109 protein-coding genes and 2 pseudogenes (1 of these 111 running past the window's edge) are annotated in these 115343 nt (G+C 67.2%); 62 read left to right on the top strand and 49 right to left on the bottom strand.

Features of this window, described 5'->3' with window-relative positions:
• The 11 genes from GKO32_RS12250 to GKO32_RS12200 all read right to left on the bottom strand — a co-directional run.
• Positions 1-270 carry the 5' portion of an epoxide hydrolase family protein gene (locus tag GKO32_RS12250; RefSeq protein WP_154756962.1) on the bottom strand. Its footprint begins 906 nt before the window's first position, so the window shows 270 of its 1176 coding nt (coding positions 1-270); it begins with the start codon at positions 268-270; its stop codon lies beyond the left edge, outside the window.
• 273 nt (positions 271-543) lie between these two features.
• Positions 544-1389 carry an SDR family oxidoreductase gene (locus GKO32_RS12245; protein ID WP_154756961.1) on the bottom strand — a complete coding sequence of 282 codons (846 nt, stop codon included), beginning with the start codon at positions 1387-1389 and terminating at the stop codon, positions 544-546.
• Positions 1390-1434: 45 nt separating this feature from the next.
• Positions 1435-2577 (bottom strand): thiolase C-terminal domain-containing protein, encoded by a 1143-nt coding sequence (locus tag GKO32_RS12240; protein ID WP_154756960.1) that lies wholly within the window; start codon positions 2575-2577, stop codon positions 1435-1437.
• Positions 2574-2981: a Zn-ribbon domain-containing OB-fold protein gene (locus GKO32_RS12235; RefSeq protein WP_154756959.1), complete on the bottom strand. Its 408-nt coding sequence runs from the start codon at positions 2979-2981 to the stop codon at positions 2574-2576. The genes GKO32_RS12240 and GKO32_RS12235 overlap by 4 nt, the downstream gene beginning before the upstream one ends.
• Positions 2974-4143: an epoxide hydrolase family protein gene (locus GKO32_RS12230; protein ID WP_154756958.1), complete on the bottom strand. Its 1170-nt coding sequence runs from the start codon at positions 4141-4143 to the stop codon at positions 2974-2976. Before GKO32_RS12230 ends, GKO32_RS12235 begins: the two co-directional genes overlap by 8 nt.
• Positions 4144-4160: 17 nt before the next feature.
• The gene (locus tag GKO32_RS12225) at positions 4161-4703 is read right to left on the bottom strand and encodes a carboxymuconolactone decarboxylase family protein (protein ID WP_154756957.1); all 543 of its coding nucleotides are present in this window, start codon (positions 4701-4703) and stop codon (positions 4161-4163) included.
• A gap of 14 nt (positions 4704-4717) precedes the next feature.
• The gene (locus GKO32_RS12220; RefSeq protein ID WP_154756956.1) at positions 4718-6274 is read right to left on the bottom strand and encodes an AMP-binding protein; all 1557 of its coding nucleotides are present in this window, start codon (positions 6272-6274) and stop codon (positions 4718-4720) included.
• A gap of 40 nt (positions 6275-6314) precedes the next feature.
• Positions 6315-7550, bottom strand: a complete 1236-nt coding sequence (locus GKO32_RS12215; protein ID WP_166459509.1) for an MFS transporter — start codon at positions 7548-7550, stop codon at positions 6315-6317.
• A gap of 332 nt (positions 7551-7882) precedes the next feature.
• A complete protein-coding gene (locus GKO32_RS12210) occupies positions 7883-8944 on the bottom strand; it encodes a helix-turn-helix domain-containing protein (RefSeq protein ID WP_154756954.1) in 1062 nt (353 codons plus the stop codon).
• Positions 8945-9157: 213 nt separating this feature from the next.
• Entirely contained in the window at positions 9158-10519 is a 1362-nt protein-coding gene (locus GKO32_RS12205; protein WP_312867818.1) for an MFS transporter, read from the bottom strand.
• 29 nt (positions 10520-10548) lie between these two features.
• Positions 10549-10860, bottom strand: a complete 312-nt coding sequence (locus GKO32_RS12200) for a putative quinol monooxygenase (protein ID WP_312867817.1) — start codon at positions 10858-10860, stop codon at positions 10549-10551.
• A gap of 167 nt (positions 10861-11027) precedes the next feature.
• On the opposite strand from GKO32_RS12200, the gene GKO32_RS12195 reads away from it, so the two are divergent.
• The 6 genes from GKO32_RS12195 to GKO32_RS12170 all read left to right on the top strand — a co-directional run bounded on the left by GKO32_RS12195 (position 11028) and on the right by GKO32_RS12170 (position 16346).
• Positions 11028-11858 (top strand): Rv0792c family HTH-type transcriptional regulator, encoded by an 831-nt coding sequence (locus GKO32_RS12195; protein WP_154756953.1) that lies wholly within the window; start codon positions 11028-11030, stop codon positions 11856-11858.
• Positions 11855-12868 (top strand): TIGR03619 family F420-dependent LLM class oxidoreductase, encoded by a 1014-nt coding sequence (locus tag GKO32_RS12190; protein WP_154756952.1) that lies wholly within the window; start codon positions 11855-11857, stop codon positions 12866-12868. The genes GKO32_RS12195 and GKO32_RS12190 overlap by 4 nt, the downstream gene beginning before the upstream one ends.
• 49 nt (positions 12869-12917) lie before the next feature.
• Positions 12918-13658 carry a transglutaminase-like domain-containing protein gene (locus GKO32_RS12185; RefSeq protein ID WP_154756951.1) on the top strand — a complete coding sequence of 247 codons (741 nt, stop codon included), beginning with the start codon at positions 12918-12920 and terminating at the stop codon, positions 13656-13658.
• Between the two features lie 31 nt (positions 13659-13689).
• Complete coding sequence (locus tag GKO32_RS12180) at positions 13690-15099, top strand: NAD-dependent succinate-semialdehyde dehydrogenase (RefSeq protein ID WP_154756950.1); 1410 nt, start codon at positions 13690-13692, stop codon at positions 15097-15099.
• Between the two features lie 32 nt (positions 15100-15131).
• A complete protein-coding gene (gene npdG, locus GKO32_RS12175) occupies positions 15132-15845 on the top strand; it encodes an NADPH-dependent F420 reductase (protein WP_154756949.1) in 714 nt (237 codons plus the stop codon).
• A gap of 321 nt (positions 15846-16166) precedes the next feature.
• A complete protein-coding gene (locus GKO32_RS12170; protein WP_154756948.1) occupies positions 16167-16346 on the top strand; it encodes a hypothetical protein in 180 nt (59 codons plus the stop codon).
• 107 nt (positions 16347-16453) lie between these two features.
• Here GKO32_RS12170 and GKO32_RS12165 read toward each other — a convergent pair whose 3' ends face one another.
• Entirely contained in the window at positions 16454-16678 is a 225-nt protein-coding gene (locus tag GKO32_RS12165; RefSeq protein WP_154756947.1) for an MDR/zinc-dependent alcohol dehydrogenase-like family protein, read from the bottom strand.
• A gap of 241 nt (positions 16679-16919) precedes the next feature.
• On the opposite strand from GKO32_RS12165, the gene GKO32_RS12160 reads away from it, so the two are divergent.
• From GKO32_RS12160 to GKO32_RS40760, 4 genes are all read left to right on the top strand, one after another.
• Complete coding sequence (locus GKO32_RS12160; protein ID WP_154756946.1) at positions 16920-17366, top strand: MarR family winged helix-turn-helix transcriptional regulator; 447 nt, start codon at positions 16920-16922, stop codon at positions 17364-17366.
• Between the two features lie 33 nt (positions 17367-17399).
• On the top strand, positions 17400-18383 hold the full coding sequence (locus tag GKO32_RS12155) for a zinc-binding dehydrogenase (RefSeq protein WP_154756945.1): 984 nt from the start codon (positions 17400-17402) through the stop codon (positions 18381-18383).
• Between the two features lie 39 nt (positions 18384-18422).
• Entirely contained in the window at positions 18423-19163 is a 741-nt protein-coding gene (locus GKO32_RS12150; protein ID WP_154756944.1) for an alpha/beta fold hydrolase, read from the top strand.
• A gap of 372 nt (positions 19164-19535) precedes the next feature.
• Positions 19536-20102 carry a 3,4-dihydroxy-2-butanone-4-phosphate synthase gene (locus tag GKO32_RS40760; protein WP_246243520.1) on the top strand — a complete coding sequence of 189 codons (567 nt, stop codon included), beginning with the start codon at positions 19536-19538 and terminating at the stop codon, positions 20100-20102.
• Here GKO32_RS40760 and GKO32_RS12140 read toward each other — a convergent pair.
• A complete protein-coding gene (locus GKO32_RS12140) occupies positions 20069-20431 on the bottom strand; it encodes a MerR family transcriptional regulator (RefSeq protein ID WP_312867821.1) in 363 nt (120 codons plus the stop codon). The genes GKO32_RS40760 and GKO32_RS12140 overlap by 34 nt on opposite strands.
• A 14-nt stretch (positions 20432-20445) precedes the next feature.
• On the opposite strand from GKO32_RS12140, the gene GKO32_RS38375 reads away from it, so the two are divergent.
• Positions 20446-20871: a serine hydrolase domain-containing protein gene (locus GKO32_RS38375; RefSeq protein WP_208024384.1), complete on the top strand. Its 426-nt coding sequence runs from the start codon at positions 20446-20448 to the stop codon at positions 20869-20871.
• Complete coding sequence (locus GKO32_RS38370; protein WP_208024381.1) at positions 20814-21302, top strand: serine hydrolase; 489 nt, start codon at positions 20814-20816, stop codon at positions 21300-21302. Before GKO32_RS38375 ends, GKO32_RS38370 begins: the two co-directional genes overlap by 58 nt.
• Before the next feature lie 95 nt (positions 21303-21397).
• Here GKO32_RS38370 and GKO32_RS38940 read toward each other — a convergent pair whose 3' ends face one another.
• Complete coding sequence (locus GKO32_RS38940) at positions 21398-21784, bottom strand: TetR-like C-terminal domain-containing protein (RefSeq protein ID WP_312867820.1); 387 nt, start codon at positions 21782-21784, stop codon at positions 21398-21400.
• A gap of 149 nt (positions 21785-21933) precedes the next feature.
• Between GKO32_RS38940 and GKO32_RS12125 the strand changes: the two genes are divergently transcribed.
• Both GKO32_RS12125 and GKO32_RS12120 read left to right on the top strand, forming a co-directional pair.
• Complete coding sequence (locus tag GKO32_RS12125) at positions 21934-22956, top strand: fumarylacetoacetate hydrolase family protein (protein ID WP_312867816.1); 1023 nt, start codon at positions 21934-21936, stop codon at positions 22954-22956.
• A 113-nt stretch (positions 22957-23069) separates the two neighbouring features.
• Positions 23070-26075 carry an AfsR/SARP family transcriptional regulator gene (locus GKO32_RS12120; protein WP_154756940.1) on the top strand — a complete coding sequence of 1002 codons (3006 nt, stop codon included), beginning with the start codon at positions 23070-23072 and terminating at the stop codon, positions 26073-26075.
• Between the two features lie 49 nt (positions 26076-26124).
• Here GKO32_RS12120 and GKO32_RS12115 read toward each other — a convergent pair whose 3' ends face one another.
• Together GKO32_RS12115 and GKO32_RS12110 are read right to left on the bottom strand one after the other, a co-directional pair.
• Positions 26125-26811: a VOC family protein gene (locus GKO32_RS12115; protein ID WP_154756939.1), complete on the bottom strand. Its 687-nt coding sequence runs from the start codon at positions 26809-26811 to the stop codon at positions 26125-26127.
• On the bottom strand, positions 26792-27019 hold the full coding sequence (locus GKO32_RS12110; RefSeq protein WP_154756938.1) for a hypothetical protein: 228 nt from the start codon (positions 27017-27019) through the stop codon (positions 26792-26794). Before GKO32_RS12110 ends, GKO32_RS12115 begins: the two co-directional genes overlap by 20 nt.
• Here GKO32_RS12110 and GKO32_RS12105 point away from each other — a divergent pair.
• The 4 genes from GKO32_RS12105 (at position 27018) to GKO32_RS12090 (ending at position 31476) form a co-directional block, all read left to right on the top strand.
• Positions 27018-28406, top strand: coding sequence for an amidohydrolase family protein (locus GKO32_RS12105; RefSeq protein WP_154756937.1), 1389 nt, complete (start codon positions 27018-27020; stop codon positions 28404-28406). The two genes, GKO32_RS12110 and GKO32_RS12105, sit on opposite strands and share 2 nt — an antisense overlap.
• Positions 28407-28488: 82 nt before the next feature.
• Positions 28489-29757 (top strand): FAD-dependent oxidoreductase, encoded by a 1269-nt coding sequence (locus GKO32_RS12100; RefSeq protein WP_154756936.1) that lies wholly within the window; start codon positions 28489-28491, stop codon positions 29755-29757.
• Positions 29754-30950, top strand: a complete 1197-nt coding sequence (locus GKO32_RS12095; RefSeq protein ID WP_154756935.1) for a serine hydrolase domain-containing protein — start codon at positions 29754-29756, stop codon at positions 30948-30950. The genes GKO32_RS12100 and GKO32_RS12095 overlap by 4 nt, the downstream gene beginning before the upstream one ends.
• Positions 30951-30981: 31 nt before the next feature.
• Entirely contained in the window at positions 30982-31476 is a 495-nt protein-coding gene (locus GKO32_RS12090; RefSeq protein ID WP_154756934.1) for a nuclear transport factor 2 family protein, read from the top strand.
• 13 nt (positions 31477-31489) lie between these two features.
• On the opposite strand, the gene GKO32_RS12085 is transcribed toward GKO32_RS12090, so the two are convergent.
• The 3 genes from GKO32_RS12085 to GKO32_RS12080 form a co-directional block, all read right to left on the bottom strand.
• Positions 31490-31858 (bottom strand): hypothetical protein, encoded by a 369-nt coding sequence (locus GKO32_RS12085; RefSeq protein WP_312867815.1) that lies wholly within the window; start codon positions 31856-31858, stop codon positions 31490-31492.
• Between the two features lie 35 nt (positions 31859-31893).
• Positions 31894-32019 (bottom strand): hypothetical protein, encoded by a 126-nt coding sequence (locus tag GKO32_RS39740; RefSeq protein WP_281353826.1) that lies wholly within the window; start codon positions 32017-32019, stop codon positions 31894-31896.
• A 109-nt stretch (positions 32020-32128) separates the two neighbouring features.
• Positions 32129-36454 carry a cation-translocating P-type ATPase gene (locus GKO32_RS12080; protein WP_154756933.1) on the bottom strand — a complete coding sequence of 1442 codons (4326 nt, stop codon included), beginning with the start codon at positions 36452-36454 and terminating at the stop codon, positions 32129-32131.
• 160 nt (positions 36455-36614) lie between these two features.
• Here GKO32_RS12080 and GKO32_RS12075 point away from each other — a divergent pair, with 160 nt between their 5' ends.
• Entirely contained in the window at positions 36615-37145 is a 531-nt protein-coding gene (locus tag GKO32_RS12075) for a hypothetical protein (RefSeq protein WP_154756932.1), read from the top strand.
• A gap of 599 nt (positions 37146-37744) precedes the next feature.
• Here GKO32_RS12075 and GKO32_RS12070 read toward each other — a convergent pair.
• The 6 genes from GKO32_RS12070 to GKO32_RS12045 all read right to left on the bottom strand — a co-directional run bounded on the left by GKO32_RS12070 (position 37745) and on the right by GKO32_RS12045 (position 44157).
• Positions 37745-37984: a hypothetical protein gene (locus tag GKO32_RS12070; RefSeq protein WP_154756931.1), complete on the bottom strand. Its 240-nt coding sequence runs from the start codon at positions 37982-37984 to the stop codon at positions 37745-37747.
• Positions 37985-38054: 70 nt separating this feature from the next.
• Positions 38055-38816, bottom strand: coding sequence for an enoyl-CoA hydratase-related protein (locus GKO32_RS12065; protein WP_312867814.1), 762 nt, complete (start codon positions 38814-38816; stop codon positions 38055-38057).
• A gap of 33 nt (positions 38817-38849) precedes the next feature.
• Positions 38850-40454, bottom strand: a complete 1605-nt coding sequence (locus GKO32_RS12060) for a long-chain-fatty-acid--CoA ligase (protein ID WP_154756930.1) — start codon at positions 40452-40454, stop codon at positions 38850-38852.
• 68 nt (positions 40455-40522) lie between these two features.
• Positions 40523-41707 carry a thiolase family protein gene (locus GKO32_RS12055; protein ID WP_154756929.1) on the bottom strand — a complete coding sequence of 395 codons (1185 nt, stop codon included), beginning with the start codon at positions 41705-41707 and terminating at the stop codon, positions 40523-40525.
• Between the two features lie 304 nt (positions 41708-42011).
• Positions 42012-42770 (bottom strand): enoyl-CoA hydratase, encoded by a 759-nt coding sequence (locus GKO32_RS12050; protein WP_154756928.1) that lies wholly within the window; start codon positions 42768-42770, stop codon positions 42012-42014.
• A 34-nt stretch (positions 42771-42804) separates the two neighbouring features.
• Positions 42805-44157: an MFS transporter gene (locus GKO32_RS12045; protein WP_154756927.1), complete on the bottom strand. Its 1353-nt coding sequence runs from the start codon at positions 44155-44157 to the stop codon at positions 42805-42807.
• 202 nt (positions 44158-44359) lie between these two features.
• Between GKO32_RS12045 and GKO32_RS12040 the strand changes: the two genes are divergently transcribed.
• On the top strand, positions 44360-45013 hold the full coding sequence (locus GKO32_RS12040) for a TetR/AcrR family transcriptional regulator (protein WP_154756926.1): 654 nt from the start codon (positions 44360-44362) through the stop codon (positions 45011-45013).
• Between the two features lie 70 nt (positions 45014-45083).
• Here the strand turns inward: GKO32_RS12040 and GKO32_RS12035 are convergent, their stop codons facing one another.
• The 4 genes from GKO32_RS12035 to GKO32_RS12020 are packed head-to-tail and all read right to left on the bottom strand — an operon-like array spanning position 45084 to position 49256.
• Positions 45084-45851: an enoyl-CoA hydratase/isomerase family protein gene (locus GKO32_RS12035; protein WP_154756925.1), complete on the bottom strand. Its 768-nt coding sequence runs from the start codon at positions 45849-45851 to the stop codon at positions 45084-45086.
• Positions 45836-46906, bottom strand: coding sequence for an acyl-CoA dehydrogenase family protein (locus GKO32_RS12030; protein WP_154756924.1), 1071 nt, complete (start codon positions 46904-46906; stop codon positions 45836-45838). Before GKO32_RS12030 ends, GKO32_RS12035 begins: the two co-directional genes overlap by 16 nt.
• Positions 46903-48027, bottom strand: coding sequence for an acyl-CoA dehydrogenase family protein (locus tag GKO32_RS12025; protein WP_154756923.1), 1125 nt, complete (start codon positions 48025-48027; stop codon positions 46903-46905). Before GKO32_RS12025 ends, GKO32_RS12030 begins: the two co-directional genes overlap by 4 nt.
• Positions 48024-49256, bottom strand: a complete 1233-nt coding sequence (locus GKO32_RS12020) for a CaiB/BaiF CoA transferase family protein (RefSeq protein ID WP_166459507.1) — start codon at positions 49254-49256, stop codon at positions 48024-48026. The genes GKO32_RS12025 and GKO32_RS12020 overlap by 4 nt, the downstream gene beginning before the upstream one ends.
• Before the next feature lie 64 nt (positions 49257-49320).
• Between GKO32_RS12020 and GKO32_RS12015 the strand changes: the two genes are divergently transcribed.
• The 19 genes and pseudogenes from GKO32_RS12015 to GKO32_RS40755 form a co-directional block, all read left to right on the top strand.
• A complete protein-coding gene (locus GKO32_RS12015; RefSeq protein ID WP_154756921.1) occupies positions 49321-50271 on the top strand; it encodes an amidohydrolase family protein in 951 nt (316 codons plus the stop codon).
• A 19-nt stretch (positions 50272-50290) separates the two neighbouring features.
• The gene (locus tag GKO32_RS12010; RefSeq protein WP_154756920.1) at positions 50291-51094 is read left to right on the top strand and encodes an SDR family NAD(P)-dependent oxidoreductase; all 804 of its coding nucleotides are present in this window, start codon (positions 50291-50293) and stop codon (positions 51092-51094) included.
• Between the two features lie 97 nt (positions 51095-51191).
• Positions 51192-53579, top strand: a complete 2388-nt coding sequence (locus tag GKO32_RS12005) for a xanthine dehydrogenase family protein molybdopterin-binding subunit (protein ID WP_154756919.1) — start codon at positions 51192-51194, stop codon at positions 53577-53579.
• A complete protein-coding gene (locus GKO32_RS12000) occupies positions 53576-54388 on the top strand; it encodes an FAD binding domain-containing protein (RefSeq protein ID WP_154756918.1) in 813 nt (270 codons plus the stop codon). The genes GKO32_RS12005 and GKO32_RS12000 overlap by 4 nt, the downstream gene beginning before the upstream one ends.
• A 1-nt stretch (position 54389) precedes the next feature.
• Complete coding sequence (locus tag GKO32_RS11995) at positions 54390-54905, top strand: (2Fe-2S)-binding protein (RefSeq protein WP_154756917.1); 516 nt, start codon at positions 54390-54392, stop codon at positions 54903-54905.
• Positions 54902-55459, top strand: a complete 558-nt coding sequence (locus GKO32_RS11990) for a cupin domain-containing protein (protein WP_154756916.1) — start codon at positions 54902-54904, stop codon at positions 55457-55459. The genes GKO32_RS11995 and GKO32_RS11990 overlap by 4 nt, the downstream gene beginning before the upstream one ends.
• The gene (locus tag GKO32_RS11985; protein WP_166459506.1) at positions 55456-56265 is read left to right on the top strand and encodes an SDR family NAD(P)-dependent oxidoreductase; all 810 of its coding nucleotides are present in this window, start codon (positions 55456-55458) and stop codon (positions 56263-56265) included. Before GKO32_RS11990 ends, GKO32_RS11985 begins: the two co-directional genes overlap by 4 nt.
• Before the next feature lie 130 nt (positions 56266-56395).
• Positions 56396-57469: a sugar ABC transporter substrate-binding protein gene (locus tag GKO32_RS11980; RefSeq protein ID WP_154756914.1), complete on the top strand. Its 1074-nt coding sequence runs from the start codon at positions 56396-56398 to the stop codon at positions 57467-57469.
• A 14-nt stretch (positions 57470-57483) separates the two neighbouring features.
• Positions 57484-58017: pseudogene (locus GKO32_RS38935) on the top strand (ATP-binding cassette domain-containing protein); the annotation flags it as partial.
• A gap of 395 nt (positions 58018-58412) precedes the next feature.
• Positions 58413-59033 (top strand): ATP-binding cassette domain-containing protein, encoded by a 621-nt coding sequence (locus GKO32_RS11970; RefSeq protein WP_246243514.1) that lies wholly within the window; start codon positions 58413-58415, stop codon positions 59031-59033.
• Entirely contained in the window at positions 59017-60069 is a 1053-nt protein-coding gene (locus tag GKO32_RS11965) for an ABC transporter permease (RefSeq protein WP_154756911.1), read from the top strand. Before GKO32_RS11970 ends, GKO32_RS11965 begins: the two co-directional genes overlap by 17 nt.
• Positions 60066-61022, top strand: a complete 957-nt coding sequence (locus GKO32_RS11960) for a cyclase family protein (RefSeq protein WP_154756910.1) — start codon at positions 60066-60068, stop codon at positions 61020-61022. Before GKO32_RS11965 ends, GKO32_RS11960 begins: the two co-directional genes overlap by 4 nt.
• 21 nt (positions 61023-61043) lie before the next feature.
• Positions 61044-61877, top strand: a complete 834-nt coding sequence (locus tag GKO32_RS11955; protein ID WP_154756909.1) for a mycofactocin-coupled SDR family oxidoreductase — start codon at positions 61044-61046, stop codon at positions 61875-61877.
• A 69-nt stretch (positions 61878-61946) separates the two neighbouring features.
• Positions 61947-62780, top strand: coding sequence for a mycofactocin-coupled SDR family oxidoreductase (locus tag GKO32_RS11950; protein WP_154756908.1), 834 nt, complete (start codon positions 61947-61949; stop codon positions 62778-62780).
• Between the two features lie 19 nt (positions 62781-62799).
• On the top strand, positions 62800-64323 hold the full coding sequence (locus GKO32_RS11945) for a CoA-acylating methylmalonate-semialdehyde dehydrogenase (protein WP_154756907.1): 1524 nt from the start codon (positions 62800-62802) through the stop codon (positions 64321-64323).
• 32 nt (positions 64324-64355) lie between these two features.
• The gene (locus GKO32_RS11940) at positions 64356-65447 is read left to right on the top strand and encodes a YncE family protein (RefSeq protein ID WP_154756906.1); all 1092 of its coding nucleotides are present in this window, start codon (positions 64356-64358) and stop codon (positions 65445-65447) included.
• Between the two features lie 517 nt (positions 65448-65964).
• Positions 65965-66573 carry a MarR family winged helix-turn-helix transcriptional regulator gene (locus GKO32_RS11935; RefSeq protein WP_312867813.1) on the top strand — a complete coding sequence of 203 codons (609 nt, stop codon included), beginning with the start codon at positions 65965-65967 and terminating at the stop codon, positions 66571-66573.
• A gap of 112 nt (positions 66574-66685) precedes the next feature.
• Complete coding sequence (locus tag GKO32_RS11930; protein ID WP_166459504.1) at positions 66686-67600, top strand: LLM class flavin-dependent oxidoreductase; 915 nt, start codon at positions 66686-66688, stop codon at positions 67598-67600.
• Between the two features lie 253 nt (positions 67601-67853).
• Positions 67854-68192, top strand: a pseudogene (locus GKO32_RS40755) (IS701 family transposase); the annotation flags it as partial.
• Between the two features lie 116 nt (positions 68193-68308).
• Here GKO32_RS40755 and GKO32_RS11920 read toward each other — a convergent pair.
• The 5 genes from GKO32_RS11920 to GKO32_RS39735 are packed head-to-tail and all read right to left on the bottom strand — an operon-like array spanning position 68309 to position 71876.
• Positions 68309-68605 (bottom strand): putative quinol monooxygenase, encoded by a 297-nt coding sequence (locus tag GKO32_RS11920; RefSeq protein WP_166459503.1) that lies wholly within the window; start codon positions 68603-68605, stop codon positions 68309-68311.
• Positions 68606-68651: 46 nt separating this feature from the next.
• A complete protein-coding gene (locus tag GKO32_RS11915) occupies positions 68652-69605 on the bottom strand; it encodes a fumarylacetoacetate hydrolase family protein (RefSeq protein ID WP_154756903.1) in 954 nt (317 codons plus the stop codon).
• Between the two features lie 11 nt (positions 69606-69616).
• Positions 69617-71185 carry an AMP-binding protein gene (locus tag GKO32_RS11910; RefSeq protein WP_154756902.1) on the bottom strand — a complete coding sequence of 523 codons (1569 nt, stop codon included), beginning with the start codon at positions 71183-71185 and terminating at the stop codon, positions 69617-69619.
• Positions 71182-71757, bottom strand: coding sequence for a cupin domain-containing protein (locus GKO32_RS11905; protein WP_154756901.1), 576 nt, complete (start codon positions 71755-71757; stop codon positions 71182-71184). The genes GKO32_RS11910 and GKO32_RS11905 overlap by 4 nt, the downstream gene beginning before the upstream one ends.
• Positions 71754-71876 (bottom strand): hypothetical protein, encoded by a 123-nt coding sequence (locus GKO32_RS39735; protein ID WP_281353824.1) that lies wholly within the window; start codon positions 71874-71876, stop codon positions 71754-71756. The genes GKO32_RS11905 and GKO32_RS39735 overlap by 4 nt, the downstream gene beginning before the upstream one ends.
• A gap of 23 nt (positions 71877-71899) precedes the next feature.
• Here GKO32_RS39735 and GKO32_RS11900 point away from each other — a divergent pair, with 23 nt between their 5' ends.
• On the top strand, positions 71900-72313 hold the full coding sequence (locus GKO32_RS11900) for a Zn-ribbon domain-containing OB-fold protein (protein ID WP_154756900.1): 414 nt from the start codon (positions 71900-71902) through the stop codon (positions 72311-72313).
• Entirely contained in the window at positions 72314-73471 is a 1158-nt protein-coding gene (locus GKO32_RS11895) for an acetyl-CoA acetyltransferase (protein WP_154756899.1), read from the top strand.
• A 15-nt stretch (positions 73472-73486) separates the two neighbouring features.
• Here the strand turns inward: GKO32_RS11895 and GKO32_RS11890 are convergent, their stop codons facing one another.
• The 6 genes from GKO32_RS11890 to GKO32_RS11865 are packed head-to-tail and all read right to left on the bottom strand — an operon-like array spanning position 73487 to position 80183.
• A complete protein-coding gene (locus GKO32_RS11890) occupies positions 73487-73990 on the bottom strand; it encodes a (2Fe-2S)-binding protein (RefSeq protein ID WP_154756898.1) in 504 nt (167 codons plus the stop codon).
• Positions 73987-74802, bottom strand: coding sequence for an FAD binding domain-containing protein (locus tag GKO32_RS11885; RefSeq protein ID WP_154756897.1), 816 nt, complete (start codon positions 74800-74802; stop codon positions 73987-73989). Before GKO32_RS11885 ends, GKO32_RS11890 begins: the two co-directional genes overlap by 4 nt.
• Positions 74799-77198: a xanthine dehydrogenase family protein molybdopterin-binding subunit gene (locus GKO32_RS11880; RefSeq protein WP_154756896.1), complete on the bottom strand. Its 2400-nt coding sequence runs from the start codon at positions 77196-77198 to the stop codon at positions 74799-74801. Before GKO32_RS11880 ends, GKO32_RS11885 begins: the two co-directional genes overlap by 4 nt.
• A gap of 53 nt (positions 77199-77251) precedes the next feature.
• Positions 77252-78013 carry an SDR family NAD(P)-dependent oxidoreductase gene (locus GKO32_RS11875; RefSeq protein ID WP_154756895.1) on the bottom strand — a complete coding sequence of 254 codons (762 nt, stop codon included), beginning with the start codon at positions 78011-78013 and terminating at the stop codon, positions 77252-77254.
• Positions 78010-79023: an acyl-CoA dehydrogenase family protein gene (locus tag GKO32_RS11870; protein WP_154756894.1), complete on the bottom strand. Its 1014-nt coding sequence runs from the start codon at positions 79021-79023 to the stop codon at positions 78010-78012. The genes GKO32_RS11875 and GKO32_RS11870 overlap by 4 nt, the downstream gene beginning before the upstream one ends.
• Positions 79020-80183 carry an acyl-CoA dehydrogenase family protein gene (locus tag GKO32_RS11865; RefSeq protein WP_154756893.1) on the bottom strand — a complete coding sequence of 388 codons (1164 nt, stop codon included), beginning with the start codon at positions 80181-80183 and terminating at the stop codon, positions 79020-79022. Before GKO32_RS11865 ends, GKO32_RS11870 begins: the two co-directional genes overlap by 4 nt.
• Positions 80184-80381: 198 nt before the next feature.
• Here GKO32_RS11865 and GKO32_RS11860 point away from each other — a divergent pair, with 198 nt between their 5' ends.
• Positions 80382-81047: a GntR family transcriptional regulator gene (locus GKO32_RS11860; RefSeq protein WP_154756892.1), complete on the top strand. Its 666-nt coding sequence runs from the start codon at positions 80382-80384 to the stop codon at positions 81045-81047.
• A gap of 404 nt (positions 81048-81451) precedes the next feature.
• Here GKO32_RS11860 and GKO32_RS11855 read toward each other — a convergent pair whose 3' ends face one another.
• Both GKO32_RS11855 and GKO32_RS11850 read right to left on the bottom strand, forming a co-directional pair.
• Positions 81452-82366 (bottom strand): alpha/beta fold hydrolase, encoded by a 915-nt coding sequence (locus GKO32_RS11855; protein ID WP_154756891.1) that lies wholly within the window; start codon positions 82364-82366, stop codon positions 81452-81454.
• A 16-nt stretch (positions 82367-82382) separates the two neighbouring features.
• A complete protein-coding gene (locus GKO32_RS11850) occupies positions 82383-82958 on the bottom strand; it encodes an IclR family transcriptional regulator domain-containing protein (RefSeq protein WP_154756890.1) in 576 nt (191 codons plus the stop codon).
• A 133-nt stretch (positions 82959-83091) separates the two neighbouring features.
• On the opposite strand from GKO32_RS11850, the gene GKO32_RS11845 reads away from it, so the two are divergent.
• On the top strand, positions 83092-84021 hold the full coding sequence (locus GKO32_RS11845; RefSeq protein WP_166459501.1) for a TauD/TfdA family dioxygenase: 930 nt from the start codon (positions 83092-83094) through the stop codon (positions 84019-84021).
• A 53-nt stretch (positions 84022-84074) separates the two neighbouring features.
• On the opposite strand, the gene GKO32_RS11840 is transcribed toward GKO32_RS11845, so the two are convergent.
• The gene (locus tag GKO32_RS11840; RefSeq protein ID WP_312867812.1) at positions 84075-85325 is read right to left on the bottom strand and encodes an FAD-dependent oxidoreductase; all 1251 of its coding nucleotides are present in this window, start codon (positions 85323-85325) and stop codon (positions 84075-84077) included.
• Positions 85326-85497: 172 nt separating this feature from the next.
• On the opposite strand from GKO32_RS11840, the gene GKO32_RS11835 reads away from it, so the two are divergent.
• Genes GKO32_RS11835 through GKO32_RS11825 form a run of 3 tightly spaced genes read left to right on the top strand, consistent with a single transcriptional unit; the run spans position 85498 to position 88402 of the window.
• The gene (locus GKO32_RS11835; protein WP_208024380.1) at positions 85498-86229 is read left to right on the top strand and encodes an alpha/beta fold hydrolase; all 732 of its coding nucleotides are present in this window, start codon (positions 85498-85500) and stop codon (positions 86227-86229) included.
• A gap of 32 nt (positions 86230-86261) precedes the next feature.
• The gene (locus tag GKO32_RS11830) at positions 86262-87602 is read left to right on the top strand and encodes an MFS transporter (RefSeq protein ID WP_154756887.1); all 1341 of its coding nucleotides are present in this window, start codon (positions 86262-86264) and stop codon (positions 87600-87602) included.
• Between the two features lie 38 nt (positions 87603-87640).
• Entirely contained in the window at positions 87641-88402 is a 762-nt protein-coding gene (locus tag GKO32_RS11825) for a cyclase family protein (protein ID WP_154756886.1), read from the top strand.
• An 11-nt stretch (positions 88403-88413) separates the two neighbouring features.
• Here GKO32_RS11825 and GKO32_RS11820 read toward each other — a convergent pair whose 3' ends face one another.
• Positions 88414-89649: a metal-dependent hydrolase family protein gene (locus GKO32_RS11820; protein WP_154756885.1), complete on the bottom strand. Its 1236-nt coding sequence runs from the start codon at positions 89647-89649 to the stop codon at positions 88414-88416.
• 111 nt (positions 89650-89760) lie between these two features.
• Between GKO32_RS11820 and GKO32_RS11815 the strand changes: the two genes are divergently transcribed.
• Positions 89761-91053 (top strand): NAD(P)/FAD-dependent oxidoreductase, encoded by a 1293-nt coding sequence (locus GKO32_RS11815; RefSeq protein WP_154756884.1) that lies wholly within the window; start codon positions 89761-89763, stop codon positions 91051-91053.
• 8 nt (positions 91054-91061) lie between these two features.
• Here the strand turns inward: GKO32_RS11815 and GKO32_RS11810 are convergent, their stop codons facing one another.
• From GKO32_RS11810 to GKO32_RS11790, 5 genes are read right to left on the bottom strand one after another with little or no spacing between them, the layout of a single operon-like run.
• Positions 91062-92270 (bottom strand): PucR family transcriptional regulator, encoded by a 1209-nt coding sequence (locus GKO32_RS11810; protein ID WP_154756883.1) that lies wholly within the window; start codon positions 92268-92270, stop codon positions 91062-91064.
• An 8-nt stretch (positions 92271-92278) separates the two neighbouring features.
• The gene (locus GKO32_RS11805; protein WP_154756882.1) at positions 92279-94276 is read right to left on the bottom strand and encodes a prolyl oligopeptidase family serine peptidase; all 1998 of its coding nucleotides are present in this window, start codon (positions 94274-94276) and stop codon (positions 92279-92281) included.
• Between the two features lie 3 nt (positions 94277-94279).
• Positions 94280-95395: an FAD-dependent monooxygenase gene (locus GKO32_RS11800; protein ID WP_154756881.1), complete on the bottom strand. Its 1116-nt coding sequence runs from the start codon at positions 95393-95395 to the stop codon at positions 94280-94282.
• Between the two features lie 46 nt (positions 95396-95441).
• Positions 95442-95957 (bottom strand): hypothetical protein, encoded by a 516-nt coding sequence (locus tag GKO32_RS11795; protein ID WP_154756880.1) that lies wholly within the window; start codon positions 95955-95957, stop codon positions 95442-95444.
• Positions 95958-95965: 8 nt separating this feature from the next.
• Complete coding sequence (locus tag GKO32_RS11790) at positions 95966-97162, bottom strand: alpha/beta fold hydrolase (RefSeq protein WP_312867811.1); 1197 nt, start codon at positions 97160-97162, stop codon at positions 95966-95968.
• An 84-nt stretch (positions 97163-97246) separates the two neighbouring features.
• Between GKO32_RS11790 and GKO32_RS11780 the strand changes: the two genes are divergently transcribed.
• From GKO32_RS11780 to GKO32_RS11710, 15 genes are all read left to right on the top strand, one after another.
• Positions 97247-97870 (top strand): TetR/AcrR family transcriptional regulator, encoded by a 624-nt coding sequence (locus GKO32_RS11780; protein WP_312867810.1) that lies wholly within the window; start codon positions 97247-97249, stop codon positions 97868-97870.
• Positions 97871-98074: 204 nt separating this feature from the next.
• Entirely contained in the window at positions 98075-99235 is a 1161-nt protein-coding gene (locus GKO32_RS11775; RefSeq protein ID WP_154756878.1) for a globin domain-containing protein, read from the top strand.
• A gap of 11 nt (positions 99236-99246) precedes the next feature.
• Positions 99247-99882 (top strand): DivIVA domain-containing protein, encoded by a 636-nt coding sequence (locus GKO32_RS11770; RefSeq protein ID WP_154756877.1) that lies wholly within the window; start codon positions 99247-99249, stop codon positions 99880-99882.
• On the top strand, positions 99879-100250 hold the full coding sequence (locus GKO32_RS11765; RefSeq protein ID WP_154756876.1) for a group I truncated hemoglobin: 372 nt from the start codon (positions 99879-99881) through the stop codon (positions 100248-100250). The genes GKO32_RS11770 and GKO32_RS11765 overlap by 4 nt, the downstream gene beginning before the upstream one ends.
• Before the next feature lie 432 nt (positions 100251-100682).
• The gene (locus GKO32_RS11760) at positions 100683-102371 is read left to right on the top strand and encodes a fatty acyl-AMP ligase (RefSeq protein WP_166459500.1); all 1689 of its coding nucleotides are present in this window, start codon (positions 100683-100685) and stop codon (positions 102369-102371) included.
• Positions 102368-104050 carry an acyl-CoA dehydrogenase family protein gene (locus tag GKO32_RS11755; RefSeq protein ID WP_154756874.1) on the top strand — a complete coding sequence of 561 codons (1683 nt, stop codon included), beginning with the start codon at positions 102368-102370 and terminating at the stop codon, positions 104048-104050. The genes GKO32_RS11760 and GKO32_RS11755 overlap by 4 nt, the downstream gene beginning before the upstream one ends.
• The gene (locus GKO32_RS39730; RefSeq protein WP_154756873.1) at positions 104044-105753 is read left to right on the top strand and encodes an acyl-CoA dehydrogenase family protein; all 1710 of its coding nucleotides are present in this window, start codon (positions 104044-104046) and stop codon (positions 105751-105753) included. The genes GKO32_RS11755 and GKO32_RS39730 overlap by 7 nt, the downstream gene beginning before the upstream one ends.
• 37 nt (positions 105754-105790) lie before the next feature.
• Positions 105791-106063 (top strand): acyl carrier protein, encoded by a 273-nt coding sequence (locus GKO32_RS11745; RefSeq protein WP_154756872.1) that lies wholly within the window; start codon positions 105791-105793, stop codon positions 106061-106063.
• A 1-nt stretch (position 106064) separates the two neighbouring features.
• Entirely contained in the window at positions 106065-107348 is a 1284-nt protein-coding gene (locus tag GKO32_RS11740) for a condensation domain-containing protein (protein WP_154756871.1), read from the top strand.
• Positions 107345-108523, top strand: a complete 1179-nt coding sequence (locus tag GKO32_RS11735; protein WP_154756870.1) for an MFS transporter — start codon at positions 107345-107347, stop codon at positions 108521-108523. The genes GKO32_RS11740 and GKO32_RS11735 overlap by 4 nt, the downstream gene beginning before the upstream one ends.
• Positions 108524-108649: 126 nt before the next feature.
• Positions 108650-109330: a GntR family transcriptional regulator gene (locus GKO32_RS11730; protein ID WP_154756869.1), complete on the top strand. Its 681-nt coding sequence runs from the start codon at positions 108650-108652 to the stop codon at positions 109328-109330.
• 385 nt (positions 109331-109715) lie between these two features.
• Positions 109716-111326: an ABC transporter substrate-binding protein gene (locus GKO32_RS11725; RefSeq protein ID WP_154756868.1), complete on the top strand. Its 1611-nt coding sequence runs from the start codon at positions 109716-109718 to the stop codon at positions 111324-111326.
• A gap of 34 nt (positions 111327-111360) precedes the next feature.
• Positions 111361-112317, top strand: coding sequence for an ABC transporter permease (locus GKO32_RS11720; RefSeq protein WP_246243511.1), 957 nt, complete (start codon positions 111361-111363; stop codon positions 112315-112317).
• A gap of 4 nt (positions 112318-112321) precedes the next feature.
• On the top strand, positions 112322-113188 hold the full coding sequence (locus GKO32_RS11715) for an ABC transporter permease (protein ID WP_154756867.1): 867 nt from the start codon (positions 112322-112324) through the stop codon (positions 113186-113188).
• Positions 113185-115074, top strand: coding sequence for a dipeptide ABC transporter ATP-binding protein (locus tag GKO32_RS11710; RefSeq protein ID WP_154756866.1), 1890 nt, complete (start codon positions 113185-113187; stop codon positions 115072-115074). The genes GKO32_RS11715 and GKO32_RS11710 overlap by 4 nt, the downstream gene beginning before the upstream one ends.
• Positions 115075-115343: the final 269 nt, after the last annotated feature.

Here is a 115343-nt window from a genome sequence, read left to right as displayed (position 1 = left end):
CAGATCATCAATGGTCGTGCGGAACTGGCCGATACGGTTGAGGCGCTCTTCGAACGACCGCCAGTCGTACCCGGTGCGCCAGTAGTTCACGACGTCGACGAGGTCGGCGAGAGGAACGCCCTGTGCCCATCGGCGAGGGTCGGGCGCGGCGCGATAGACCGTCTCGGCCTCCGGTAGCCGCGCCGCGGCCAGTCGCGCGCGCAGATCGTCGAGGTCAGCGTCAGTTGCGTGGGCTTCGAATGCTTGCACGTCGCTGGTGAGACGGGGCATGAGACCTCCTGGCCATCGCGGAACCGGCTAAGACGGTTCTAGAGACTGTTTCGAACGTGGTTTGCGTAGCGGTGCGGGTAGCGGAACCTCAGGCGGCCCCTCGCTCCGGGATCGCCTCCTCATGTATGCCGATACACCACGTCGGCGCTGTCCTCGCGAGGAACCACCTGAGAATTCGGCAGCAGCGTGCCAGTTGACGGCCCACAGCAAGCGGCTCCGCCGCTTATGAACCACGACCTAGCAGGTCTTCATGCCAGGTAGGTCCGGGAGGAATCAGGTTTCCCGCGAAGGGCGAATCGCGGCCCTGACCCCGCCGTCGACCAGAAGGTCTGTGCCCGTAATGAAAGACGCGCGGCTGGACACCAGAAATTCGATGGCGTCCGCCGTTTCGACCATGGTGCCTTCCCGTCCCAGCGGGGTGCGCTCGAGCAACTTCAGTTTCGAGTCGCGGCCCTCTCCGGTGAATTCCAGCGCGCCCATCGGGGTGGCGATCATTCCCGGAGACATCGATACGATCCTCGCGCCGCGTTGGCCCCAGGCCCAGGCGCGTCGCTCGCACATCCGATTGAGGGCCAACTTGGCCAGCGAATAGGCCATTGCCGGTGTGTGCTCGGCCACGAGATTTTCCAGAGCCTCGAGGAAGCCGGGCGCGAGCGGATCGTCCAGCACGGCCATGGCCTCCGCGCCGGGGTCGCCTATCAGGTGGGCGGCGACGGAGGAGACGAACACCGCCGCGGTGGCCGGTTGCGCACGGGGGAGCAGTGCGCGTTCCACATACGCCGCGCCGATCAGGTTGAGCGTCAGAATTTCCCGCCACGACCCCATGCTCGGCGACATGGCCGCGACATGGGCGACCGCGCGGCACGGACCGGTTTCGGCGACGGTCTCGGCGAGGCGGTCGACGGAAGCGGAGTCGGTGATGTCGCACTGGTGGCTCCGCGCGTCGTATCCATCGTCACGCATGGCGGCGGCCCGCTCCGCGACCCGCTCGGCGTTGAGGTCCACGAGCAGGACCCGGTAGTGATTGCCGAGCCGCCGGGCGATCGACATGCCCATGCCGCCTGCCCCGATCACCACGGCAACGGGCAGGTCCGGCCGTTCGCTTGTTCCTGTTCTCATGGAGGTGTTCCCCGTTCGGTCGATGACAGAGATTCCGCGTTCGGTTCAGTCCGCGCCGAGCACCACGGCGCCCGCCGCGCTGAACATGCCGCCGACGCCCAGCACGAGGCTTGTCCTCGCGCCATGGACCTGTGCCGGCGCGGTTCCGCGCAATTGCCGGACTCCCTCTTGGAGGGCGAACATGCCGTACATGCCGGTATGCGCATAAAGCAGGCCACCGCCATTGGTGTTGAGCGGCAGTTTTCCGCCGGGGATCGTCGCCCCGCTCCTGATGAAATCCACGGCTTCGCCCGGCTTGACGAAGCCCATGTCCTCCAGGCCGTAGAGCGGCAGATGGGCGAAGGCGTCGTAGATCATCAGATGATCGACAGTCTCATGGGTGATCTGTGCTGTCCGCATCGCTTCCCTGGACGCCTCCCGGAAGGCGCGAAAAGTGGTGAGATCCTCCATGAAGATGGCGCCCGGCCCTTCACCGCTTTCGCCTGAGCCCAGCACTGTCACGGGACGGTGTTTCAGGTCCATGTCCGCCGCGCGCTCCCGGGTGGTGAGCACGAGCGCCGCGCCGCCGTCGTTGACGGGACAGCAGTGAAGGCGATGGAACGGCCAGGCGATGAGCGGCGAGGCCAGCACGTCCTCGACGGTCAGCAACTCCGGCCGGAACGCGCGTGGATTGCGGTTCGCCCAACGCGACTGCGCTACGGGCACCTCGGCCAGGTCCTCGGGCTTGAGCCCGTGCTTGTGAAGATAAGCCACGACCGGCAGCGTGAAGCGCGAATAGGTCCCGACCACCCCATAGGGCATTTCGAACTGCGTTCCCGGGCTCGTGGGGTCCATGACGTAGGGCGGCCCGAGGCGCGACCGGCCCGACTCGCCGTGGGCAACGACGACGACATTCGCCTGGCCCGTCCTGAGCGCCGCCGCGGCATGCCTGACCTGAAGCAGGTAGGAGCAGCCGCCCACGTTGGTGCCATCCAGCCAGCGCGGACGCACGCCCAGCATGAAGGCGACGTCGGTAGGCGGAAGCACCGCCGCGACGCCGTCCGCGTCGGCGGCGGAAAGGCCCGCGTCGGCGAGCGCCAGGACAGCGGACTCGCAGGCCAGCGACATGGCCGTCATATCGGGGACGGTCCCCAGGCGCGACGACTCCTGCGCGCCGACGATGACGACGTCCTGCCCACCGCCGCTCATATCCGGCTCCCCACCAGGCGGAACTGCGGGATGGCGACATCTCCCCGCTGCTCGAAGGTCAGCTCCAGTGGCGCGCCGATGGGGAGTCCGGCCGGTTCGGGCGAGGTGCCGGGCAGATTCGTGAGCATGTGCGGCCCCTCCTCGAGTGCCACGATCGCGACGATGTATGGCCCTTCCTCGAATCCGGGGGCGGGGCGATGGACGATGACATAGGACGCCAAACTGGCCCGGCCGCTCGCCCTTTCCCAGGAAACCGGGCCGCCGGTGAAGGGCGACGAGGCGCGCGGGGGAAAGAACACCCGGCCCGTCTGAACGCACTTGGGCAGCCATAGCTCGCCAAGTCGCGCTTTGTCCCAGAAAGTCTGTGTCTCGGGCGTCGGTTCGGGAATGAATCGTTCAGCCATGCTGGCCCCGCAAGGGGCGCACGAACGAGCGGATGTCTTCGGTGATCAGTTCCGGTTCTTCGGCGGCCGCGAAATGGCCTCCGCTGGGGAACAGGGTCCACTGGCGCAGATCGCTGTGTGCGGCGACCAGCGAGCGCGGCCGGTACATCAGATCCTTGGGGAGCGCGGCAACGGCGGTCGGCACGCTGATTTCGGGCTTGACGTCGTTGGCCAGGCTCATGGGCAGGTGGAACCGTGACGCTTGGCAGAACAGTTCCGACCCGGCAAAACTGTTGGTGAACCAGTACAGCGAAAAATGCGTGAGGAGCGTGTCCTTGTCGAACTTGGTCTCCACGTCTCCGTGGCAATCGCTCCACGCTCGGCGGCGCTGCAGTAGCCACGCTGCCTGCCCCACGGGACTGTCATGCAGCGCCCAGGCGAGAGTCTGCGGGTCGAAGGCATTGATCAACACATGGTTGAACGCCCCCGGGCCCCTTTCCTGGCCCGCGATGATGGCCCGCTCTTCCGGAGTGAGATCGGCGGGGTCGAAGGCATCATGGGATACCCCGGGCAGAATCGGGAAGCTCAGATGGACGCCGATCATCGATTCCGGATGCGCGTGTCCAAGCCGTGCGCTCACGAACGCGCCCGCGTCGCCGCCGTGCGTGACGAACCGCTCGTAGCCGAGTTCCCGCATCAGCTTTACCCACAGAGCGGCTGTTTCGACATAGCCGATGCCGTTCCTGGGCAACGGCCCGGAGAAGGTGAAGCCCGGCAGCGAGGGGACGATGACGTCAAAGGCGTCCCCGGGATCGCCGCCATGTGCGGCAGGATCGGCGAGCGCCATGATGACGTCCTTGAAGTCCCAGAACGTCCAGGGCCATCCGTGGTTGAGCACGATGGGAACGGGGTCGGGCCCTTTGCCGCGCACCTGGAGAAAATGAATCGGCACTCCGTCGATCTCGGTGCGGAACTGCGGGAACTCGTTGATCCGCGCCTCCTGCGCACGCCAGTCGAAGTCGTCCTGCCAATAGGCCATCAATTCACGCAGGTAGGTGCCGTTGACTCCGTAGGACCAGTCCTCGTTGTCAAGCTCGGGCGCCCAGCGTGTGTGGGCCAGGCGGGAGCGAAGCGCGTCGATCTCACTATCCGGAACATGAACCCTGAATGGGTCGATCTTCATTGTCCTTTTCCTTTTGATCACGCCGGCGAGTCGACTGCCGAGATCGGCAGAATTCCCTCGTCCATCGGTACGGCAAGCGCGTTGGTGAGCCTGCCCGCCATTCCGTAGAGGCCGGCGAGTACGGTGAGGTCGAGCACCTCGACCGGGGTGAAATGCGCCGAGACGCGAGCCCATATTTCGTCGTCCACGGAATTATTTTCGAAAGCCATGGCGTATTCCATCGCGCACCTCTCCCGCGCCGCGAAACCTTCGAGCCGGCCGTCGCGTACGTCGCGCGCCTCCGCGATGGAGACGTTGACCTTTCCGTAGACCGCCGCCGTCGTCGCGATCCGGAAGTGCTGCCCCCATTCGACATCCGACCGAAGTTCGGCGCTGATGCGCAGGATGGCCAGCTCACGCAAACGCGGCTCGAGGTGCGATTCGAAGTGCACTCCTGAAGCAAGCGCCTTGAACGCGACACAGAGCTTCGGGTTGTGGTACAGGGCGCGCCCCAGGTTCGTTTGAAGCGCTGGTTCCAGTACTTCGTCCGGAATCTTGTCGACAAGGGTCATTCTGTTCATGTATTGCTCCTGTTTCAAAGGGATCCATGCCTGGCCCGTAGGGCCTTCTTGTCCGGCTTGCCGACGGCGGTGTTGGGGATCGCGGAGATGAACTCCACCCCTTTGGGCGCCTGGAAGCGTCCTTTTCGTTCGGCCACCAGAGCGATGAGTTCTTCGGCCGTGGCGGTCTGCCCCGGCTTCAGCACCACCAGAGCCTTGACCGCCTCACCCCATTTCGGATGTGGCACGCCGATGACCGCGGACTGAGCGACCGCGGGGTGGAGCGCCAGCGTGTCCTCGATCTCGCGAGGATAAATGTTGAAGCCTCCGGAAACGATCATGTCCTTCTTGCGATCCACGATGCGCAGGAAACCGTCGGCGTCGCGGATCGCCACGTCGCCCGTGTGCAGCCAGCCACCACTGAACACTTCGGCGTTCAGTTCCGGATTGTCGCGGTAACCGTCCATGACGATCGGTCCCCGGACGCAGATCTCCCCGGGCTCGCCCTCCGGCACCGGGCGGTTTTCGGAATCGAGGAGTTCGACCAGCAGCCAAGGCACCGGACGGCCGCAACTGCTCAGCCGTTCGAGATTGTTGACATCATGCTCCGCCTTCCGAAGCACCGTGACGGTCATCGGGGCTTCGGCCTGGCCGTAGAACTGGAAGAACACGGGACCGATCCGCTCGATGGCTTCCTTAAGCCGGACCGGTGACATCGCGGAGGCGCCGTAGAAGATCGTCTCCAGGCTCGAAAGATCGAATTCCTCGAAGCGGGGATGGTCCAGCAGCGCATAGATCATGGTGGGCACCAGCATCATGCAGTTGATCTGGTAGTCCTGGATCGCCTGCAGGACCGCCAGCGGGTCGAATCCCGGGTGGATCAGGATCGTGCCGTACTTCAGTAGCGTCGGCAGGAACATCGTGCCGCCCGCGTGACTGAGCGGCGCGCAGGACAGGACGCGCGGCGTTCGGGGCCATTCCCACTCCGCCAGCATGATGCTCCAGAGCGCCGCGCTGGTTGCGCGGCGAGATGCCATGCTCTTGGGCTTGCCCGTCGTTCCGCCGGAGTACGAGATTCGCTCGATGCCGGCGGGATCCAGCATCGGTGCCTTCAGCGGCTGCGGTCGCATCGAGCCCGCCAGGCTTCGAAGATCTTCGGCCAGTTCCGTCCACCCGAGCGCGACCAACTTCAGGCCCGGTACCGCTGCGGCAAGCTCGGCCGCGCGCGCATCGTAGGCCCCGCCCTCGAAGATCAGCCATTCGACCTCGGCGTCACCCACGATGTTCAAGTGGTCGGACCGTGACCCCATGGGATGCAAGGGAATGTAGACCCCACCCACGATCTGAGTGGCATGAGCCGCGTGCAGCACCTCCGGCAGGTTGCTGGAGACCAGCGCGACCCGCGTGCCCTCGCCGACGCCGAGGCCGGTCAGCGCCTGGACATACTGGGAAGTCGAGTCCCGCGTCTGTCCGACGGTCAATGTCTCACCGTCCGAGAGATGCAGCAGCGGACGGGACGAATTCTGGTTGAGCGCATTGACCAAGAAGTCCACTGTATTGAGCGGTCGACGAACGGAATCCTGCGTGTACATGCTGAAGGGAAACTCCTGTCCCTGAGGTTATGGAAGACGCCTACTTGTTGGCGGGGAAGACCGAACCAACAGAATCTGTTTCGGCGACCGCATTCTCGGCGCCGTTTCGCTTGTGTCCGATACGGTAGGCGAAGTAGGACACGATCACGCCGACGATGCCGGCCGCGCCGCCGCCGTACATCGCCAGGTTGTATGAACCCGTCAGATCGAAGGTGACCCCCCAAATCGGAGCGGCCACGGCACTACCGAGCGACAACACCGACAGCGAGGTGCCATAGACGAGCGGAAATCGTGCTTGGCCCACCGATCGCACGGTGATCAGCGGCAGGACGACGGTGGGCACCGAGATCGAAAGTGCCGTGATCGGGATCAGTGCGAAGAGAATCCCACCACCGAGCCGGCCGAAGAGCGCAACCGAAGGCAGACCCAGGACGAACAGGATCACGAGAGCCGTGTACAGCGCGATGACGCCGAGCCGGTCGTAGGAGTAACCGAGAATCGGCTTGGCGATCAGGGCGCTGAGGTTGTACATGGAAAAGAGGAGCCCGGCAGTCGTCGGAGCGATGCCGAGATTCGCGAAGACCGCCGGTTGCACGGATCCGAAGACCGACTCGAGTGAGAAGAGGAAGAACGCGAGACAGAGCAGGATGGTGACACCCACGAAGCCGGTCCTCAGCGCCTTCTTGTGCCGAGCCGTCTCCGCCCCGTCCAGGGGTTTCGCCGCGTTCTCGATTTTGGGTTCACGCACCAGGAAAACCGCGGGGAGGACCGCGAAGACCACAACGAATCCGGCCAGAGCGACGAACGCGCCGGTGAAGCCACCCGCGGCGACGATCGGCGGAAAGACGAGCCCCCAGAGGAACCCCCCGGTACCCCCTCCCATCGCGACGATGCCGACGACGGTGCCGCGGCGACGGTGTGTGTGCCAAGCCGTCGTCAGGTGCGTCGCCATCAGGAACGTGCAACCGGTCCAGGCGATCCCGAGCACCGCCGACCAGAGGTAGAACACGGAGATGGTGGGGGAAAGCGCCATACCCGTGTAGCTGACGGCGACCCCGATACTGCCGACGATCGAGACGATCCTCGCTCCGTGGCGCTTCACGAGGTTCCCGGTAAATGCGTACACGACGGCGGACGCGATCATGAAGATCGAGAACCACACGAGATACTGGCCGGCTCCGACACCGAACCGTTTCGTGCCGGGGACGACCGTGAAGCCTGTTCCGATCGCCGTGGAAACCGTAACCATCATTCCGAACGCCGCGATCGTCGCCATCAGACGATGCGCCTTGAACTGGCGATCCGGTGGAGTAGCCGGAGAGCTCACCTCTGGGGGTTCCGTCATGGGATCGTGCCCTTCTCGGTTTACAGCATCGACATTGACGCCACACGCGTACGCACCGAGCAGGGATGTTCCGGTATCCGGCCGCAGCGAGCACGTCGCGCTGACAACACAATGTCAGTCGCCAGTGCGCCCGGCATTGGCCAACTGTCCGAGGTCTTGTCCGCCGCGTAGGACACTTGGCGGGGCGACGACGCGCGGCCTCCGGCCGGAAGTAGCCGACGAACGGCACGGGCAAGGTTTACCGATCGAGCGCGCGATCCACGTCAGCCTTCGATGCCGACGGAATGGAGCCGATGATTTTCCTTCCAGAGGCGATACAGGCACACCGTGATGAAGAATTGCGCGCGCCGATTCGGCTCGGCAAGCGAGTAGCCGAGTTCGGCCTCCGCCTTTCGCACCCAGTAGGCGACGGAGTTGTGATGCAGGTAGAGCTGGTTGGCGGCCTTGCGCAGCGAACCCGTGATCGCGTAGGCATACAAGATCGGGAGAATCTGTTCCCCGTGCTGCTCGGCCAACATATCGAGAGTCCCGATCTCCGGCACGATTTCGATGTCTTCGTGGCTGAGGCGGCAGAGGGCGCTGAGCCCGGCGAGCCGGGAACCGTCGATCAACACGCCTTCGATGGGTTGGTACGGGCCCAGGTCATGCAACGAGGGCCTGCTGAACAGGTACGCGTCGTGAGCGTTGACGTACGCATCGTGGGTGCGTGCTGCCGGCACGACCTTGCTGTAGGCGACCCGCACGTCAACCGGGACTCCCGGTACCGCGAGATCGTCCGCGTCGTTCGCCACCAGCAGGAGGATCGTTTTCCCCTGGCGATTGGTGCGGGCGACGACCCGTCGTCGCTTGGCGATCGTGTCCGCGAGATGCTCGACGCCCGCACCGGGGCCATCGCACAGGACAACCCGGATCGCGGTGTCGCGGGCGATACCAAGTTGCGAGAGCGCCAGTTCCTGCGCGATCTCACTCGACGAGCGATCGACGAGCACGCTGATCGGCGAGGTCGTCGTATTGGTCAGGGACGCGCCCCAGCGCTCGATGATCGATACGGTCGCCGCCAGCCGGTCGAGAAAGTACTGGACCGCGGGTTCGGGAACGCGATCTACCCAAACCCATCCGCCGGTGCCCGGCACCCGGTGCGAGGACGCGGTGGGAGGTTGGGTGGCCGGCATCAGGGAACCGCGCTCGTTGCGGGCGACGCCTCGGCCATCTTCGGTGATCCTTCCCACCGCGGCACGCGTGAAGAACGCCGACCGCTCGATCAGGCGGTCGAGACTTGTTCCCTCGAAAAGCTGCGTGTCGAAGAAGCCAGTGATGACGGGCATGCTCAACTCTTCGAACGGTGCTGGAGTCTGGAAGGTCACGGCCGCATCCCTTCACTCGCCATCCGGTCGCTCGTCCCTGAGAAGGGAGTACGGAGCAGCATACGCACTCAGATGACCGGTCAGGTGAGCCGAAAAGCGGTGTGCTGACCCGAGCGGGTTCGTGAAGCATCTGTCACGACACCGCTCGGATCAGCCTGGTCCCGGCGTCCGGCCTCAGCGGGGGAGCGGCCGGCCCTTGGTTTCCGGCCCAACGAACCAGATCATCGCCAGGGCGATGACATACGACGCCACGCCGACAGTGGTCGCCGCCGTCGAGATGCCGCCCAGCAGGCTGATGAGCACGCCTGTGAAGAGCGTGACCAGGGAGCCTGCGATCCGGGCGGAATTGAACACCGCCGAGATCGCGGTAGCGCGGCCCGTGGTCGGGAACAGTTCGGGCATGTAAATCGGCATCCAGGCGAACTGCCCCAGAATGAAGAACCCGGCGATCCCAGCCGCGATCAGCGCGATCTCCGGCGTGCTCACGGCGAAGAAGAAGACCGGAAGAATAACCGCGGACCCGACGTAGTACAGGAGCATGGTGGGTTTTCGGCCCCATCGGTCCGCCAGGTAGCCCAGCAGCAGGTAGCCGGGTACCGAGGCGGCGTTGAACACCAACCCCGCATTCGCGGACCACGTGTTCCCGCGATGTCCGGTGTGCGCGGCGAGCTGCCCGGTGTACTGCGGGATCCACGACGACACGCCGTAGAGACCGATCACCGACACAACGGTGATCACCAGTAACCGGACGGCACGGCGGCGAAGGTGGGGTTGACTGAACACGGAGACGAACGGGGAGCGCAAGAGCTCGCGGTCATGCTCGGCGACCTGCCCGCCACTGGCTGCCGTTGCTTTGGCATTGCGCCGGCGGTCACGAACCGTCGTCCACATCTCCGGATCACGAACCGCACGACGCACGTAAAGCACGACCAGCGCCGGAAGCGTGCCGACGAGGAAAAGGTACCGCCAGGCTTGGCCGCCGGCCGGCTGCAACAGGAACCAGGCAACGGCAGCGAGCACCGCGCCTACGCCGAAACCGGATTGCAGCACAGCCGCGGCGCGCCCACGGCTGCGATCGGGCCACAGCTCGCCGATGAGCGTCGTCGCGCTGCCCCACTCCGCGCCCAACCCCATGCCGGTGATGAAGCGCAGGGCCAGCAACCACCAGTAGTCGGGTGCCAAGGCGGTCATGCCTGTGAACAATGCGTACCAGAGGATCGAAATGATGAGGGTGCGCCGCCGGCCGAGGTAGTCCGCGGCGAACCCGGCGACGATCCCTCCCAAGGCCCACCCCGCGAGGGTCGCGGCCACCAGTGCGCCGACATATGCGGGAAGCCGTTCGAGCTGGGCGCTGGTACCGAGACTGGTGACGGCGGCCGACCCCGCCAGGACGAGCGCGTAGGTCTCGAACCCGTCGAACGTCCATCCGAGCCATGACGCCACGAGCGCCCGGCGGCTGGTCTTGTCGATACTGCGCATAGTTACGGGTTGATCAAGGGTGTTGAGCGGCGGCACGCCGCTTTCCAGGTCGGACACAATGCTCTCCTTTGAGCTTGGTGCCGAACTCAGTCGAGCACGTCGACCGGGGCAAGGACAGTGACATCGATCGGTTTGGCCAGCAGGTCCGGCAGCTGGGCCCGGTAGTTCTTGTAGTGCGCGGAGGCGCGGTGGGCCTCGAGCGCGGGAGTGTCCTCATAGCGCTCGATGAGCACGAACTCGGTGTCGTCTCCGTGGGCGGTGAACAGGTTGTAGAGGCGGCAACCCGGTTCGGAACGGGTCGGTGCGACCATCCCGCCGAGTAGCGCCTGTAGTTGCGCGGCGCGCTCGGGCGCCGGAGTGAAACGGGCGATCACGGTCACGGGAATCTCGTCGGACACGGTGTCTCCAGTCTGCGGGTAGTGGGGGCCTCTTGCATCCCCGTCGATAAGACGTTATAAAACGTCTTATGCATGCTGTCAAGGCTCAGCCAGCGGCGAACCCGGTGCCCGGTCTCGTGCGCCGGTCGCGGTGCGGCGCCGGGCCGCCAACCGGTTCAATACGACTTATGACATCCCATAAGGACTCCGAGTTCCGCCTGGACCTGTCGGCCGCTGACCTGCGGATCGAGCGGGGCCGTACGCCGGCGACCGTGCAACTGGCGGAGCAGATCAAGGCCCAGATCGTCAAGCAACAGCTGCCACCTGGCGCGCGGCTGCCCACCGAGAAGGAGCTGATCGCGGAGTCCGGATTGAGCCGGATCACCGTCCGGGCCGCGGTGGGCGTCCTCGAATCTCAGGGTTGGGTGGTGCGCAAGCAGGGGCTGGGCACCTTCGTGTCCGAGCCGCTGGACCAGGAGCTGTCCTCCGGAGTCCGCACGATCACCGAGGTCCTGCTCGACCGCGGCGTCACCCCGCATATCGACGTCGTGAGCTTCGGCATCGAACCCGCATCGGCACACGTCGCACAGGTCATGGGCGAGCAGGAAGTGCTCACCATCCGTCGGCGATACGGCGACGGAGAACAGCCTGTCGCGCTGGTGACCATTCACCTCCCGACGCGTGTACTCGACGCTGCGGAGCCCTTGCGGTCGGCCGAACCCGCGACCGAAACCACCTACACGATGTGGGAACAGCGCCTGGGCACCCGCATCGCCGAAGCCCGGCACGAGATCCACGCCGCCGGTGCCTCCGCGGAAGTCGCGGCGGCGCTGGAGATCGATGAGGGCGCACCGGTCCTCGTCCTCGATCGCGTCAGCTTCGACCACGAGAACCGCCCGCTGGAGGTCGTGGTCTTCCACTACCGACCGGAACGTTACGGCTTCACCGTGACCCTTCCTCGCGTCATCTCCCGCGGCCCGGTCGGGATGACAGAAAGAACAGAAAGGTTGCGTCCATGACCGACGCCGATCGCCCGCACATCGGGTTGATCCTCGCCCTGACCATCCGTGGCCTGTCCGTGGGCAACTACCCGGACATGGCCCGCGTCGCCCGGGTCGCGGAGTCCCACGGGTTCGACTCCGTGTGGCTGTGCGACCACTTCCTGACCCTCAGCCCGGATGACTACGTCCGGGATGCCGGGATCACCGGCGGGGCCGAAGCCGGCGCGTCGGCCGAGGGACCGTCGTCGATTCCCCTGCTCGAGTGCTGGACGGCCTTGTCGGCGCTGTCCCGGGACACCAGGACGCTGCGTCTGGGCACCAGCGTGCTGTGCAACTCGTACCGCTTCCCCGCCGTCCTCGCCAAGATGGCCGCCACCCTCGACGTGATCTCGGAGGGGCGGGTGGATCTCGGCCTGGGTGCGGGCTGGTTTCAGCAGGAGTTCGAAGCGTACGGAATTCCGTTCCCGTCGACCGGTGACCGGGTCTCGGCGCTCGCCGAGTCACTCCAGGTGCTGCGCAGCGTCTGGACCGAGCCGAACCCCGAATTCCACGGGAAGTTCTACGAGATCAACGGCGCGATCTGTGACCCGCCGCCTGTTCAGCAACCGCACCCTCCCTTGTGGGTCGGTGGCGAAGGCTTGCGGGTCGGCCGTATCGCCGTCCGGTATGCGAACGGAATCAACGTCCGGTGGTGGCCGGCCGGGAAATGCGGCGAACGCCGCGCGCTGCTCGACCGCGAATGCGAGGCGATCGGCCGCGACCCAGCCACTCTTCAGCTGTCACTGACGACGCTGCTCGCACCCACCGAGTCGCCCGCGGCGCAGCAACAGCTGCGCGCGCGGTTCAAGTCGATCCCCGAAAGCGGCCTCATCACCGGCTCTCCCGAAGCCTGTCTCGCGCGCATTCGCGAATACCAGGACCAAGGGATCAATCACTTCCTCTTCACGGTCCCGGACGTGGCGGAATCAGACCACCTCGACGTCGTCGGCGAGCAGATCCTGCCGCACCTCGACCGCCGGTCCGCCTGAGCCACCCGGTCCGCATAAGCCCCCCGCACCGCAGAAAGCGAGCCTCACCATGCCTTCCGACAGCACCTGCCAGAAGACCGAGACCGCCGGCGAGGAATACCTCCGCCCGACCGCGTACATCGACTCGGACCACCCGATCGTCGTCGCCACCGCCCGCGAACTCACGACAGGCACGACGACCGATGTCGAACGACTGGGCCGCATTTATCACTACGTCCGCGACCTTCCCTACGACATCCTCGCCTCGTTTCGCTATCTCGCGCAGGGCCGCACAGCCGCGAGCGCAGTGCTTGAGCACGGCGTCGCCTTCTGCATGGGGAAAGCAAGCACGTTCGTCGCCCTGTCCCGCGCGGCGGGAATCCCGGCGCGCGTCGCCTTCCAGGCACTGGACGCGCCGAAAATGGAATTCCTCTCGCCCGAGGTTCGCGTGCTGTGGGGCGGGCCGGTCGGGCGCCCGCTGCCGTGGCACTCGCTCGGCGAAGCCTTCATCGACGGTCGCTGGATCAAGCTCGACGCCACCATCGACGCACCCACCGCGGCCCGGCTCGGGAAGCCCTACACCGTCGCCTACGACGGTCACACCGACATCCCGACCGTCGAGGGACCGGTGTTGCGCGAAAACGGAAGCTACTCGGACTATCCCGCCGAGGTTGCGGACTGGTACCTGCGGGTCGCTCGCGAGGTCCTCGACGCACTCGGATCGCCGGGCGCGCACGCCCGTGTGGCCGCCGACGACATCCTCTGGCGCGGGCCGGATCCGGAACTGGTGATCCGGCAGGCCGTCGCCTGACTTTCCTATCGACCCGAGGAGCGACACCACGATGTCCGTTCGCCAGATCAACTCCGTCAACCCCGCCACCGAGCAAGTGCTGGCTCGATTCGACCCGCACAGTCCGGCACAGATCGAGACCGCGCTCGAGCGAGCCACAGCCGCGGCCGGCCAGTGGCGGTCGACGCCGGTCGACGTCCGAGCCAAGCATCTCGAGCGTGCCGCCGCGTTGCTGCGCGCCGACCGAAACCGGCTTGCCACACTGATCACCGAGGAGATGGGCAAGCCCATCGCCGAAGCGGAAGCCGAGGTCGAGAAATGCGCGTGGTGCTGCGACTACTACGCGTCCGAAGGCCCGGCGCTCCTGGCCGGCCAACCCGTCGCGACCGCTGCCACGCGAAGCCATATCGCCTATGACCCGCTTGGCTTGGTGCTCGCCGTGATGCCATGGAACTTCCCGCTCTGGCAGGTGTTCCGATTCGCCCCGCCGGCGCTGCTCGCAGGCAACGGCGCGGTCCTGAAGCACGCGTCGAACGTCCCGCGCTGCGCACTCGCGATCGCCGATATCTGGGACCGTGCCGGCTGCCCGCCGGGCCTGTTCACCACGCTGCTCGTCGGCCCCGGCGCCGTGCCCGACCTCCTCGCCGACGACCGCATCCACGCGCTGACCCTCACCGGTTCCACCGAGGTGGGAGCCGCGGTCGCCGCCATGGCGGCACAGCACCTCAAGCCGCAGGTGCTCGAACTCGGTGGCTCCGACCCGTTCATCGTCCTCGCCGATGCCGACGTACCAGCAGCCGCCGCGGCAGCGGTCACCGCGCGCATGCTCAACACCGGGCAGAGCTGCATCTCAGCCAAGCGCTTCATCGTCGAAGACGCCGTCGCCGATGAGTTCACCGAAGCGTTCGCAGCCGGTGTCGCTGCACTGACCGTCGGCGATCCCCTTGATCGCGGCACCCGAGTCGGCCCGCTCGCCAGGGCCGGTATTCGCGCCGATCTGATCGACCAGGTCGCCCGCAGCGTCGCAGCAGGTGCCCGCGTCGTGACCGGCGCCACCGTCCCGGACGGCCCTGGATTCTATTTCCAGCCGGCCGTCCTCGATCAGGTCACTCCGGCGATGGCAGTCGCGGCGGAAGAAACATTCGGCCCCGTTGCCGCTGTCCTGCGCGCGAAAGATCCGGCCGAGGCCGTCGATCTCGCCAATGCCACCGAGTTCGGTCTCGGTGCCGCACTGTGGACGACCGATCTCGACCGCGCCGACCACATCGTTCCCCACATCGACGCCGGAGCCGTCTTCATCAACGGGATCGTCGCCTCCGACCCCCGCCTGCCGTTCGGTGGCGTCAAGCGCAGTGGCTACGGGCGGGAGCTCGGCGCCTTCGGGCTCCGGCAGTTCACCAACGTCAAGAGCGTCTGGGTCGGACCCGCACGGAACGGGCAGGATCACCCGCTCAGCGAATGAACTCACCCAGACCCGAACGAAAGCGATCTCCCATGCACCCAACGCATCCTGCATCATCCCTCGACCATCCGGCTCCGCACATCGAGACCGTCACCATCGTCGGTGGCACCGGAGCGCTCGGCCTCGGGCTCGCGACCCGGTGGGCGCATGCCGGCGTCCACGTGAGAATCGGTTCTCGTCGCGCCGACGCGGCGAAGGCGACAGCGGCGAACCTTCCTGGGGCGTCAGGCGGTGAGAACGCCGAGATGATCAAAGACGCGCCCGTCGTCGTCGTTGCGGTGCCCTTCAGCGCCCACATCGAAACCATCCGTTCGATCGCCGACGTCATTCAGCCGGGCCAGCTGCTGATCGACACGACCGCGCCGATGGTGCCAGGACGACGTGGCCTCCGGCCGATCACCCCATGGGCAGGCTCAGCGGCGGAGCAGGCGCAGGACCTGTTGCCTGGTGGCGTTTCCGTCGTTTCCGCGCTGCAGACCGTCAGCGCCGCCACGTTGCGGGACACGGCACGGCACCTTGATGAGGACGTGTTGCTTTGCGGTGACAAGAAGGTCGACAAGGAGGCCGCGGCAGCGCTTATCGCCCGAATTCCCGGGCTCCGGGCGATCGACTGCGGCCCGCTGGACCTGAGTGGAGTCTGCGAACGGATGACCGCTTTGCTGATCGGAGTCAACCGGCGCTACAAGACCCACGCCGGTATTCGGCTCACCGGGCTGTCCACGCCCAAGCTCGAACAGCCCGCGTGACTCCGCGGCAGCGCGGTCTCGAGTTGAAGCCGGTGGCGCTGACGCGTTTGCTCAGCCCGGCCCGGTCGACCGCCGGGATGGCCTGGTAGAGGCAGGCGTCGAAACAAGTGACCCAGTTCAGGGACGGATTGGCCTGCAAGGTCGTGCTCGCCTGTGCGGCCGGGCCGCTGATGGGGGTCGAGGAAGTTCGGTAGGACGTACTTGTTCGTCTGTACCGTGCAGCTCGGGCATTCCTTGGCGATGTAGTCGCGCACCGCGGGGTCGTGCCCGTTCGTGATGGCGTACTCGTCTCGCGTCAGTGATTGAGCAAAGGAGCCGATCATGGAAGCCGCACTGTTCTACGGTAAGCGGGACCTGGGCACGATCATCGAGCAGGCCCGTGCCGGGTCGGCCGTGCTGTTGCCGGCGAGCGAATCGCCGCGGCGAGCTACGCGGTCACTTCCCCGAGTTCGGAGGGAGAAGCCGTGCGATGACGGCCAACCAAACCGCGACGCCGGTTGAACCCCCACGCGTTCATGTGGACGCGATGCTCACCAACCTGGACCACATGCGAGCGGAATTCTTTACTGCTGCTCATTACTGTTCCTCACCTTTCTTCTTGGGCCGGTTCAAGACTGCTCCGGTACGAGAAGCACTTTCCCCACGTTCTGCCTGCCGGTCAGGATCTGGTTCGCCCTGGCCGCGTCGGCGAACGGGACGACCTCCGACACGATCCGCCGGATCACCCGCGCATCCAGCAGCGGAACCAGCGGCGCGAGCCACGGTTCGAGCGTGTCCCGCTCGTCCCACAGCACCCGCAGGTCAAGGCCGATGACTGCGTTGGAATCGATCATCAGCCGGGACGCGTCCAGGCCCTCGATGGCCCGGAAATCGGAGGTTTCGTGCCGAGCCGGCGTCGACGTACCGCAGCGAGTTCCTGTAGACCAGCCACGCTCCGCGTTTTTCTTCGTACACGGCCAGAGGCCTCCGTTCGCGTCCTGACGGCGGCATGGCTCGAGCGGTCTTGATGAGGCCGGGTGGGACCTCGTTAACTCATGGAGAAACTCCATGAGTTAACGAAGGTAAGCTTCATCCATGGCGGAGAATGAAATTGCGGCGTCGCTGCTGTACCAGGTGACAGCCATCGCCGGTCAGGTCACCGGCAGGATGCAGGAGGGTCTTGAGCGGCTGGAACTCACTGGACCGACAGCGAACCTGCTGTGGGTCTTGAATCCTGGGGACGAGCCACAGTCGCTGCGTAAGCTCGCCACCCTCCTGCACTGTGACCCTTCCAACATCACCCTGCTCAGTGTGCAGCTGGAGGAACGCGGGCTCGCCGAGCGGCGCCCGCATCCCCGCGACGGGCGCGTGCGGACGCTGGTACTGACCGCCGAGGGCCGAAAGATCCGCCAGCGCCTGCTCGCCATCGTTGCGAAGCGTTCGCCCTTCGCCGATCTTGACGACAAGGAACAGCGGCTCTTGCATAGCTTGCTGGCCAAGGCACTGGCCGGTCCGCAGAGAGACAGCGGTCGGCCCGTCTGACTTTGCTTGAGAAACTCATGTATATTCTCAGGTATGAGGGATGACGCAAACCCAAGACATGTACGGCTGACCGCGACGGGCGGCCCCGAGATGCTCCAGGTGGAGCCCATGTCGGTGCCGGAGCCCGGCCCGGGTCAGGTCCTCATCAGGGTGGAGGCTGCCGGGGTGGCCTTCAACGACGTCTCCACCCGTGAGGGGCTCAACCCCGGCCCCCTTCCGGACGTGCTGGGGTTTGACGTCGTGGGCCACGTCGAGAAGGTGGGGGCCGGTGTCGACGATGTCGCCGTCGGCCAGCGGGTCGGCGCCCTGGCCGGTGTCGGCGGGTACGCCACCCACGTATTGGCGACCTCGCAGCGGGCCGCGCCGCTACCCGAGGGACCTTCCGCCGAGGAACTCGACGCGCTGGTGCTCAATTACCTCACGGCCTGGCAGATGTTTCATCGCAAAGTCAGAGCGGTCCCGGGGCAGGCGGTGCTGATACTCGGCGCCGCCGGTGGTGTCGGGTCGGCGTTGTGCCAGATCGCCCGCGCAGCCGGAGTCGAGGTCTACGGCACCTCCAGCCGAGCCCGGCGCGCCCGAGTCGAGGCCAACGGCGCCACCTGGGTAGCAGATACGGCCGCGGTGCCGGAGCCCGTCGCGGCCACCTTCGATCCGGTGGGCGGGCCGTCGCTGGCACGTTCGCGTCGCACCACGAAACGGTCGGGCGTGGTCGTTTCGTACGGCTTCAGCTTTGCCATCGGCGCTGGATACTCCAAGGTCGGCGCTATGGTGCGCACCGTCGGCGCCCTCGTACGAGCAAAGCTCACCCCCGGTGCCCGCGTGGTGGTGCACACGGTGGAACGAGCAGTTGACAAGGACCCGGCCGGATTTCGGGCCGACATGACCGCGCTGGTCGAACTATTGCGGGCTGGAACGCTCAAACCGGAGGTCACGACCCTGCCGCTCGACCAAGCCGCCGAGGCGCACCGCCGCCTCGAGAACCGCGAAGTCGAAGGCAAACTCGTCCTCATCCCATGACCACGCCGGGTCGCTACCTTACGTGTGCAGGAGACAGTTGTGACGGTAGTTTTCATCCACGGTGTGCCCGAGACACCCGTCGTGTGGGATGTCGTCCGGCAGCGCCTCGATGTTGACAGCGAAGTCGTGCATCTGCCCGGATTCGGCATCCCACGCCCCGCAGAACTGGACAGCAACGAGGCGTATGCTTCCTGGCTTGTCGACCGGTTGCGGGAAATGCCAGGCCCGCTGGACCTCGTCGCTCATGACTGGGGAGCTCACCTCACTATCCGTGCAGTGTCCGCCTACGGCATCAATTGCCGCTCGTGGGTCGCCGACGTGGGCGAAGCTTGGCACCCCGACTACGCATGGCACGGAGGCGCTCAGATGATCCAGTCGCCGCAGGGCCGTGACTTCTTGGCCGGTATGACCGCGCCCGCAGGATCATTCGCTGGTTACCTGCGGCCGCGGGGAATCAACGACGCCTCCATGGACCGCATCGACCATGCGGCCGACAAGGTGATGACGGACACGATGTACCTGCTGTACCGCGACGCCGTCCCCAACTTCTACACCTATAACTCGTGGGGTCCGCAGATGGAGGCGGCACGTTCCGTTCCGGGGCTGATCGTGTGCCCCGATGAGGACCCCTACGCCAGTGTCGATCTGAGCCGCCAGACGGCGGGGCGGCTCGACGCCGAGTTCGCCGTCCTACCCGGCAAATCGCATTACTGGATGCATCAAGACCCAGACGGCGCCGTACGGCTGCTCCGCGACTTCTGGCAACGTGCCAAAGGCTAAAAACACCGAGGAGTCGCGCTGCGCGGTCCTGCGCATCAACGGTTACGTGATCGCCCGCCAAACCTTGCTGATGCCGGCTGGGGAAGGTGTCGGTGCGTGCCCTCGACCTGGCCTCGCTGAGCTCGGTTGCCTCTCCTACCGACCAACTGCTGAACGAAGGCCGCACGCTGATCTATCTCATCAACAATGCCGGCGTCATGAACCCGCCGATTCGGCAGCTCGCACAGGACGACGCGCTGGGGGAACAATGTATAGCGGCTCTTCGAAGTCAAGCGGGGTTGAGATGCCCGCGGTGGTGATCCCGGTCGACGGCGGCCAGCACGCCAGGCCGCTGCAGTCGTACTGGGGTGTGCTCCAGGAGTCACAGCAGCGATGACGGTCCAACACGCGATCGACGCGATCGCGTCCAGGCGCCCGGTGGTGGCGGTCGGCCGGGAAGGCGAGGGAGCCCTGGTCTTCGCGGCCGCCCGCGCGACCCCGGAACTGGTGGCGTTCACCGTCCGGCACACGTCCGGATTCCTGTGCGTCGCGCTGCCTGGGCCGACGTGCGATCGCCTGCACCTGCCACCGATGCTCGGTGGCCGCGACAGATTCGGCCCTGCCTACCGGGTGACCGTGGACGCCTGCGGGACCGGTACCGGTATCTCGGCGCGGGACCGGGCCCTGACCATCGCGGCGTCGGCCTCACCCGGCGCGGGGGGTGGACGAGTTCGTGCGGCCGGGTCACGTGGTGCCGGTGCGCGCCCGGGAAGGGGGAGTGCTGCACCCGGCCGGGGATTCCTGAACTCGCGGTCGATCTGGCCCGCTCCGCTGAGCTTGGCGCCGCCGGCGCCTGGGCGACCTTCGTTTCGCGGGAGCGCCCGGTCCACACCGCCCGTGGAGCCGAGCCTGGCCGCGGGCCACGCTCAGTTCGCGCGCTTGCGCAGCTCCGCCAGGTAGGCGGTGACCGCGTTCCGGTTGCGGGTCAGAATGTCGATGCGTTCGGTCAGCCTGTCTCGCTCGCGTTGCAGCGTTGCGATCGTGTCGGCGGTGACGCCTTCGAAAACGATCGGATCACGCGGTGAGTTCAGGCAGGGCAGTATCGCGCGGATGACGTCTGTCGAAAGGCCCGCGTTCAGCAACTCTCGGATTTGCTGAACGGGGCCCAGGGCGGTCTCGTCGTAGTCGCGGTAGTTGTTCGGGCTCCGTACCGAGGTGATCAACTCCTTGGCTTCGTAGAAACGTACCTGACGGGTCGAAACACCCGCCCGTGCCGCGAGCTCACCGATACGTCCGGGATGCTGTGGCGGGTCAACTGGGTGCCGGGGCCGAGGTGGGCGTGTCGCTGGTCGTCGACGCGGACGGCGACCGGGTGGTCGACCTGCGGGGTGGGTACCGTGACGCGGCGCGCATCCGGCCATGGCGCCGGGACACGGTCACCCATGTCTGGTCGATCACGAAAACCGTGACGAGCCTGGCCGCGCTGCTCCTCGTCGATGCCGGCGAACTGGACGTCTATGCGCCGGTTGCCCGTTACTGGCCCGAGTTCGCCGTGAAGGGCAAGGGACAGGTCGAGGTACGGCACTTGCTGTCCCACAGCTCGGGTGTCTCGGGGCTGCGGCAACCCGCGCGGCTGGAGGACCTTTACGACGTGCGGACCCCGCCGCGAGGATGGCCGCCCAGGCGCCCTGGTGGCGTCCCGGCTCGGCGTCCGGCTATCACGTGTTGAACTACGGCCGCTTGATCGGCGAGCTCGTGCACCACTTGACCGGGATGTCACTGCGCGAGTTCGTGCGCGGGTCCATCGCCAAGCCGCTGGGTGTCGACTTCCAGATCGGCCTGCGGGACGGCGATGTCCACCGGGTGGCCGATGTCCTCACCCCGGCCCTCGATTTCGATCCGTCCACATTGGACGGGGACACCGTCGCATACAAGACGTTCACCGGTCCCTCGTTCAGCGCGGAGGCGGCCAACTCCCCGTCCTGGCGGGCCGCCGAGCCGGGGGCGGCCAACGGGGACGGGAACGCCGCCTCGCTGGGGGACATCCTGGCCCCGATCGCCCGCTCCGGCGCCTCCGGTAACGGGCGGCTTCTCAAACCCGCCACCATCGAGGTCATCTTCGACGAGCAGACCAACGCAAGGCCACCATCAGTTACGTGATGAACAACATGGGTGCCGACATCCTTGGCTCACCACGGGCCGCGGCCTACAGCAGCGCCATCTACCGCGCCTTGGGTATCCCATCCTGACCGTGCTCAGCCGGTGTGGGCGCAGAAGCCGTCCTCGGCCATGCCCACTCCGGACAGCGCAGCGCTCACGACCTCCCGCACGAACTTCTGGTCGAGTTCCCGGTGCCCGAACAGCACGCGGAACACGACGGGCGCGGCGAACAGGTCTATGAGCAAATCGATGTCGAGCCCGGGGCGGATATCACCCCGCGCCTCACCCTTCCGCAGTGATCCGACGCAGGCCTCCCGGCGGGGTTCCCAGACCACGGTAAGGAAGTTCTTCCGCAATTCCTCATCGTCCGCCAGGTCGGCTGTCAAGGCCGGGAGCACGTTGCGAAAGGCCGGGTCGGCCATCCCGATGCGGAGCGCCTCGAGATGGCCGACAAGATCACAGTAGGTGCACCCGGTGTCGATCTCCGCGACCCCGATACGTGCCTCCGGACCTGGCGAGTGTCGAGGCTTGAACAGACGGTTTCGCCCGCCTTTGCGCGGATGCGCGCACGCTGGTCCCTTGAGAGCACCACGGATGTACCGTGCGTGCGGTCGCGGGACAGGAGCCGGTCGTGAAGTTTGCGCGCGCAGTGGTGGACAGTTTCGGCAGCACCGAGCACCGCGTCCTCGTGTCGACGGGCGATGGGCCGTGGATGGACCTTCGTAGCTGGGTACGAGACGATCTCCTCCGCAACGGTGCGGAGAATGATCGCGCGGCTGAACTGGCCACCGCCTGGGTGCCCGGGAGCCTTTCGTCGGCGCTGCGGGGCGGCACCGGTTTTCTCGAACTCGCGTCCCGTGCTGTGGTGGATCTGAGCCGGGGTGCGGTCTGGGATGGTCCACTCGAACTCACCAACGCGCTCGACCCGGCGAGTTACCGCGACTTCATGGTCTTCGAGGAGCATTTCCGATTCGGCTACGAGTGGCAGGGCAAGCCCGTGCCCGAGATCATGTACGAATTGCCGGTCTGTTACGCAGGCGATCCCCGGTCCTTCATCGGACCGTTCGACGAGATTCCGTGGCCCTCCTATTCGCAGCGCCTGGACTACGAGGTGGAGTTGGGCATCGTGCTCGGCAAGACCACTCACGACGTCACGCCGGACGAGGCGCTGGACCACGTGCTGGGCTTGACGATCCTGAACGACGTCAGCGCTCGTGACATCCAGGGACGGGAGATGTCGGGGGGCCTGGGCCCGTCGAAAGGCAAGCACTTCGCGTGCGTGTCCGGACCCGTGGTCGTATCGCTCGACGAGCTGTCCGGTGAGCGTCTCGCCATGAGCGTGCGGGTCAACGGGGACACGTGGTGCGAGACGACGAGCGATCGCATGATCTGGTCGGTGGCCGAGATCGTGTCGTGGGCCTCGCAGGGTGAACGCCTTCCCGCCGGCACGCTGCTCGGCAGCGGAACCTGCAATGGCGGCTCCTCCATCGAGCTGGGACGTGAGTTGTCGCCCGGTGATGAGATCGTCCTGGCCATCGAGGGGCTGGGGGAGACCTGCAACCGGCTCGGTCGGCCACAGCCGAACGCCTCGCCCGCCCGACCGCGTATGCGGACCGCGGATGGGCGCTCGGCCGAGCACCACTTCCTCGCCTGACCGCCCCGGCAAAGGGCGAGATTTCGCTTTTATTTGCGTAGGCCATGGCTGACTGGTGCAATCGAGCCGGAGTGCGGACAGGTTCTCGATGACGACGTCGAGAGGCGACACCAGTGACCGATCAGGGCATGCGTCTTGTGGCGGCGCGGCTTCGGCCTCCCCACCTCGGTGACGACGTACGGCCTCGGCAGCGGGTCATCGACCTGATCCACGACCGGCTCTCGGCGCACACGGTCCTGATGGTCACCGCGACGGCGGGATCCGGTAAGACCACGGCCGTCGCCCAAGCTCTCCCGGGTCTTGACCGGCTGAGCTGCTGGCTGCGTCTCGATGTGTCCGAGCGCGCCGCCGGGCGATTGTTGATCTACCTCGAGGCGGTCCTGCGCGCCACCGACGGGTCGATCCCGCCGGTCGTGGAGGCTGCGTTCGGGGACGAGGTCGGGCACGTCGAGACGGCCGCGTTGCTCGCCGAGGCCGTCGGTCCCCGGAGGTTGGTCATCGTCCTCGACGAGGCTGAGAAGGTCGTCGCCTCGGCCGGAGCGCGAGCTGTCCTCAGCTCGTTCATCCGTCATCTCCCGGGCGGGGCCCGTGTCGTCGTCATCTCCCGCGTGGAGATGCAGCTCTTGTTGTCGCGCGAAGAGCTGGGCGGACTGGTCGGAACGGTCGTCGAGCAGGACTTGGCTTTCACCGTGGACGAGGCTCGCGAGGCTCTGGAAGCGATCTCACGGCCCGAGGTCGATCCACAGGTGGCGGTGGCCGCCACGGGAGGGTGGGCAGCGGGCATCCTGTTCGGCTCGTGGACGTCGGAGCAGCACGTGCACGGAACGGGCGGCGAGGTCGACCCGCTGCACAGTTACCTGTCCACCGAGATCATGTCCGGGCTGCCGGGTCGCCTGCGGTCGTTCCTGATTTCGACGTCGGTGCTGACCGAGGTGACGCCGGCCCGTGCGGCCGCGCTGGGGTTCAACGACGGAGGGACCCTGCTGGCGGAGCTTGCCGAGATGCACCTGCCGGTGGAACTGGATCATCAATCCCTGTCGATGCGAGCTCACCCGCGCTTTCGCGAGTACCTCCTCAGCCGGTTCCTCGAGCTCGGCCACGCCGACCAGCAGACCATCCGGCAGGCCCACGGCGACCTGCTGGCGGACGAGGGCCAGATCGAGGACGCCGTCGATGAGCTCATCGCCGCCGGCGACGTCGCGCGGGCCGAGGACCTGGCGAAGACGGTGATCCTCGACGTCACCCGCCGACTCGATCTCGATGTCGCTGACCGGTGGCTCGCCGCTTTCCGGCGGTGGCGCGTGGAGGAGTCACCGGAGCTGACCGCGGCGCAGATGCTCGTCGCGTTGGAGCGTGAGGAGTACGGTGCGGGCGCCGAGGCAGCCGACCGGATGCTCCGCCTCGCCGGGTCGTCGACCGGCGGACCCACGATCGACTCCCGCATGCTCGGGGTGATGGCTTGGTGTTACTTCCTGGTGGGACGTCTCGACGACGCCGGCCGGTTGCTCGACTCGGCACCGTCCGACGCCCGCATCGATGTCATCCGCTTCTGCATCGGCGTCGAGCTCATCAATGACCCGACCCACTACCGGGATCGTCCCGCGGACTCGGGCACGGAAATCGACGGGCTGCTCGCCCGGGTGGACCTGGCGCACGGTCGATTCGAGCAGCTCTTGCACCGCTCGCCATCCGCGATGACCGCGGTCCGGTTGAGCCGGCTCGGTGCATTGACCGGTCTGGGACGCCTGGAGGAGGCGCTGGCCGTCGCGGGAGAGTCGTCGCACGGGTGGACGGGCACCCGGCTCACCGCAGAGCTCCTCGCCGAGTGCGGTCGTCCTGAGGATGCCTGGGCGGCCCTCATCGACGGCCGTGACCGCCTCGCGCGCACGGACGCGCCGCTGTTCCGCATCTTCGCCCTGCTCACGGAGGCGATGCTCGCCCTCAGGTTCCAGAAGGACCCCGCCCAAGCCGCCGCGGCGCTGCGCGCCGTGGAACGTGAGCCGACAGCCCTCGACCGGGTGCGGGTGGTGGAGCAACTTGAGCTGTGGCGCGGGTTGATCGCGCTCCTCGAGGAACGTGAGCACGACGCGGTGGCCCACCTCCGGGAAGCCGTTGGACTCATGCGGCGGTGGGATCGCCGGCTGTTCCTCCCGACCGCGGCTGTCTACCTCTCGGAGGCGGAGTGGCGGGTCAACAACGAGTCCGGCGCCGATGACGCCGCCGACCTGGCGCTGTCGGTGTCGCGGCAGATCGGTTCGATGCACCTCATCGGCCGTGCCTTGGCGGAATTCCCCGCCGTGCTGTCGCGCCGGCTCGATGCCGAGGTGGATTCGGACGGGCCGTGGCGCGATCTGGGACGCACGCTTCTGGTGCAGGCAGAGATGCGGCCGGACGTGCCGGATGCGGCCCTCATCAGGGTTCGGGAGACGCCGCCGCTGGGGCTGGAGATCGGGGGCCGGTTCCACGAACTGAAGCTGCTGAAGACGGTCGAGCTGTTGTCCTATCTGGCGATGAGCGGTGGCAGCGCCCTGCGGGCAGAGCTGATCGGCGCACTGTTCGAGAGCAAGAGCGACAAGGCCGCACAGGCATACCTGCGGATGGCTGTCAGCGCCGTGCGCGAGGTGTTTCCCGGTGGGCAGTGCATCGAGGTCGACGCGGAGCGCGTGACGTGGACGTTCGGCGAGCTGACGAGCGACTTCGTGGAAGCCCAGAGCGCCTATCGCCGGTTGCGCGACGTCAACGGCCGGCAGCGGCTGGAGCTCGCGCAAAGACTGCTGGCGGAAGTGACGGGCGGCGAATTCCTCGCGTCCGCGCGATCGATGTGGGCCATCGGGCAGCGGGCGGTGTGGCAGGACCTCGTGGTCGACATCCGTTTCGCGGCGGCGGAAGCGGCGTTCGCGGCGAACCAGCTGGGAGTGGCTCATGTCCTGGTGAGGGAGGTCCTCGCGGCCGACCGGTACCGGGAGCGCGCGTGGCGCCTGGCGATGCGGATCGCTGCCGCGGTCGGCGACGGCGATCGGGTGATCTCCTTGTTCCGGCAGTGTGAGAAGGCACTGGCAGAGGTGCCGGCCGTGCCGAGCGGCTCGACCCGCAGGCTTCTCGACGACCTGCGCGTCTGATCGTGACGGCGACACCCGGAGCGTGGTGAGCTTCGGCGGGTGTCATCGCTCAGACCAGCCCGTCCGGCAACACGTCCTTCGGCGGAGGGAATTCGCCGTTCACGATCTCGACGCGATTGCCGTCCGGGTCACGGTAGAAGGCGACCCGCGCCTCTTGCCGTCCGCCCGGGTGGTACGCCGGTCCCTCGGGCTCGATGCCTTGCGCCGCAAGCTTTTTGATCGTCGCATCGAGGTCGTCGACGGCCAGCGCGAGGTGTCCCGTTCCCGGTGCGGTCGACCATCCGGGATCACCGGTCTCGTTGACCGAGAACTCGAGAACCGCGTCGCCATGGGGCGCGCCGAGGTACACGGTGCAGAGCCCCGGCATCCGCATGCAGCCAACGACGTCAAGGCCGACTGCGCAGTAGAAGTTCAGGCTGGCCCGCGGATCGGAAACCCGGATGTTGGCGTGGTGGATGCGGGTCACGAGCCGGCCTGCTTGACGTTCGAGATGTCGAAGCCGGCTTCCTTGGCCAGGGCTGGACGAGAAGCGATCGGGTGACGCGGCGTTGGATGCGGTTGCGCGCCATGAAGATCGTTTCGGCGATTTCCCAGGCTCGCTCGAGGAGCTTGTCCTGGGGACGACTTCGCTGACCAGCCCGAGATCGAGGCATTGCCGGGCATCCAGGGTCTCGCCGGTCAGCAGGAAGTACTTGCCGCGGTTGTGGCCCAGTAGCTCACGGAACAGCGTGTGCACGCCGTCGCCAGGGCAGGGGGCCGTTGATCGCGACGATGACCGGGATCTCCAGGTTCAGCAGCGAGAACGGCTCCGTCTTCTGGCCGAAGTGGAAGACGTCGTAGCCGTGACGGTGCTCGAACGGCTCGCGGAACCCGCACGGTGGAGCTCGAGGTCCCACCCGCGGTTTGTCGTGCATTTGCGGGCGCGGGATTAGCGTCGTTGCCATGACAAAAACCCTGCTGCGCGGCGGTACGGTCGTGCCGGTCGACCCGGCGCAGGCCGAGTCCGCGGTGTGCGACGTCCTGGTCGACAACGGCGTGATCGCGGCCATGGGGCCGGATATCGTCGTCGATCCTGCCGCCTGCGAGGTCCTCGACATGAACGGTCGCGTGCTGACTCCGGGATTCGTCGACACACACCGGCACCTGTGGCAGTCGTTGTTCCGGTATGCCGGTGCGGACTGGACCATCGAGAACTACGTCCGCGATATGTGGGGGAAGCTCGGTCCGTCATACACGGCCGAGGACATGTACGTCGCGCTGCGCATCGGTCTGGCCGAGGCGCTCGACGGAGGATGCACCCAGATTTTCGACTGGAACCACAATCACCTCACGCCCGAGCACAGTGACGCGGCTGTCGCCGCGCACCGCGACTCCGGCGCGCGGTCGATTCTCGGATACGGGCAGTCGATGACCGTGCTCAGCGAGTTCCTCGAGACGGGGCCCGGTGCCGGACGGACCCCTCCGTCGGACGACATCCGCCGGTTGCGGGAGCAGTACTACCCCTCCGACGATCAGCTCACTCGTCTCGCCATGGCCGCGCGAGGGGGTGAGGTCGCCACCGAAGAAGTCATCGCCGCCGAGGCCCGTCAAGCCCGGGAGCTGGGACTGCGAACGAGCATCCACGTCGGCAACGCCAACTGGGCGAAGGTCGGGCCCGTCGAGAAGCAACGATCCGCGGCCGGCCTGACGCCGGACACCACCTGGGTGCACTGCAACTCGCTGAGTGATCGTGAGCTGGCCTTGATAGCCGAGAGCGGGGGCACCGTCTCGGTCGCGCCCGAGCTCGAGCTCCACATGGCCATCGGTCCGATAGCGATCCGACGGCTCCTCGCGCTCGGGATCAGGCCGAGCCTGTCGGTGGACACCTGTTTCAACATCAGCGGCGAAATGTTCAGCGTCATGAGGGCGGCGTTGTCGAGTGTTCGCGGCGAGGTCAACGCGGCCGCCATCGCCTCGGGATCGAACCCGCTCAGCTTGCCGCTCAGCACGCGTGACGTGCTGCGGTTCGCGACCATGGAGGGCGCACGGGCGAACGGTCTGCTCGACCGCACCGGCACGCTGGAGGTGGGCAAGGAAGCGGACATCGTGGCACTCGATGCGAGGAGTGCGAATCTGGCGCCCGTCAGCTACCCGACCGGGAGCGTCGTCATGGGTGCCAACCCGGGCAACGTCGAGCTCGTCATGGTCCGGGGACGGATCGTGAAGAGGGACTTCGCGCTGGTCGACACCGACCTCGATGCGTTGGCCGACCGCGCCCGGCATTGCCACGACCGGCTGCTCACCCGCATCGGGTCTCGCTTCGCCGAAGGCCTCCTCGTTGCCCGCGACTGATGCGCGCATTTCGCCAGGCTTTTCGTGCGGCTCATAGCGTCTACGCCGTTGCGACAGAGCCGTCCGCACGAGGAGAGGCCACATGGTAAGAGCTGAAGGTAAGAGGGTCGCCATCATCGGCGCGGGCCCCGGAGGTCTCAGCGCGGCGCTGGGTTTGTCCCGGGTCGGGCACGACGTCACGGTGTTCGAGCGCTGGCCGGAGGTCAAGCCGGTCGGGGCGGGCATCGCGCTGTGGCCGCCGCCGCTGAAGGCCCTGGAGATCCTCGGCATCGACATCGGGTCACTCGGCTCGCCCGCGGTCCCCGTCTTCACCCGTCCCGACGGACGCGTCATCGGGGCGTACCCGACCAAGGTCGACAAGACGATCGACACCCCGTTGTGGTTGGGGGCCATGCGATCGGCTCTCTACGAGGAGCTCCACCAGGCGCTGCCGCCCGGGTTGATCCAGTCCGGTAAGCGATGCGTCGGCGTGTCACAGGACGACTCGGGCGCCACGGCCCATTTCGAGGACGGCACCGCATTCGAGGCGGACCTGATCATCGGCGCGGACGGACTGCACTCGGTGGTCCGGAAGTACCTCGAGGGCGACAGGCCAATCCGTGACAACCACCTGACGGTGTGGCTGGGGCACACCTTCGAGTCCTTCCGGGACCGCTCGATGGCGCGGATGTCGTTGGATCCGCGGGGTTACCAATGCGGGTATACGCCGATGGAGTATCACGGCCAGAAGGGCTGGCACTGGTGGGTCATGGAGCGCCGTGACTCGAGATCGTCCATGCCGGAACCGGAGGCCATCAAGGAGCGGGTCATGGCGATCGCCGATGGCGTCGCCTATCCGGTGCCCGAGATGATCAGGAGCACACCGTTGGAGCATTTCGTGCCCTGGGTCATCCGTGACCGGGATGCCCTGCCCTCGTGGGTGAAAGGCCGTATCGCCGTCATGGGAGACGCTGCCCACGCGACCAACCCGTACGCGGGATACGGCGCCGGAATGGCGATCGTGGACGGCTTCTATCTGGCTTGCACGCTCGCCGGCGTCGACTTGTCGAACCTCGCGGAATTGTCCCCGGTGCTCGCGAAGTACGAGGCGGACCGGAAACCGGAGACCGACGCCGTGGTCGCGTTCGCGTACATGATGGGACAGCTGATGCACACGACGAACCCGGTCAAGCGAGTTGTCCGGGACCTGCTGCTCGATCGCACACCCTTCCTTCGCAAGCAGCTCGCCAAGCAGTACGGGGACGCACTGACGGGTGCGTTCGCGATGGTCGCGGAGCTGGGCAAGCGGATGCCGGCCGCCCCGGGTACGAAGCCGGCATCAACCGAGTCGACGACAGGAAAGAATTCATGAGAGTAGTGGCCGAGGAACTGGACGTCGAAGAGCCGGGCGAACTGGGGTTCGACGTGGGCGCGCTGACCCGCTTGGGCGACGCGGTCCGCAGAGACGTCGCCTCCGGTCGCCACCACGGAGCGGTGCTGCTCGTGGCGCGCGGTGGCCGTATCGGCTACCTGGAAACGATCGGCCACACCGACCTCGCACGTGGTCGTGAGGCCGCAGTCGATGACATCTTCCTGCTGATGTCAACGGGAAAGGCATACACGGCGGCTCTCGTCCTCATGGCCATCGACCGCGGGCAGCTGGAATTCACGACGAGGATCGCGGATGTCATCCCCGAGTTCGCCGTGCGCGGCAAGCAGGACGTCACGGTGGCGCAGCTGCTGACCCATACCGGGGGGACCTGGGCTGGTTTCGTCCCACCGCCGCCGTACCAGTGGGGTCCTGATTGGGGGGATCTCGAGAAGATGACGGCGGCGGTGTGCGCCCAACAGCTCGCCAACCGGCCGGGCGAGCGAGTGGTCTACAACCCGTTCGCCAGCTACGGCATCCTCGGCGAAGTAGTGCGCCGGATCGATGCCGGTGGACGGCGATTCCTCGACATCGGTCGCGAGGACCTCTTCGAGCCGCTCGGCATGGCGGACAGCTCATTCGGACTCGCTCTCGACGACCCACGCCGCGTGCCGCTTCGCATGGCCGAGCTGACGCCGGGGGCCGCGGAGGTGAGTGTCATGGAGTCGCTCAACGACATCGTCGACGAGAACTTCGAGCTGCCCGCCGGCATGGCCTTCAGCACGATACGCGACGTGCTGACCTTCACGGAGGTGCTGCGACGTCGCGGCAGCCTGGGGCAGACCAGGCTGCTCTCCCCGGCGATCGTCGACTACGCGTACCGGAACCACACCGGAGACAAGCCGAACGACTTCTGGGACTTCAACAAGGAGGCTCGTCGCATCGCGGAGTTCCCGGCCAACTTCACCTACGGTGGTGGATATGTGCGCGGGGTCGGTGACTACCTGTCGCCTTTCGGTTTCACGGCCTCCGAACGCGCCTTCGGCTCCGTCGGCTCGGGATCGACGATGTGGATGATCGACCCGGAGCGCGAACTGACGTTCATCTTCCTCTCCGCGGGTCTGCTCGAGGGGCTCGCGCATTTCACCCGGCTGCGGCGCTTGTCCGATCTCGCCCTCGCCGCTGTCATCGACTGACCACGCCCGCGCCGACACCAGGAGGCCGTTCATGGGACTCAGCACAGCAGAAAAGATCGCGTACCTCTATGACCGCAGCCTCATTTCCGACACGATCCACCGGTACTTCATGGCGTTGGACGTGAAGGATTGGGCGGCCGTGCGCGACGTCCTCGACGATCAGTTCCTGATCGATGCGGCGACGGTCATGGAGAAGGTCGCCGAGCCCCAGCCTGTCGACGAGTTCATGGCGGGGCTGATCGCTCGCAACGGCGGTTTTCTGGGCACCACGCACCTCAATCCGGGCCACATCATCGAGGTCGACGGCGACCACGCGCACGTAAGGGCGCACATGTATTGCCCGCATTGGGTCGATGAGACCGATGACGGGATGTACCTCGCGTATGGCCGATACGAGATTGATCTCGTAAGGCGAGGAGACGGGTGGCGCATGACGAAGCTGCTCATCCACATCGACGGTGCGCGAGGCGACGCATCGAGCGTGTACGCCGCCGCAGCGGCGAACGTCGAGGCGGCCGGCAGTTGAGGTGTGCTCTGGGTTACCGCGCTCTGGCGGCGAAGAACTCCCGTGCCGGGGCCAGCAGGCCGGCGAGCGAGAGGACGATGAACACGACTTGATGGATGTGGTCTTTGCCGGGCGGCAAACTGAAGATCAGGTGTGCCGCCCAGAACAGCGGGTAGAACCACAAGGCGAACCAGGCCCACCGCTCCAGCCGGCGGAAGGGCAGCACTGCGATGAGGCCGCCGAACAGGCCCACCCCGATGGAGGCCAGCCCATCAGCGCGGTACAGCAACGCGTCGCCGGACGTCGGTACCAGCGCGGTGACCAGGCCGAAGCCCAGGATCCCGGCACTGACCACGACCAGGCAGCCCCCTCCGACCCGCACCGAGACGCTCTCCCGCCGCACCCGGCAAAACTACCCCGGGTACGGGCTTTTGGCGTTCATACGACCGCGGTGTGGGCAGGCTTGGTGACGTGAAGGAAGATCTCCCGGACGACGCGCACGATCACGGCTTCGAGTAGCAGCATGCCCGCTTTGGCGAGGATGGTGGCGAGCAGGTCAGGCATAACGACTCCTGGGACAGTTCGACGTGGTGACGAGCCAGGGTCACTCATCGTCGTGTTGCCCGGGTAGTGCGCAGGTAGTCAGCGGGTGAACCGCGGTTGACAGGCTGGTTCAGCGGTGCAGGAGCTCCGCGGTGCCGGCCGCGGCGGCGGCGCCGGCGGCGACGGCCCATTGGTGTGGAAGGAGGGGGCGGCAGCCGAAAAAGTGGCTCAGCCCAGGAATCTGCACTACTGCGACGAGGGCGGCGAGGGAGCCGGCGGTGGCGGCGACCACGAGTGGGGTGCGGCCGCGTATCGCCACGGTCTGGGTCAGCTGCCCGCCGACCAGTGCGACGAGTGCGGTGGTGCTGGCTTGAGCAGGTGTGCTGAGCGGGCGGGCCAGGAGCCATCCGGCCGTGGCGGCACCCGCGGTGATCGCAGCCCGCCGGTACACGTCGCGAAGCAGCACGCCGCCGAGCGAGGCTTCGGGTCCCTCGGCGACGAGTGCTTCAGTGGTGGTGCCGACCGGGGGGCGCACCGCGACGGCCATCGCGGGCAGGACGTCGGTGAGCAGGTTGATCAGCAGCAGCTGGCGGGCGTTGAGTGCATCTCTCGTGCTGGCCACGCCGGCGATGACGGTGAACAGGATCTCGCCGAGGTTGCCGCCCAGCAGGATGCCCACGGCGTCGCGGACGGACGACCACATCGCCCGGCCCTCCACGAGGGCGGTGGTGATGGTTTCGATCCGGTCGTCGACGACGACCAGGTCCGCGGCCTCACGCGCCGCGGGCGTGGCGCGCCGACCCAGCGCGATTCCTACGTGCGCGAGGCGGATAGCGGGCGCGTCGTTGGCTCCGTCGCCCGTCATCGCCACTACCCGGCCTGCCTTGCGGAGCTGCCGCACCAGGCGCGCCTTCTGTGCCGGGCTGACGCGGGCGAAGACCGCGACATCCGCCAGAACGCCGGGCAACTCCTCGTCGGGGAGTCGCTCCAATTCAGCGCCGGTGAGTACGCGGCGACCGTTGATCATGTCGAGTTCGGCGCCGATCGCCGCGGCCGTGCTCGGGTGGTCCCCGGTGACCATGACGACGTTCACCCCCGCGTCCCGCAGCTGGCTCACCGCGGCCGCCGCGGTCGGGCGGACGGGATCGGCGAGGGCGACGAAACCGCACAGTTCGAGGTCGTGGATCCGGTCGTCGTCGAGTTCGGCACGGTCGGACGCGGCACGCTCGCCGACGGCGAGAACCCGGTATCCGCCACGGGCGAGGCGCTCGATCTCGGCTTCCACCCGCTTGCGTGCATCGTCATCAAGAGGGCGCTCCTGCCAGGAGGTACACCGCGGAAGCAGCACCTCTGGCGCGCCCTTGACGCTCAGGAGCAGGCCGTCGCGATGCCGGGCGAGGGCCGCGTGGTAGCCGCGTGCGGGTTCGAACGCGATGTCCGCGACCCCAGTGAGCTCGCCCATGGCTTCCTGTGGGGTGACGCCGCCCGCCTGCCCGCCGTCGAGCACCGCGCGGTCCGTGGGGTGGGGCACCGTCGCGGCACCTTCATGCCAGGGGCTGGCCCGCATCGCCGCCGCGAGCACGCGGCGCAGGGGGTTGCCGAGGTCCTCGACGCGCTCGTCCCGGATGCCGTCGGAGACACGCCGCAGCGCGATGTGCCCCGCGGTCAGCGTCCCGGTCTTGTCGAAGCACAGGATGTCAACGCGGCCAAGCGCTTCGATGGTGCTCGCGCTGTGCACGAGCACGCCCTGGTGTGCCAGCCGCCGAGCCGACGCGAGTTCGGCGACGGTGGCCACGAACGGCAGGCCCTCCGGAACGGCGGCGACAGCCAGGCTCACGGCCGGCCCTGACGCCTGCCCGATGCTGCGGCCGCGCAGCAGATTCACCGCCATCAACGCGATACCCGCACCGATGGCGATCGGGAGCGTGCGGCCGGCCAGGACGCTGAGCCTGGTCTGCACCCCGGTTTCGGGTCGCTCGCCATTGGCCTGAGCGCTGCGGCCGGCTTCGGTATGGGCGCCGGTGGCGACGACGACGGCAACCGCACGTCCCGCGGCGACGACCGTGCCCTGGTAGATCATGGACGACCGGTCGGCGATCTCGGTGGCGGCCGTGGCGCGAATCGACTTCGTGACGAGCTGAGATTCGCCGGTAAGGCTGGATTCGTCGACCTCGAGACCGGGCGCGTCCAGTAGCCGGCAGTCGGCCGGGACGACGTCGCCGGCCTGCAGCTCGACCACGTCCCCGGTGGCCAGGTCTCCGGCCAGCACCTCACGCGCGCCTTCGCGCCGGCGGACCCGGGCCCGCGTGGTGCTGGCGGTCAGGAGATGCCGCAATTCCCGGCTGGCGCCGACCCGTTCGGCGCCGCCGATGAGGCCGTTGAGCGCGAGCACCCCCGCGATGAGCAGGGCGTCCCCCAGCGAACCGATGCTCGCGGAAATGCCCGCGCCGGCGGCCAGTGCGGGCGTCAATGGGTTCGCGAGTTCCTCGAGCGAGGCCCGGGCCAGTCCCTCCTCGGCGATGTCGGGCGTGTCCGGGGTACGGCCATGCCGCCGCGCGGCCTCCGGATCGGGCAGGCCCGCCCAGGTGGTCGACAGCGTGGTCAGCACCGCTCGCCGGGACATCGCATGCCACGGGGTGCGGTCCACCGGAACCGGCGCGGGGCGAGCGGCGAGGGTGACGGCGTGCCAGGCGCCGGTGGCGAGCGACATCACGGCTGTCAGGTGGACGGGAAAGGACGCACGTCCTGCGGCACCGGTGGCGGGCCCGAACCCGCCGAGCAGGGCCCCCGCCGCCGAACCCGCCACTGACAGGCGCGCGGAATCCCGGCTCGTCCGGCGTGCCATGGGAACGGCCGAGAGCAGCAGGCACGCCTGCCCCGCGTCCGGGCACACGACATCGGCACCCCAGGGGACCGAACCGGACCGCCCGCGCAGGCTGATGCCGAGGTCCGCCAACGCCAGGGCGGCGCGGTCGCGCGTGAGGACGGCGACGACCCGGCCCTCGGTTTGCAGATCTGCGACCCGGTCGACGAGGCTGCCCTCCGGCGCCGGCTTGGCGATCCGCAACTGCCCCGCCAGTTCCGGATCCGGCGCGCCGAGTGCGACGGTGCCGGCGTCGCGCGCAGCCTCGACAAGCGCCTCCGCCAAAGGATCAAGTTCCGGCAGCACCCGCATCAGACCCGCGGGCACGGCCGCATGGGACACCACGAGCACCATCGCGCGCCGCCCGGACATCTCCCGGGCACGGCGCCCCAGCTCGCCCGGTGACGAGAGGTCGACCGGCGCGACGGCCCACTCGTCGTGTTCGCGGCCCCGATACGGGTGGCGCCGGTCGACAAGGTCATGTGCGCGGCGGGACAACTCGGCGGCGTCCACCTGATCGTCGACGGGCTCGACCGCGTCGATCTCGTACCTGCCCGTCAGCAACAGCGCCGGATCGAGCACCGTGGCGTCGACGCGATCGAGCCTGCGCACGGCGTCTGGCTCGAAGATCAGCGAACCGGCTCGCGAAAAGTCCCGCGCCAGCCGGCTCGCGAACCCCTCGCGCCCCACCTTCGCCGCGCGCGGCACCCCAGCCGTCAAGACGGCATTGGCGCGCTCGGCACCCCGGGCGGTGACGCGCACACCTGCGTAAGCCGCGACAGCAAGCGCGGCCGAGGTCGTCGCGACCTTCTCGACGGGACCGTCAGGCAGCGGTACCGGCCGGCCGCGGTAGTCCATCGCGCCCGCCTCGTGTGCCCCGGCGTGGGTTGCCGTCGCGCGTTCCCACTGCCGCCAAGCCTGTTGCCTGCCGAGTGCCTCGCCGCTGAGCAGGAGCCGGTACCCCGCGTCCGTGAGGAGACCGAAGGGTCTGCGGGTGGCGATCTGGCCGGCCACCCCGGTGAACGCCAGAACGGCATCGGTCGCGGGTCGCCCGAGTGCGCTTTCCACGACCTTGCGCAGCCTGGGTGTCGAGTCCACCATCGTGCTGATCGTCGGCCACCTCGACCGCAGGCCTGGTACCGGTAGCAGGCTGCCGGCCGCCGTGTAACCAGCCCCGGCCAGGTTCAGCCCGAACGCGACGACGTCCAGCAGGCCAGGCCCGGGATTGCCCGGATGCGTCGCGCTCGCCGGCGCGCGACCGTGGCCGGCCAGCGGCGCGCGCCGTTCCGCCTCCGCGATCGTCGCGAGCACGGCCCGCCGATCCGTGACGTCCGCATCGTGGACCACCAGCGCCCGGCCGAGGTGACCGTTGATCTCGACCCGGCGCACGCCCGGAAGGTCCAGCAGCCGCCGGCGCAGCATTTCCGCCGCGTCCTCGGTACCGGGCTGGTGGATACCCGACACCTCGACGTGGAGCCGGTCGTCCTGCGCCCATACCCGGCGGGGGCCGGGCAGTCCGGCGAGGGAGGTCAGGCCGTCGAGGACGGGCGAGAGGATCTTGGTAGTCGCCCGGTGCAGGGCAGAGACGAGCATCCGCGGCTACTGCGGGGATGCCGGCCCGGCAGACTGCTCCGCCTCGCCCGTTCGGGGTTCCCGTGCGGCGGTTCCCGCCTGGCTCGCGGTGTGCGCCCCGGGCTGGGACACACCGGCGCCCGCAGTCTCGGTGCTCTCCGCTGAAGGCGGCGGCGTTGGAGTGCCTGTAGCTGTTTCGGGTGTTGGGGTGGTGGGCGGTGCGGCGGTTTCCGCCTGGCCTGCGGTGTGTGCCTCGGGCTGGGTCGGCGGTGCGGGCTGGGACGCGGGTGCCTCCGTGGTCTCGGTGCTCTGGGCTGGAGGCGGCGGTGTTGGGGTGGTCGTGGGTTCAGGCGTGGTGGGCGGTGCGGCGCTTCCGACCTGGTCCGCGGTTTTCGCCTCCGGCTGGGACGCGGGCGCGCCCGTAGTCTCGGTGCTCTCCACTAGAGGAGGCGATGTCGAAGCGCCCGCACCTGTTTCCGGCGCTGGGATGGGAGCGGCGGGCGGCGCGGCGCTCGTGGGTTCCTTCGCCGCCGCGCCATCGACGTCTGTCTTCGCGGGGGTTTTCGTGGCGGCCGCCGGTTCCTTACTGATGGCCTCCCGCCGGCGTTGCTCCCCGCCACGGCGGCCGACCACGGCGGTGCCGACCCCGATCGCCGCGGCGACCGGCCATTCGATCACCTCGACCGCGGCGAGAATGGCGAGACCGGCGTAGTACCACGCTTGCCGAGGGGGTGGCAGCAGGGACCGAGCCGTGTCCGCGGCGGCGGACAGCTCCGCGCGACCGACTTGCGGTGTCCGTAGGTGGGGTAGGTGAAATTCGGGCGCACGGAATTGTGCCGTCATGAACGGAAGGTTCACCGTGGCCGTGCGCGGGCCGTGCTCCGGTTTTGCGGAGACTTCCCGCGGTTGCCTTTCCGAGCTGGGCGCCTGCTCGACGGATTCCGTGTCGGTGGCGGTCCGGGCAGTCTCAGAAGACTCCGTGGGCATGGCGACCCCTCTCGAAGAGAATGTTGAGGGACAAGGGAAACGTTACGACACAACCAATATCAACTGAACCAAAGGCCGCCGGAAACCGTCACGCGGGTCGCGTTCACCCCATACGAGTGAGATCCTGGCCGGTGCTGCTTCTCCCCGGCACGATCGGTACCGCTGTAGGTGCGTTCACCGCCACGAATCTCGGGTACTTCGCATCGACCAGGAAGACAACCATCCGTTTACTACGCCGGATCGGCCGCTGGGTCGTCCCCGCCCTGTTCCTGGCGATCGGCATCACCATCTGTCCCGGTACCCGGTCTGATCGCAGCAACGCGATCACGCCTCTTCCAACGACTCCCCGAGGCCACTCACCACCTGGGACCAGTGCTGATCAGCCAGCAGGTGCCCAGCCGCCACGACCACGGCGAGCGGCCATTCCACCACGCCGAATGCGGCCAGCACACCCAAACCGGCGAAATACGCCAAACGGTTCGGTGGCGGCAAATGCATTTCTCCCAGGACGGGCAATTCGATCTGATGCCCGATGTCCGGTCGCTGCGACGGCACGACGACCACCTCCTCGTGACTGTGTAGACCGGAGTACCACTCCGCCGCACCGTCTATTCAGTGGCCGCGTCGCCGGTCGCTACCGGCCCGACCACTGAGGGGCCCGCTTCTCCACGAAAGCCCGCGGCCCCTCCGCGAAGTCTTCGGTGGTCCTGATCCAGCTCATGCTCTCCGCGGCGAGGGAGCGCGCGGCGTGCTCGTCGAGGGCCATTCCCTCGAGCAGAACCCGCCGGCTCTCCCGCACGGCCAGCGGTGCGTTGGCGCAGATCCGGTCCGAGAGCGACAACGCCTCGTCGAGTAGCCGGTCCTCCTCGGCGAGCACGTTGACCAGGCCGTGGGTGAATGCGCGCTCCGCGCTGACCGGGTCACCGGTGAGGGCCATCTCCATCGCCAGGTTCCGCGGTAGCGCTCGCGGGGTGTGGTAGAGCCCGCCCGCGGCGGCGACGAGGGACCGCTTGACCTCGGGGAGGCCGAAGCTCGCCCGCGGCACCGCGACGACGAGGTCGGCGGCCAGCACGATCTCGCAGCCTCCGGCCACGGCGGGGCCGTTCACCGCCGCGATCAGCGGTTTCGTCCGTACCCGGTCGGCGATCCCGGCGAATCCGCCTCGCTCGGTCCCGGCGGGCCCGCCGCCCTCGCCTGCCATCCGCTTCAGGTCGGCGCCGGCGCAGAATACGGGCCCGGTACCGGTGATGATGCCGACCCAGACGGAATCGTCGGCCTCGATCCGGTCCCAGTACTCCTCGATCCGGCTCGCCATCTCCGGGGTGATGGCGTTGCGGGCGGCCGGACGGTCGATGGTGATGACCGCCGTTCGGTTGTGGGGGACCGCGAACGTCACGTCTGACACGGTGTACTCGCCTCTCTTGAGGGGTCAGGTATCGGTTTTTTCGAAGGTCGTCCGGAGCGCCTTCTTGTCGATCTTCCCGACGGCGGTGGTGGGCAATGCGCCGAGGATCAGGACGCGGTCCGGCACCCAGAATTTCGCCACTCGGCCGCTGAGGTGGCGGAGCACTTCGTCGCTGTCGAGGGCCATGCCCGGGTGTGGGACCACGCAGGCCACCGGACGTTCGCCCCACTCCTCCGATGGGACGCCGAAAACGGCTGCCGAAGCGATGGCGGGATGCGCCAGCAGTGCGTGTTCGAGGTCGATGGAGGAGACCCATTCCCCGCCTGACTTGATCACATCCTTCGTCCGGTCGACGAGTCTCAGGCAGCCTTCGGAGTCGACCACCGCCATGTCGCCGGTGCGGAGCCAGCCGTCGACCGTGAAGGCCTCCGGCGAGCGCGCGTCGTCGTGGTAGGAGGCGATGACGGACGGCCCGTGGCACTGCAGCTCGCCGATCGTCGTCCCGTCGCGGGGAACGGGGGTGCGCGTGTCCGGATCCACCACGCGCATGTCGATTCCGGCGACCGGGAAGCCCTGGGACGCCCTGACCGCGGCCGCCCGTCCCGCAGCGTCCTTGGACCGCTCCCTGGCGAGGGCGGCGAAGGCCCCGGTCTCGGTCATGCCCCAGACCTGGAGCAGGGGCCGCCCTGTCACCTCGCGCGCCAGGTCCATCAGTCGCGCCGACGCCGCTGACCCGCCGGAACACAGCTCCCGGACTGCCTTGGTGTCCTTGCCCGCCAGCTCGGGGAGTACGCGGGTCCACACGGTGGGTACCGCCGCCGACACCGACACGGCTTCGGAGGCGATGAGCTCGGCGATCTTCGGGCCCGACAGGTCACGTCCGGGTAGGACGAGCGTCGCGCCCGCCGCGACCGCGGCTTGCGGGAGCCCCCAGCCGTTCGCGTGTGCCATCGGTACCAGTGGCAGGACGACGTCGCTCTCGGAGATGCCGACGTTGTCGGTCTGCAGGAGGGACATCGTGTGCAGGTAGAGCGCACGATGGGAATAGACGACCGCCTTCGGGAGGCCCGTCGTGCCACCCGAGTAGCAGATGGAGGCGGGCAGGCGCTCGTCGGCGACCGACAGGCCGACCGGGGACGCGGCCGAGAGCACCGCCTCGTAGTCGAGCGTCCTGTCGACGACAGGGCTGTCGTCGTCCGGATCGGAGACGACCACCACCTGCTTCACGCGGTTGTGGCCCTTCTCGATCACGGCGCCGAGACCATCGAGCAGCGACTTCTGGACGAAGATCACCTCGTCCTCGGCGTGCCCGATCGTGTAGCCGACATGGTCGGCGGGGAGCCGGGCGTTGATCGAGTGGAAGACCCGCCCGGTGCACACGGTCGCGAAATACACCTCGAGCTGGCTGGCGGTGTTCCAGCCGTAGTAACCGACACTGGACCCGGCCCCGACGCCGAGCTCGTCGAGAGCGCCCGCGAGACGCCCGACGCGCGTGGCCCAGTCACCATAGGTCGACCGGCGGGTGCCCGACGGCGTCGTCGTGACGATGTGCCGATCGGGGAAGTAGGCCGCGGACCGGTGGAGGAAATGGGGGACCGTGAGGGGAGTGTCCTGCATCGTGCTTCTCATCGGTCATCGCTCCTGTGTCGAATTGGCGCGCCGGCGCGGTCCGCGCTGTGCCGGCAGGACCGGCGGTGTCAGTGTGCCGCCTCGATCAGCACCGCGTCCGTTTGTCCGAATCCCCCGCAGATCGCGGCGACGGCGTAGCGGCCGCCGCGCTCGCGGAGGTGTCGCGCCGCGGTGAGGACGAGGCGGGCGCCGCTCGCGCCGGTCGGGTGACCGATCGCGACCGCGCCACCCGCGATGTTGGTCCGGGCCCGCAGCTTGGTCTCGAGCCCGTCGTCGCCGTCGGCCAGCGTCTTGACGCTGACGAGTGCGGTCGCGGCGTAGGCCTCGTTGATCTCGATGACCGAGACGTCGTCGAGGGAGACACCGTGCCGGTCCAGCAGCGCCCTGATCGCCAAGCCGGGGAGATACACCGAGGAGGTCGGACCCGCCGCCGTCTGGAAGTGGCCGCGGACCCGGGCGAGGGGGGCCACATTGTTCTTCTCGACCGCGGGCGTGCCGGCCAGGATCAGCGCGACGGCCCCGTCGTTGAGACCGGGAGCGTTGCCCGCGGTGACCGTCGGGCTGCCGTACACCGGCGTGAGGCGGGCGAGCTTCTCGAGCGTGCCGCCCCGCCGCGGCTGCTCGTCCGCGGCCACGACGCCGGTGGGTGTCTCCACCTCGACGATCTCGTCGTCGAAGTAGCCGGACTCCAGGGCCGCGAAGTACTTCTCGTGGCTTGCCAGCGCCCACTCGTCCTGGGCCTCGCGGCCGACGCCCCGGTTGACCGCCTCGATCCCCGCCGACTTCGCGATCGGCTCCCCGCCGGTCAACGGCGAGCGCAACATCAGGATGTCCTCGACCTGCAGGTCGCCGCGTTTGGAGGCGCGGCTGCCGTGGAGCAGGCGCGGGGTCCGGCTCATGCTCTCGACGCCCGCGGCGAGCACCGACCGCGCGCCCGTCGCGATCGCTCGTGCGCCCAGGCCGACGGTCGTCATGCCCGAACAGCAGGCCCGGTCGACGGTCAACGTCGGCAGTTCCTGCGGCAGCCCGGCCGCGACGGCGTACTGCCGGGCCGGGACCATGAGGCCGCCCTCCAGCATCGCCATGCCGACGTTCAGCTCGTCAAGCGCCTCGATCGGCCATTCCGACCTCGCCAGCGCGGCCTTGAGCACGTGCGCCGCCAGGTCCACGACGGGGACCTCCGAGAGCCCCCCGCCGAAGCGCCCGAACGGCGTCCGGACGCCGTCGACAAGCCACACCGCGTTGTCGTCCATACCCTGCTCCGTCCTGCCATGAAACTAGAAAGTGAGCTCACTTTATATGTTTGAAATGCGTGTGGTCAACAGCGGATCGTGCGGTTCGAGCGCGTCCGGCTGGTCGGTGCGGGGCCGGCGGGGTCGTCCATCCGGCGTTCTCCATCGGCTCAACTTGCGCGCCCGGAACGCGCAACTCGCGCAACGGGAAAGCTCAACTCGCGCGGCGGGAACGCTCAACTCGCGCAACGGGAACGCTCGACTCGCGCGTCGGGAAAGCTCGACTCGCGCGCCCGGAACGCGCAACTCGCGCGTCGGGAAAGCGTTAGCGGCTGCTGATGTGGGCCTGGAGGGCGGTGACGCGCGCAAGGAACTCCGGAGAACCGGTTGACGCGGCCTGGGCCCGCACCTCGATCTCCGTGGCCTCGGCATGCGAGATGGCCCCAGCGGTCAGGCTCATCGTCGCCTTGGTGGTCTGGACCAACGAGCGGGGTGCGGCGGCGGCCCGCCCGGCGAACTCCCGTGCGGCGGCGAGGACTGTGGCGTCGTCGTCGTAGCGGCGCCAGACCAGACCGACCCGTTCCGCCTCGTCGGCGTCGAGGACGTCGCCGAACAGGGTAAGAGCCTTGGCGCCCTGGGCTCCCAGGGCCCGGTCGGCCATCCAGGTATAGCCGCCGCCGGGGTGCAGGCCCAGCTGCAGGAACCGGGTGTCGAAGCGGGCTCGAGGACCGGCGAGCCGGAGATCACAGGCGAGGGCGAGGTTGAGTCCGGCGCCGACGGCGGCTCCGTTGACGGCCGCGACGGTCGGGAGCGGTGACCGGGCGACGGCGAGGAACCCGGAGTAGACGGACCGCAACCGGGCCGGGTCGGCCCCCTGGAGCTCGACGAGGTCGCCGCCCGCGCAGAAGGCGGGTGGCTCGCCGGTGATCACGACCGCACCGATCTTCTCGTCGGCGCCGATCGCGTCCATGGTCGCGGTCAGCTTCCCGGACAGCTCCAGGTCCATGGCATTGCGGACGGTGGGGTTGGCGATCGTCACTACGGCGATGCCGTCGTCGACGGTCAGGTGGACTTCGGCGGTCATGCGACTCCTCGAGGGAAGGGACTGGCGGAGAAAGTCAAGGGGCGACGACGTCGTCGGCGCGGCGGGGGTCGGGATCGGCGGCGTGGCCACCCAGGCGGCGGAACCGCGTCTCGGGCAGGAGGAAGAACAACGCGATGCTGCAGATCGCCGCCACGACGGCGATGTAGGTCGCGGGGAGACCGGCGAAGCCACCCGTCGCAGCGAGTGCGGCCGCGATCAGCGGGCCGGGACCGGCGATGAGCGCGGCGCCGAGGTTGTAGCCGATCGCGCTTCCGGTCATCCGGGTGCGGGCGGGGAAGAGCTCGATGAGCATCACCGTCGTGGTGCTGATGTGCATCGCCTGGAAAACTCCGAACAGCACGATGCCGAGGATCGCCGGGCCCGGCCGGCCGGTCGCCATGAGGAGGAAGGCCGGGATGGCGAAGAGGGCCAGTCCCGCCCCGCCTGCCAGGGATATCGGTCGCCTCCCGACGCGGTCGGAGAGCGCGCCGGCGACCACGCAGAGACCGGAGTAGACGAGGGCGCCGGCAGACACGACCCACAGCGCTGTACCGCGCTTCATTCCGGCCGTCGTCGTGAGGAATGTGACGACGTAGGTCGCGATGTAGTAGAAGCCGAGGACCGTGATCGCGGAGAGCGCGAAGGAGATGGCGACACCGCGCTTCTCCGCGCGCAGGACCGTGCGGATCGGCGCCTCCGCCACCTCGTCGCGCGCCCGGAGCTGGTGGAAGACCGCGGTCTCGTCCAGCTTGATCCGGATGTAGAGGCCCACCAGCGTCAGCGGGAATGCGGCGAGGAAGGGGATGCGCCAGCCCCACGTGGCGATCTGGTCCGCTGCCAGCAGGTTCTGGATCAGCAGGGCCGAGCCGGCTCCTGCGGCGACTCCGATCGCCCCGGTCATGGGGACCACGCTCGCGACGAGACCTCGCCGGCCCGCGGGGGCGTTTTCGACCAGGAACGCCGTGGATCCGGTCCACTCGCCGCCGGCCGAGAAGCCCTGGACACACCGCAGCAAGACGAGGACCGCCGGTGCGGCGATGCCGATCGCCGAGTAGGGCGGCAGCACCGCGATCAAGGCGGTCGCCGCGCCCATGAGCCCGACGGACAGCATCAGGGCGAAGCGACGGCCCCGTCGGTCTCCGATGGCCCCGATGACGAGTCCTCCGACGGGCCGCATCAGGAACGCGATCGCGTAGACGGCCAGTGCGGACAGCAGGGAGGCCGTGCTACTCGTGCTCGGGAAGAAGTTCGTGCCGATCGCGGCTGCGAAGAAGCCGTAGATCGCGAAGTCGAACCACTCCATGAAGTTCCCGATACCACCGGCGATCAGGCGTCTGCGATGTTCGGAACGAGTGACGGCGTGAACGTCGGGCGGAGTGCGTGACATGTGACTCACCACTTCTCTGGGATGGTCAAGGACGCTCGGCGGTCGGGCAGCGCCGGGCGGGGTAGCGCGCTTTCAGAAGCTTGAAACTAGAAAGTGAGCTCATGTTATATATCAGGCGGGCGGAGGGCGTCAATAACGCGACCAGGAGTTAAGATCGGCGCTTGAGGCACGAGGTCGGGTGCGACCTCGGGGAGGTGGGCGAGTGTCGACGACCGAAGCGACGACCCCGGTGCTGGCTGCCGTGCCGACCGCCCGGGGCAGGCGGACACGGGCGAAGATCGTTGAGGCGGGGCGGCGCGTGCTCGCCGAGCGGGGGTACTTCCAGTCCACGGTCGCCGACCTGACCGCCGAATCCGGTGTGGCGCTGGGGACCCTCTACCGCTACTTCCCGAACAAGGAGGCCGTCTACGGGGAGATCCTCGAGTCGGTCATGGAGGAGTTGCGCGAGTCCGTCTCCGGCAGCTGGACCAAGGGGGAGGAGCTGGCGTCCCTGCGGGAGTCGTCACGCCGCTACCTGGAGGCCTACTGCCGGAACAGGAAGCTGATCTCCGGGCTCATCGACATGGCCGCAGCGAAGCCTGAGTACGACCGCCGGTGGTGGGAGCTCCGAAACCGGACTTTCGAGCGCAAGGAGCGCTACCTGGACCGGGTGCTTGCCGATGGGGATCTCGACCCCACCTTCGCCGCCGTCGCGCTCGCATCGATGGTGGAGCAGTTCGCCTTCCACTCCTTCATCCAGTCGAGCCGGTACGGCCGTCCGCTCCCCGACATCGACGACGCGGCCGACACGCTGAGCAGGATCTGGTACCGGGCGATCTACGCCGAGAGGGCGGTAAGGGTGCCGGACGCGGGATGAGCAAGAGCGGGTCCGTCGCCTGGCGACGGACCCGCACCTTGTCCCGGTTCTTTCACGGTGGCCGCGCTGCTCAGCGTCCGGTGAAGCGGGGCATCTCGCGGGCCCGGCTCGCGGCGAGGCCGGTGCGGCTGTCTTCCGTGCGCCACAACCGGCTTTGCTCCTCGAGTTCGTGACTGAGCGCCGAGCGGACCTGTGCCGCGAGGTCCGATCGCAACGTCTGCCGGATCGCGTGGACGGCGAGTGGCGCCCGGGAGGCGATCTCGGTGGCCATGGTCAGCGCGCCCTCGCGCTCACTGCCCTCGTCGACGAGCCGGTCGGCCAGACCGATTCGGTGGGCTTCCGTTCCGTCGACGCGCCGGGCGGTGAGTAGCAGGTCCAACGCGCGCTGGTCGCCGATGATCCGGGGGAGGGTGATCGACAAACCGAAGCCGTGGTGGAAGCCCAGCGCGCTGAAATTCGCGACGAACCGCGTCCGGGGTGAGGCGACCCGATAGTCGGCCGCGCAGGCCAGACCGAGCCCGCCACCGACCGCCGCCCCCTGGACGGCCGCCACGATCGGCAACCGCAGGCCGAACAGGCGGGCGCCCTGCCCGTAGATCTCGGCGGCGGCCCGGTCGCGGTCCTGCTCGAGTGCGCTGGACCCGAAATCCGCGCCGGCGCAGAAATGTTTCCCCGCCGAGCTCAGCACGATGACGCGGGCCCGTCCACCCGCGGACAACTGCTCGCCGATATCCGCGACCCGGCCCAATGTCCTGGCGTCGAAGAAATTCGCCGGGCCACGATGGATCACGATGTCTGCTACGAAATCGTGGAGCTCGACGGTCACGTCCTCGGCCATGCCACCTCGATTTCCGGGTTGTGATCGGCGATCGTGCGGGCGAAGGACGTCTTCGTCACCGCGTTCCCGATAGCCGTGGACAGCTCGCGTTCGCTGCCGAACTCGTGTTGCCAGGAGTTCAACCTGCGAGTGTGCAGATGCAGCGGATACTCCCGGGTCATGCCGATCGCGCCGTGGGCTTGATGTGCGGCCCGGACCGCGACGCGGGCGCTTTCGTTCGCGACGAGCTTGGCGGCGAACGCCTCGAACCGGGCTGGGCGCCGCCCGGCCGCGGCGGCCGCGCGCCACGTGCTCATCGCGGTGACTTCCGCGGCTTGAGCAGTGGCCACGGTGTGCGCCTGCACCGCCTGAAACCTGCCGATCGGGCGCCCGAACTGCACGCGGTCCTCGACGTAGCGGCCGGTGAGCCGGTGCGTGGCCGCGAGCGAACCGGCCATCTGGCCTGCCCGCATGAGTGCCCCCTTGGCGAACAGATCAGCCGCGGTGATTCCGGTAATGGCGTCGACCACCGCGGGATCCTCGACGCGCAGCCGGTCGCGGGGCATACCGGCCAGGTCCTCACCGTCCTCGCGGTCGCACCGGGACGGATCGAAGGCGACGACGTGTGCGCGCCCGTCGTCGTCGTGCACCAACGCGATCACGAGCGTGGCGAACCGGGCCCACGGGATATCGTCCACGATGCCCTGCAACCGTCCGTCGGACAGCCGGAGCGTGTTTCCAGCCCCCGGCGGGGCGATCGTCAACGGTCCTGGCGGTACCGCGACGCCGGCCGAGGTGAGCAGATACGCGGCGAGGGCGGTCTCGGCGAGTGGGAGCGGGGCCGCGTACCGTGCCGCGGTCATGAGGACGGTCAGCAGGTCCGTGAGCGAACCGCCGGATCCCCCGTGCGACTCGTCGACCGCGATCAGCGTCAGCCCCAGTTCCTCGGTGGCGTGCCACAGTTCGCCCGGGAACTGTCCTTTTTGGTCGAACTCCGTGGCCGCGCCGGCGTGGTCGGAGAAGAACTCGTGTGCGGCCGCGGACAGCGCAGGGTCGGGGACGAGAGGTTCGGTCATGTGCGCGCCAAGCCTTTCGCGACGACGTTGCGCAGGATTTCGTTGGTACCGCCCCGGATCGTCCACGACGGTGAGACGAGCATCGCGCGGGCGAGCGTGGATTCCCACGGGTCCGGCGATGTCAGGTCCGCCTCGCGACCGAGATGACGGGCGGCGAACCGGACACAATCGGCCTCCCAGCGGGTGGCGAGCTCCTTGACCATCGCCGCTTCGGTGACCGGTGACCTGCCGTCGTCGACGAGCCGGGCGATCGACAACGACAGCCCGCGCAGTGCCCACATCCGCGCGGTGATGGTCCCCAGGTCGGCCTGTGCGGAGTGATCGTGCGGGGAAATCTCGTTCGCCCAGTGCTCGATGAAGGGGAACATCGACATCCAGCGGTCCACCCCGCCTCGTTCGAGCACCAGCTCACCGGTGTTCTGTGCCCAGCCGTCGCCGACCTCACCGAGCCGGTGCTCGTCGCCGAGCCCGGCGTCGTCGAACGACACTTCGCAGAAGTCGCTCGAGCCGTCGATGAAAACGATGGGGGAGATGGTCACACCGGGTGTGTCGCAAGGGATCACGAACTGGGTCAGCCCGCCGTAGCGATCCTCGGAAGTGCGGAACAGGCCGAGAATGTGCGTCGCCTCTGCGGCGCCTGTCGTCCAGATCTTGGTCCCGTTCAGCAGCCAGCGGTCACCGTCGCGCCGTGCGTGTGAGCGCAGTGAGGCGAGGTCCGAGCCGGCGTCGGGCTCGGACATGCCGATGGAAAACGACAATTCACCGCGCGCGATTCCGGGCAACAGTTCTCGCTTCTGAGCCTCGGATCCGTACCGTTCGATGATCGGCCCGCTCTGCCTGTCCGCGATCCAGTGATAGCCGACCGGGGCGCCGCGGGCCAGCAGTTGCTCGACGACGACGAGCCGGTCGACGGCGCTGCGGCCGTGCCCACCGTATTCCGGTGAGATCGCCATGCCCACCCAGCCTCGCCGGGCGAGGTCACGAGAGAATTCGGGATCGCAGCCGCCGATACCGAGGTTGAGCCGGTAGCTGCCGGAAGGCAGCCGGTCGTCGAGAAAGGTCCGGACCTCTGCCTGGAGGCGCTGTTCGTCCGGGCTCAAGTCGGTGGGTGACAGGTTCATCGGCGTACCTTCGATCGCTGGGGCAGGTTCTCCACTTCCGCGAGGGCATCGTGGGTGTCCTCACCGATCAAGGGCGCGTGTCTGCGGAGCGAGCCCGGTGTTCGTGAAAAGCGTGCCATCTGGGGCAGAACGCGGTACGGACCGGACACCGGATGGGTCGCGAGCGGGAGCGCATCCACGAGGTCCTGGAGTTTGGCGACGCGAGTGGCGGGGATACCGGCTCGCGTGCAGAAATCCAGCCACTCGTCGGTCGTACGCGTGGTGGCAACGGCGCGGATGTCCCGGTAAAGGGAGTCGGAATTGCGCAGCGCGGCTCGCTGATCGACGTAACGCGGATCGCTGTCGGCGTCCGGTATTCCAGCGGCCGAGAAGATCGCCGCGTAGTGCTTCGGCAGATACGGAAACAAATGTATCTGCCCGTCCTTCGTCACATGTGGACGCCGTTCGGCCGACATCACTCGCGGGTATCCGGCTGCCGGCATACCCGGGTAGGGCGTCGGCGGTTCGGGGATTGCCCCGCTACCGTGCTCGGCCAGCATGAACGCCGCCGTGGCCTCCTGCATCGCGACCTCGACATGCTGGCCTTCGCCCGTGCGCTGGCGATGCACCAGCGCGGCGGTGGCCGCCTGCGCGATCACGAGACCACAGATTTTGTCCGTGAAGACCGTCGGCAACAGGGCCGGCTGCCCCCACACCCGCTCCATCATGTCCGAGACGCCGCTGGCCGCCTGGATGATGTCGTCGTACGCCGGATCGTTCGCGCGTGCGGAGTCCAACGGGAAGCCTTGCGCCTGACAGTAGATCAGATCCGGCTTGATCGCGGACAGCGTCGCGTAGTCCAGCCGCAGCCGCTCGAGGGCCGCCGGCCGCATGGTCGCCACGACGATGTCGCACGTGGCGGCGAGCCGGTGGGCTGCGGCGACGCCGGCTGGAGTTTTCAAGTCGACGTCCACCGAACGCTTGTTCCGCAACAGATTCAACGCGATACCGGACAGCTCCGGGTGCGGCCCCGGGCCCATCACGCGGTTGGTGTCGCCCCCGTCGGCCTCGATCAGGATCACATCGGCACCCTGGTCCGCGAGAATCTGCGTGGCAAGGGGGCCCATGATGACCCGGGTCAGGTCGAGCACCCGGATACCGTGCAACGGCCCGGCACCCGGATCACCATGAGGAGCCGGGGTGTCATCGCTCCGCACATTCCCCTCCACGACTTCGTCGGCCACTGCCATCCGCGGTACTATACTTTTTTGTATGCATTCATGTCTACAGGAAACGGCAGTTGAAGGGGACGAAATGCCGGTCGGCGCATGGATCGATGTCCACGCACACTTCTTTCCACCGGAATCGGACGACGAACGCCAGGCCAGGGTCGACGCCCTCCGGCAGGCCGGCTGGTGCATCGACCGGATGGATTCCTGGGACGCCCGGCGAACCCTCGACGCCATGGACCGGACCGGGATCCAGATGCAGATGCTGAGCTACGTTCCCCCTGAACACCATTTGGTCAGGGCTGCCAACGACTACGGCGCCGAACTGGTCGGCGAGTATCCTGACCGATTCGGCCTGCTCGCCGCACTGCCCACCGACGACCCGGACGCGTGCCTGGCCGAGATTCGCCGGGTGCCGGCGGAACTGCGGGCGGACGGGTTCGCGGTGCAGAGCTTGTACCGTGGCGTGCACCTGGGCGACAGCCGGCTGGAGCCGGTCTGGGCCGAGCTGAATAGCCGTAAGGCTGTGGTCTTCGCGCATCCGAATGCCTATGGCAGTGAAATGGGGCGACCGACCGCGCTGTTCGAGGTCGCCTTCCAGACCGCTCGCATTTTCGTCGATATGCTGTACTCGGGGGTTTTCCGGCGTTATCCGGAGATCCGGTTCGTCGTCGCGCACGGCGGGGGTGGGCTGCCCGCGATCTCCGGCAGGCTTGCGCTGCTGGGCCATGAACGCTGGGTGCCGAACCCCGGCCGGATCACCCCGGCCGAAATGCGGCAGCATCTGCGACGCCTCTACGTGGACACCGCCGCGACCATGCCGACCGCGCTCGCCCCAGCGCTGCACATGACGACGCCCGACCACATCCTCTACGGCTCGGACAGTGGTGTGCCCTGCACGACGGACGCCACCGTGGAGGCCAATCTCATCGCACTGCTCGAGTGCGGCGAACTGACCACCGACCAAAAGCATCGCGTCGGCCGAAATGCCCTCGCGCTGTTCCCCGCCGCCGCGGAACGCATTGCCGCCGCGTGAAATTCGAAAGGTGATTTCAATGGCATTCGCCGGAACTATTCTGGTGACGGGTTCCACGGACGGGGTCGGCCGGCGCGTCGTGGAAAAGCTCGCCGCCGAAGGAAGCCGCCTCCTCGTCCATGGACGCGACGGCACGCGGGGCAAGGAGGTGGTCGAGGCCGTCGACCGGGCCGGTGGTTCGGCCGAATTCCTGCGGGCCGATTTCGCCTCGCTTGACGACGTGCGCGATTTGGCACACGCGATCAAGGCGGAGTACGGGCATCTCGACGTACTGATCAACAACGCGGGCATCGCGCGGGTCGACTCGGCACGCCGGGAAAGTCACGACGGTCACGAACTGCATTTCGCCGTCAACTATCTGGCGCCGGTGCTCCTGACGCATCTGCTCCGCCCGGTGCTCGGCGGGGAGAAGCCCTCACGGGTCGTCAACCTGACCTCGGCCGCGCAGGACCCGATCGACTTCGACGACGTGATGCTCGAACGTCATTACTCGGGATATCGCGCCTACGGGCAGAGCAAGCTCGCGGACATCATGTTCACCTTCGATCTCGCGAGGGAATGGGACGGTACGAACATCACCGTCAATTGTCTCCATCCAGGGGATCACCTGGACACGGTGCCGGTGCGGGCCGCCGGGATCAGGCCGAGTCACTCCGCCGACTACGGCGCCGACAACACCATCGCCCTCGCGACGGGCGCCGGTCGCAGCGGTGACTATTTCCATGGCCGGAGGAAGTCGCGCGCGAGTTCGCAGGCCTACGACGGGGCGTCGCGGCGCCGCCTCCGCGAGCTCACCATGGAGCTCATCGGTCTCGCTGCCTGACCCTTGTGGCGAGCTGCAGAATGCGTACACTATCGCATACATTCTGGTAGTCAGGCTGGATCTCGACGTTCGATGACGAGCGACCGAAGGGTATGACGTGGACCTTCAACAGTCCTCATCCACCGAAACCGATGTTTCGGCTGAGTGGGGCGACCGGCCGCGCCGGCAGCACGGCGACCGGGTACTGACCGGCCGCGCGGAATACGTGGACGACGTGGTGCTTCCCGGCATGCTGCACGCGGCGCTGGTGCGAAGCCCGCATCCGCACGCGCGCATTGTTTCCATCGATACCGCCGGAGCTGAAGCGATTCCCGGGGTTCAGGTCGTACTCACCGGCGAGCGCGCCGCGGAGCTGGCCAAGCCGGTGCCGCATTTCATGGACCCCGCGCTGATGGGGTGTAACAGCGCGGAGTTCCCGGTGCTGGCGTTGGACAAGGTCCGCTGGGTCGGGGAGCCGGTGGCCGCCGTCGCCGCGGATTCACTGGCGACGGCGGAGGCTGCCGCATCGGCGATCGTGGTGGATTACGCGCCACTGCCCGCGGTGTTCGATGTGGAGGCTGCCCTGCGGCCGGACGCGCCAAGGGTTTTCGAGCACTGGCCGGACAACGTGATCGGGCATTTGCCGAACGCGCAAGGGAATCCGGACACCGCGATCCGTGCGGCCAGGCATCGCGGGTCCACCAGGATCACGGTGGGGCGGCATCAGGCGGCGCCCATGGAGAACCGTGGCTACGTCGGATCGTGGATTACGCCGGACAGAATCGAGCTCTGGGCCTCCACGCAGAACCCCCACATCCTGCGGACGCGACTGTCCGATGTCCTCGGTGTGTCGGAGGAGCGGGTCCGGGTGGCGGGAATGCGCATGGGCGGTGCCTTCGGGCAGAAGTTCGTGGGTTACCCCGAGGAAGTCCTCGTGTGCGTCCTGAGCCGGCTTGCGCAGGCGCCGGTGAAATGGCTGGAGTCGCGATCGGAGGCGTTGCTGGCCGGTGCGCGCGAATTCACCCACGACGTGGAATTCGGCTTCGACGACAGCGGTGTCCTGCTGGGACTCAAGGTTCGTATGCTCGGCAACGTCGGATGCCTCGCGTCGTGGAGCGGCTGGGGGTTGACCGCCATGGGCGGCTTCACCTTCCCCGGCCCCTACCGATGCGCCGACTACGAGGTGGACGGTGTGGCGGTGGTGACGAACAAGGCTCCCTGGGCCGGAGCCCGGGGATACGGCAAGGAGCAGGCGGCCATCGTTCTCGAGCGGGTCATGGACCTGATCGGTGCCGAACTCGGACTGGATCCGGCGACCGTCCGGTTCCGCAATTTCCAGCCCCCCGACGGCATTCCGGGATGGGTCCACAACAAACACATCGACTCCGCCGACTACGCCGGCGTGCTCACGAAAGTGCTCGATCTCGCGGGCTACGCCGAGCTTCGGGACCGGCAACGTGAAGCGCGGCAGCAAGGCAGGCTGGCCGGCATCGGGGTGGGCTTCGAGCTGTGTCCCGAAGGGGGCGAGCTCATCGGCACGCTGACGCGGGGGCATGACAGCGCGACCGTGCGTGTGCACCCCAGTGGTGCGGTCACGGTACTCGCTGGTGTCACCAATCCCGGCACCGGCAACGAAACGACCATCGCGTATCTGGTCGCGCGGGAGTTCGGGATCGATATCCGGCGCGTCGAAGTGGTCCAGGGCGACACCGACCGATGTCCCTACGGCTTCGGATCATTCGGGAGCCGCGCCGCGACCTCGAGTGCGGCAGCTGCCGCCGCGGCGGCGCGGGAAATCCGCGGTCATCTCGCCGTTGCCGCGGCGGACCGGCTGGCGTGCCCTGCCGATGAGATCGAATTCGCCGGAGGATTCGTCCACAGCGCGACCAAGTCGATGTCATTCGCCGAAATCGCCGAGTTCATCTTCAAGAACGGCTCCACCGCGACGGGTATCAACCACGCCCAGCTCGAGGTGACGAAGCTCGAGGGACCGCACAATTTCCAGCATCAGCCGGATGCGCAGGGGCGGACCAACTTCTACCCCGCTTATCCCTGCACCGCGGTGATCGCCGTGGTCGGGGTCGACCGCGACACGGGTGTGGTGACCCTCGAGGAATGCTACGCGGTCGGCGACTGCGGAGTGATCCTGAACCGGAATTTCGTCGACAGCCAGCTCCTCGGCGCGTTGTCCCAGGGCGTCGGTGGTGTCCTCTGGGAGGACTTGCCCTACGACGGCGAAGGAAACCCGCTCGCGCGGACGCTCAAGTCATATCTGCTCCCGCGCTCGACCGACCTGCCCGCCTTCCGTGTCGACCATCAGGAAACGCCCTCCCCGTTCACCATGTTCGGCAGCAAGGGAGCGGGGGAGAGCGGGCTGGGCGTGGCCATGGCCGCGGTGACCAACGCGGTCAACGACGCCGTCGCTCCCTTCGGGGCCGAACTGCATTCCCTGCCGCTCAGCCCACCCAGGGTGCTGAGCGCGATCGAAGGGGTGTCGCTCGCATGATCCGGACACGGTTGCGGTACCACCGGCCACGTTCGCTGACCGAGACCAGTGAGATTTTGCTGGCACATCACGGAAATGTCGCCGTGCTGGGTGGTGGTACCCAGCTGCTCCCGCGGATGGGCCGGCACGTGACGGAGGTCGAGAATGTGGTGGACCTCAAGGATCTCGGACTGGCCGGTATCGGCACGGTCGGCGGAGCGATCGAGATCGGGGCACGGGTGACTTACGCCGACGTGCTGGATTCGGCATTACTCCGTGCGCAGCTGCCGCTGTTGCCGAGGATGGCCCAAGGCGTGACAGGCGGGCGCCAGCTCACCCAACAGGCAACGCTGGTCGGCGCCGCGTGCTTCGCCTTCCCGAGTGCCGACGCGCGGGGTGCACTGGCGGCGCTCGGCGCAGTGGTCGAAATTCACGGCCCGGACGGGCTTCGTTCGGTACCGCTGACCGCTTTCCTGGTGGATGCCTTCGCGGTCGATCTCCGGGCAGGAGAGTTCGTGCGGGCGATGCGGATGACGCCCCAGCGGACCGGCGGTTACTGCAAAGTCAAGCACAGCACCGGTTCGTGGCCCATCGTCACCGCCAGTGCCGTCCGGGACGACGCGCGCGGTGTGCGCGTCACATTGGGTGCCGTCCAGGCCGTTCCCGTTATTGTTCAGCTGGATGATCCGCACGATCCGGCCGAATTGAAAATGCGCGTGGATGCCGCCATCACCGCGCCCTGGTCCGACGTACTCGCCCCCGGCGAGTACCGCGCGGCGATCGCGGCCGCCGTGGCGCGCCGCGCCGTCAACGAGCTTTTGGGAGTGTGACATGACCGCATCGACGGGCTGTGACGAGCCACCGGGCCGCACGATACGGCTCACGGTCAACGGCCGCCCGCGACGGGTCGTGATCGAAGACAGGCAGCTTCTCGCCGACGTGATTCGCGCCGAGCTGCACCTGACCGGCACTCGCATCGGGTGCTACAACGGTGACTGTGGCGCGTGCACCGTGCGTGTCGACAGCCGCATCACCAAATCGTGTCTGGTACTCGCCGCCAGCGTCGACGGGGCCGAAATCACCACCATCGAGGGCATCGCGCCCGAAGGTGAGCTCGGGGACGTGCAGCAGGCGTTCTGGGACTCTGATGCGTTCCAATGTGGATTCTGCGTCGCGGGCCAGCTGTTCGCGATCGACGATCTCCTCGATACCGCCGAAGAACCATCCGAAGCCGAGATTCGCCTTGCCCTGCAAGGGAACCTCTGTCGTTGCACGGGTTATGTGAACATCGTCGAGGCGGCCAGGCTCGCCGCCCGGCGTCGTCAAGAGAAGGGACGGAATTCATGAGGGGACTCAAGCCGGTCCGGCGGGTCGTGACCGGAGTCGACGCCGACGGCCGCTCGACCGTCGCGAGTGACGAGATCTGCCCTTTCACCTTCGCCTTTCCCGGTGTGCCCGACTACGGCGCCACCGATATCTGGCGCACGGGGGTTCCCGCGGACAACGCCGACCCCGCTGAGCCTTGTTACACGCCGTTCGAAGTGGAGCCGCCCAAGGGGGGCGCGGTCTTCCGGCTCTCGCAGTTCCCGCCCGACTCGCTGTTCATCGACGATTTCGACCGGGACGCCGCTTTCGGCTCCATGCCAGGCACGGCGCACGTCACCGAAGGCGCGTCGATCGGGAACGGGACGTTCCACCGGACGACGAGCGTCGACTTCGCCGTCGTCGTCTCCGGTGAGATCTACGCCCTGCTCGAGACCGGAGAGGTGAAGCTGACCGCCGGTGACACGCTGGTCCAGCGTGGCACCGTGCACGGGTGGAGCAACCGCGGTTCGGAGGACTGCCTGATCGCGTTCGTCCTCGTCGACGAGTTGCGACCGCCCACCGAGGGCAAGAAGTGACACCTGTCGGCGTGCCGGTCCTGCCGGTCGGCTACGCGGACAAGGTCGTGCTCGTCACGGGTGCCTCGCGCGGTATCGGCCGCGTATTGGTGAAGGGTTTCGCCGCCGCCGGCGCCAGAACCATGTTCGTGGCCCGTCGCGAAGCGGAGCTCAAGGATCTGGAGCACGAAATCGCCGGCGCCGGGCACGAAGGCCGCGCTTTCGCCGCGGATCTGGCGAAACCCGCTGAGGTCGACGCGATGCTCGACGCCATGATGCGGGAATTCGGCGGTGTCGACGTCCTCGTCAACAATGTCGGTATCCCCGGGCCGACGGCTCCCATCGAGGAGACCCCGCTGGAGGGCTGGAACGAGACGATCGCGGTCAATCTCACCAGCGCCTTCCTGGCGATCCGGGGTGTTGTCCCGGCCATGAGGCGCCGCGGCGGCGGGGCGATCGTGAACATCGGTTCCGTCAACGGAAAGACGCCGTTCGCGCAACGGTCCTCATATGCGGCCACGAAAATGGGCATGATCGGGATGACCAGGACACTGGCGCTGGAATTGGGGCCGAGCGGCATCCGGGTGAACTGCATCCTGCCGGCGAACGTCGCCGGTGAGCGGGTCGACGAGGTGTTCGCCGCACAGGCGAAAGCCCGCGGGATCACGGTCGACGAGGCGAAACAACAGGTTCTGGCCCTTTCGCCGCTGCACACGCAGGTCGCCCCCGAGAGCGTGTTGAACGTGGCCTTGTTCCTCGCGTCCGACCACGCGCGGCACATGACCGGCCAGGACGTGAACGTCACCGCCGGCATGATCATGTACTGAGGCGAAAGCCAGAGATACCGAACCGACACCTGGCGCCCTTGACGATCCGGTGCCCCTGCCATACTTTGATGCCTATCTTTTTGTATGCAATTAAGAATGCATACGGGTCCGAGCGAACAGAGAGACGAAGATGTCCACTCGAACTGCCAAGATCCGCCGATTCGCCGCCGGCGTTCTTGTTGCCGCGCTGTCGATGTCCGTCGCCGCTTGCGGCAAGTCCGGTGGGGCGGCGCAGCCGGCAGGTGACGGTCCGAAGGCGTTGACCGCCGCCGTGCCGTACCCGGGACCGGAAGCGAACCTGCCGACGCGGTACCCGGACCCCGTGCGGACCGGTGCTCCGGTCGACGTCGGGATCGCCTGTGCCGCATGCCAGGTGCCCGGCGTCGCGCTCGCGGCAGACCAGGCGCGCAAGACGATCGAAGACCTCGGGGGCAAGGTCACTCTCCTCGACGCGGGAGGGGATCCGCAGAAGCAGCTGAACCAGTTCAAGCAACTCGTCGCCCAGCACGTCCAGGCGATCATCGTCCAGCCGCTGGTCGAAACCGCGATGGCGCCCGCCTTCCTCGACGCGAAGGCCGCGGGCATCGCCGTGATCACCATCGGCTCCCCGGGAGACACGACAAGGCCGCTGCTTCCCGGCGTCGTCAGTGACGTGACGTTCGGGCTGGACCGCGCGGCCTTCGAAAAAGCCCAACACCTGGCCATGAACCTGCCGAAGGGCGCCGAGATTGGTGTGCTCGGATACGGTGTGCCGAGTGACTCGGTCAAGTACGGCGTCGACCGCACCGCGTACTGGGCCGAACAGTTCGGGCTCAAGATCGCACAGCGCGCGGACGTGTCCGAGCTGACCGTCAACGCGGGCCAGGTCGCCGGAACCGGGATGCTGCAACGCAATCCGGACATCCAGGCCGTCGTTTCCTTCACCGACGCGGTGACCTCGGGCGTACTGGTAGCCGCGCGTCAGCTGAACAGGCGGCAGGTCTTCGTGTGCGCCAACGACTACGACAAGAACGGCTATCAGGCCGTCTCCACGAAGAACGGCAGTTGCAGCGTCCGGTGGGACTGGGAGGACCTCGGCAGGTTCGCGGCCCAGGCCGCGTACTTTGCCGGAACCGCCCAGGGAACGTTGCCGCGGATCGTCACCACTGGTGGCGGGACGCTGGTGACCAAGGACAACTACGAGAGCGTGCCCGTCGTCGGCTGAGTCTCGTCTGTCGCATGTGGAGGCTCGGAACCATGAACAACATGAATACCCGACACCCGGTACTGGAACTGCGGGGCATACGTAAGAGTTACGGCAGCTTGGTGGCATTGAAGGACGCCGGTCTCACGGTCGCGGCGCCGGGAGAGGTCCATGCGCTGGGCGGGGAAAACGGCTCGGGCAAATCGACCCTGCTCGGTGTCCTTTCGGGACAGGCGGTTCCCGAAGAGGGCGAGATCTTCCTCGACGGGCGCCGGGTCGTCTTCCGCAGCCCCGCGGACGCGATCGCGCATGGTATCTGCATGGTCTCCCAGGAGACCTCGATCGCCATGGATCTCACCGCGGGGGAGAACGTCATGCTGGGCAGACTCGACCGGCGCTGGTGGGGCGTCGACCGCGGCGCGTCCATGGCCATGGCACGCCGGTGTCTGAACCGGCTCGGCGCCCGCATCGATCCTCGGACACCCGCGCGGGAACTGCGTGCGGATCAGCTTCAGATCGTCGAGATCGCACGGGCGCTGTCGATGAGGGCGAGGATCCTGATCCTCGACGAGCCCACCAGTTCACTGGCCGCCGACGAGGCCGAGGCCTTGCTGAGGACGATCGGTGAACTGCGAGGCGAAGGCGTTGTCGTCATCTTCGTTTCGCATCGGATGCCCGAGGTGTTCGCGATCGCCGACCGGATCACCATTCTCAGAGACGGCGAGGTCGCCTACTCCGGGCCTGCCGCGACGCAGTCACCGGAAACGTTGGTCACCGCCATGCTCGGTGCGGTGAAAGCCTCCCGCGATCAGGAATTGTCGAGCAGGCGGGAACCGGTCCTCGGCGCCACGGCGCTCGAAGTGTCGGAGCTGTCCGCGCCGAACGCATTCCAGGACGTCAGCCTTTCCGTCCGGTACGGCGAGATCGTCGGTCTTGCGGGCTGGAAGGTGCCGGCCGAAGCGAATTGCTCGAAAGTCTTTTCGGTGAGCGCCCGGTCTCGGCAGGGACTGTTTCGGTCCGCGGGGAATCGTTCGAACCGAAAAATGCCCGTGCGGCGATCGATGCGGGCGTGGCTTATCTCCCACCCGATCGCAAAGGGCGCGGATTGGTGTTGTCCATGAGCATTCGTGGCAATGCGAGCATGGTCGGGACGCTGGCCAGAAAGCGCTGGATGAGACCGGCCGTCGGCCGTGAACAGGACCTGATCGGCAAACTCGTCACGCAGACGCGGCTTCGCATGAAATCCCCGCGTGCGCCTGTCGGCACTCTCAGCGGTGGCAACCAGCAGAAAGTCAGTCTGGGAAAGTGGCTGGCCGACGACAAGCACATCCTGCTTCTCGACGAACCGACTCGCGGCGTGGACGTCGGAGCGAAAATGGAAATCCATGCCCTCCTCCGGGAGGTGGCTGATGCCGGCGCGGCCGTATTGGTCAGCTCGTCGGAGAACGAAGAGCTGCTCGGCGTGTGCGACCGGATCCTGGTGATGGCCCGGCGGCGCGTGGTGGCCGAAGTGAGTGCGGGTGAGGCCACGCTCGGCCTCGTCACGCGTTTGTCGAGGGAGGGTGCGCATGAGCCAGTCGACTGAGACCGAATCCACCACTGTCGGCGCGGTTTCGAACCAGCGCGGCTACGCGGACATTCGTGGCAGGATCTGGAATTCCTCGCGCCGGGCAAGACCGGTCCTGGTGGTGGACATCGTGCTGATCGCCGTTTTCGCCATCACACAACCGATGTTTCTCGATGGCGACAACCTGATCAACCTGCTGGTCGGTACGTCGGTGCTCGCCGTTATCTCCATCGGCCAGACGTTCGTCCTGCTCAGCGGCGCGGCGGATCTGTCGGTCGCGGCGATCGCCACGTTGTCCGGTTACCTGCTGGGCAAGGCACTGGATGCCGGTCTGCCGGGCTGGTCGGCCGTCGTGCTGATGCTGGTGTTCGGGACGGCGCTGGGCGGCCTGGTGAACGGATTTCTCGTCGGCAGGCTGCGATTGTCCTTCCTGGTCGTCACGCTCGCTTCGATGACGGCATTCACCGGCGTGGTCAATCTCTGGTCCGACACCAAGTCGGTCTTCGTGACCAGCGGCCTGGTCGACGCCGTCGCACGTGACGATGTCCTCGGGATACCGGCACCGATCTGGGTCACGGCAGTGGTCGTGCTCGTCGCGGCGTACATCCAGAACTTCACGATGTACGGCCGGGACGTCTATGCCGTGGGGGGAAACGAAGCCGCCGCGCGGCTGTCCGGTATTCGTGTCGAACGAGTCGTGATCGGAGTCTTCGCGGGGGCGGGCCTGTGCTCGGCGATCGGTGGTCTGCTGCTGGTCGGGCAGATCGGCGTCGCTTCTCCCACCGTCGACCCGGCCCTCCCGTTGATGGCGATTGCGGCGGTTTTCCTCGGTGGCGCAAGCCTCGCCGGCGGGGCGGGCGGCGTCGGCGGCACCGTGCTGGGCGTGGTGTTCATCGGAGTGCTGCAGAACGGTCTCAGCCTTGCCGGGATCCCGAGTTTCTGGCAGCAGGTGCTGACCGGCGCGATCTTGGTGCTCGCCGTTTTCGGCGACCGGCTCTCGGGCGGGCGGATGCTGATGCGGCGCTCGCGTCAGTCTCGAAAGGAATCTTCATGAGTACCGCACTCCCGAAATACGCCGAGCTGCCGGTCCGCGACGGGACACGTTCGTCGTGGGGACTGTGGGGGCCGGACGACCGCTTCGGCGCGCTCAACCTCATCACGGAGGATCGGACGAGGGCGGGTGCCGCGGAAGTCCACAAAGGATTCGTCTTTCCGCTGAACCTTGAGCTCGAGCTTCCTGACCCGCCGCTGAGCGGCCGTCCGGCTCTCGACTATCGCGTCGTACCCGTCGCGGAGGGGCTGGGGAACGACGACGAGTACAACCTGTTCAACCCTCAGGCGAGTTCGCAAGTGGACGGTTTCGCCCATGTGAAACACCCGAAGCTGGGCTTCTACAACGGCTTGGACCGCGAGCAGCACGGCATCCATCACTGGGCACGGCGGGGGATCGCCACGCGCGGCGTACTCGCTGACGTGGCCGCGTGGCGGGAGCGGCAGGGACGTCCGCTGGCGCACGGGACCACGGACCCCATCACCCCGCACGATCTGGTCGCCACCCTCGACGCACAGGGAAGCACCGTCGAGCCGGGCGACATCCTGTTGATTCGCACCGGATTCCTCACCTGGTACCGCGGGCTCGGGCCGGCCGGACGCGAGGCGTTCACCACCGAGCTCCGCATGCCGGGACTGGCCCAGGGCGAGGAGATGGCACAGGTGCTGTGGGATCTGCATCCGAGTCTCATCGCCGGGGACAACATGGGCCTTGAGGTCTGGCCGCCGAAGGCCGATCCGGGGGTGCTGATGGAGGATCCCGATGCGGCGGAGGAGCGTTTCCTGCATACCGCACTCATTCCCCTGCTCGGGATCCCGATCGGTGAGCTCTGGGACCTCGACCGGCTCGCCGCCGACTGCGCGGACGACGAACGGTACAGCTGCCAGGTGGTGAGTGCCCTGATGAACAAGGAGGGCGGGATCGCCTCGATGGCCAACGCCGTGGCCGTCAAATAGATCTCGGACGGGAGTTGTCGCGTGAAACGATTCGAAGGAAAGACCGTGGTGATCTCGGGCGCGGCCCGGGGCCAGGGGCGTTCGCATGCACTGGGATTCGCGGCGGAGGGCGCCAACGTCGTCGGTTTCGACATCTGTGGCCCCGTCGAGAGCACGCCCATCGCGCTCGCCTCGCCGGATGATCTGGCCGAGACCGCCGGTAAGGTCGAGGCGCTGGGGAGCGAGGCTCTGTTCGTGCAGGCGGACGTCCGCGACGCGGCTCAAGTCGCGGACGTGTTCAGGCGGGCACGGGACCGCTTCGGGCACATCGACGTCGTGCTCGCCAACGCCGGCATCATCGGACATTTCGCGCCGTCGTGGGAAATCGACGACGACACCTACCGCGATGTCGTCGACATCGATCTGATCGGTGCCTGGCGGGTCCTCAAATACGGCGTGGCAGCCATGATCGAGGACGGCGTCCGTGGCGTGGTGACCGTCACCGGGTCGGGCGCTTCCCTCAAGGGGCTCGCGAACCTCTCGCCGTACGTGGCGGCGAAGCACGGCCTTGTCGGAATGGTCAGGACGGCCGCGCGGGAGCTGGGAGCACACGGGATTCGCGTCAACCTGATCGCACCGGGCAACGTGAACACCGACATGATCATCAATCCCTTTGTGTACGGAGTCTACTTTCCTGGCGTCGACTCTCCGTCCAAAGAGGACTTCGAGGCGCTCGCGACCAGTCAGAACCCCATGGGGCAGCCCTACCTCGAGCCGGACGATATCACGCGCACCGTTCTGTACCTGTCGTCGGACGACGCCCGCTTCGTGACGGGAACCGTGGTTCCCGTCGACGGTGGTCAGGGAATTCCGTGACTTGAAAATGTCTACATGAATGTATACATTTGTGGAAGACGGGGATCGATACTCGACGAGGAGGCGGCAATGGGGCGGATGACGGGAAAGGTCGCGCTGATCACGGGGGCCGCACGCGGGCAAGGAAGGGCGCACGCGGTCCGGCTGGCTCAGGAGGGCGCGGCCATCGTGGCGCTCGACGCCTGCACGACCTACGACCACATCGACTATCCACTGCCGACTCCCGACGACCTCGACGAGACCGCGCGGCTCGTCAAGGCCGAAGGCGGCCGGATCGAGACGATGGTGGCGGATGTCCGCGACTCCGGCCAGCTCGACGCGGCCGTCCAGCTGGCGCTCGGCAATTTCGGGTCGTTGACGACGGTCTGCGCGAACGCGGGAATCGGCGGGGAACGCGGGACTGTCTGGCATACGCACGAGGACGTGTGGCGCACCGTTCTCGACGTGAACCTCCTCGGTGTGTGGAAGACCGTGCGCGCCGCGATGCCGGCCCTCATCGACGGTGGCGGCGGGTCCATCGTCCTCACCAGTTCGCTCGGCGGTATCCGGGGACTTCGCCACACGTCGGCGTACGTGGCCGCCAAGCACGGGGTCGTCGGCTTGATGCGCACCTTGGCGAACGAGGCCGGCGAGTTCAACATCCGGGTCAACGCGGTGTTACCGGGGACGGTGAACACGCCGCTGGCCATGAACCAGGCGACCTTCCGCCTTTTCCGGCCCGACCTGGAAAACCCGACCGTGGACGACGTACGCGGGACCATGCGAGCGCTCGCGTTGCTGCCCACTCCGTGGGTCGAGTCGGAGGACATCACCAATGCCGTGCTCTGGCTCGCCAGCGACGAATCCCGGTTCGTCACGGGCATCGAACTTCCGGTCGACGGCGGCTGGCACGCCAAGTTCTAGTCGCGAAAGGACATACAAGATGACGACTACCACCATCACGCACTGGGCAGGTGGTGCGCCGTACAGCGGAACCAGTGATCGACGGTCCGACGTGACGAACCCGGCGACCGGGCAGGTCACCGGGCGCCTGACACTGGCTTCGGCGAGCGATGCCGAGTACGTCATCGCGAAGGCGAAAGCAGCGACGGCGCAATGGCGCGCGACTTCGCTGGCCCGCCGGACCCGCGTGGTCTTCGCGTTCCGCGAACTGCTCAACGCCCGCAGGGCGGAACTCGCCGCGCTGATCACCGCGGAACACGGAAAAGTGTTCTCCGACGCGGAGGGAGAGATCGCCAGAGGGCAGGAAGTCGTCGAATTCGCCTGTGGTATCGCCCATTTGCTCAAGGGCGGCCATTCCGAAGGTGTGTCGACAGGCGTCGACGTGCACTCCAAACGCGATCCACTCGGCGTCGTCGGCATCATTTCGCCGTTCAACTTTCCCGCAATGGTCCCGATGTGGTTTTTCCCGATCGCGATCGCGGCAGGGAACACGGTGGTACTCAAACCGAGCGAAAAGGACCCGTCGGCAGCCATCTGGATTGCCCGGCTGTGGAAGGAGGCCGGCCTGCCCGACGGTGTGTTCAATGTGCTTCAGGGCGACAAGGAAGCCGTTGACGCGCTGCTGCGGAGCCCGGACGTGGAGGCGATCAGCTTCGTCGGATCGACGCCGATCGCCCAGTACGTCTACGAAGAGGCGGCCAAACACGGCAAGCGGGTGCAGGCACTCGGCGGAGCCAAGAACCACATGGTGGTGTTGCCGGACGCCGATCTCGAGCTGGCCGCGGACGCCGCGGTCAGCGCCGGCTACGGGAGCGCCGGTGAGCGTTGCATGGCCATCAGCGTCGTCGTCGCGGTGGGCTCCGCCGGTGACGAGCTTGTGGCACGTATCGCGGACCGGACCCGAACGCTGGTGATCGGCGATGGCAGTTCGCCGGCGTCGTCGGAGCGAGAAGCCGACATGGGCCCGCTCGTGACGCGGGCGCACCGGGACCGTGTCGCGTCGTTCATCGAGTCCGGTGAACGTGCCGGTGCCAAGGTGGTCATCGACGGGCGCACCGCGGTCGCCCGCGGCGCCGAAGGTGGTTTCTGGCTCGGCCCGACTCTCTTCGACCACGTTTCGACAGGAATGGAGATCTATCGCGAGGAAATCTTCGGGCCGGTGCTGTCGGTCATCCGCGTCGACTCGTATGACGAAGCGATCGCGGTGATCAATTCCAATCCGTACGGCAACGGCACCGCCGTGTTCACCAACGACGGAGGGGCGGCCCGGCGCTTCGAGGCGGACGTCAAGGTCGGCATGATCGGCGTGAACGTTCCGGTCCCGGTTCCCGTCGCCTACTACTCCTTCGGTGGCTGGAAGAATTCGTTGTTCGGGGACACGCACGCGCACGGCACCGAGGGAGTGCACTTCTTCACGCGCGGCAAGGTCGTCACGACCCGGTGGAGCGACCCGGCCCGGCGACAGCAGGGCGGCCTCGAACTCGGATTTCCGCGTAACGACTGACCAGCGGCCGCGGCCGCACGGAGGAGTGCACCATGGCACCGACATTCGAACCTGGCACGTTGCTTCTCGTCAGCAGTTCGACCGCGAAGAACCTGGATTTCTTCGACCTCTCGACCGGCGCGAAGATCGCGACGATCGACGACCTGCTCGCCGAACCGCACGAAATCGCGTACGACCCGTCGCGGCGGCGTGCCTACGTGGCCCATACGTACCGGCACGGCGTCTACGACCAGGATGTCCCGAAGGCGCACGAGATCTCGGTGATCGACATCGACAGGCACCGCGTCGAGTCGGTCATCGATATCGCGCCCTTTTACGCGCCGCACGACGTCGAGTACGACTCCGAACTCGACCTGATCATCACAGGTGTCGAGAACGTCGATGGCCGCAACGGCGTGGTGCTCGTGAACGCCGAGACGCACGAGGTCGAAGCGAATATCCGGACCGAGGCCAGGAACTGCCACTGGCTCGCGCTGGTGCCCGGCCGCAAGGTTTTCCTGACCCACAAGGAGGCGCCGGTCATCACCGTGATCGATCTGGTGGGCCGGCGCGTCGAAGGCACGATCGACGTTCCTGGCGGTGCGGAGGAGATCGACGCCTCGCCCGACGGGGATTTCGTCTATGCGGTCACCCCGCGCATGCGCGTCGACGTCGACCTTGCCAGTGGGCATTTCTTCCGTCCGGAGCGCAGGGAAGGCGATCCGGTGCCGCGCGTCGTCAAAATCGACGTCGAGTCCGGCAAAATCGTCGACGAGATCGAGTTCGACAATGATCAGATCGGCATTCGCGCGGGTCACGGTCAGCGGGTCTACGTGACCGGCATGAACAACCGCGAGCGGCCGGCGGACCCGTCCATCGACTTGAAGACGCTGCCGCGCAACAACGGCAAGCTGCATATCGTCGACGGGGCCGCCATGACGCTCGTCGGGGTCGTCGACGTGGGCCCGCAACCGATGACCGTGCGCGCGACCCGTGACAACGCGACGGCGTGGGTCGCCAACCTGGGCAGCGGCCTGGTCAGCCAGATCGATGTCGGGGCCTGCGTGCATGCCGGCGATCTGGACAACAATGCCGGCGGCGCCTACGGCGGGACGCACGGCATGGCGCTGATCACGCCCGGCTAGTACTACAGCTGTAGATCGTTGCCTCAAGGTTCCCGTAGCGGAGACTGTCGCGGCGCGGACGAATGCCTCATCGAGCGAGGGATGTCCTCTGAACAGCACACCGGGTCTCGGCCCCAGGGTTCCCCCGCGAAGCGTGGAGGCTGCCGATGCGGCCCGCACTGGCCTACCCCGACCGGCACCAGATCACCGACCCTGACAAACCCGTTGCGGCCCGGTGGGTAGAAGGGCGTACGTGGCGACGCCTACGCAAACGTCATCCGAGCCCTGGAACCATCACCGCCGTCGATGACACCGAGGACCGAGCGGTCGCTGGCCCGGGTTGCGACCATGGGAACGCGTTCCGGGTTCTGGCCGATGCCGAGTCCCACACCGAACGTACGTGCGGCGCGACCGACGAACGCGCCCCGCGCGACCACGCGGAGCGGTCACGCGCGCGTGACCGGACGGATCTGGTAGACGCGCCGTGGCCTGGCCACGAGGCACTAAGCGACGTCAGCGCGTCTTATCCGGTGCCATCGTGCTGATCGATGCTCGGCAGGGCAGGGCGGTCGCGCTCACATCTGTGTGCCAAAGCGGCATCGGTCCGCCGTTCCGTAAGTGGTCGGCCGGTACGCTCGGCATCGTGGTCGGCTCGAACGAAATGCGTTGGCTCTCCCCTGACGAACGTGACGCCTGGATGTCTCTGTCCTGGTTGATGCTCAAGCTGCCAGGTGAGATTGATGCGCAGCTGCAGCGCGACAGTGGCATCACCTTCTTCGAGTACGTCGTCCTCGGTTCCCTGTCCATGTCGCCGGGTCGGCGGATGACGATGACAACCTTGGCGCAGTACGCCAACGGATCTCCGTCCAGGCTCTCCAACGTCGCCAAGCGTCTCGAGCAGCGTGGCTGGCTCATCCGTGAGCCCGCTGCGGAGAACGGCCGCATCACCGAGGCGATGCTCACCGATGCCGGGATGGCCGTGGTCGAGCAAGCTGCCCCCGCTCACGTCGAGACGGTGCGGCGGTACGTGTTCGACGCGCTCAGCGCCGACCAGGTGACGGGGCTGCGCGACATCGGCCGCCAGGTCGCAGCCCGCGTCGACCCGCAGCACTCCTGGCCGCCCGGCTCCCAACGCGCCTCGCTGTAGCTACCGAACGCTCCGGTACCACCTGGTTTCTGCCGAGATGACACTTCAACCTTGACTTCAACCTTGAAGTGTTCTTATGATCGATCTCCCTCCAGCAGAAAGAGAAGTCCTCGTGAAGCTAGGAATCATGCTGCCCGTCTCGGGTCCGCACGCGTCGCCGGCCAACATCACCGTCATGGCGCAGGCGGCCGAGCGTCTCGGCTACGACTCTCTCTGGACCTACGAACGCCTGCTGCGCCCGATGGCTCCGCTCTGGCCCGGCCCTGACGGCACCCTCCAACGCGCGCCCGAGATCTACCACACCACCTACGAACCCCTGCAGACCCTGAGCCACGTCGCGGCGCTCACCAGCCGTATCACCCTAGGCACCAGCATCATCAGCGCGCTGCTGCACACGCCGGTGGTGCTGGCCCGCCGCCTCGCCACGCTCGACCAGTTCAGCGGCGGCCGAGTGATCGCCGGGTTCGGGCAGGGCTCCATCCCTCAGGAGTTCGCGACCGCCAACGTTCCCTGGAAGCGCCGCGGAGCCGGTCTGGACGACATGGTCGCCGCGGTACGCGCCGTCTGGGGCCCCGACCCCGTCGAGTACGACGGCCGCTTCTACTCGATCGAGGCATCCGAGATCAACCCGAAGCCGGTGCGCGGCACCATACCCATCGTCATCGGCGCCTTCACCGACGCCGGGATCGACCGTGCGGCCCGGATCGCGGACGGCATCACGCCCGTGGCGTCCTCGCTGGACGCCGTGACAGCGCAGGCGGCCAGATTTCGGCAGGGCGCCGAGCGTCTCGATCGCGATCCAACCGTCCTCACGGTGACGGCCCAGTCGAACAACCCCATGACAGCCAGGCCGGCGAGCGGAGACCGGCCGTTCCTCGGCGGGGCACCCAAGCAGATCGCCGACGATATCGAGAAGCTGCAGGGGCGAGGCATCGAAGCGGTCTCGTTCGCGTTCCCTTCCGCTGAGGAGGTGGGTGTCCAGATCGAGATGCTCGACGAACTCCGCACACTCGTACCGACGCACTAGTACTCCCGCCGGATTCGTGATGTGGGCTGGTGAGGGGTGCCTGGTTGGGTGGACTTCCCGAGATCGGCTGGCGGCCGCAGGCGTCAACATAGACCCTGTCCGGTGGCGGGGGATGTTCGATGAGCTCACGGGGCGGATCGCGCGGCGATTCTCCAGGGTTGAGCCGCGCCGGCGGGCGGAGAAGTTGTTGCTGGGCTTGATATCTGAGTTGCCGCGGAAGAATTGCTGGACGATCGCGGAGTATGCCGGGGACCTCGGCTACGTGCTGGCCATCGGACGCGACCGCCGAGTGACCACCGGAGCCGGCACATTCCGCCCCGGCGAACTGGCCTCGCGGTTGCCCAAACACGTGTGGCAACGGCTTTCGGCCGGCACCGGTGCGAAAGGACATCGCTGCTACGACTGGGCCCTGATCGACATCGACCTCGGCACACCAAGGGGGGCATCGGTGGTTGTGGTGCGGGTGGCCGGAACCCGATGGCGCGTCGAGGAATCCTTCCAAACCAGCAAAGGCGTGACCGGCCTGGACCAGCACCAAGTCCGACGCTGGACCATCCTCGCCATGCTTGCTCACGCCTTCCTCACCATCGTCGCCGCCACCGAACGCGCCAGAGAACCCGCACCGGCCGGCTCGGTTTCCCTCACCCGCAACGGCTATGTGACTACGATCGGGTTCCCAGGTTGCGCAGCACGGGTTTCGCGAGGAAGTCACAGCCGGCCGAGCCGGTCGTCGCCGGCTGGGATCGGGGTCAGGAACAGGTGGGCGGGAGCTTCCCGCAGTTTGCCGGCGACCGCCTTGTTGGCCTGTTGTGAGGCCGCGGACCGCGTATGCGCTTCCCAGGCGTTTCGATCCACCCATTTTTCGATGATCACGAACACGTCGGCGCCGCCGTCGAGGAGGGCGAAACGTTCGACGCCCTCCTCGGTGTGCGCGGCGGCCACGAGGGTTCTGAGGGCGGCCATGACCTCAGCGCGGTGTTCGGGCAATGGCTTCAGAGTTGCCATGACTACCGGCATGATCCCGTCTCCTCGCGCGGCGGCATCGGCGGGCTCAGAAGTCCATCGTCCGCGGAGCCAGCGGTACCGGGGTTTTGCCGCGGCGAAGGCGATTGGTCATCTTGCCGAGTCGCTCGATTTCGACGGTCACCTCGTCGCCGTCGCGAAGCCAGGGGTACTTGTCGCGCCCGTGAGTGCCGCCCAGTTCGAGGATGCACCCACCGCCGACGGTGCCACCGCCGATGACGTCGCCGGGCCTGAGCCAGACGTTGCGCGAGGCGTAGGAAAGCATTTCGCCGAAGCTCCAGTTGATCGACGCCCAATTCCCCTGTGTGTACACCTTCCCGTTCACCGACGCCGTCATCGCGAGGTCGAATCCGTGCCCGGAACGGCGGTCCTCGAGCTCGTCCGGGGTCACGAGGAACGGGCCGAGGCCGATTCCGGCGTCCTTGCCCTTGGCGGGCATCGGAGCGCGGCCGAGTTCCTCCGCGAGCACGTCGCGGACGCTCCAGTCGTTGAGGATGCAGTACCCGGCGATGTGCCGCTCAGCCTCTTCAGGGGTGAGGTCGATGCCGGCTTTGCCGACCACGCAAGCGATTTCGAGCTCGTAATCCATGTTCGTGGCCTGCCCGGGGATGCTGACCTCGTCGCCGTCCCCGACCATGTTCGTGTTGTTCGTGTAGTAGAAGATCGGCAGCTGCAACAACTTCTCGTCGAACTGCTGGCCGAGGTTGATGATGCTCGTCCGGTAGTGCTGGAGAAAGGACGAGAAGTCCCTGATCGACGACGGCTGCGCGAGCAGCGGGCGGAGTCGTACCTCGTCCAGCGGGAGCACTTCGAGCGGAGAGTCGATCGCTTCCGCCGCGGCGTTACGCAGCTTCGCGCCGTCGTCACCCAGCAGTTCGGTCAGGCCGGACGCGGAACGGAGACCGTGCACCTTGTCGTCCTGCACGAGTCCGAACTTGTCGGTGTCCGTGGCGTCCGCTGTCCGGTAGTTCGTCCATCGCATTGTTCGTCTCCTCATTCCAGCGTCTTGGCTAGTTCGCTCTTCGCCACTTTGTCCAGAGCCGCCCGCGGGAACTCGTCCAGCAGCCGGATTTCACGGGGCACCTTGAACGCGGCGAGATCGCGCCGGCACGCCGCCAAAATCTCGTCCACGAGGTGCCCGTCGGCGTTGCCGACGCCCCCGGTCGGGATGACGAACATGACCGGCACCTCGTCGAGCATCGGATGCGATTTCGCCACGACAGCCGCCTCGCGCACGCCCGCGACCCCAAGCGCGACTCGCTCGATTTCCAGTGCGGCGACGTTCTCGCCGCCGACCCGGAGGAGGTCCTTGGCCCGGCCGCTGAAGCCCAGCACGCCGTTTTCGAGGACCTGCACGCGATCACCGGTGATGAAGTAGCCGGATTCGTCGAAACTCGCGCGCGTCGTGCTCTCGTCGTGGAGGTACTCCTTGAACAGCGACAGGCCCCGTACTCCGCCGATCAGGAGGCCGCCGGTTTCGCCGACCGGAGTCGGGTGCCCGTCTTCTCCGATGACGCGGATCGCGTATTCCGGGGCCGCGCGACCCACTCCCACCGGCCGAACGACGGTGTAGGGGTCGCCGACGATCCCGTGGGAGATCGTCTCGGTCATACCCCACCAGCCGATCGTCTTGATGCCGAACTTCGCCAGTGCGGGCGAGTCGGACAGGGGTGTGCCCCACAGTCGGAAAGAATGGTCCGGTGGCACGTCCTGGTCGAGCAACGCCCGTGTGGTGAAGGAGTTCATCGAGCCCCAGGTGCACCGGTGGCGCACCGCGACGTCCCAGAAGCGGCTGGCGGAGAACCGTGGCACCAGTACCGCGGTGGCCCCGGCCCACAAGGTGGCGAGCAGCGAGTAGGAGAGGGCGTTGGTGTGGAACAACGGCGAGTAGACCAGGTGGACGTCGTCCGGGCGCAGTGCCTCGTGTTGCGCGTTGATCCTGGCGCCCCACAAGGCATTCGCGTGCGACCAGACCACACCCTTCGGGCGGGCCGTCGTGCCGGACGTGAACTGGACGCTGCAGGTCTCGGCCGGATCCTGTGCTCGCCGCGCGGGAGGTACGTCCTCCGCGAAGAGCGCGTCGAACGAATCGGCGCCGTCCGGGCGGTCTGCCCGCGCGGGTTCGGCACCGGCATCATGTGCCGTGACGGCGATCCAGCGCAGGCCCGGACAGGCCGAGGCGACCGTTCCGGCGAGTGACGGCTGTGTGATCGCCGCGACCGCCCTCGAATGTCCCGCGAAATAGGACATCTCCTTCGCGGTCGCGCGAGCGTTGGTCGTGACCGCCACCGCGCCTGTCCTCGCGCACGCGAACCAGGCCAGCAGGAACTCGACGCAGTTCTCGAGGTGGATGAGCACGGTGTCGCCGGGCCGCACGCCCCGCCGTTCGAACCCGGCGGCCAGCGCGTCCACGCGGTCCGCGAACCGGCCGTATGTCCAGGTCTGCGCGGGCCCTTCGACTGGCTGCCAGATGACGAAGGCGTGGTTCCGCCGGTCCCGCGCGCGGGTCTCGAGCAACCACGGGACGTTGAGCCCCGCGAACGGGCTGATCGCAGCTGTCATGGCTGCTGCTCCTCACCGGCGTCCGACGGCCCGGCGTCCACGAGGACGAACGCGATCTGACAGTTCGAGTCGGTCCGGTTGCTCCAGCCGTGCAAGGTGCCGCGCTGGATCAGCGTGTCGCCCCGCCGCAGCAGCACCTCGCCGTCCTCGAGGACCGCATGCACCTCGCCGTCGAGTACGACCGCGAAGTCCACGCTCCTGGTCCGGTGCATGGTCGCGTTGCGGACTTCGTGGTCGCCGACCGCATGCTTGCCGTCCGGGAGGCCGCCGAACATGGCCGTCCGGTCGAAATCGGCCAGGAACAGGTGGTCCGGCGGGATCTGCACCACCCGGAAAACCACACCCCCGTCCGGTGGCGCCATCGTCGGGTTCTCGCACGACTCGCCGGAAGTCGTGTTGTCCGCGGGCACCCTCGTCCGCCACAGATCCGTCTGACCGTAGTCGGGCACGCCGGGGAAAGTCATTGTGTGTGGCGAGAATTCGTCGCTGAGCACGGTCGACCGGCCGGACTCGTCGTGGCCGGTCACGACCCGGCGCACCGGGACGAGTTTCCGCTCTCGTTCAGGCGTCATCGTCGGCGAGCCGCGCACGGACCGTCACTGACCACAGTGGACAGTCCTTCGCTCGTGACCCCGGTGACGATCGGCCTGATCGGAGCGACCTGGCGTTCGGGCGTCTGGTGCTCGGTCATCGCCTGAAGGTATATTCAAATGTATGCACAGTCAACACGCCGACGACGATCCGCTCGAGGCCAAAGAGCTGGTCGGCGACCTCCCGCCGGAGGCCACTGATGACGCATTGCTCGGTCGCGGCGTGTTCGCCCTCCCGGTGTGCCGGGCGTGCCGGAAGGCCTTCTTTCCGCCTCGGGTGCTCTGCCCGCACTGCGGCGCCACCGAGCTCTCCTGGCGGCGGGCCTCACCCGGCGGAACCGTCCATTCCCTCTCCGTCGTGCACCGGCGCGGCGAGGACCCTCGCGTTGTCGCGCTGATCGACCTCGACGACGGCCCTCGGATCATGAGCAACCTCGTCGGCGCTCCCGTCGACGCTTTCGCGATCGGCATGCGGGTGCGCGGCCAGGTCGCGACCCGCGACGAGACACCGCTTCCCCTGTTCACCCCGGAGGCATGAATGCCGGAAACCCCTGAGCCCGCCGCGATCGTCGGCGTCGCCGAATCCGACCTCGGTCAGGTCGGCCCCGGCCTGTCGGCGCTCGATCTGATCGGGCAGGCGACCGCCCGCGCGCTCGCCGACGCCGGGCTGACGAAGAACGACATCGACGGAGTGCTGTGCCATTCCGCGTTTTTCGATCTCCCGCCGTCCGCCGTCGCCGAATATCTCGGCATCCAGCCGTCGTACACGGATTCGACCGCGATCGGCGGCGCCTCGTTCGTCGGCTACCTCCAGCACGCCGCATCGGCGATCGAGGCGGGACTCTGCGAGGTCGCCCTGATCACCTACGGGAGCACCCAGCGATCGTCGTCTTCGGGGCTCGTCACGTCGGGTCCGGCTCTCGTGAAGTCCGATGAAACGCCGTTCGGTCCCCGCATGCCGGTGACCGCGTATGCGCTCGCGGCAGCGCGTCACATGCACGAATTCGGTACCACGCGCGAACAACTGGCCGAAGTCGCCGTCGCCGCCCGGCGCTGGGCGCAGCTCAATCCGGCGGCCTTCAAACGCGGTCCGCTCACCGTCGAAGACGTTCTCTCATCGCCGATGGTCTCGAGTCCGCTCACCGTACGCGACTGCTGCCTGGTCACCGACGGCGGCGGCGCGGTGCTGGTCACGTCGAAGGCGCGGGCGAAAACACTGCGCAGGCCGCCGGTGTATCTGCTCGGCTGCGCCGAGGCCCACACTCATCGGCACATCTCGCAGATGCCCGACCTGACGACCACCGGCGCCAGGGCGTCGGGAGAACGCGCCTTTGCCGCGGCCGGGCTGAAACCGTCCGATGTGGACGTTGCCGAACTGTATGACGCCTTCACCATCAACACGATCCTCTTTCTCGAAGACCTCGGCTTCTGCGCGAAAGGGGACGGGGGCGGATTCGTCACCGGAGGCGGGATCGCGCCGGGCGGCCGGCTGGCGGTCAATACCTCCGGTGGCGGCCTGTCCTACGGCCATCCCGGGATGTTCGGCATCTTCCTGATCATCGAAGCCGTGCGGCAACTGCGCGGCGAGTGCGGGGAACGTCAGGTGCCGGACGCGAATGTGGCGCTGGTGCACGGAAACGGTGGTGTGCTGTCCACACAGGTCACCACGCTCCTCGGCGGCGCATCGACACGGTGAAGCGGGGTGAAGCACCTACTCGCGCTTTCGCCGCCGGTCGGCGACCTCCAGCACCGCGCCGACCAGGTTGACGTACCCCGTGCACCGGCAGAGGTTGCCGATCAACGCCTCACGCACGTCCGCCTCGGCCGGCTCGGGAATACGCGCGAGCATGTCGTCCAGCGCGAACACATGACCGGCGACGCAGAATCCACATTGGAACGCGTCGCGCTCCCACAACACCTGTTGCAGTTCGCTGAGCCCTTCGGTGCCGGAAAAGCCCTCGAGTGTGGTGATCGCGTCACCGTCCACACTGGCCGCCAGCAGCAGACACGATTTCGCGATCGTCTCGCCGACCCGGACCGTGCAGGCTCCGCAATCCCCGTTGTAGCAACCCGCGTGCGTTCCCCTCAGCCGCAACCGGCGGCGCAGCACGTCGACCAGCAGTTCGCCGTCGGTGATCTCGACGTTCTCCTGCCTGCCGTTGACGGTCAGCGCGATCCGGCGCCGCTGCGCTGTGGGCTCGCTCGATGGACTCATGGCAGAACCTCCAGCAGTTCGTCGACGGCACGGCGCGCCACGACCGGCGCGACGCGTACCCGGTAGTCCGCGGGAGCCAGGACATCGGCCCATGGCGCGTCGATGGCGTCTCGCACCCGCTCGGCCAGCTGCCCCGGGTCGTCGGCGGTCACGACCAGCGGCACCGCTTGGACCGCACCCAGCGCGACTCGCAGCCGTCCGTCCGCCGCGCCGTCGAAGACCGCGGCGGCGGTCGCGATCGGCCAGGAACCGCTGGCGTGCTTGATCTTGCAGTAGCCGCCGCGTTTCGTCGTGGGAACCAGTACACCGGTCACCAGTTCCCCGGGTTCGAGGCCGATGCGATAGGCGTCGACGAAGAAGTCGGCGGCGGATACCTGTCGTGTTCCGGACGGGCCCGCGACCTGGAAGCGGGCGCGCAGAGCGGCGAACATGCCCGGCGCGTCGGTGGTGGGGAAGTTGAAGCAGGCCGATCCGACCGGAGTCCCTTGCTGGGTGATCTGCCTGCCGCCGGTGATACCGCGGGCGACCCGCGCGACGAGCGGCACCCGTTCGGCGATCACGGGCGAGGCGAGCACGTCCGCATAGGTGACCATCGCGCCGATTTCGGCGCCGTCCGGCACCTCCCGGATCGTGCCGAGACCAAGGCCGCGCAGGTCCAGCAGATGGCCGACGTCGATCTCGCCACGCGTCAGGCAGGGGATGAGCGAGGTGCCGCCGCCGAGCACCCGGATGTCACCGGCGTGCTCGGCGAGGAGCGCGGTCGCTTCCGCCAGGGAATCCGGCCGGTGGTAACGCAGCGTCTCGCGGATCATGCGTCCTCCCGCACTGATTGCCGGGCCCGCGCCTCGTCGATCGCCCGCAGGACGCGCGGCGGATCGAGGGGAAGGTCCGTGACGGACGCACCGAGTGGCCGCAAGGCGTCGTTGACGGCGTTGACCAGCGCCGCCATTCCCGCGCCGACCCCGCTTTCACCCGCCCCCTTGGTGCCCATGAGCGTGAACGGGGAAGGGGTTTCCTGGTGCGCCACGACCATGGCGGGCAGATCGGGCGCACGGGGCAGCAGATAGTGCTTGAACGTCCGTGCCAGCGGTTCGCCGGTGCCCGCGTCGTAGGGGCTGTGCTCCCACAACGCACCGCCCGCGCCCTGCGCGAGTGCGCCGTACAGCTGGCTGTTGACGAAGTTGCGGTTGACGATCGTGCCGCAGTCGCCGACGGCGAACAGGCCGGTGACCGCGACGACCCCGGTTTCGGCGTCCACGTCGACGACCGCGACGGCGGCCGTGGACGAGTACATCGGATAGGCGTTGGTGAGCCCGCTTTGCCCCGGATCGTGGTGAAAGTTGTGCGGCCCTTCGACCTTGGTCACCTCCAGCAGTGCCTGGCCGACGCCGGGATCGCTGGAACCGTGCTGATAAACCCGCAGCACCAGTTCGGCGAACGGGATGGACAGCTCTTCGTCGCGCACACTGACCAGCAGGCCGTCGCGAGCGGCCACTTCGCTTTCCTCGCAACCGAAATCCGCGGCGGCCACCGCCGCCAGGCGTGCCCGGATCTCCCGTGCGGCGAGCACCGCGGCGGCGCCACCGCTGTTGAGCGAGCGGCTGGAGAAGTTGCCGTAGCCGAACGGGCACCGGTCCGTGTCGCCCTGCACGACGTCGACCTGGTCGATGCCGATACCGAGTTCGCGCGCCACCAGGTAGGCGATGGACGTCTCGTTGCCGGTGCCAGGGCTCGTCACGCCGGTGAGCACGGTGACGGTCCCGCCGGGATGCACGCGCACCGTGGACGTGTCGTGCCCGCGCACCGACGTGCCGAGCAGCTCGCCGCCTTCCGGCGTCAGTTCGAACCCGATGCCGACACCGCGAAGCCGGGTGGCTCCGGGCGCTTGGCCACCCCGCAACTCGTGGTAACGCGACAGGCGCACGACCTTGTCCAGCGCGCCCCGGTGATCGCCGGAGTCGAGGTGCTTTCCCGCCGCCCACAACGGAAAACTGTCCGCCGGCCGCATGTTCCGCCGCCGGACCTCGGCGGGATCGAGGTCCAGTCGTGCGGCGATCACCTCCATCACGCGCTCGAGGACGACCGCCGCCTGTTCCTTTCCGTACCCTCGATATCCGTTCCATGGGGCCTTGTTGGTGACCACGGGCAGGACTTCGATCGCGTAGTCGCCGCATACGTACGGCCCGGGGAAGGTCAGGCCGGCCATGAACGCCATGCCCCAGCCGCCCCACGAGGCCAGGCAGCCGATGTTCGCGAGCATCCGGTCGGTGAACGCGATCAGCATGCCTTCGTCGTCGAACCCGGCCTCGACGTCGTGGGAGAACTCGCGAGCGCCGACCAGAAGCGAATCCGCCCGGGTTTCGACCCATTTGACTGCAGCGCCGGTCAGCTTGCTCAGCAGGCACACGAGCAGTTCCTCGGAGTAGCCGTTGAACTTGTGGCCGAACCCGCCGCCCATCCGCGGGGCCACGACGCGGATCCGCTCCTCCGGGAGGTGCAGGATGCGGGCAAGGCCCGTGCGCACCAGGTGCGGGCTTTGCGTCGAGGCCCACAGCTCCAGGCGGCCCCGCGGATCCCAGGAGCCGATGTATCCCCGTGGCTCGAGCGGCACGCCCTGGTGGCGTCCGACGGTGATGCGCTCCCGGAGCCGGTGCGGCGCGCCGGCGAGCGTGCCCGCCGCGTCGCCTTGGGCGAAGGGAAGAACACCGAGCACATTGCGGTCCCAGTGGTCGAACACCCGCACCGCGTCGTCCGCCAGCGCGTCGTCCGGCTCGATGACCGACGGCAGCACGTCGTACTCCACCGCGATCGCGGCCAGCGCGGCTTCGGCGTTGGCGAGCGAGTCCGCGACCACGGCGGCGACCGGTTCACCGACCCATCTCACCTTGTCCACGGCCAGCGCGAAGAAATCGGCCGTGTTGAACCCGAACAGGCCGGGGTCGAAGTAGTGGGGGACCGGATCGGATTCGCCGCGCAGGTCCTCGCCGGAAACCGCGGCGTGCACCCCGGCGCACCGCAGGGCCGCCGAGGTGTCCACCGACCGGATCCGCGCGTGGGGATGTGGGCTGCGCAGGATCGCCGCGTGCAGCATGCCCGGTAGCGCCACATCGTCGAGATAGACCGCGTGCCCCGACACGATCACATCGCCGTCCCGCCGCAGCGGTCCGTCCACATGCGACAGTCGGGGAGGGGTGAGTGGTGCGCTCATGGTCGTCGTTGACCTCCGAGAGATGAATCCGGAACCGGGTACCGCGAATGCGGTCAGCGCACCATCGCGCGGCCGCCGTCGACCGAAAGGACTTGGCCTGTCACGTAATCCGCGTCAGCGCCGGCGAGATGGACGTAGGTGCCGGCCACTTCCGCGGGCTCGGCCCAGCGGCGCAGGGGAACCTCGTCGAGATACTTGTCCGCGAACCGCTCGTCGGTGCGGATGGTGTGCGTCATCGGCGTCGACGCCGCCGGTGCCACGGCGTTGACGGTGATCCCGTAGCGGGCGAGCTCGCGGGCGGCCGATCGCGTCATGCCCAGCATGCCCGCCTTCGCGACCGCGTAGTTGACCTGGCCGATCGTGCCGAGCAGTCCGGCCGCGGACGTGGTGAGGATGATCTTCCCGGAGCCCGCGTCACGCATGGGGCCGAGCACCGCCTGCAACCAGAACAGGCTGCCTTTCAAATGGGTGTCGAGCACCGCGTCCCAATGCTCCTCGGTCATCTGCGGGAGCATCGCCGGCCGGGTGATGCCTGCGATGCAGGCGAGGACGTCGACGGGGCCGAAAGCTTCCGCCGCCCGTGCCGCGGCCGCGAACACCTCGTCCCGCCGGGTCACGTCGCACGCGACTGCGAGCGCGTCGCCGCCCTCGGCCGCGATTGCGGACACGACTTCTTTCAGTCCGGCCTCGTTGACGTCGACGACCGTGACTTTCGCGCCCTCGCGGGCGAACCGCTCCGCGACCGCGCGGCCGATGCCCTGGCCCGCACCGGTCACGACGGCGCGACGGCCGGTCAGCCTGCTGTTGCCGTTCATCGGGTTCCTCCTTCGCTTCGTGGGGCGCCCGCCGCGTAGGCCGTCTCGCGCCAGGTGCCGTACCCGAGTTCCAGCGACTTGCCGTAATTGAGCCAGATCTGCAGGTCGTGCTCCCAAGTGAAACCGATGCCGCCGTGGACTTGAAGGCTCACCCGGTTGCTTTCCCGCGCCGCTTCGAGCGCGCACAGATGCGCCAGCACGGCGGTGTCGTAGCTCGACGCGGCCCGGTGCGCCAGTTCGTACATCGCTCCCACCGCGGCGTGCCGGGCCAGTGCGTTCCGGCTGTGCGCGGTGGCGAGCTGGTGCTTGATCGCCTGGAACGACCCGATCGGCCGGCCGAACTGCTCGCGCACCTTCGCGTAGGCGACCGCGAATTCGACCAGTCTGGCTCCGGCACCGCCCAGGAGAACCGCCGAGCCCGCCAGCCGGGCAGCCCGTGCCAGTGCCACCGGTGCGTCATCGACCGGGCGACCGCTCCCGGCTCGCACGGTGACTTCGGACAGTCTGCGGGAGGGATCCATCGACGGAACCGGTCGCGCGGTGACGTCGGCGCGCTCGTAGGCGACGGCCTGTTCTCCTTCTACAGCAAGGACGACATCGCTCAGGTGCGCATCCGGAACCGCTCGGAGGCTGCCGAACGCGACGGTCGCGCGAGCCTCTCCCGCGGCCAGTGCGGGCAGCCAGCGCCGTTTGAGGTCATCGTCGGCAGACCCCGCGAGCAGGAGGGGAGCGAGCATGCACGATTCCAGGACGGCGTCGGGCAGCGCGGCGCGACCGGCCTCCTCGAGAACCGGGAACAGGTCGAGCTCGTCGGCCCCGAGGCCGCCGTACTCCGGCGGCACGAGCAGTGCCGGCACGCCGATTTCGGCGAGGCCTTTCCACACCCGCGGACTCCGGCCGGTCTCGGTGTCCCACAGCTGCCGCAGCACCGAGGACGGCGCCACGTCTTCCAGCAGCCGCCGGATGCTCGTGCGCAGTTCCGCTTGCTCGATGGAGAAACCGGTGTTCATCGGGACACCTCACGGGGCAGGCCGAGGCCGCGCTCGGCGATGATGTTCCGCTGGATTTCGCTGCTGCCCGCGAAAATCTCCTGTGCGCGCGAGTGCCAGTAGTCCCGTCGCATCCCGAGCAATTCGCCGTACGGCCCGAATTCGCCGGCCAGTTCGGCTTCCTCGCCCAGCACTTCGAGCCACAGCTCGTGGATCGCGGTCTGGATCTCGGACAGGCAGAGCTTGTTCACGCTGGCGACCACGCCGTCGTCGCCACCGCGGTCGACCGTGTCGATCAGCGCGTAGGTGGCACGGACGTACGCGAACACCCACGCGCGCAGGGAACCGGCGCGCTCCCGCAGCCCCCGGTCGGCACCGGCTGCGTCGACCGCCTTGGTCAGCGCGTCCAGCGCGGCCACGAGCCGGGTGTGACTGCCCCGCGCGGACCCTCGCTCGAGCCGCAGCGCCGTCTGGGCCACGCGCCACCCGTCGTTCAGCTCGCCGACCACACTCGTCAGCGGGACGCGGACATCGGTGAAGAACACTTCCGCGAACCCCGAGTGACCGTGGAGCTGGCGCATCGGCCGGATCTCGACGCCGGGCCGCCGCAGGTCGAAAACGAGAAAGCTGATCCCGCGGTGTTTCGGCGCTTCGGGATCGGTCCGTACGAGTGCATACATGTGCGTGGCGATGGCCCCGTTGGACGTCCAGGTCTTCTGTCCATTGAGGACGATCTCGTTACCGTCGAGACGCCCGGTGGTGCGCACGCCTGCCAAGTCGCTGCCCGCGTCCGGTTCGGAGAAACCCTGGCACCAGATGTCCGAACAATCGAGCACTCCGGGCAGCCAGTCCTGTTGCTGCTCCTCGGTTCCGTGCACGAGCACCGTGCGCGCGCCGTGGATGAGTGCCATCTTGTTCAGCCGCTCCGGCAGCCGTCTGCGGACGTACTCCTCGTCGAACACCGTCTCGCCCCAAAGATCGAGGCCGAGACCGCCGAACCGTCGCGGCCAGCCCGGCGCGGAATAGCCCGCCTCGAACAGGCGGCGCTCCCAGGCGAGGTGTTGCCGCAACCCGTCCGCGGTGGCCGGTGGGGAAACCCGGCCGCGCGGGGCGTTCTCGTCGAGCCAGCTCGACACCTCCTGGCGGAACCGCTCGCTCCGGGCGTCGAACTCCAGATCCACGTCGATCAGCCCCTCACTTTCGCGTCGTACCGGGCTTGGGCCGACTGTATATCAAGGAGTATGCAAAATCTAGGCCGAAGGTGGCTGCTCGAAATCCGCCGCGCCCGGCTTTCGCCGGCGGGGGGAGTCTGTAGGATGTGGATGCAAAGTGTTATCCAACTTGCGGCAACAGCCCTCGTGCGGCGTTGAGGAGAAGGCATGGGCAAGAGTGCCGACGCGGTGACTACGGGCTCCGGTGTCGACAAGTGTCTCACTGCGATCCGTGCGATGGTATTGAGCGGTGAGCTGTTGCCGGGACAGAAGGTGCAGCAGGCCGCGCTGGCGGAAGCGCTGGGGGTGAGCCGTATCCCCGTACGCGAGGCGCTGTCACGCCTGCAGTCCGAGGGTGTCCTCGAGCACAAGTCGAACACGGGGTACACCGTTGCGCGGTTCAACAGTGAGGATCTCGCGGAGATCTACCTCATGCGCCGGTTGCTGGAGACCGAACTGGTGAAGTCGGTGGACCTCGCCGACGTCGACACCGCGGCCATGGGACGGTTGCACACCGCGATGACGGCGGCCGTCCGCGCCGACGAACCCGAGGAATTCCAGCGCCTGAACCAGCAGTTCCACTTCTCGGTTTTTGACGCGTCACCGCTGTCGCTGGTGCGGCAGGAGCTGCGGCGGTTGTGGTACATGTCCGATTTCTATCGCTCGATGTACCTGTACGAGCCCGAGACCACGCGCCGCCTGGTGGTGGAGCACAAGGCCATCCTCGACGCGGTGAAGGCGGGGGACCGGAGGCGTTTGCTCAAGGAGCTCGACACACACCGGACGGGAACCGAGAAAATCGTGGTGCGGCGCCTCGGACGCCGCCGGTCCTGACGCCTCCGGATTTGTTGCCGTGACAGACGGAGGGACGGTTTCATGGCCGGGCAGGAACTCCTGGAGTGGGCATTTCGGACGGAGCGCTGTGTCGTCCGTCCGCCTGCCGGGATGTCTGTGATCCGGGCTCAGCATCGACTGCCTGATGACCTGGTAGATTTCTCCACGCTGACCGGAGGCGTTGATCTGTACCTGGGTGCGGACTACGCAATTTCGATCGTTCCGCCGGGCGAATTGCGTGAATCAAATCCATGAAAAACATGGAATAGTTGGTTCATCGCCCATAATCGCAACCAGTTTCTCTGCTCTGCTTGAAAACCTCCTGCGTCATGAAGGTCGGCATTGGTACTGGCTTGAACCGCGGGACACCTACAAATGACGCGGTGGAGTGCGGGATCAACCGGCTACGACTTTGAGACACGCTCACGAAGGCTGGGCTTGGCGTAGGTGCTTGCCTGGCCGAGAAAGGCCTCGACGGCGTGCACGACTTCCCGGGGTGCTTCTTCGGGAACGTAGTGACCGCCGGGGACGGGATGACCGCTCACCGCAGACGGATCGGCGTGGTGCTCTTGCCAGATGCGCACGACATCGGTCCCGCCGAGTCCGCCCTCGGCACCCCACAGGAGCAGCAGCGGCGCCTGTACCCGCAGCCCCTTGGCATGATCCGCTTCGTCGAGTGCAAGATCGGTCGAGAAGTCCGGCCGATAGTCCTCAAAGGACGCTTGCAGATGCCCCGGATCGCTGAACGCGTCGACGTAGTGCTTGAAGGTTTCCGCGTCCACCGCACCGGATTCGAGCACGCGGGCGAAGAAATAGCGGAGGTACGCCTCGACATTCCCGGAGACCAGTTTCGTCGCCAGCTCAGAGTTCCGGTGAAAAAACCAGTGCCACAACTCGCTCGCCGAGTGGCGGTCGAACGAGTTCATGACGACCCTGGTCGGCACGATGTCCACCAGCACCAGCGCATCGACCTCTGCCGGGTGATCGAGGGCCCACCGGTGCGCGACGCGGGCGCCCCGGCCGTGGCCGATCACCGCCGCCGAGGAGAACCCCAGGTGCCGGATGAGGCCGCTCAGATCGGCTGCGGTGGAGCGTTTGTCATACGCTCCCGACTGTGCCAGCCCCGAGGCACCGTAACCACGCAAATCCGGTGCGACGACGGTACGGCCGCGGCTGAGTGGCGCCATGACATGGCGCCAGCACGCACCAGTCTGAGGCCATCCGTGGAGCAGGATGACCAGTTCCGGTCCGTCGCCGACGACGCGGTAAGCCAGCTCGACGTCGTCCAGTCCTACCGACTCGGCGGTGTCCCGAACCATGTTTCTCCCCTTGCTGTCATGGGTGTTTTCCGCGTCCACAGTCGTCCCATGGGTCCCCGGGTGCCAAGCACGGGTTGCTACTCAGTGGCAGACGGGTGCCGCCCTCCGCGCAGTTCCGGCGCACCACCGACAGAAATCCCCTCGCCACCCGGGCGGACGCGGCCACCAGACGTCGTTCGTAGCGGCGAAGGTCGGTGGTGGCCGGACCCACGATGGCGAGGGTGCCGATGAGCCGCCCGTCCACGATGATCGGCGCCCCCACCGCACTCACCCCCGGGCGCCGTTCCTCGCGGGAATGCGCGACGCCGATGTGCCGGACGGTCGCCACCGCGGCCGCCAGCCTGCGACCGTCCACAATGGTCCATCGGGTGTAGCGCCGCAGGCCCGCCTCGATGGTGTTTCGCAGCAGGCGCGGTTCCGAGAACGCCAGGAACACCTTCCCGCTTGCCGTGGCATGCAACGGAACCTGGTCGCCGACCGGCGTCGCACCGATCACACTCCGCCGCCCGGCCACCTTCGCCAGGTGCGCCACCAGCCTTCCCACCGTGCTGACCGGAATCCCCGACGCACGGCTGATCTCGCTGAGCGTCAGCGCACCCTGTCAGCCGAGGACGGCATCGAGCTTTCCCACTGAGCGGGCGCGAATACTCACTCGTGACGACATCGCGGTCATAGCGTCGGCACTGGCACCGACTCCCGGCGCCAGCCGAAGACAAGGAGACGAGATGACCAACGAGCTCGACATCCTCGTGCTCGAGCGGGAGCTCGACCGCCGGCCGGACCTGCCGGCCACCGAGGTCGATCTTGCCTCGCTCGGTGACGTGCTGCGCGACCTCGGCCGGGAGCTGGAGCACGGCCGCGGGTTCTTCCTGATCCGTGGACTGCCGGTGGACCGGTGGTCCGAAGAACGTGCCACCCAGGCCTTCCGGCTGCTGGGAAGCCGGCTCGGCCGGCCGGTGTCGCAGAACGCCGCAGGCGAGTTGATCGGCCATGTCCGCGACACCGGGGCCGACTTCGCGGAACCGACGGTCCGCGGGTACGCGACGAACGACCGTCTCTACTACCACACCGACCACTCCGATTCGGTCGGCCTCCTGTGCCTGCGTCCCGCGCGGGCCGGCGGGCCGAGTACCCTCGCCAGCGCGGTGACCGTCCACAATGAACTGGTACGTCGCCGGCCCGATCTCGTCGCACTCCTGCACGAAAGCTATGCGTTCGACTACCGCGGCGAACAGCCGCCCGGAAGCACCATCCCGTACTACGAATCGCCGGTGTACACGACGTACGGCGGCAGGCTGAGCGCGTACATCTCCCAACCGCTCATCGACAAGGCCCAGCGCTTCGACGGGGTCCAGCCCCTCAGCGCGGCGGCGGAAGAGGCGCTCGAACTCATGCAGCAGATCGCCGCCGAGGACGGGGTACGGCTCGATATGGACTTCGCGCCGGGGGACATCCAGTTTCTCTCCAATTACAGCGTCCTGCACTCGCGGACCGCCTTCGAGGACTTTCCGGAGCCGGAACGCCGCCGGCACCTTCTGCGGCTGTGGCTGCGCCTGCCGGACAGCCGGGCACTGCCGGAAAGGTTTGGTCTCGGCACCCGCGACACCGCCGCGCAAGGCGGAATCTTTCCCCGCACCACCGCCGACGTGAGCTGAGGTGGTCGTCCCCGGCCGCGATGGTGGCCGGGGACGCACGATTCCGCGCTCCCTCACAGCAACGCGCCCTGCCGGCGGAGTTCCGCTTGCACCGCGGCGCATCCGTCAGGCCGGCCCGTCGCGTGCAGTGCGGCCGCGACACCGGCGGCGTGTCCGGTGGCGAAGGCCGTTCCCATCACGCGCACCGATGCGTAGGCCTGGGCGTCGGCGTCGATGAGCCGGCCCGCGGCCCAGAGGTTGTCGTGATCGGCCGACCTCAGCGCGCCGTACGGGATGTCGTACCAGGTGTCGCCCCGGATTCGCCGGTAGGCGGTCGTTCCCGGTTTCGCATGGTCCTCCATCGGCCATCCGCCGCGGGCCACGACGTCGTCCGGCCGTCGACGAGCCGCGGCGACGTCGTCGCCGGAAAGCCGGCTGCGGCCGATCATGTGCCGGGTCTCCCGGACACCGAGGTCGGGACCGGTAGCCGCGAGGTAGCTGTCCTGCCAGCCGGACATGCCCGCGCGCAGCGCACGCAGGTAGTGCGCGGCGGCCCGGCGGCCGTCCATCTCGGCGCGTGTGTGCCCCTCCACCTCGAGGACGTCGGCGTGGTGATCCGCGGCGAGCACCATGACCTCGCCGGTGATCGGCAGCCGCACCATCGCGCCGTGATCGCGAGGCAGGTCGACGTCGTAGGCGGCGCGGTAAGCCCGGACGGCTTCGCGCATGGCGCCGGTGCCGAGGTCTGCGTCGTCACGGACTCCGCCGAAGCGCATGACCAGCGTGCTGGCCTGGCGTTGCCCGGGTGGACGGACAGTGGTCGCGGCACCGGTTGCGGTCAACAGTGCCCCGTCGCCGGTGGCGTCGACGAACCCGGCCGCGCTGATGCGCTCTCGTTCGCCGTTGTGCAGCACCTCGACCTCGCTGAGCAAGCCGTCCTGCGCCACCGCCGCGATGACGGCGCAGTGCAGCCCGACCCGCACGCCGTGTTCGAGAACGAGCGCGTCGAGTGCGGCCTTGGTGGTCTCGGCGTCGAGCAGGACGACCTTGTTGCCCGACTCCTGGGTCACATGCGTGCGATAGAGATCGGCCGCGGCGAGATGGTCGAGGAAGAGCTGACCTGCTCCGGCCACGATCTGCGTGTGGCTGCGGTCGAAGAAGCCGCAATAGGTCAGCACCGACGCGGCGACGGCGGTGCCCCCCAAGAAGCCGTGCCGCTCCACCAGGCGCACCTGGGCGCCTGCACGGGCGGCACCGACGGCGGCGGCGACACCGGCCGGGCCGCCGCCGGCCACCACGACGTCCACCTCTCCGCTGGTGATCACTCTGCGTTCCTTTCATGCGGGGACGGGCTTCGCTCGAGTGTCACCCGTGGCCGGCGGACCCTGGAGGAATCGGCTGCCACTGGGCGGCAATCGGATGTAGGCAGCAGCGGTTCGGCACTGCGAGCATCGCGGTCGACAACAGGTCCCGGCGACCGAGAGACGGAGATTGCCAGTGAAGCTCACGGTCCGTGAATGGGGCACGGGAACACAGATCGCCGTCCTCGTGCACGGTCTGTTCAGCGATTCGACGAGCTGGTACCGGGTCGGTCCGGCGCTCGCCGATCGCGGTTACCGGGTTCTTGCGCCCGACCTTCGCGGCCATGGCCGGAGCCCACGGGGCCGGTACTCGCCGCACGACTGGGCGATGGACCTGCTCGACACCCTGCCCTCCTTCCCGGCCCTCGCCTTGGGACACTCGCTGGGCGGGCTCGCACTCGGCATGGTCGCCGAGATTCTCCGGCCCGGCACGGTCGTGTACCTCGACCCGGCATGGCGAATCGACGCCCCCGGACACGAACGCAACCGGGCGCTGTGGAGCAGCTGGCTGAAGTGGACAGACCAAGCGCAGCTGCAGGCGAGCCTGGGTCCGCGATGGCCTGAACACGATGTCCGCCTGCGCTGGGACTCCATGTGGAGAGCCGACCCGGGCGTAGTCGCCGGCCTCGTGCCGGGAGGCGGATTCGACCTGTCACCGGAACGGGCGAGCATGCCGTCATTGGTGCTCGCCTCAGACCCGAGTGAGTTCATCGTCCCTGAGCATGCCGCCGATCTCGCCCGGCGGGGCCTGACCGTGCACACCGTCCAGGGGTCCGGCCATTCCTACTTCCGTGAGGACGCTGACGCCTTCTTGGCGCTGCTCGACGCCTGGCTGGCTGATCGGACCGGACACTTCACCTCACGTTGACGGCATTTCCCGGCAGAACAAGGAGGTTCGCCATGAACGGCAACGAATCACCGGCGGTGAGCGTGCCCGCGCCTCCCGCCTCGGCGCGGCACACGCCGGCCGCGAAGCGGGCACGCAAGGCCGCGCTGGCCGCTTTCCTGGGCGGCACCTTGGAATACTACGACTTCGGGATCTTCTTGACGGCGTCCTCGCTGGTGTTCAGCCACATCATGTTCGGGGGCGACGGATCGAGCGCGATACTGCTCAGCCTGGCGACGTTCGGGGTGGCCTACGTGGCGCGCCCGCTCGGCGGAATAGTCCTCGGGCACCTCGGTGACCGGTACGGACGCAAACGGGTGTTGCTCGCCACCGTCGTGCTCATGGGTACGTCCACGTTCCTCATCGGGTGCCTGCCGACGTTCGCGACCGCCGGCGTGTGGGCGCCGATCCTCCTCGTCGCGCTCCGGCTCCTGCAGGGCGTGTCGGCAGGGGGCGAGATCGCCGGATCGAGTGTGCTGGTTGTGGAACACGCTCCCGCGCGCCGCCGTGGGGTCTTCGGCTCCTGGGCGATCAACGGACCGAACGCCGGGTTCGTCGTCGCCGGCCTGGTCTTCATCGGCGTAGCCGGCATGCCACACGCGGCGCTGCTCGCATGGGGTTGGCGAATTCCGTTCTGGCTCAGCCTTTTCGTCCTCGGCGTCGCCTACTTTTTCCGGCGCTCCATCGAGGAACCCGAGGTGTTCGTCGAGCAGGTGGAAGCCGCCGACAGAGGGAGTGACCAGGCAATTCCCAGACTTCCGCTCTGGGAGTTGCTGCGCCACCAGGCCCCGGCCGTGCTCCGGGTCGCCGCCTGCGCTTTGTTCACCACCGTCAACACCATGGTCTCCGTCTTCGCGCTCACCTTCGCAACCGGCCCGATGCGACTTCCGTCGTCGCTCATGCTCGCGGTCTCCATTCTGATCAACACCATCGCCATCGGGCTCCAGCCCCTGGCCGGAATCCTGTCCGATCGTTTCGGCCGCCGACCCGTCATGCTGGTGGGCTGCCTCGGATGTATGGCCGGGATCTTCGGGTATCTCGACGCGATCTCCGCCGCGAGTCCGGTGGCGATCTTCATCGCCGTCATCGGCCTCACCCTGTTCTACACCATGGCCAACGGGGTCTATCCGGCCTTCTTCGTCGAGATGTTCGAAACACGTGTGCGGTACACGGGAACGGCCGTGGGGCTCCAGATCAGCCAGTTGGTCGCAGGCTTCGCGCCGGTCGTCGCGCTGGCCCTGGCCGGGGGAGACACGCGGAACTGGATCCCCGCCGCGGTGCTCACCGCCGCCCTGTGTGCGGTCTCCGTGGTGGCGATCTTCTTCGCCCGCGAGACCTTCCGCCGGACACTCTGAAACCTTTGCCACCACTCGGATTCGGGAGAACCGCCACCGTGAACCATCACCTCGTCGACCTGACTTTGCGCTTGCACGAACAGATGCCCGCGCTGCCCGCGCACGGCAGGAATCCGGTGCACCTGTCGGGGACCCACACCCACCAGAGCTATGCGGAAACCGCACGCCGGAATCCCTACAACGGCGACCGCGTTTCCTTCGTCAACGATTTCTGGCTGATCAACGGCCACTCCGGCACCCACATGGACGCGATCTGGCACGCCGATTCGGAGTCGGCCCAGACCATCGACGCCATGCCGCTGGCCTACGGGTTCGGGCCGGCCGTCTGGCTCGACTGTTCGGCGGCGACCGAACGAGACGGTTCCATCACCGCCGACGACCTCGACGCCGCGGCGGGGTCCGGCGCGCTTGAGCCTGGCGACATCGTCCTGCTGCACACAGGATGGTCACGCGTCGCGGACGAGGATCCGCAACGCTACGTGCAGCGACTGGTCGGACTTTCCCGGTCCGGTGCGGAGTGGCTGCGCGACAAGCGCGTCCGCACGGTCGGACTCGACAGCGTCAGCGTCGAGTCACCCGACACCGTCGAGTTCGCCACTGTCCACACCAACTTCCTGAAGCCGCACGTACTCTCTGCTGAGGTCGGCTACCGGGAACCGATCGGAATCATCGAAAACCTCACCGGCGTCGACCGGATCCCCGCACACCGTTTCCTGTTCTGCGGCTTGCCGTTGCCTTTCGCCGACGGGACCGGCAGCCCCATCCGCGCGGTCGCCGCAGTGGCACCGGAGTCTTCGTAAAATCCGGTCCACTATGACCGGATGTCCTTCACGACCACACCGGACTTGATCACGACCTTGATCTTGTCCGGATCGGTCAGTACGGCCGGATCCTCGAAGGGGTTGCCGTCCACGACGATGAGGTCTGCGAGCTTTCCCGATTCGACGGTACCGAGATCGGCAGCAAGGCCCATGATCTCGGCGTTCCCGATGGTGGCTGCGCGCAGTGCGTCCCGGAATCCGATGATCCGGGTCTTGAGTTCGATTTCGAAGGCCCGGCCGATTTGCTGTGGTCCGAGCAAGTCCGACCCCGAACCGATTCGCACTCCGGCGTCCCTCGCCAGCGATAAGGCTTTTTGCATCGCCTCGCCGACCCCGGCCATTCTCTCGAGAAGTCCGGGCCCGATGCCCCAACTCTCGCTGCGCCGGCGCATGACCTCGAGAACCATGAATGTCGGCACCAGGGATGCGCCCGCATTCGCCATGAGTTCGGCTGTCGGCTCGTCGAGGTAGGTGCCGTGCTCGAAGCAGGTGACGCCGGCGGCGATACCGCGCCGGATGGCCTCGGAGTTGTGCGCATGAGAGGTCACATAGGTGTGGCGGGCAGCGGCCTCTTCGACGGCCGCCTTCAATTCCTCGATGGTGAAGTGGACATCTCGGGGTCCGTCCGCGAACGAGACGACGCCGCCGCTTCCGTACACCTTGAGTTGCGTCGCACCTCGACGCAACGCGGTCCGGGCGGCGAGCCGGACACCGTCGGGACCATCGCAGACCAGCGCACGCTGGAACAGACCGGGAATGCACAGCGCGGCGTCGGTCATCCGGTAGGGAGTGTGGCCGCTGCCGTGACCGCCGGTTTGCGCGAGGGCAGGTCCGGACGGGTAAATCCGTGGCCCGCGAACCACACCCGAATCGATGGCCTGCACTATTCCGCCGTCCAGGCCCGCCAGGTCACGCGCCGTGGTCACCCCGGCGTCCAGTGCGAGCTCGCAGTTCTGGAAAATGCCGGCCGCCACACTCGCGATGGAGAGCAATCCCTCGTCTCTGATCGCGGCGACGGGAAGTGCCTGCCCCAGGTGAGTGTGAGCGTCGATGAGACCGGGCAGGCCGAAGTACGGGCTGAGGTCGAGATCCTCATCCCCAAGGCGATCGTCCGACCGCGTCGTGACCGCACCGAACCGATCCCCGTCGATCGTCACGGTGACGTGCTCGGCCGGATCGTCGAGGGTGGCGTCGTACAGGTGACCGAGGTGGAGAGAACGGGCCATCAGCTCAACATCCTTTCGGTGGATCGATCTTCGCCAGCTGTCGCACGACCGGACCGGAATTCGTTACCGCTGTCCGATGTGCGTTTCGCTGCCATCCGGCAGAGTTGCCTTATGCAATCCGACGTCGTCATCATCGGAGCCGGAGTGGTGGGCTCGTCGATCGCTCTGGAGCTTGCCCGCAACGGCCACAGTGTGCTCGTCGTGGACAAGGCCGGCGGTATCGGGCACGGATCGACCAGCTCGTCCAGTGCGGTCGTCCGGTTCAATTTCTCCACCTGGGCGGGCGTCGCGGCGTCCTGGGAGTCGCGATTCGCGTGGGAGAACTGGCGGGACCACCTCGAGGTCGAGGATCCGGCCGGCTTCGCTCGCTACGTCCGCACCGGCCTGGCCATGCTGGACGTTGCCATCGCACCCCGGCACACCTACCTGCCGCTGTTCGACCGAGCGGCCATCCCCTATCAGGAGTGGGACGCGTCCCGGCTCGCCGACAGCGTCCCCGGAATCGATGTCGGCCGATACTGGCCGCCGAAGCCGATCGCCGACGACCGATTCTGGGACGATGCCGACGATCGCCTCGGTGCCGTGTTCACGCCCGACGCCGGATACGTCAACGATCCGCAACTGGCGGCCCAGAACCTGGCCACAGCAGCGCGGCAGCGCGGCGCCGAGTTCCTCCTGCGCCGTGTGGTATCCAGCATCGAGCGCCGGAAAGACCGGGTCGGCACGGTCGTACTGGACGACGGCACCCGTATCGACTGCGGCATCGTGGTGAATGCGGCCGGCCCGTGGTCGGGACAGGTCAACGCGCTGGCCGGCGTCGGCTCCGACTTCACCGTGCGCGTCCGCCCGATGAGGCAAGAGGTGGCGCATGTGGCCGCTCCCCAGGACTTCACCGCGGACGGGATCACCATCGCCGACATGGACCTGGGTACCTATGTGCGCGGCGAGACCGGCGGCGCCTTGCTCATCGGCGGTACCGAGCCGGAATGTGATCCGTTCCAGTGGCTCGAGTCGCCCGAGGAGGCGAATCCGGCTCCGACGATGGCGGTGTTCGAGGCACAGGTGACACGTGCCGCCCGGCGACTGCCCGAGCTGACGGTGCCGAACCGCGCCCGTGGGGTCGTCGGCGTCTACGACGTCGCGGACGACTGGACCCCGATCTACGACCGCACCGAGCTCGACGGTTACTACGTGGCCATCGGCACCAGCGGCAACCAGTTCAAGAACGCGCCGATCATCGGCCGGTTCATGAACGAGATCATCAGCCAGGTCGAGAACGGCGCCGACCACGACGCCGCTCCCGTGCGGTTCGTCGCCGAGCACACCGGCGCCATGATCGACCTCGGCGCGTTCTCCCGCCGGCGGCCCCTCAATGCAGCCAGCTCCGGCACTGTCATGGGATGACGCCACGGCTAGGCTCGCGGCTCGTCGTGGCAGCGGTCGGCGGCCGCGAGCCTGCGCAGTTTGAGCCCCAGGTGCAGCATCAGACGATCGTCGCCGTCGTCGAGGCTGCAGCCGGTCAGCTGCTCGATGCGCCGGAGCCGGTGGTAGAGCGTGCCGCGGTGCACGCAGACCAGGTCCGCCGTGCGCTTCACGTCGCCGGCATTGTCCAGAAAGGACTCCAGGGTTCCCGCGAGTACCGGCTGATCGTGGAGCTTCGCCAACGCCGGCACGTCGGCCGCCCGCACCAGCTCGTCGCTCGGCATGCGCAGCAGGATGTCGTACGGGCCGAGGTATCCCCATCGAGCCACCTCGCCGAGGGCCGGGACGAGCCGCGCCGCGCGCACGGCGAGCAGCGCCTGGCGGTAGGAGGTGGCCACCAGCCCGAGATCCGTCACCGGCGCGCCGATACCCACGGCCAACCGGGCGTGCGGGCCGCTGAGAGCGCGGAATCGCGTCGTCATACGTCGCCCGACGGCGTGGAGAAGCTGCGTCGTGGGTTCCTCCGGCCGGGCGAGCAACAGCCAGGCGCGCGATCGGTGTGCGAAGACCAGCCCGGCGCCTTCCGGCAGGGCACGCAATCCGTCCTCGACGGCCACTTCCACGGCCATGTCCTGCCCTGCCTCAGGAAAGTGCTGCGCGGCGATGACCTGGTAGCACATCGGCTGTCCACCGAACAGCTGCTCGGCGCGCAACTCCTCCGCGGCCGCCGCCCTGGTTTCCTCGTCGGCGGACACCAGCTCGCGCAGAATCGAATTGCGGCGGGCCCTGGAGCGTTCGCGCACAAGCAGGTTGCGGTGGAGCACGACCCCGGCACGGGCCGCGGTCCGAGCCGCCATCTCGATTTCGTGTTCGCTGAGGCGGGCAGGTCCGTCGTCGATCAGCCACAGGAATCCGAGGAGATAACCGGCGGACCGCACCGGGGCGCAGAGCCGGGCCTTCAAGCCAGGGACCTCGACCCGCCCCGGCTCGGTCCACGTCGAGATGCCGAGTTCCAGCAGCGGGCGGCTGAGCTCGTCCGGAAGCGAGCGGTTCAGCACCGCGGTCACTCTGAGCGGATCCTGGTCGCCGAAGTGGCGGCTGACCGCGATAAGCCGGACGGACGGATCATCGATCGCCACCGAGCGCTGCAACTGCTCGGCGAGCTCTTCGACGAGTGATTGCACGTCTTCGTCTGCCATAGCGCGCCTCACAGGCGGACACCGAGTTCGTTCAGAGCGAATGCCAGCCATTCGGTCTCCTGCGCGATTTCGACCTCGACGGGCGTGGCCCAGCCGTGTCCCGCGTCGTTCCAGATATGCAGCAGGATCGGCGCGGTCCCCGCCTGTGCCGCCTGCATCCGGGCGGCCCATTTCCGGGCCTGCCACGGCGGGCACCGCGGGTTGTTGGCGCCGGCATCGACGTACACAGCCGGATAGCCGGTGCCAGCACGGACAAGGTGATACGGCGATATCGACAGGAGGTGCTCGACATCGGCCGTATCGCCGAACTCCCGCACCGTGACGCTGAGATATGACGACCGGAATGCGCCGAGGAGATCGGTGATCGGTACCCGGGGAACCACTACCCGCCACAGCGACGGTCGCTGGGTCACCGCGACGCACGCGGTGAGTCCTCCGTTGGAAAAGCCCGTCAACCCGAGCGCGGAACTCGACGTGGTACCGCTCGCGATGAGGTCTTCGGCGACTGCATAGAGATCGTCGTACGTGTTTTGCTTGCGGTCGCGGCGCCCTCCGTTCCACCAGGCGAGGCCGAACTCGCCCCCGCCGCGCAGGTGTGCGTGCACGTAGGCCCCACCCGCGTCGACGATCACCCCCGCCTGCATCTGGTAGACCGGCGAAAGACCGACGTTGAACCCACCGTGGGCGTAGACCAGCGTCGGCCGGTCCGGCCGTCCGTCCACATCGGACCGCGAGACGACGTGGTACGGGACGCGAGTCCCGTCCGCCGACGTCGCCCACCGGTCCTCCACGGTCACCCCGTCGAGCCGCACCGCCGGTTCGCGCAGCACGTCGAGCCGGTTGGTGGCGCGGTCATGCCGATAGACACCCCACGACGCCGTGAAAGTCGCGAACGGAAAAACGAAGTACTCCTGGCCGGCGCGAGCCACCAGTTGCATCAACGGTTGGGCCTGCTCGCCGATCGCACCCTTGCCGGGAAGTTCCAGACGGCACACCTCGGCGCCGTCCGGCGAGAGCACCCGAACGCGCGAGTAGGTGTCGACCCATTCCGACACGTACAGTTCCTTGCCCACGCGGGTAGTTCCGCGGACGACCGCAGCCGACTCTCCGACGATTTCGCGCCACGTTCCGGGATCGGCCGGGGCGACGGAATCCATCGCGACCGAAACTATTCGTCCTCGGTCGGCGCCGACCGTCGTCACCGCGATGTAATCGTCACCGACGATGTGTCCGTAAAACGCGCTGTCCGCCACGGTGACGAACGGCTCCCACGCCCGTCCCGTGGCGGACAGCCGGCAGCGAGCGAGCGCAACGGGTGCGCGGCGGCCGGCCACCGCGGTTGCCCAGCGTCCGTCGTCGGAAATCTGGACGAGGATGTACTCCCGGAAGTCCTCCGGCAGCGGGATCTTCTCCGGCTCCGTCGCGGCAGGTTCCCCGAGCCGGTGGTAGAAGACCTCCTGCCGGAAATCGGACAGCGGACCGACGAGGGCCAGATAGAAGAACGCCGCGGAGTCGGGAAGCCACATGACGCCACCGACCCAGCCGTCGTGCAGGACACGGTCGATGCAGTCCGGGAGCCGCGCGCCGGTGCGCACGTCGTACAACGCGATCTGGTTGTGTTCGCTGCCGTCCCGGCAGATCCCGATGGCCAGCACCTCGCCGTCCGGGGACGGTGCGAACCATGGCAGGGAGGGCGGCTCCGCGCCGGGTTCCCCGGCGGGGAATTCGACGACGATCCGTTCGTCCCGATATGGCTCGCGCCCGACCACGACGCGGGTCACGCCCGCCACAACCTCGGATCGGAACCATCCGGACTTGGTCTGTACCGGAACGTCGGCGAAGCGTGGGGCCCGATGCCGCAGCACCGACTCGCGCACCGCGTCCGGCTGTCCGCTGTCCCGCACATAGCGGGCCGCCAGCGCTGCTTGTTCCGCCTGCCATTGGCGGGTCTCCTCGCTGTCGTCCTCCAGCCAGCGGTACGGGTCTGGAACGGTATCGGGCCCCATCGCTTACTGACCGACCGCGACCGGCTGGAGCAGCTGGTTCCGTGCGACGATCGCTTCCTCGGTGGGTGGCACGAGAAGCGCACCACCACCTTTGACGGTGCCCTGGGCGAATTCGACATAAGGCCGTTGGCGGGCCTCGTATCGCGGGAACGCCGTGACGTGGTCTCCGTCCGATCGGTCGAGCTCCTCAGCGAGGAACTGAGCCCCGGTCATCGCCAGTGACGTGCCCCGGCCCGCGAGAGGGGAAGCGCAATGGGCGGCATCGCCGACGAGCGCGACCCGGCCCCGGTGCCAGGTGGGCAGGTGGATCTGGCTGATCGAATCGAAGTAGATATCGGGATCGGCGCGCACCGCGTCGAGGATGGTCTGAACCTTCCACGAACGACACTCGCCGAACTGGTCGAACAGGATTTGCTTCTGAGCTTCGACGTCGTGGTAGTCGTAGTCGAGAGGATCCGACGCGAACATCAGCAGACCGATTGCTTTGTTCTTGAACCGGGCTATCCCGGCCATGTGCCCGGGATAGCTGTACATGGGATTGATCCGCTCGGCTTCGGCATCGGCCTCACCGGGCATGTCGGTGATGGCGGTGTAGAAACCGAGATGCCGGATCCAGTCCTGCTCCGGACCGAACACGAGCCGCCGCACCGCCGAGTGCATACCGTCGGCGCCGAGGACGAGATCGAAGCTCTCCGAATTGCCGGAAGCGAACCCGACATCCACCCGGTCGTCGTGCTCGGCGATCGAGTTCACCGACTCGCTCAGCCGCAGGTCCACGATCTCGGGCAGCGTGTCGGCCAGAATCCGGGACAGGTCCTCGCGGGCGATCTCGATGTCGTCGGGCGAATCGCCGATATCGTCGGGCAACCGGCCGTAGGCCACGCCGTTTTCGTCGACGAAATGCACCTGCTCGGTCATCCGGATACGCGCGTCGCGGACCGCGGACAGGATGCCCATCTTCTCGGCGACTTCGATCGCATCGCCGCGGACGTCGATGGGCGAACCGTTGCCCCGGAGCCGATCGGCCCGCTCGACGATGGTGACGTGATGACCTCGCATCCCGAGGTCACGCCCGAGTGAGAGACCGGCGACGCCCGCGCCGGAGACAAGAATTTTCATGCGTTCTCCAGAAAGGTAATACGTAAACAACTCATGACCCGCCGTATCAGGATTCCAGGACGGCAAACCATTTGTCGGCGTTGTGCGACTCGAAGTGCTCGTTGATGTGCACAACCTGCCCAGCGCTGTTGATGTACCAGACCAATGCCGCCGGGAACCTGACCTCGGTCCCATCCGGGGCGGTGAAGGAATAGATGCACTGGAACACGAAGCCACCCGGGAAAGGCTGGTAGGTCACGCCCTCATGGTGGATATCGGTGTAGACCTCGTAGAGCGACCGCAAGCCCTCCTCGTGCACTGACCAGGTCACCTCTTGCCCCTGGCCAGGGACATTGTAGCTGCGCCACACCCGTGCCGCATCGCTCGGAATCAGCTTGTCCATCGTCGCGATCCTGTCTTCGAGCGTGCCGTCGCGGTTGCGCTCGTAGACATGCTGATAAGACGCTGCCAGCGCATCCATCTGTTCAAGATGGTCCCGAAGCTCATCGCCGGACATCGCCCGCCAGTCAGGCGGTGTCCAACGGCCGTTGTTCGGTGCGACCTCTGCACGGTCTTCAGTCATCTGGACTCCTACTGCGACGGGTGGGCCAGCACGAAATCGCGGAGCAACTGGGCGGTTTCCCGGGCGAACTCCATCGTGATTCCGTGGCGCGCCCCCGGAATCACCTCCAGCCTCGCCCGGGGAATCGCGTCGGCGATCTTTCGTCCGACTTCGGGACGAGCCGCGGGGTCGTCTTCGCCGTAGATGAGCAGGGTGGGCGCCGTGATTTCGGGTAGGCGGTTGGTGACGTCGAAGCCTGGGATCGCGGCCAGTCGCCGCGCATCCGCCTCCGGTGAGCGGTGGACCAATACCGACTTGAGTTCGGCCACCACCTTCTCGTCCGCTTGCCCGCGTTCGGACAGGGCGAAGGCGAGCATCTGCGCATCGCGCTGCGACGGCGACAGTTCGACGATCTCGGAAGCCACCGGTGCTTGCAGGGCCGTGGCGTCGGAGAAGGTCGCGCCGACCGTCAGCGATTGCACGACGTCGGGTACCGATACCGCGACCTGGAGGGCGATGAAGCCGCCGAAGGAGGATCCGAAGATGTGCGCTCGTTCGTACCCGAGTCCCCTGATGAGCGCGGCGCAGTCCTCGGCAAGGTCGGGAATGCCGTAGGGGTGGGGCGGGTTGACCGACGCTCCGGAATCGCGCTGGTCGTAGGCGATCGCACGGATCCCGTCACCGAGCTGGGGCCGGAACGTGTCGTACTGGATGTGGGTGCTTTCGCCGCCGTGCAGCAGAATCACCGGCTCGCCGGCACCGGACTCCGCGTAGGCGATCTCGATCTCGCCGGCCTTGACCGTCTTCATCGCAGTGGTCACTGCTGCCCCCCCGGAGTAGACGAACGTGCCGCGGCCGTTGGTCTCCCCGGGCAGGCGCTGCTCACTCGGCGATCGCTCGCTGATCAACTCGATGATGTAGTGCGTGACCGCCGTGTCACCCACGTTGCGGATGCGGTGCGGGGTGAGGGGCTCCGCGGTGCCGACCGTCTGGAACAGCACGAAGCCCGGCTCGGCCGCCAGTGAGATTCCCCAGTCGGGGTCGCCGAGGTTCTGCGCCACGGCCTGCCCGCTGTCCGGCCACAAGACCACGTGGTCGTAGTGGTGCTGGTGGAAGTCGAACATGCCGCCCGGCTCGAGCGTCATCGACCAGACGCGCACCCGGTCGTTCTCGAACACCAGGGTGTCGCCCGGGGCGCTCGGATAGGTGGACTGCACAACGCTCACATCCTTAAAGAGACCGATCGTCTCTTTAAGGTAGCCTTGATCCACCGTGATGTCCACCGAGGGGCGGATGTGAAAATCGGAGGCGTGCCGGAGAACGTGGAGGCCACGGAGACGACCAGTGCCGGCGCGCGACCAGCAGCGCGACCGGGCGGTCGTAATGCCCGGGTACGGTCACAGATCCTCGCGGCGACGACGGAGCTCGTTGCCCGGAACGGCGTGGCCGGCCTGCGTTACGAGGAGATCGCCGAACTCGCCGGAGTCAACAAGAACAGCGTCTACCGCAACTGGCCGGACCGCGCCGAACTCGTCCGCGACGCGCTGCTGCAGTACGCGGAGGACTCGGCACCTCTCCACGACTCCGGCAACCTTCGCCGCGATCTGGTCGACTTCTTGATCGTGTTCTCCGAGCGTCTGTCGAGCTCGACCGGCCGGGCCCTGATGCAGGCCGCCGTCGCGGCTCCCGGGAACACGGAACTCGATGAGGCGGTCCGGGTTGTTTACGACCAACGGCTCGCCACCGCCCGGAAGCGATTCGACAGCGCCGTCGACAAGGGAGAGATTCCCCCTGTTGACAGCTACTTCCTCACCGAACTGCTGTCCGGGCCGGTGTACCTCTACATCAACCGGCGACGCCACCCCTTCACCCGCGAGGTGGCGGAGAAGATCGTCGACATCGTCTTGGCCGGCATCCATGCCACCACGCCGTAGGGCTCCGACCGCAAGATCGGCGCGGCCCCGAAAAATGCGACGCATATCACCTTCATTAAAGGTCTGTACCACTACGTTGCCCTTGGCCATGTTGGTATGGATCAAGGAAAAATTTTTTCCGGATCTGGCAAACCCTTGAATGCAAATTGCCCGCCGCTTACGCTGCTGCGCAACCGCTTTGCCCCCGGGGGTCCCAGAAGGGAAATGAGCACGACGGTGGATACCGCTCGGCTGCGCAGCAGCTGGAACACGGTCGCGGATTTCGGCGGCGGAGTGCCATTGTTCTTCTATTCGACGCTGTTCCTGGCCAATCCGCACCTGCGCCAGATGTTTCCCGCCGGCATGTCGGCCCAGCGGGACAAGCTGGTCCGCGCGCTGGGCCGGGTCGTGTCCCACGTCGACGACCTCGACAGCGCGGTCCCGTTCCTGCGGCAACTGGGGCGTGACCACCGCAAGTTCGCGGTCACCAGCGAGCACTATCCCGCGGTGGGACAGGCGTTGCTCGCCACGCTCGAACACTTTCTGCGCGACGAGTGGACGCCGGACCTGGCCGCCGACTGGACCGCCGCGTACAAGCTGGTGGCCGACGTCATGACGACCGCCGCCGGCGAAGACGAGCGCAGTTCACCGCCGTGGTGGAACGCCGAGGTCCTCGGACACGAGCGGCGCACCCTCGACACCGCGGTGCTGACCGTGCGCACGGATCATCCGTTGACCTGGCTGCCGGGGCAGAGCATCGCGGTGGAAACCGAGCTACGGCCCCGGATCTGGCGGTATTACACGCCCGCCCGGCCACCGCGCGAGGACAACCTCGTCGAACTGCACGTCCGGATGGTCGATGGTGGGGCGGTCAGCTCGGCGCTGGTCCAAGGCATCACCACCGGTGACATGCTGCGGCTGGGATCCCCGGTCGGGTCGCGGCTCACGCTCGACCATGGCCGCGACATCGTGCTGATCTGCGGAGGCACCGGGTTCGCGCCGATGAAGGCGCTGCTCGGCCAGATCGCCCAGGAACCGGTGCCCCGTAAGGCACATCTGTTTCTCGGCGCCCGTACGGCGCGGGACTTCTACGACGCCCCGGCGCTGCGGGCGCTCGACAACGCGCTGCCGAGCCTGCGGGTGACCCCGGTCGTGTCCGACGACGTCCGGTTCTCCGGGGCAAGGGGCATGGTCGGGGAGATCGCCGTGCGGTACGGGCCGTGGGCGGATCAGGAAATCTACGTATGCGGTTCACCGGCAATGGTGGCGGGGACCTGTGAGCTGCTCTACGCGGCCGGCATCGGCGCCGAACGCGTCCGCTGCGAGGACTTCAGCGGTTATCAGGACCCGGTGGGGGCCGGGATCGACGTTCTGAAGAGGGGATAGGACGACCCAGCATGACACTTCAGGCAGGTGACCAGCGGCCACCCGCGGTCCGGCGGGTGCTCACCCCCGAGCGCATCCGCGGCATCACGTTCAGCAGGACCCCGTTGGGCCGCCGCGGTGTCGACCCCGACGAGGTCGAACTGTTCCAGCACCGGCTGGCCGAGGAGATCGCGGCAAGCGAGGCGGAGAACGCGCGGCTGCGCGCGGAGATCGACCGGCTCCGTGACTGGTACCGCAGCCAGGGCGAGAACGTCGACCCGGGCCGGCTGCAGAGGAAGCCGGACGTGGAGGCGGTGAACCTGCTGTCCGAGGCGCAGTTGCAGGCCGAGGCGTACATCGCGCAGGCGGAGGCGCAGTGCCGCAGGCTGACCGGCGATGCCCGTCGCCAGGCAATGGAACTGCTGTCGGATGCCGAACAGCAGGCGGAAATCGCGGCTCAGGAGGTGGCGCGGGCGCAGCACACCTCCCGCGACGACCGGCATGCCGCGGAAATCGAGGAGATGGAACGCAGGCTCGCGTGGCTGCGCGCCTTCTGTCATGCCGTGCAGGTCCAGCTGCACGCGGCGTCGGACGCGTTCGCTCAGGAAGTCGACAAGCTCGCACAGCTGCCGGAACAATTCACCCAACGGGATCGGAGACGACCTTGACCAGCATTTACGACCAGATCGGTGGCCAGGAGGCCCTCAGTGCGGTCGTCGATGAGTTCTACATCCGCGTCCTCGCGGACAGTGAGCTCGCGCCCTACTTCGCCGGTGCCAACCTGAACCGGTTGAAGGGCAAACAGGTCGAGTTCTTCGCCGGAGCCTTGGGTGGTCCGGACCACTATGCGGGTCTGAGCATGCGGGACGCCCATCGCGGTCGCGGTATCGGGCAGGCGCAGTTCGACCGGGTGGCCACACTGCTGTCGGAGTCACTGCTCGATGCCGGGGTGCCGCAGAACCTGGTGGACCAGATCCTCGCCGCGGTCGCTCCACTGGCCGGAGACATCGTGTCCCCAACGGTGCCGCGGCCGTAGGGCGGTTCACTTATCTTCGACGGAGGCCGACCTTGAAACAATCCTTTTTATAAGCCGGGAAGCAGAGCAACGATCTGCTGCAATTTTCAGATTAGCCAGAATAAAGGGCCTCCTTGATTATGCGGCCCGAGGCCCTCGGCGTCGGTCCAGCTGGTGCGAGCATGCACCGGTCATGCCGTCCAGCCACTGAGCCACACCCGTGACTCGGTGGCTGCCCAAAAAATCGGTCCGAATGCACGAAATTACCTCGTGGGCCGCATTGTGGTCCTTGAGCACACCGATTCTCAAGAAGACCTCAAGGATTTTCTCGGGGCAGCGCTGATGTCGGCGATGGCCGCTACGTTTTGAACCATGGCGATTGTGGTTCCGCCACACGGAAAAACAAGTCCCGAACATGTCGGTGAGAAAGACCCTCTGCTGTCAAGCCTTGAGATGGCCTTGAGGCGGCGGGTCTCGGAGGGGCCTGCCGCTCCGGTGCTGTGCGAATACGACGCCGGCAGCGGGGGAGCGGTATCGTTCAGCGCGGCCGAGGTCGATCTCCGGGCGAGACGGGTCGGCCAGTGGTTGTCGGCTCAGGGAGAACCCGGCGACCGGGTGCTGTTGTGCCTGCCACCTGGCGTTTCCTTCACCGGCGCGCTTTTCGGGTGCTTCTACAGCGGCAGGATCGCCGTTCCCGTCCCGGTTCCGGGACGCTTCGCGCACGAGCGCCGCAGGATCGCCGCGATAGCCGTCGACGCGGGGGTCTCGGCCGTCCTGACCACCTCGAAGTCCGCGGTCCACGTGTCGGCCTGGCTCGGCGAGGAGGGCTTGCCACTGCCGGTTCTCGACGTCGAGCACAGTGAGCATCCCGGCCTGGCCGACGACGAGTTGGCCGACAACGACGCGGACACCCTTGCCGTGCTCCAGTACACGTCGGGCTCCACCGGTCTGCCGAAGGGCGTGATGCTCAGCCACGGAAACCTCCTGGCCAACATCGCCGCCATCGCGCGAGCGCTGGATCTCGCACCCGGGGTCCGCGTCGGTGGCTGGCTGCCCAACTACCACGACATGGGCCTTATCGGGCAGTTGCTCACGCCCATCATCCTCGGCGGTACCTCGGTCGCGATGGACCCGATGACCTTCCTGCGCCGCCCGTACCTGTGGCTCCGCATGATCGACGAGCTGGGGATCGCGGTCGCCGCGGCACCGAACTTCGCTTACGAGCTGTGCACCCGCCGTGTGACGGACGAGCAGCTCGCCGGGCTCGACCTGTCCCGGTGGGAAGTGGCCCTGAACGGATCCGAGGCCGTTTCCGCCACAGTCGTAGAGCGTTTCACCACTCGCTTCAAGACCGCCGGGTTTCGTCCCGAATCCTTCGCACCGGCATACGGACTGGCGGAATCAACGCTGCTGGTGACCGGTTCGGCGCGCAGGCGCCCGGTGGTCAGAAAGCCGGATTCGCCCGCGGGCGCCGCCGGTCATTCCCTGGTGAGTTGCGGCCGCTGTGATGACGTGGATGTCCGCATTGTCGACCCGGAATCCCGGTCCGTGCTCGCCGAAGGCGAGATCGGGGAAATCTGGGTCCGGGGCGGTAGCGTTGCCCAAGGCTACTGGAACGCACCGGAGTTGACGGAGGCCACGTTCGGGGGCATGACCGCCGACGGTGAAAGGCGTTTCCTGCGCACCGGCGACCTCGGGCTCGTGGATGACGGCGAGCTGTACATCGTTGGCCGGATGAAGGAAATCATCGTCGTCCGGGGTATGAACCTGCACCCCCATGACATCGAAGAGGCGGCGCGGGCGCAGCAGCCGCGACTGGCTGCCAGGGTCGGTGCCGCGTTCGGGGTGTCCCACCCCACCGCCGGCGAACTGCTCGTGCTGGCTCATGAAGTCGAGGCCGGCACGCCAGCGGAGGAGTTCGCCGGACTTGTCTCCTCCGTCAGGTTGATGGTGTCCAGGGAGTTCGGGGTCGAACTCGACGGCATGCTGCTCTTACGTCCTGGCGGGGTGCCCCGCACCACCAGCGGCAAGATCCAGCGTGCGGAAATGTGCCGCCGCTTCCTGCAGGACGAGACCACCCCGCTGTACCTGGACCTGACGGCCAGGTTGCAGAGCCTCGTTTCCGAAGGGGCTGGGTCGTGAGCGCCGGTTCGGCAGTGACGGCGCTGGAAGAGATGCTCGGACAGTGGCGCGCTGATGGACCGTTCGCCCCGGAAGAGCTCGCCCGGCTGGACGCGGCCGAGGTCATCCCCACAGCAGCGTGCCGGGCGCTGGACGACGCCGGCCTGCCGGCGTACTACGTGCCGGTTCGGTTCGGCGGACGTCTGGTTGCTTTCCCGGAGGTGGTGGCCATGCTGCGGGCCGTCGCGCGCCAGGATCTCACCGTCGCCATCGCGCACGGCAAGACTTTCCTCGGCGCGGTGTCGGTGTGGGTCTCCGGATCGCCGGAGACGGCCGAGTGGCTCGCGCGGCAGATCATCGACGGTGCCATCGTCTGCTGGGGCCTCACCGAACAGGGCCATGGCAGCGACCTTCTCGCGGGCGAGGTGTCCGCCGAGCGGACGACCGACGGCTGGCGGCTCGACGGGACGAAGTGGCTGATCAACAACGCCACCCGGGCGCAGTTGGCATGCGTGCTGGCACGCACCTCGGCCGAGGGCGGTCCACGCGGGTTCAGCCTGTTCCTGGTCGACAAGCGCGAACTGGCTCCGCGCCACGTCGAGCCCTTGGACAAGATCCCGACACACGGGATCCGCGGCGCCGACATCAGTGGTCTCTCGTTCCACGACGCCCCGCTCCCCGCCACCGCCCTGATCGGCGAACCCGGTAAGGCCGGTGAGACGGTGTTGAAGGCGCTTCAGCTCACCCGCACCGCCTGCGCCGCGCTGTCGCTGGGGGCCGGGGACCACGCGATCCGCCTCGCGACGCGGTTCGCCCGCCGGCGCCGGTTGTATGGCAGGCCGGTGGCTGAGATGCCGCTGGCACGCGACACGATCGGACGTGCCGCCGCGCGACTGTTGCTGGCCGAGGCGGTCACCGCCGTCGCCACCCGTGCCATTCACGTACTGCCCCGCGAGATGAGTGTGTTTTCCGCGGTGTGCAAGGCCTTTGTCCCGACGATCGTGCAGGAGGCGATCGAGCAGGTCGCCGAACTGCTGGGTGCCCGGGGCTACCTGACCGGCGTCTTCGAGCACGGGGAGTTCGCCAAGCTGGAACGCGACCACCGGCTGGTCGCCATTTTCGACGGCAGCACACTGGTGAACCGGCAACTGCTGATCAGTCAGTTCACCAGACTGGGACGCGGATACGGTGCGGTCGACCCGTCGGCAGCCGACCGGCTGTCCACTTTGGTCACCGGTCCCTTGCCCGAAATCGCCTATGACAAACTGACGCTGATCTCGGCGTCAGGGTGCGGCCTGACGCTTGCCGTGCCGGGGTTGCTGCACCGCGTTCGTGAGCTGGACAGCGGCGGCCGCCTGACGCACGTGCTGGCGGACTTCGAAGCCGCCTGCGCGCGGACCCACGCCGCCATCGAGGCTTACCGCCCCGCCTCCGGCATGCCCGGGGCACACGCCTTCGCCCTTGCCGAGCTTTACGAGCTGTGCGTCGCGGGCGCCGCGTGCCTGTTGATCCTCGCGAGTCGCCCCGACGACGGCCGAACATGGACTTTGCTGCGCGGCTGCCTGGAACTGGTCGTGGAGCGGCTGGTGCCAGGCAGGCACGGAGATGACGAGGTCTTCGCCACTCTGGCCGAGCACGCACTGACAGTCGATGAGCGTCTGACCCTCTTTGCCCGCGATCAGGAGGACTCTCCGTGGTGACCGCGTCCGCACTCGACCGGGTCGCCGTGCTGGAGCGGAAGTTCGGCGATCCCTTCGACTCAGCGAACCCGTTGGGATTTCAGGAAATTCTCGCCGTCGACGAGCGCGGTGAGAGGTTCGCGCCTGGAGAGCGGGCGCTCGACGAGTTCGGGATGAACGCCGAACTGGTACCGTACGAGCTCGGCGGTCGTTTCACGCGCCTCGACGACCTCATCGCCGTCGGCCGGGCCGTGAGCCGTCGCGATCCGGGCCTCAACGCCGGTTACCTCACCCCTTCGCTGCTGGCCAGTGTTTGTGTCTGGCTCGCCGGTGACGACGACCAGCGGCGCTACGTCGCCGAAACGCTCCTCGCCGGTCACCGGCTGGCTTGCGCTTACCACGAACTCGAGCACGGCAACGAATTCACCGCCGCCGAGTTCACCGCGCGGCCGGCCGGCGACCGGCTGATTCTCGACGGGCGCAAGGAGGTCATCGCCGACGTCGACCGCGCCGAAGCACTGGTGTTGTTCGCGGCGACCGGCGGAACCCAGCCGGCCCAGGCACATTCGCAGTTGCTGCTGCGAGGTCCCGACCTCACCGGCGCACGGGTGAGGTCACTGCCCAGGTTCGGCACGGTCGGCCTGCGTGGCGTCCATCTCGGTGGCATCGCGTTTCACGCGGCACCAGTGGACGAGGACCGGGTGCTCGGCCGCCTCGGACGCGGCACCGAAAACACGATGAAAGCGTTCCAGCTGACCAGGATCGCGTTGCCGGCCATGATGACCACGGTCGTCGACACCGCTCTGCGCTGCACGGTCAGGCATCTGCTCGGCCGGACCCTGTACGGCAAAGCGGCGATCGACTTACCGCATCTGAAGTCCAAACTGGTTGACGTCTTCGTCACGCTGGTCGCCGCGGACGCCTTCTCGACCTCGGCGGCACGGTCGTTGCACGTCTACCCGGGTGAGGGTGCGCTGCACGCCGCCACGGTCAAGTACCAGCTGCCGACCCTGCTCCTGGACGCCATGAATCAACTGGCGATGATCCTCGGAGCCCACTCGTACCTGCGTGCGGGACCCACCGCCATCTTCCAGAAGCTCATGCGCGACATCCGGGCGATCGGCGTGGTCCACATCAGCAGGGCCGCTTGCCGGATGACCCTGTTGCCCCAGTTTCCGCTGCTCGCCCGGCGATCCTGGGGTACCGAAGATGCCGCGGACGAAAACTTGTTCGCCGTCGGGGCCGACCTTCCGCCGCTCGAATTCGCCAAGCTGCGAGTGACCGGCAACGGACGCGACCATCTCTTCGGCGGCCTGTCGACGGGGCTGGCCGCGCTGACCGGTGACACCACACCTGACGGGCGGCTGATCCGGACGCCGGCGGAGTCCCTTGCCACGGAAGGACGAGAACTTCGCGCCGCGGCCACCGCACTGTCCACATCGGACTTCGGTGTGGACGCCCCGCCGTCGGCCGCCCGGATCGTGGACCGCTACGCTCGCCTGTCGCTGGCGGGTGTGTGTCTGGAGACGTGGCGCCACAACAGGGAGCGCAGTGGCGACTGGTTGTCGGCCTGGGCGGTAGCCGCGCTGACCAAGCTTGCCGGCGGCCGCTCACCGGGGCAGCTACCCGGCAAGGTCGAGGATCGCTTGTTCACCGAACTCCTCGACCGGTGCGCCGGCAACATCGACCTCGGGTTGTCCGGCCATCCCGTCTTCGAGGCCTGACCCGCCATGTTCCAGCGACTACAGGATGAGGTGTTTGATGACCAGGACGCATGAGGTGCCCACGGTCGAGGGCATGATCGCATGGCTCACGAAGGCCGTCGCGCGGTATGCCGAGCGACCGGAGACCGAAATCGACCCGGACAGCCCGCTGAGCGACTACGGTCTCGACTCCGTGGCGGCATTCGCCGTCATCACCGAGATCGAGGACGCGTTCGACGTCCTTCCCGACGTCACCGTGGTCTGGGACTACCCGTCGATCCGCAAGCTCGCGTCGTTCCTGACCGATTTCATTCGCAGCGAACGTGAATAGCATGGCCATTCCCGCACCGGACACTCCTTTGCCGCTGCTGCCCGCCCAGCAGCAGCAGTGGATCGCGCACCACGAAGATCCCGCCAACCCGCAGTACAACTGCGGCGGGTATTTCCGGCTCACCGGTGGTCTCCGTGAGAAAGCGCTTACAGCCGCAATTGCCGCCGCATATTCGGAAACCGAAGCGCTGCGGGTGATCTTCCACGAGCAGGACGGGCAACCCTGGCAGACCGTCGTCGCGGCGGGCCCCGTTCCGCTGTCGTCGGTCGACCTGCCGGACGAGGCCGCGGCGATCGACTGGATGAAATCCGCGCTCGCCGTGCCATTCGAGCTACGCGGGGGCGACCAGGTGTGCTCGCAAACGCTGATCAAAACGGGTGAGCGTGAATGGTTCCTCTTTTTCCGGTACCACCACATTGCGCTGGATGCCTATGGTGCGCATCGATATCTGCTTCGCGTCGCACAGCACTACAACGCCCTCGTCACAGGTGAACCAGCACCACCTGGCGGATTTGCCGGCCTTGCCCAATTGGTGGCTGAGGACGACGCCTACGCAAGTTCGCCACGGGCGCAGCGGGATGCGGACTACTGGCGGCACGTTTTGTCCACGCCTGTCTCGTGGTCCGGTTTCGCCTCGCACGACCTACCGGCCGGGCCCAGCCCGTTGCGTTCGGTGGCTCCTGTCTCCGACAAGTCGCGGGCCGCGTTCCTCGAACTGTCCGCCCGGACGGGCGTGCGATGGCCAGTGCTGGTCATGGCGATCACGGCATGCCGGTTGAGCGTTCTGACGGACTCACCGGACGTCGTGATCGGCCTGCTGGCCGCCAACAGATCAACGCTCGCCGCGGTGAAGACTCCGGCGAACCTGGCCAGCGAGTTGCCGCTGCGCATCGATGTCCGGTCGGAGCGCACGTTCACCGATCTGCTCGGGCAGGTGGGCGAGCGGCTCGGTGAGGCGATCAGGCACCAGCGAGCCCACCTGGACCAGGTGCCCAATTCCCCGACATTGCGCACGTTCGTCAACGTGATCGCCTTCGGGGACCAGGCCCATTTCACCGGTTGCGAGTCGGAGTTCCGTGTCCTCGCAACCGGTCCCGCGTCGAACTTCCGCGTTAACTGTTACGGCGAGGCGACCCGCGACCTGCTGCTGGAGTACGAAGTCAATTCCCGGCTCTACGACGAATTTCAGCTCGCCCGGCACCAGGAGGGAATGCTGTCGTCGTTGGATCAGCTCATCACCACGCCGGACACACGGCTGTCCGACGTGCTCGCCCTCGCCGTATGACCGGCCTGGGAACGCGACCCGCCGCACGCTTCGCGCTGGTGGGCGCGGCGATGGCGTTCGGTTACACCGCACAGCAATCGGTTTTTCCCGAATTGCTTCCGCTGGCTGTTCGTCTCGGCGTCGACAAGCTGTGGATGGGCTTGGTCATCACGGTATCCGGTTGCGTCTTCCTGCTTTCCAATCCACTGTGGACCTTCGCGGCGCGCCGGTGGGGCAGCAGGCGCGTACTGGTCGCCGGGCTGATCGGCATCGTGCTGAGCTCGGTCGTGTTCACCCTGATCGTGAGCTGGGGTCCGGGAAGCCGCTGGGTGGGTTTCGCCGGTGTGCTGCTGACGCGAGGCGTGTTGTTCGGCCTCGCCATGGCGGCCGTCGCGGTCTCCGGGCCCGCATTCGTGCTCGCCGATTCCACCGCTGCCGGCGAGCGGGGTCGTGCCGCCGCCGTGATCACCGCGGCCCAGGGTTTCGGTGTCCTCGCCGGACCTTTGCTGGACGGGATCACCAGCGCGCATGGGCTGATCGTCCTGCTGCTGGCGCCTCTGGCTCCGCTCGCCGTGGCGACCGCTTTGGTGGCGCGCATGGACCACGGCGAGCAGACGAATTACGAGCAGCGTTCGTCATCGTCGTGGGGGCCATTCGTCCGCGGTGTTTGGCCGTATCTGCTGGTGATCACGTCGTTGTTGTTGTTCGTCGCGACCACCCAGGTCACCGCCGGGTTTCTGCTCACCGACCGGCTTGGCCTCTCCAGCGATGATGCGGGCCGGACCGCCGCGTGGGTGCTGGTCGCGGGGAGCGCACCGTTTCTGCTGGCCCAACTGGTCACCATGTCCCGGCCGGCGCTACCGGCCGGCCGGATGTTGCAAGCCGGGCTGGCCCTGACCCTCGCGGGCGTCCTGCCGCTCGCGTTCGCGCGAACCCTGCCGTGGATTCTGATCGGGGCCATCGTGGCCGCCATCGGGATTGGCTGCGCCTTGCCGTCCTGCTACGAGTTCGTATCGCGGGCCGACAACGAGCCGCGGCACACCCGCACCGCGGGTGCCATAGCGGCTGCCGCGGGTGTTGCCTTCGCTGTCGGCCCTGTGCTGGCCGCCTGGCTCTACACCGCCGGTACCGCGGTTCCGTTCCTGGCGATCGCGGTACTTCTGCTCATCGGTGCCGCGGCTCTGTTCAGGAGTTGATCCTCGTCGGCCTATCCGACAGCCCTGTTCGACAGAGGGGTCCTATACTTCAGTGGTGATCGTGTAACGTCAAGCCTTACTCGCCTGGGCTTGCGGCGAAGTCCTACGCGCAATGGAGGCAACGTCTTGGGCAACCGGCCGTCTCACCGCGCTGAGCCGACGCTGGAACGTACCCTGGCGCCGCCCACCGCGAGGCGAGACACCCTCGTGGACCAAGTTGTGCGGCGCCTTCGCCGGGAGATCACCCGGGGGACTCTGGACCCGGGCCGTCATCTGGTCGAGACGCGGCTCGCCGAGGACTTTTCGGTCAGCCGGGGCACGATCCGTGAAGCACTCACTCGCTTGGCTTCGACCGGGCTCGTCGAGTTCGTCGCCGGTTCCGGGCATCGAGTGCGCTACTTCAGCGACGACGACGTCATCGAGATCGGTGAGGTGTTTGCTGTTCTCGAGGGGCGCGCGGCCCGGCACACGCAGCTTCCCCTTGAGGCATCGGTCGAGCGGGAGCTACGCGATACAGCCGAACGCATGCGCGGGCTGCGCGTGCCGGACGACCTGGACGAACTGCTGGACCTGGATCGGTCCTTTCATGCGACGCTGATGGGGCACCAGCCTCGGAGCAAGCTGTTCGATGCGTGGAAGAGCCAGGAGCCTTTGCTGTCGCTGATGGTGATCCCGCTGTTGCGGCGCGGTCAGTCCGCCAGTCAGGACCACGCTGCCCGCCACCTGCTGCTCCTTGATGCCGCCATGTCGGGAAAGGCATCGAAACTCATTGCAGCGCTGGAAGATCACTACCACCAGCATGAATGATCGGGCAGTGAGCACGATCAACAGAAGCGTTCGCAAGAGCGCTTGCTGAACCGGCGCACGCCGGTCAGCGCCTCATCGTCGACGGCATAGTGCCGTACGGGTGCCGCCTGCGCACGACACACTCCTGAACTGCTGACGGTGACGGATCGATGCAGGCGGTCAGCGTTCCTCCCAAGTCGGTCTCGCTACCCAGCGGTGCGGGTTTTCGGGCTTGACGTGACCGCTGCGGTGCGTGAGTATACGACGATCGCGTCCAACTACAGTGTCGGACAATCTTGCGGTCGGGAGGTAGACGGTGTCAGGCCTGAGACTGCGAGGCGTTCACGGTCCTCATCCCGATCCGTCAGGTAAGACGCCTCCCGCCCCCAGAGAGAGACGAATATCGATGATGCGCCCCAATCGCAAGGGCGCCGGCATTCTCGGCGTGCTCGCTGTCTGTGTGATAACTGGGCTGACTTCTGTTGCCTGTACGGGATCTTCGGGTTCATCCGCGGCTCATGATCCATCGACCTTCACGATGGGAATTCCGGCTCCTCCGATCTCCCTCGATATACCCAAGGATTATGATCAAAGCACCACCACCTATGTGGCACTGGTGACGCAGAAGCTGGAAACAATTTCGGCGACGGGAGACCTCTCGCCCCAATTGGCGACCGCGGTCCAGCAGCCCGACGACACCACGCTCGTCTACACGATCCGCGGCGGCGTCAAATTCTCCGACGGAACGCCGCTCACCGCGGATGACGTGGCGTGGAGCATCGAACACGACGCAACAGGGTCCTCGCAGCTCGCTGCCGACCTCATCTCATTCGGCAGCGTGAGTGTCAGCGGGCCCCTGCAGGTCACGGTCAAATTATCTCATCCAGATGGACAGATGCGGAGCTTGCTCGCAACGACCATTTTCGTGCAGCAGGCGGCGTTCGCCAAGGCGCATGCGAACGACCTCGGCGCACCGGGCGCTGCCCCTATTGGCACCGGTCCGTATATGTTCGCCGGCAATACCCAACAGGCCGTGACTTTGGCGGCCAACCCCAACTACTGGGGGGCAAAGCCGAAGGTGAGCAAGATCGTCATGGTGCCCGTGAGTGACGACAATACCGCACAGCTGGCCATGCGATCCGGCTCGATGCAGGCAAACCTCGTCGCCAACCTCAAGACAGCCGGGCAGTACCAGCAAATTTCCGGCGCGAAGCTGTACCCGCTGCAAGCGAATATCTCGGTGAACTATATTTCACTCGATACCCAAGCGGCGCCGCTCAACGATCTCCATGTGCGGCGGGCAATCGCCCACTCGCTCGACAAAGCCGGAATAACAACGGCAGCGTATGGCAACTATGCGAAACTGCTACCCGGATTGAGTACGACGGACCAGCTCGCGGACGTCAGTCCAGCCAAGGCCGACGAAGATGCGTTTCTCAATGGGCTGCCGCAGTACTCATTCGACCTTGCCAAGGCCAAGCAGGAATTAGCTCAGTCCGCATATCCGAACGGCTTCCAACTCGCCGTCAGCTATGACTCGACCGCGCCCTTTGCCGAGCTCACCGTGCTGAACCTCCAGCAGAACATGGCCAAGATCGGCGTGACGATCACCCCGAAGCCGGTGACTCAGAAACAGTGGATCGCAGCCGTCTACGCGCACAAGGACCTGGGACTGCAACTTCTCCCCTTCACGAGTGCGGGGCCCGACGCGGGCTCCATGCTCGTCGCCACGACGGCGGCGGGCAACATCCGGCCCGGAGCCTTCAACACGGCGAACTGGACCACCGCAGCTGTCGAGGCGGCGGACAAGCAGCTACAGGAATCGTCTGACAAGGCAGTTCGCTGGCAGGCCGTCAAGACCATTCTCACCGCGATTGCCAACGATTTGCCGTACATACCTCTGCAGGCTCCAGATCGGGTTCTCGTTGTCGCCGGCGAGTTTTCTCTCACCCAGAACCAGAGCATCCTCGACCTTCAGACCAACGGCACGTGGTCCGAACAGCTCACCGCCAACTAGAAACCGAATGAACGTGAAATGATGGTGAAATCCCATGTCGTTCATGACATTTGTGGCTCGACGATTGGCCTGGGTCATCGGGATCATGGTGTTGGTCAGTTTTCTCGTGTTCAGCCTGCTGGCCGCCAGCCCCGGATCGGTAGTCGCCACACTGCTCGGTGCCCGGCCGGCCACGCCAGAGGCGATCGAACAGGTCACCGCGCAGTACCACCTCGACAGTCCCTTTTTGGTCCAATACTGGGACTGGGCGAAAAGTGCACTCAGCGGCGATTTCGGTCGCTCGATCCAATCCGGTCAGACGGTCACCAGCGACATCGCCTCGCACCTGACGATCACACTTCAGCTGGCCCTCTATGCCCTGGTGCTCGTACTCGCCCTGGGAATCACCATCGGCATTGTCGCCGGAATACGTCAAGGGTCGCTGTTCGACCGGGCGACGTCGGGTCTGTCCGTACTCGGAATGAGCGCACCGGGCTTCGTGGTGTCGATCCTTCTCAGCTACCTGTTCGGCGTACTGGTCTCGATCTTTCCCGTGTACGGTGGCGGAAACGGTGACTTCACCGATCGCGTCGAACATCTCACGCTGCCTGCCGTCGCATTGGCCGTCGGGATGATCGCGCTTATCGTGCGGCAAACACGCGCGGCTGTGGGCGACGTCGTAGACCAGGACTATGTGACCTTCGCCCGCGCCCGTGGCCTCAACCTTCGGAGGATAACGCTGCACTACGTACTGCGAAACGCGGCCGCACCCGTGGTGAACACAGGTGGCCTTCTCGCCATCCATCTGGTTTCCGGGGCCGTTTTGGTGGAATCGGTGTTCGCTCTCGGTGGGGTCGGGCAGTTGATGGTCCAATCCGTCGAATCGAAAGACATTCCCGTCGTTCAGGGCCTGGCCTTTTTCATCGCGCTCTTTGTTGTCTGCATCAACCTCCTGGTGGATGTGGTGACGCTCATTCTCGATCCACGAACGCGCGACGGAGTGCGGAGGTGAACATATGACCACCGACATCGCCCGCCCCGCAGGCGCTCTATCGCCACGCGGTCGCGATAAGCATCGCCTCGTGATTCCCTCGCTGTGCGGCGCGATCCTCGTGGCCGGGCTGGTCACGATGGCGACCGGAACCCTGCTGGCGCCGCAAAACCCGTTCACACAGGATCCTCTGCTGAGTGTGACGCTGCCTGGTCATGCGCATCTTCTCGGCACCGACCAGCTGGGCCGCGACGTGTTGTCCCAGCTCATCGCCGGCACCCGGCCGGCGTTGCTCGGACCGCTGGCCGTCGCCGTCGGCTGCGTGCTGATCGGGTGTGGCGCCGGCATGGTCGCGGCGTACCGCGGCGGCGTCATCGACGCGGTAGTGACCCGGTGTGCTGATCTTATCCTTGCCCTGCCGGCCCTTCTTATCGCCGTCGTGGTCGTCGGGGTTGTCGGGGGCGGATATTGGTTCACCGTGGGGGTCCTGTTGGTACTGTCCCTTCCCTATGAGATCCGGCTGACCCGGAGCGCGGCACTCGTCGTGGTGCGCATGCCCTACATCGAGGCTGCTCGAACACTCGGCCATGGCTCGACACGAATCCTGATCAGGCACGTCCTGCCGAATATCATGCCGACTGTCGTCGCGACCTTCCTTCTCGATTTCGTCATCGCGCTCATCGGCTTCGTCTCGCTGAGCTTTCTCCACCTGGGTGTACCGCCAAATCAGCCGAGTTGGGGCGGCATGCTCGCCGACGGCCAACAGCTGATCGGCCAGAACCCCTGGCTGTCGATCGCGCCGGCCGTACTACTCATCCTCACTGCTGCGAGTGCCACGCTCCTCGGGGACGCGGTGTACGAGCGCATCTCACGGCGAGGGACACAACAATGACAAGGGTTAGCATCGCCGCAACCACGATCACCGGTACCACGATTCAGACCGCTGAACCGGACGATGGCCGTCTCAGCGTCCAGCGCTTGACCATCACCGGCGGACCACAAGGGCACCCACGAGTACTGGTCCGAGACGTGTCCTTTCACGTCGAATCCGGCCAGACACTCGGCATCGTCGGCGAATCGGGCAGCGGCAAATCGCTCACCGCACGCGCACTCGCCGGGCTGCTCCCGAAAGGGCTGCACGCATCCGGGTCCGTCAGCTACGGCGGGCTCGAAATCATCGGCAGGCGGGAGCGAGACCTACGTTCGACTCGCGGCACACGGATCAGCCTGCTTCTCCAAGATCCATTCACCATCTTGAACCCGCTCCTGACCGTCGGCGCGCACCTCGTTGAGTCCATGCGGGTCGACGGGCATCGAAGCCGGAGCGACGCCGGCGCCGACATCGGCCGTCGGCTTGGCGAAGTCGGCCTGAAAGCCGACGTCGCGGAACGGTACCCATTTCAGCTGTCGGGCGGCATGCGACAGAGGGTTGCCCTTGCCTGTGCCCTGGCGCGTGATCCCAGCCTGTTGATCGCCGACGAGCCAACCACCGCACTCGACGTCACAACGCAGGCAGAGGTCCTGCGGCTGCTGGCCAAAATCCAGCGAGATCGCGGTATGTCCCTCATCCTCATCACCCATGATCTGCGAGTCGCATTCGAGGTTTGCGACCGAATCCAAGTCATGTACGCCGGCTCCGTGGTGGAGCAGGCACCCGCGCAGCAGCTCGCCGCTCTGCCGGCCCACCCCTATAGCTTGGGTCTGCTGCTGACGGAACCTCCGGTCGACCGTTATGTCGAGAAACTCGCCGCGATCCCCGGCGCGGTCCCGCGCGCGGAACAAGTCGGTGACCAATGTGGATTCGCCGATCGCTGCGAATGGAAGCAGTCGCCCTGCGTGGCCGGCAGACCGCCATTGGCCACCATCAACGCGTCACACAGGTCAGCGTGCCTTCGGATCGACCATATCCGCGGCGAATTGACCGAGCGGCTCTCCGGGCGAAACACGACCAGCACCTCACCCCGGCCAATAACCGAAGGATCGGCCCCGATAGCGGTGGTCACCGACGTGCGCAAGAGCTTTCGATCAAGCCGGCTTTTCGGTCGCAACCGGGAAGCGGTCGCGCTCGATGGGGTCAACTTCACTGTCGGACAGGGGGAGTCGGTAGGACTTGTCGGCGAGACCGGGTCGGGAAAGACGACGATCGCGCGACTGATCACCGGCCTGACGCGACCCGATTCCGGGACGGTCGAGATCAATGATGTGGACCAATCCGACGGTTCCCGACGTCGAACGCGGCAACTGCACCGTCTCGTGCAAATGGTCTTCCAGGATCCGTACGCGTCACTCAACCCCGCCCTGACCGTCGGCGCGACGTTGCGCGAAGCGCTCGCCGTCCGGGGAAAAATCGACGACCCGTCCGAGCGGGTCCCAGCGCTCCTGGCCGAGGTTGGGCTACCCGCCAGTTACGCCGGCATCCGCCCGGTCGCTCTTTCCGGCGGCGAGCGACAACGCATCGCGATCGCCCGTGCGATAGCGGTTCAGCCGAGACTGCTGATCTGTGACGAGCCAGTCGCCGCCTTGGACGTATCGGCTCAAGCGCACGTGCTCGAGCTGCTTCGGACGATTCGACGTCATGCCGGCATCAGCATGCTCTTCATCACTCACGATCTTGCCGTCGTCCGGCAAATGACAGAGCGGGTCGTCGTTCTTCATCGGGGCCGGATCGTCGAGGCCGGGCTCACCGCGGAGGTCCTGGACGATCCCCAGCATGAATACACCCGAAGGCTTGTCGCTGCGATCCCGGGCAGTGAGGCCTGGAACCCGCGCGCGGAATAAGGCCACGGAAGCGAAAGGACCTGTAGCCATGCACCAGTATTCCAGCGAACGGGTGGTAGTGAGCCACCAAGGCCGGCAACTCGAGGTTGTCACGACCGGACCGCTCGAAGGGCCGGCCCTTGTCTTCCATATGGGCACAACCTGTGGTTCCCCCGCTTTGCCGGAGACTTGGTTATCAGGATTCGTCCGGCTCGGCCGGGAGCCTAGCCGGTCCGGTCTGTTGCCGGATGCGCCATGCCTCTTCGTGTTCGTCGGGAGATAGTCCGCCG

The sequence above is a fragment of the Amycolatopsis pithecellobii genome (genome assembly GCF_009707865.1).
GTDB classification, from domain to species: Bacteria; Actinomycetota; Actinomycetes; order Mycobacteriales; family Pseudonocardiaceae; genus Amycolatopsis_E; species Amycolatopsis_E pithecellobii.
Note: the sequence above shows the minus strand (reverse complement) of the source record. Positions and strands in the feature narration are given on the sequence as shown.

Bases quoted from the DNA above. Each gene is read 5' to 3' on its own strand.
- GKO32_RS11845 (WP_166459501.1), top strand. From the start codon at position 83,092: ATGACCAACGAGCTCGACATCCTCGTGCTCGAGCGGGAGCTCGACCGC.
- GKO32_RS11855 (WP_154756891.1), bottom strand. From the start codon at position 82,366: ATGGTTCGGGACACCGCCGAGTCGGTAGGACTGGACGACGTCGAGCTG.
- GKO32_RS12060 (WP_154756930.1), bottom strand. From the start codon at position 40,454: ATGAGAAGCACGATGCAGGACACTCCCCTCACGGTCCCCCATTTCCTC.
- GKO32_RS12035 (WP_154756925.1), bottom strand. From the start codon at position 45,851: ATGGCCGAGGACGTGACCGTCGAGCTCCACGATTTCGTAGCAGACATC.
- GKO32_RS12245 (WP_154756961.1), bottom strand. From the start codon at position 1,389: ATGAGAACAGGAACAAGCGAACGGCCGGACCTGCCCGTTGCCGTGGTG.
- GKO32_RS12215 (WP_166459509.1), bottom strand. From the start codon at position 7,550: ATGGCGACGATCGCGGCGTTCGGAATGATGGTTACGGTTTCCACGGCG.
- GKO32_RS12020 (WP_166459507.1), bottom strand. From the start codon at position 49,256: ATGGCAGTGGCCGACGAAGTCGTGGAGGGGAATGTGCGGAGCGATGAC.
- GKO32_RS12195 (WP_154756953.1), top strand. From the start codon at position 11,028: ATGACATCCCATAAGGACTCCGAGTTCCGCCTGGACCTGTCGGCCGCT.
- GKO32_RS12010 (WP_154756920.1), top strand. From the start codon at position 50,291: ATGGCATTCGCCGGAACTATTCTGGTGACGGGTTCCACGGACGGGGTC.
- GKO32_RS12235 (WP_154756959.1), bottom strand. From the start codon at position 2,981: ATGGCTGAACGATTCATTCCCGAACCGACGCCCGAGACACAGACTTTC.
- GKO32_RS11715 (WP_154756867.1), top strand. From the start codon at position 112,322: ATGACCACCGACATCGCCCGCCCCGCAGGCGCTCTATCGCCACGCGGT.
- GKO32_RS11740 (WP_154756871.1), top strand. From the start codon at position 106,065: ATGGCCATTCCCGCACCGGACACTCCTTTGCCGCTGCTGCCCGCCCAG.
- GKO32_RS11805 (WP_154756882.1), bottom strand. From the start codon at position 94,276: ATGGGGCCCGATACCGTTCCAGACCCGTACCGCTGGCTGGAGGACGAC.
- GKO32_RS12155 (WP_154756945.1), top strand. From the start codon at position 17,400: ATGAGGGATGACGCAAACCCAAGACATGTACGGCTGACCGCGACGGGC.
- GKO32_RS12170 (WP_154756948.1), top strand. From the start codon at position 16,167: ATGGAAGCCGCACTGTTCTACGGTAAGCGGGACCTGGGCACGATCATC.
- GKO32_RS11910 (WP_154756902.1), bottom strand. From the start codon at position 71,185: ATGACAGCTGCGATCAGCCCGTTCGCGGGGCTCAACGTCCCGTGGTTG.
- GKO32_RS11965 (WP_154756911.1), top strand. From the start codon at position 59,017: ATGAGCCAGTCGACTGAGACCGAATCCACCACTGTCGGCGCGGTTTCG.
- GKO32_RS38370 (WP_208024381.1), top strand. From the start codon at position 20,814: ATGGCCGCCCAGGCGCCCTGGTGGCGTCCCGGCTCGGCGTCCGGCTAT.
- GKO32_RS12080 (WP_154756933.1), bottom strand. From the start codon at position 36,454: ATGCTCGTCTCTGCCCTGCACCGGGCGACTACCAAGATCCTCTCGCCC.
- GKO32_RS11950 (WP_154756908.1), top strand. From the start codon at position 61,947: ATGGGGCGGATGACGGGAAAGGTCGCGCTGATCACGGGGGCCGCACGC.
- GKO32_RS12030 (WP_154756924.1), bottom strand. From the start codon at position 46,906: ATGACCGAACCTCTCGTCCCCGACCCTGCGCTGTCCGCGGCCGCACAC.
- GKO32_RS11880 (WP_154756896.1), bottom strand. From the start codon at position 77,198: ATGAGCGCACCACTCACCCCTCCCCGACTGTCGCATGTGGACGGACCG.
- GKO32_RS12190 (WP_154756952.1), top strand. From the start codon at position 11,855: ATGACCGACGCCGATCGCCCGCACATCGGGTTGATCCTCGCCCTGACC.
- GKO32_RS11830 (WP_154756887.1), top strand. From the start codon at position 86,262: ATGAACGGCAACGAATCACCGGCGGTGAGCGTGCCCGCGCCTCCCGCC.
- GKO32_RS11920 (WP_166459503.1), bottom strand. From the start codon at position 68,605: ATGGCAACTCTGAAGCCATTGCCCGAACACCGCGCTGAGGTCATGGCC.
- GKO32_RS11915 (WP_154756903.1), bottom strand. From the start codon at position 69,605: ATGCGATGGACGAACTACCGGACAGCGGACGCCACGGACACCGACAAG.
- GKO32_RS40760 (WP_246243520.1), top strand. From the start codon at position 19,536: ATGACGGTCCAACACGCGATCGACGCGATCGCGTCCAGGCGCCCGGTG.
- GKO32_RS11725 (WP_154756868.1), top strand. From the start codon at position 109,716: ATGATGCGCCCCAATCGCAAGGGCGCCGGCATTCTCGGCGTGCTCGCT.
- GKO32_RS11980 (WP_154756914.1), top strand. From the start codon at position 56,396: ATGTCCACTCGAACTGCCAAGATCCGCCGATTCGCCGCCGGCGTTCTT.
- GKO32_RS11800 (WP_154756881.1), bottom strand. From the start codon at position 95,395: ATGAAAATTCTTGTCTCCGGCGCGGGCGTCGCCGGTCTCTCACTCGGG.
- GKO32_RS12160 (WP_154756946.1), top strand. From the start codon at position 16,920: ATGGCGGAGAATGAAATTGCGGCGTCGCTGCTGTACCAGGTGACAGCC.
- GKO32_RS39740 (WP_281353826.1), bottom strand. From the start codon at position 32,019: ATGCCTGACCTGCTCGCCACCATCCTCGCCAAAGCGGGCATGCTGCTA.
- GKO32_RS12105 (WP_154756937.1), top strand. From the start codon at position 27,018: ATGACAAAAACCCTGCTGCGCGGCGGTACGGTCGTGCCGGTCGACCCG.
- GKO32_RS11960 (WP_154756910.1), top strand. From the start codon at position 60,066: ATGAGTACCGCACTCCCGAAATACGCCGAGCTGCCGGTCCGCGACGGG.
- GKO32_RS11890 (WP_154756898.1), bottom strand. From the start codon at position 73,990: ATGAGTCCATCGAGCGAGCCCACAGCGCAGCGGCGCCGGATCGCGCTG.
- GKO32_RS11995 (WP_154756917.1), top strand. From the start codon at position 54,390: ATGACCGCATCGACGGGCTGTGACGAGCCACCGGGCCGCACGATACGG.
- GKO32_RS12045 (WP_154756927.1), bottom strand. From the start codon at position 44,157: ATGTCACGCACTCCGCCCGACGTTCACGCCGTCACTCGTTCCGAACAT.
- GKO32_RS11775 (WP_154756878.1), top strand. From the start codon at position 98,075: ATGAGCACGACGGTGGATACCGCTCGGCTGCGCAGCAGCTGGAACACG.
- npdG (WP_154756949.1), top strand. From the start codon at position 15,132: ATGCACCCAACGCATCCTGCATCATCCCTCGACCATCCGGCTCCGCAC.
- GKO32_RS11815 (WP_154756884.1), top strand. From the start codon at position 89,761: ATGCAATCCGACGTCGTCATCATCGGAGCCGGAGTGGTGGGCTCGTCG.
- GKO32_RS11710 (WP_154756866.1), top strand. From the start codon at position 113,185: ATGACAAGGGTTAGCATCGCCGCAACCACGATCACCGGTACCACGATT.
- GKO32_RS11870 (WP_154756894.1), bottom strand. From the start codon at position 79,023: ATGAACACCGGTTTCTCCATCGAGCAAGCGGAACTGCGCACGAGCATC.
- GKO32_RS39735 (WP_281353824.1), bottom strand. From the start codon at position 71,876: ATGACCGAGCACCAGACGCCCGAACGCCAGGTCGCTCCGATCAGGCCG.
- GKO32_RS11895 (WP_154756899.1), top strand. From the start codon at position 72,314: ATGCCGGAAACCCCTGAGCCCGCCGCGATCGTCGGCGTCGCCGAATCC.
- GKO32_RS11885 (WP_154756897.1), bottom strand. From the start codon at position 74,802: ATGATCCGCGAGACGCTGCGTTACCACCGGCCGGATTCCCTGGCGGAA.
- GKO32_RS11795 (WP_154756880.1), bottom strand. From the start codon at position 95,957: ATGACTGAAGACCGTGCAGAGGTCGCACCGAACAACGGCCGTTGGACA.
- GKO32_RS11940 (WP_154756906.1), top strand. From the start codon at position 64,356: ATGGCACCGACATTCGAACCTGGCACGTTGCTTCTCGTCAGCAGTTCG.
- GKO32_RS12210 (WP_154756954.1), bottom strand. From the start codon at position 8,944: ATGCCCGTCATCACTGGCTTCTTCGACACGCAGCTTTTCGAGGGAACA.
- GKO32_RS12225 (WP_154756957.1), bottom strand. From the start codon at position 4,703: ATGAACAGAATGACCCTTGTCGACAAGATTCCGGACGAAGTACTGGAA.
- GKO32_RS12180 (WP_154756950.1), top strand. From the start codon at position 13,690: ATGTCCGTTCGCCAGATCAACTCCGTCAACCCCGCCACCGAGCAAGTG.
- GKO32_RS12025 (WP_154756923.1), bottom strand. From the start codon at position 48,027: ATGAACCTGTCACCCACCGACTTGAGCCCGGACGAACAGCGCCTCCAG.
- GKO32_RS11990 (WP_154756916.1), top strand. From the start codon at position 54,902: ATGAGGGGACTCAAGCCGGTCCGGCGGGTCGTGACCGGAGTCGACGCC.
- GKO32_RS11900 (WP_154756900.1), top strand. From the start codon at position 71,900: ATGCACAGTCAACACGCCGACGACGATCCGCTCGAGGCCAAAGAGCTG.
- GKO32_RS11735 (WP_154756870.1), top strand. From the start codon at position 107,345: ATGACCGGCCTGGGAACGCGACCCGCCGCACGCTTCGCGCTGGTGGGC.
- GKO32_RS11720 (WP_246243511.1), top strand. From the start codon at position 111,361: ATGTCGTTCATGACATTTGTGGCTCGACGATTGGCCTGGGTCATCGGG.
- GKO32_RS11745 (WP_154756872.1), top strand. From the start codon at position 105,791: ATGACCAGGACGCATGAGGTGCCCACGGTCGAGGGCATGATCGCATGG.
- GKO32_RS12055 (WP_154756929.1), bottom strand. From the start codon at position 41,707: ATGGACGACAACGCGGTGTGGCTTGTCGACGGCGTCCGGACGCCGTTC.
- GKO32_RS12015 (WP_154756921.1), top strand. From the start codon at position 49,321: ATGCCGGTCGGCGCATGGATCGATGTCCACGCACACTTCTTTCCACCG.
- GKO32_RS12230 (WP_154756958.1), bottom strand. From the start codon at position 4,143: ATGAAGATCGACCCATTCAGGGTTCATGTTCCGGATAGTGAGATCGAC.
- GKO32_RS11810 (WP_154756883.1), bottom strand. From the start codon at position 92,270: ATGGCAGACGAAGACGTGCAATCACTCGTCGAAGAGCTCGCCGAGCAG.
- GKO32_RS12165 (WP_154756947.1), bottom strand. From the start codon at position 16,678: ATGATCGATTCCAACGCAGTCATCGGCCTTGACCTGCGGGTGCTGTGG.
- GKO32_RS12185 (WP_154756951.1), top strand. From the start codon at position 12,918: ATGCCTTCCGACAGCACCTGCCAGAAGACCGAGACCGCCGGCGAGGAA.
- GKO32_RS12000 (WP_154756918.1), top strand. From the start codon at position 53,576: ATGATCCGGACACGGTTGCGGTACCACCGGCCACGTTCGCTGACCGAG.
- GKO32_RS11760 (WP_166459500.1), top strand. From the start codon at position 100,683: ATGGCCTTGAGGCGGCGGGTCTCGGAGGGGCCTGCCGCTCCGGTGCTG.
- GKO32_RS11905 (WP_154756901.1), bottom strand. From the start codon at position 71,757: ATGACGCCTGAACGAGAGCGGAAACTCGTCCCGGTGCGCCGGGTCGTG.
- GKO32_RS11770 (WP_154756877.1), top strand. From the start codon at position 99,247: ATGACACTTCAGGCAGGTGACCAGCGGCCACCCGCGGTCCGGCGGGTG.
- GKO32_RS11820 (WP_154756885.1), bottom strand. From the start codon at position 89,649: ATGGCCCGTTCTCTCCACCTCGGTCACCTGTACGACGCCACCCTCGAC.
- GKO32_RS12240 (WP_154756960.1), bottom strand. From the start codon at position 2,577: ATGAGCGGCGGTGGGCAGGACGTCGTCATCGTCGGCGCGCAGGAGTCG.
- GKO32_RS12220 (WP_154756956.1), bottom strand. From the start codon at position 6,274: ATGTACACGCAGGATTCCGTTCGTCGACCGCTCAATACAGTGGACTTC.
- GKO32_RS11945 (WP_154756907.1), top strand. From the start codon at position 62,800: ATGACGACTACCACCATCACGCACTGGGCAGGTGGTGCGCCGTACAGC.
- GKO32_RS12050 (WP_154756928.1), bottom strand. From the start codon at position 42,770: ATGACCGCCGAAGTCCACCTGACCGTCGACGACGGCATCGCCGTAGTG.
- GKO32_RS12095 (WP_154756935.1), top strand. From the start codon at position 29,754: ATGAGAGTAGTGGCCGAGGAACTGGACGTCGAAGAGCCGGGCGAACTG.
- GKO32_RS12110 (WP_154756938.1), bottom strand. From the start codon at position 27,019: ATGGCAACGACGCTAATCCCGCGCCCGCAAATGCACGACAAACCGCGG.
- GKO32_RS12090 (WP_154756934.1), top strand. From the start codon at position 30,982: ATGGGACTCAGCACAGCAGAAAAGATCGCGTACCTCTATGACCGCAGC.
- GKO32_RS11860 (WP_154756892.1), top strand. From the start codon at position 80,382: ATGGGCAAGAGTGCCGACGCGGTGACTACGGGCTCCGGTGTCGACAAG.
- GKO32_RS12100 (WP_154756936.1), top strand. From the start codon at position 28,489: ATGGTAAGAGCTGAAGGTAAGAGGGTCGCCATCATCGGCGCGGGCCCC.
- GKO32_RS11875 (WP_154756895.1), bottom strand. From the start codon at position 78,013: ATGAACGGCAACAGCAGGCTGACCGGCCGTCGCGCCGTCGTGACCGGT.